The sequence below is a fragment of the Haloarcula sp. CBA1127 genome, from assembly GCF_001485575.1.
Lineage (GTDB): Archaea > Halobacteriota > Halobacteria > Halobacteriales > Haloarculaceae > Haloarcula.
The window spans coordinates 1-115,343 of the sequence record NZ_BCNB01000002.1; the positions used below are offsets into that span (position 1 = coordinate 1).

General features: G+C 57.6%; 93 protein-coding genes and 1 pseudogene (1 of these 94 running past the window's edge). 46 read left to right on the forward strand and 48 right to left on the reverse strand.

From position 1 onward, the window contains the following. Positions 1–11 precede the first annotated feature (11 nt). The 5 genes from AV059_RS01095 to AV059_RS01115 all read left to right on the forward strand — a co-directional run bounded on the left by AV059_RS01095 (position 12) and on the right by AV059_RS01115 (position 5,461). Positions 12–1,016 (forward strand): alcohol dehydrogenase, encoded by a 1,005-nt coding sequence (locus AV059_RS01095; protein WP_058992104.1) that lies wholly within the window; start codon positions 12–14, stop codon positions 1,014–1,016. A 125-nt stretch (positions 1,017–1,141) separates the two neighbouring features. Next, entirely contained in the window at positions 1,142–2,488 is a 1,347-nt protein-coding gene (locus AV059_RS01100; protein WP_058991528.1) for a metallophosphoesterase, read from the forward strand. Positions 2,489–2,691: 203 nt separating this feature from the next. Then, positions 2,692–3,264, forward strand: coding sequence for a helix-turn-helix transcriptional regulator (locus AV059_RS01105; protein WP_058991531.1), 573 nt, complete (start codon positions 2,692–2,694; stop codon positions 3,262–3,264). A gap of 8 nt (positions 3,265–3,272) precedes the next feature. After that, positions 3,273–5,027, forward strand: coding sequence for an Nramp family divalent metal transporter (locus AV059_RS01110; protein WP_058991533.1), 1,755 nt, complete (start codon positions 3,273–3,275; stop codon positions 5,025–5,027). Continuing rightward, a complete protein-coding gene (locus tag AV059_RS01115; RefSeq protein WP_058991534.1) occupies positions 5,015–5,461 on the forward strand; it encodes a hypothetical protein in 447 nt (148 codons plus the stop codon). The genes AV059_RS01110 and AV059_RS01115 overlap by 13 nt, the downstream gene beginning before the upstream one ends. A 29-nt stretch (positions 5,462–5,490) precedes the next feature. Here the strand turns inward: AV059_RS01115 and AV059_RS01120 are convergent, their stop codons facing one another. Together AV059_RS01120 and AV059_RS01125 are read right to left on the reverse strand one after the other, a co-directional pair. Beyond that, on the reverse strand, positions 5,491–8,535 hold the full coding sequence (locus AV059_RS01120) for an FAD-binding and (Fe-S)-binding domain-containing protein (RefSeq protein WP_058991537.1): 3,045 nt from the start codon (positions 8,533–8,535) through the stop codon (positions 5,491–5,493). 42 nt (positions 8,536–8,577) lie between these two features. Then, positions 8,578–10,356 (reverse strand): L-lactate permease, encoded by a 1,779-nt coding sequence (locus AV059_RS01125; RefSeq protein ID WP_058991539.1) that lies wholly within the window; start codon positions 10,354–10,356, stop codon positions 8,578–8,580. A gap of 676 nt (positions 10,357–11,032) precedes the next feature. Here AV059_RS01125 and AV059_RS01130 point away from each other — a divergent pair. Next, entirely contained in the window at positions 11,033–11,773 is a 741-nt protein-coding gene (locus AV059_RS01130; RefSeq protein ID WP_058991541.1) for a ThuA domain-containing protein, read from the forward strand. Positions 11,774–11,863: 90 nt separating this feature from the next. Here the strand turns inward: AV059_RS01130 and AV059_RS01135 are convergent, their stop codons facing one another. Both AV059_RS01135 and AV059_RS01140 read right to left on the reverse strand, forming a co-directional pair. After that, positions 11,864–12,406, reverse strand: coding sequence for a hypothetical protein (locus AV059_RS01135; RefSeq protein WP_228841687.1), 543 nt, complete (start codon positions 12,404–12,406; stop codon positions 11,864–11,866). Between the two features lie 244 nt (positions 12,407–12,650). Then, positions 12,651–13,229, reverse strand: coding sequence for an FAD-dependent oxidoreductase (locus AV059_RS01140; protein WP_058991545.1), 579 nt, complete (start codon positions 13,227–13,229; stop codon positions 12,651–12,653). Positions 13,230–13,341: 112 nt separating this feature from the next. On the opposite strand from AV059_RS01140, the gene AV059_RS01145 reads away from it, so the two are divergent. Further along, the gene (locus tag AV059_RS01145; RefSeq protein WP_058991547.1) at positions 13,342–14,382 is read left to right on the forward strand and encodes a zinc-dependent alcohol dehydrogenase family protein; all 1,041 of its coding nucleotides are present in this window, start codon (positions 13,342–13,344) and stop codon (positions 14,380–14,382) included. 445 nt (positions 14,383–14,827) lie between these two features. Here AV059_RS01145 and AV059_RS01150 read toward each other — a convergent pair whose 3' ends face one another. From AV059_RS01150 to AV059_RS01205, 11 genes are all read right to left on the reverse strand, one after another. Further along, entirely contained in the window at positions 14,828–16,033 is a 1,206-nt protein-coding gene (locus AV059_RS01150) for an ABC transporter substrate-binding protein (RefSeq protein ID WP_058991549.1), read from the reverse strand. 126 nt (positions 16,034–16,159) lie between these two features. After that, entirely contained in the window at positions 16,160–17,092 is a 933-nt protein-coding gene (locus AV059_RS01155) for an ABC transporter ATP-binding protein (protein WP_058991551.1), read from the reverse strand. Then, the gene (locus AV059_RS01160; protein WP_058991553.1) at positions 17,092–18,207 is read right to left on the reverse strand and encodes an iron ABC transporter permease; all 1,116 of its coding nucleotides are present in this window, start codon (positions 18,205–18,207) and stop codon (positions 17,092–17,094) included. Before AV059_RS01160 ends, AV059_RS01155 begins: the two co-directional genes overlap by 1 nt. Next, complete coding sequence (locus tag AV059_RS01165; RefSeq protein WP_058991556.1) at positions 18,207–19,187, reverse strand: FAD-dependent oxidoreductase; 981 nt, start codon at positions 19,185–19,187, stop codon at positions 18,207–18,209. Before AV059_RS01165 ends, AV059_RS01160 begins: the two co-directional genes overlap by 1 nt. 236 nt (positions 19,188–19,423) lie before the next feature. Next, positions 19,424–19,810 (reverse strand): PIN domain-containing protein, encoded by a 387-nt coding sequence (locus AV059_RS01170; protein ID WP_058991558.1) that lies wholly within the window; start codon positions 19,808–19,810, stop codon positions 19,424–19,426. 309 nt (positions 19,811–20,119) lie between these two features. After that, the gene (locus AV059_RS01180; RefSeq protein ID WP_058991560.1) at positions 20,120–21,580 is read right to left on the reverse strand and encodes a carotenoid oxygenase family protein; all 1,461 of its coding nucleotides are present in this window, start codon (positions 21,578–21,580) and stop codon (positions 20,120–20,122) included. Between the two features lie 134 nt (positions 21,581–21,714). Further along, positions 21,715–22,704, reverse strand: coding sequence for a DMT family transporter (locus AV059_RS01185; RefSeq protein WP_058991561.1), 990 nt, complete (start codon positions 22,702–22,704; stop codon positions 21,715–21,717). 306 nt (positions 22,705–23,010) lie between these two features. Continuing rightward, positions 23,011–23,280, reverse strand: coding sequence for a hypothetical protein (locus AV059_RS01190; protein WP_058991563.1), 270 nt, complete (start codon positions 23,278–23,280; stop codon positions 23,011–23,013). 126 nt (positions 23,281–23,406) lie between these two features. Further along, complete coding sequence (locus tag AV059_RS01195) at positions 23,407–24,024, reverse strand: class I SAM-dependent methyltransferase (RefSeq protein ID WP_058991565.1); 618 nt, start codon at positions 24,022–24,024, stop codon at positions 23,407–23,409. Between the two features lie 142 nt (positions 24,025–24,166). After that, positions 24,167–24,445 (reverse strand): SHOCT domain-containing protein, encoded by a 279-nt coding sequence (locus tag AV059_RS01200; RefSeq protein ID WP_228841688.1) that lies wholly within the window; start codon positions 24,443–24,445, stop codon positions 24,167–24,169. Positions 24,446–24,598: 153 nt separating this feature from the next. Beyond that, a complete protein-coding gene (locus AV059_RS01205) occupies positions 24,599–25,033 on the reverse strand; it encodes a pyridoxamine 5'-phosphate oxidase family protein (protein WP_058991569.1) in 435 nt (144 codons plus the stop codon). Positions 25,034–25,135: 102 nt separating this feature from the next. On the opposite strand from AV059_RS01205, the gene AV059_RS01210 reads away from it, so the two are divergent. Then, complete coding sequence (locus AV059_RS01210) at positions 25,136–26,971, forward strand: bacteriohemerythrin (protein WP_058991571.1); 1,836 nt, start codon at positions 25,136–25,138, stop codon at positions 26,969–26,971. Between the two features lie 68 nt (positions 26,972–27,039). Here the strand turns inward: AV059_RS01210 and AV059_RS01215 are convergent, their stop codons facing one another. Continuing rightward, positions 27,040–27,513, reverse strand: a complete 474-nt coding sequence (locus tag AV059_RS01215) for a hypothetical protein (RefSeq protein WP_058991572.1) — start codon at positions 27,511–27,513, stop codon at positions 27,040–27,042. Between the two features lie 106 nt (positions 27,514–27,619). Between AV059_RS01215 and AV059_RS01220 the strand changes: the two genes are divergently transcribed. Beyond that, the gene (locus tag AV059_RS01220; protein WP_058991574.1) at positions 27,620–28,390 is read left to right on the forward strand and encodes a hypothetical protein; all 771 of its coding nucleotides are present in this window, start codon (positions 27,620–27,622) and stop codon (positions 28,388–28,390) included. A gap of 214 nt (positions 28,391–28,604) precedes the next feature. On the opposite strand, the gene AV059_RS01225 is transcribed toward AV059_RS01220, so the two are convergent. The 3 genes from AV059_RS01225 to AV059_RS01235 form a co-directional block, all read right to left on the reverse strand. Continuing rightward, the gene (locus AV059_RS01225; RefSeq protein ID WP_058991576.1) at positions 28,605–29,453 is read right to left on the reverse strand and encodes a hypothetical protein; all 849 of its coding nucleotides are present in this window, start codon (positions 29,451–29,453) and stop codon (positions 28,605–28,607) included. Between the two features lie 87 nt (positions 29,454–29,540). Next, complete coding sequence (locus tag AV059_RS01230; RefSeq protein ID WP_058991577.1) at positions 29,541–30,467, reverse strand: hypothetical protein; 927 nt, start codon at positions 30,465–30,467, stop codon at positions 29,541–29,543. Positions 30,468–30,764: 297 nt separating this feature from the next. After that, on the reverse strand, positions 30,765–32,063 hold the full coding sequence (locus AV059_RS01235; protein WP_058991579.1) for an amidohydrolase family protein: 1,299 nt from the start codon (positions 32,061–32,063) through the stop codon (positions 30,765–30,767). A gap of 142 nt (positions 32,064–32,205) precedes the next feature. Between AV059_RS01235 and AV059_RS01240 the strand changes: the two genes are divergently transcribed. Both AV059_RS01240 and thrC read left to right on the forward strand, forming a co-directional pair. Further along, entirely contained in the window at positions 32,206–33,549 is a 1,344-nt protein-coding gene (locus AV059_RS01240; RefSeq protein WP_058991582.1) for a dihydroorotase family protein, read from the forward strand. A 159-nt stretch (positions 33,550–33,708) separates the two neighbouring features. Next, positions 33,709–34,968 (forward strand): threonine synthase, encoded by a 1,260-nt coding sequence (gene thrC / locus AV059_RS01245; RefSeq protein ID WP_058991584.1) that lies wholly within the window; start codon positions 33,709–33,711, stop codon positions 34,966–34,968. Positions 34,969–35,015: 47 nt separating this feature from the next. Here the strand turns inward: thrC and AV059_RS01250 are convergent, their stop codons facing one another. From AV059_RS01250 to AV059_RS01265, 4 genes are all read right to left on the reverse strand, one after another. Next, the gene (locus AV059_RS01250) at positions 35,016–36,050 is read right to left on the reverse strand and encodes an LLM class flavin-dependent oxidoreductase (protein WP_058991586.1); all 1,035 of its coding nucleotides are present in this window, start codon (positions 36,048–36,050) and stop codon (positions 35,016–35,018) included. A gap of 98 nt (positions 36,051–36,148) precedes the next feature. Continuing rightward, positions 36,149–37,141 (reverse strand): ABC transporter permease, encoded by a 993-nt coding sequence (locus AV059_RS01255; RefSeq protein WP_058991587.1) that lies wholly within the window; start codon positions 37,139–37,141, stop codon positions 36,149–36,151. After that, positions 37,141–38,241 carry an ABC transporter permease gene (locus AV059_RS01260; RefSeq protein ID WP_058991590.1) on the reverse strand — a complete coding sequence of 367 codons (1,101 nt, stop codon included), beginning with the start codon at positions 38,239–38,241 and terminating at the stop codon, positions 37,141–37,143. The genes AV059_RS01255 and AV059_RS01260 overlap by 1 nt, the downstream gene beginning before the upstream one ends. After that, positions 38,241–39,902 (reverse strand): ABC transporter ATP-binding protein, encoded by a 1,662-nt coding sequence (locus AV059_RS01265; RefSeq protein WP_058991592.1) that lies wholly within the window; start codon positions 39,900–39,902, stop codon positions 38,241–38,243. Before AV059_RS01265 ends, AV059_RS01260 begins: the two co-directional genes overlap by 1 nt. A gap of 308 nt (positions 39,903–40,210) precedes the next feature. Here AV059_RS01265 and AV059_RS01270 point away from each other — a divergent pair, with 308 nt between their 5' ends. Together AV059_RS01270 and AV059_RS01275 are read left to right on the forward strand one after the other, a co-directional pair. After that, entirely contained in the window at positions 40,211–41,353 is a 1,143-nt protein-coding gene (locus AV059_RS01270; protein ID WP_058991594.1) for a BMP family ABC transporter substrate-binding protein, read from the forward strand. 194 nt (positions 41,354–41,547) lie between these two features. Beyond that, a complete protein-coding gene (locus tag AV059_RS01275; protein ID WP_058991596.1) occupies positions 41,548–42,666 on the forward strand; it encodes a BMP family ABC transporter substrate-binding protein in 1,119 nt (372 codons plus the stop codon). A 107-nt stretch (positions 42,667–42,773) separates the two neighbouring features. Here the strand turns inward: AV059_RS01275 and AV059_RS01280 are convergent, their stop codons facing one another. After that, positions 42,774–44,489 (reverse strand): amidohydrolase family protein, encoded by a 1,716-nt coding sequence (locus AV059_RS01280; RefSeq protein WP_058991599.1) that lies wholly within the window; start codon positions 44,487–44,489, stop codon positions 42,774–42,776. Positions 44,490–44,639: 150 nt separating this feature from the next. Here AV059_RS01280 and AV059_RS01285 point away from each other — a divergent pair, with 150 nt between their 5' ends. The 9 genes from AV059_RS01285 (at position 44,640) to yqeB (ending at position 54,923) form a co-directional block, all read left to right on the forward strand. Beyond that, entirely contained in the window at positions 44,640–45,872 is a 1,233-nt protein-coding gene (locus AV059_RS01285; protein ID WP_058991600.1) for a Zn-dependent hydrolase, read from the forward strand. Positions 45,873–46,080: 208 nt separating this feature from the next. After that, positions 46,081–46,659, forward strand: a complete 579-nt coding sequence (locus AV059_RS01290) for a (2Fe-2S)-binding protein (RefSeq protein ID WP_079990693.1) — start codon at positions 46,081–46,083, stop codon at positions 46,657–46,659. Further along, positions 46,652–49,102: a xanthine dehydrogenase family protein molybdopterin-binding subunit gene (locus AV059_RS01295; protein WP_058991602.1), complete on the forward strand. Its 2,451-nt coding sequence runs from the start codon at positions 46,652–46,654 to the stop codon at positions 49,100–49,102. The genes AV059_RS01290 and AV059_RS01295 overlap by 8 nt, the downstream gene beginning before the upstream one ends. A gap of 126 nt (positions 49,103–49,228) precedes the next feature. Further along, positions 49,229–49,798, forward strand: a complete 570-nt coding sequence (locus tag AV059_RS01300; RefSeq protein WP_058991604.1) for a (2Fe-2S)-binding protein — start codon at positions 49,229–49,231, stop codon at positions 49,796–49,798. Then, positions 49,795–52,275, forward strand: a complete 2,481-nt coding sequence (locus tag AV059_RS01305; RefSeq protein ID WP_058991606.1) for a xanthine dehydrogenase family protein molybdopterin-binding subunit — start codon at positions 49,795–49,797, stop codon at positions 52,273–52,275. Before AV059_RS01300 ends, AV059_RS01305 begins: the two co-directional genes overlap by 4 nt. Before the next feature lie 101 nt (positions 52,276–52,376). Next, positions 52,377–52,748 (forward strand): DsrE/DsrF/TusD sulfur relay family protein, encoded by a 372-nt coding sequence (locus AV059_RS01310; RefSeq protein WP_011222661.1) that lies wholly within the window; start codon positions 52,377–52,379, stop codon positions 52,746–52,748. Then, positions 52,745–53,098: a DsrE family protein gene (locus AV059_RS01315; RefSeq protein ID WP_058991608.1), complete on the forward strand. Its 354-nt coding sequence runs from the start codon at positions 52,745–52,747 to the stop codon at positions 53,096–53,098. The genes AV059_RS01310 and AV059_RS01315 overlap by 4 nt, the downstream gene beginning before the upstream one ends. Positions 53,099–53,100: 2 nt before the next feature. Continuing rightward, positions 53,101–53,346 carry a hypothetical protein gene (locus tag AV059_RS01320; protein ID WP_004965490.1) on the forward strand — a complete coding sequence of 82 codons (246 nt, stop codon included), beginning with the start codon at positions 53,101–53,103 and terminating at the stop codon, positions 53,344–53,346. Further along, a complete protein-coding gene (gene yqeB / locus AV059_RS01325) occupies positions 53,343–54,923 on the forward strand; it encodes a selenium-dependent molybdenum cofactor biosynthesis protein YqeB (RefSeq protein WP_058991610.1) in 1,581 nt (526 codons plus the stop codon). The genes AV059_RS01320 and yqeB overlap by 4 nt, the downstream gene beginning before the upstream one ends. Positions 54,924–54,940: 17 nt before the next feature. Here the strand turns inward: yqeB and selD are convergent, their stop codons facing one another. Beyond that, positions 54,941–55,981, reverse strand: a complete 1,041-nt coding sequence (gene selD / locus AV059_RS01330; protein ID WP_058991612.1) for a selenide, water dikinase SelD — start codon at positions 55,979–55,981, stop codon at positions 54,941–54,943. Positions 55,982–55,983: 2 nt separating this feature from the next. Continuing rightward, positions 55,984–56,232: a sulfurtransferase TusA family protein gene (locus AV059_RS01335; protein WP_058991614.1), complete on the reverse strand. Its 249-nt coding sequence runs from the start codon at positions 56,230–56,232 to the stop codon at positions 55,984–55,986. A 94-nt stretch (positions 56,233–56,326) separates the two neighbouring features. On the opposite strand from AV059_RS01335, the gene yqeC reads away from it, so the two are divergent. The 4 genes from yqeC to AV059_RS22670 all read left to right on the forward strand — a co-directional run bounded on the left by yqeC (position 56,327) and on the right by AV059_RS22670 (position 58,600). After that, positions 56,327–57,112 (forward strand): selenium cofactor biosynthesis protein YqeC, encoded by a 786-nt coding sequence (yqeC, locus tag AV059_RS01340; RefSeq protein WP_058991616.1) that lies wholly within the window; start codon positions 56,327–56,329, stop codon positions 57,110–57,112. A 42-nt stretch (positions 57,113–57,154) separates the two neighbouring features. Further along, positions 57,155–57,772, forward strand: coding sequence for a nucleotidyltransferase family protein (locus AV059_RS01345; RefSeq protein WP_058991617.1), 618 nt, complete (start codon positions 57,155–57,157; stop codon positions 57,770–57,772). Between the two features lie 32 nt (positions 57,773–57,804). Further along, positions 57,805–58,185 carry a Rid family detoxifying hydrolase gene (locus AV059_RS01350; RefSeq protein ID WP_005533442.1) on the forward strand — a complete coding sequence of 127 codons (381 nt, stop codon included), beginning with the start codon at positions 57,805–57,807 and terminating at the stop codon, positions 58,183–58,185. A gap of 172 nt (positions 58,186–58,357) precedes the next feature. Beyond that, positions 58,358–58,600, forward strand: coding sequence for a hypothetical protein (locus AV059_RS22670; protein ID WP_058991620.1), 243 nt, complete (start codon positions 58,358–58,360; stop codon positions 58,598–58,600). A gap of 27 nt (positions 58,601–58,627) precedes the next feature. On the opposite strand, the gene AV059_RS01360 is transcribed toward AV059_RS22670, so the two are convergent. From AV059_RS01360 to rdfA, 6 genes are all read right to left on the reverse strand, one after another. Beyond that, positions 58,628–59,962, reverse strand: coding sequence for a 5'-deoxyadenosine deaminase (locus tag AV059_RS01360; protein WP_058991622.1), 1,335 nt, complete (start codon positions 59,960–59,962; stop codon positions 58,628–58,630). A 119-nt stretch (positions 59,963–60,081) separates the two neighbouring features. Further along, positions 60,082–60,279 carry a hypothetical protein gene (locus AV059_RS01365; RefSeq protein WP_058991624.1) on the reverse strand — a complete coding sequence of 66 codons (198 nt, stop codon included), beginning with the start codon at positions 60,277–60,279 and terminating at the stop codon, positions 60,082–60,084. Between the two features lie 145 nt (positions 60,280–60,424). Then, entirely contained in the window at positions 60,425–61,273 is an 849-nt protein-coding gene (gene nadE / locus AV059_RS01370) for an NAD(+) synthase (RefSeq protein WP_058991626.1), read from the reverse strand. 413 nt (positions 61,274–61,686) lie between these two features. Further along, positions 61,687–62,511, reverse strand: a complete 825-nt coding sequence (locus tag AV059_RS01375; protein ID WP_058991629.1) for a hypothetical protein — start codon at positions 62,509–62,511, stop codon at positions 61,687–61,689. Between the two features lie 160 nt (positions 62,512–62,671). After that, positions 62,672–64,462, reverse strand: coding sequence for an archaea-specific SMC-related protein (locus AV059_RS01380; protein ID WP_058991632.1), 1,791 nt, complete (start codon positions 64,460–64,462; stop codon positions 62,672–62,674). Continuing rightward, a complete protein-coding gene (gene rdfA / locus AV059_RS01385; protein WP_058991634.1) occupies positions 64,459–65,106 on the reverse strand; it encodes a rod-determining factor RdfA in 648 nt (215 codons plus the stop codon). Before rdfA ends, AV059_RS01380 begins: the two co-directional genes overlap by 4 nt. A 530-nt stretch (positions 65,107–65,636) precedes the next feature. Here rdfA and AV059_RS01390 point away from each other — a divergent pair. The 3 genes from AV059_RS01390 (at position 65,637) to AV059_RS01400 (ending at position 70,563) form a co-directional block, all read left to right on the forward strand. Continuing rightward, positions 65,637–68,801 carry a GAF domain-containing protein gene (locus AV059_RS01390; RefSeq protein ID WP_058991636.1) on the forward strand — a complete coding sequence of 1,055 codons (3,165 nt, stop codon included), beginning with the start codon at positions 65,637–65,639 and terminating at the stop codon, positions 68,799–68,801. A 70-nt stretch (positions 68,802–68,871) separates the two neighbouring features. Continuing rightward, a complete protein-coding gene (locus AV059_RS01395; protein WP_058991638.1) occupies positions 68,872–69,135 on the forward strand; it encodes a HalOD1 output domain-containing protein in 264 nt (87 codons plus the stop codon). A gap of 885 nt (positions 69,136–70,020) precedes the next feature. Further along, complete coding sequence (locus tag AV059_RS01400; RefSeq protein WP_058991640.1) at positions 70,021–70,563, forward strand: hypothetical protein; 543 nt, start codon at positions 70,021–70,023, stop codon at positions 70,561–70,563. 35 nt (positions 70,564–70,598) lie between these two features. Here AV059_RS01400 and AV059_RS01405 read toward each other — a convergent pair whose 3' ends face one another. Then, complete coding sequence (locus AV059_RS01405) at positions 70,599–71,231, reverse strand: IS6 family transposase (RefSeq protein ID WP_058991642.1); 633 nt, start codon at positions 71,229–71,231, stop codon at positions 70,599–70,601. 1,430 nt (positions 71,232–72,661) lie between these two features. Between AV059_RS01405 and AV059_RS01410 the strand changes: the two genes are divergently transcribed. The 8 genes from AV059_RS01410 to AV059_RS01445 all read left to right on the forward strand — a co-directional run bounded on the left by AV059_RS01410 (position 72,662) and on the right by AV059_RS01445 (position 83,487). After that, positions 72,662–72,862, forward strand: a complete 201-nt coding sequence (locus AV059_RS01410; RefSeq protein ID WP_058991644.1) for a hypothetical protein — start codon at positions 72,662–72,664, stop codon at positions 72,860–72,862. A gap of 101 nt (positions 72,863–72,963) precedes the next feature. Next, positions 72,964–73,692 (forward strand): UTP--glucose-1-phosphate uridylyltransferase AglF, encoded by a 729-nt coding sequence (aglF, locus tag AV059_RS01415; RefSeq protein ID WP_058991647.1) that lies wholly within the window; start codon positions 72,964–72,966, stop codon positions 73,690–73,692. Positions 73,693–74,336: 644 nt separating this feature from the next. Next, positions 74,337–75,143, forward strand: a complete 807-nt coding sequence (locus tag AV059_RS01420) for a glycosyltransferase family 2 protein (RefSeq protein ID WP_058991649.1) — start codon at positions 74,337–74,339, stop codon at positions 75,141–75,143. Positions 75,144–75,935: 792 nt separating this feature from the next. Next, positions 75,936–77,072: a Gfo/Idh/MocA family protein gene (locus AV059_RS01425; protein WP_058991651.1), complete on the forward strand. Its 1,137-nt coding sequence runs from the start codon at positions 75,936–75,938 to the stop codon at positions 77,070–77,072. A 238-nt stretch (positions 77,073–77,310) separates the two neighbouring features. Further along, entirely contained in the window at positions 77,311–78,816 is a 1,506-nt protein-coding gene (locus AV059_RS01430) for a lipopolysaccharide biosynthesis protein (protein ID WP_058991653.1), read from the forward strand. Between the two features lie 58 nt (positions 78,817–78,874). Next, on the forward strand, positions 78,875–79,375 hold the full coding sequence (locus AV059_RS01435) for a hypothetical protein (protein ID WP_058992109.1): 501 nt from the start codon (positions 78,875–78,877) through the stop codon (positions 79,373–79,375). A 1,229-nt stretch (positions 79,376–80,604) separates the two neighbouring features. After that, complete coding sequence (locus AV059_RS01440; protein ID WP_228841689.1) at positions 80,605–82,215, forward strand: carbohydrate-binding domain-containing protein; 1,611 nt, start codon at positions 80,605–80,607, stop codon at positions 82,213–82,215. Positions 82,216–82,227: 12 nt separating this feature from the next. Next, positions 82,228–83,487: a hypothetical protein gene (locus AV059_RS01445; protein ID WP_058991657.1), complete on the forward strand. Its 1,260-nt coding sequence runs from the start codon at positions 82,228–82,230 to the stop codon at positions 83,485–83,487. Between the two features lie 43 nt (positions 83,488–83,530). Here AV059_RS01445 and AV059_RS01450 read toward each other — a convergent pair whose 3' ends face one another. The 7 genes from AV059_RS01450 to asnB form a co-directional block, all read right to left on the reverse strand. Then, positions 83,531–84,829 carry a hypothetical protein gene (locus tag AV059_RS01450; protein ID WP_058991659.1) on the reverse strand — a complete coding sequence of 433 codons (1,299 nt, stop codon included), beginning with the start codon at positions 84,827–84,829 and terminating at the stop codon, positions 83,531–83,533. A gap of 70 nt (positions 84,830–84,899) precedes the next feature. Further along, a complete protein-coding gene (locus AV059_RS01455) occupies positions 84,900–86,081 on the reverse strand; it encodes a glycosyltransferase (protein WP_058991660.1) in 1,182 nt (393 codons plus the stop codon). Positions 86,082–86,157: 76 nt separating this feature from the next. Next, complete coding sequence (locus tag AV059_RS01460; protein WP_058991662.1) at positions 86,158–87,354, reverse strand: sulfatase-like hydrolase/transferase; 1,197 nt, start codon at positions 87,352–87,354, stop codon at positions 86,158–86,160. A gap of 111 nt (positions 87,355–87,465) precedes the next feature. Next, on the reverse strand, positions 87,466–88,422 hold the full coding sequence (locus AV059_RS01465; RefSeq protein WP_058991664.1) for a glycosyltransferase family 2 protein: 957 nt from the start codon (positions 88,420–88,422) through the stop codon (positions 87,466–87,468). Positions 88,423–88,486: 64 nt separating this feature from the next. Next, positions 88,487–90,277: a hypothetical protein gene (locus tag AV059_RS01470; RefSeq protein ID WP_058991666.1), complete on the reverse strand. Its 1,791-nt coding sequence runs from the start codon at positions 90,275–90,277 to the stop codon at positions 88,487–88,489. Between the two features lie 235 nt (positions 90,278–90,512). Next, positions 90,513–91,703 (reverse strand): glycosyltransferase family 4 protein, encoded by a 1,191-nt coding sequence (locus AV059_RS01475; RefSeq protein WP_058991668.1) that lies wholly within the window; start codon positions 91,701–91,703, stop codon positions 90,513–90,515. A gap of 130 nt (positions 91,704–91,833) precedes the next feature. Beyond that, positions 91,834–93,723: an asparagine synthase (glutamine-hydrolyzing) gene (gene asnB / locus AV059_RS01480; protein ID WP_255356083.1), complete on the reverse strand. Its 1,890-nt coding sequence runs from the start codon at positions 93,721–93,723 to the stop codon at positions 91,834–91,836. Positions 93,724–93,985: 262 nt separating this feature from the next. Between asnB and AV059_RS01485 the strand changes: the two genes are divergently transcribed. Beyond that, entirely contained in the window at positions 93,986–95,155 is a 1,170-nt protein-coding gene (locus AV059_RS01485) for a glycosyltransferase (protein WP_058991671.1), read from the forward strand. A gap of 67 nt (positions 95,156–95,222) precedes the next feature. Here the strand turns inward: AV059_RS01485 and AV059_RS01490 are convergent, their stop codons facing one another. The 4 genes from AV059_RS01490 to AV059_RS01505 all read right to left on the reverse strand — a co-directional run bounded on the left by AV059_RS01490 (position 95,223) and on the right by AV059_RS01505 (position 99,963). After that, a complete protein-coding gene (locus AV059_RS01490) occupies positions 95,223–96,158 on the reverse strand; it encodes a DUF1616 domain-containing protein (protein WP_058991673.1) in 936 nt (311 codons plus the stop codon). 102 nt (positions 96,159–96,260) lie between these two features. Next, positions 96,261–97,103, reverse strand: a complete 843-nt coding sequence (locus AV059_RS01495; RefSeq protein WP_058991675.1) for a glycosyltransferase family 2 protein — start codon at positions 97,101–97,103, stop codon at positions 96,261–96,263. A gap of 334 nt (positions 97,104–97,437) precedes the next feature. Next, complete coding sequence (locus tag AV059_RS01500) at positions 97,438–99,282, reverse strand: CARDB domain-containing protein (RefSeq protein ID WP_058991677.1); 1,845 nt, start codon at positions 99,280–99,282, stop codon at positions 97,438–97,440. Between the two features lie 399 nt (positions 99,283–99,681). Next, positions 99,682–99,963 carry a winged helix-turn-helix domain-containing protein gene (locus AV059_RS01505; protein ID WP_004515801.1) on the reverse strand — a complete coding sequence of 94 codons (282 nt, stop codon included), beginning with the start codon at positions 99,961–99,963 and terminating at the stop codon, positions 99,682–99,684. A gap of 786 nt (positions 99,964–100,749) precedes the next feature. On the opposite strand from AV059_RS01505, the gene AV059_RS01510 reads away from it, so the two are divergent. Continuing rightward, positions 100,750–101,385, forward strand: coding sequence for a hypothetical protein (locus AV059_RS01510; RefSeq protein ID WP_058991679.1), 636 nt, complete (start codon positions 100,750–100,752; stop codon positions 101,383–101,385). Between the two features lie 59 nt (positions 101,386–101,444). On the opposite strand, the gene AV059_RS21345 is transcribed toward AV059_RS01510, so the two are convergent. Continuing rightward, a complete protein-coding gene (locus tag AV059_RS21345; RefSeq protein WP_079990696.1) occupies positions 101,445–102,587 on the reverse strand; it encodes an alpha-D-ribose 1-methylphosphonate 5-triphosphate diphosphatase in 1,143 nt (380 codons plus the stop codon). 706 nt (positions 102,588–103,293) lie between these two features. Between AV059_RS21345 and gfo6 the strand changes: the two genes are divergently transcribed. Together gfo6 and AV059_RS01520 are read left to right on the forward strand one after the other, a co-directional pair. After that, the gene (gene gfo6 / locus AV059_RS01515; protein ID WP_058991681.1) at positions 103,294–104,364 is read left to right on the forward strand and encodes a D-xylose 1-dehydrogenase Gfo6; all 1,071 of its coding nucleotides are present in this window, start codon (positions 103,294–103,296) and stop codon (positions 104,362–104,364) included. Positions 104,365–105,112: 748 nt separating this feature from the next. Continuing rightward, positions 105,113–106,327 (forward strand): ABC transporter substrate-binding protein, encoded by a 1,215-nt coding sequence (locus AV059_RS01520; protein WP_058991683.1) that lies wholly within the window; start codon positions 105,113–105,115, stop codon positions 106,325–106,327. A 32-nt stretch (positions 106,328–106,359) separates the two neighbouring features. Here AV059_RS01520 and AV059_RS01525 read toward each other — a convergent pair whose 3' ends face one another. Next, positions 106,360–107,046 (reverse strand): NADH-quinone oxidoreductase subunit B, encoded by a 687-nt coding sequence (locus AV059_RS01525; RefSeq protein WP_058991685.1) that lies wholly within the window; start codon positions 107,044–107,046, stop codon positions 106,360–106,362. A 152-nt stretch (positions 107,047–107,198) separates the two neighbouring features. Between AV059_RS01525 and AV059_RS01530 the strand changes: the two genes are divergently transcribed. Both AV059_RS01530 and AV059_RS01535 read left to right on the forward strand, forming a co-directional pair. Next, positions 107,199–107,792, forward strand: a complete 594-nt coding sequence (locus AV059_RS01530) for a helix-turn-helix domain-containing protein (protein WP_058992112.1) — start codon at positions 107,199–107,201, stop codon at positions 107,790–107,792. 1,081 nt (positions 107,793–108,873) lie between these two features. Continuing rightward, positions 108,874–110,117, forward strand: a pseudogene (locus tag AV059_RS01535) (Cdc6/Cdc18 family protein). A gap of 537 nt (positions 110,118–110,654) precedes the next feature. Here AV059_RS01535 and AV059_RS01540 read toward each other — a convergent pair. Further along, on the reverse strand, positions 110,655–111,011 hold the full coding sequence (locus AV059_RS01540) for a HalOD1 output domain-containing protein (protein WP_058991687.1): 357 nt from the start codon (positions 111,009–111,011) through the stop codon (positions 110,655–110,657). A gap of 550 nt (positions 111,012–111,561) precedes the next feature. Here AV059_RS01540 and AV059_RS01545 point away from each other — a divergent pair. Beyond that, positions 111,562–111,978 carry a hypothetical protein gene (locus AV059_RS01545; RefSeq protein WP_228841691.1) on the forward strand — a complete coding sequence of 139 codons (417 nt, stop codon included), beginning with the start codon at positions 111,562–111,564 and terminating at the stop codon, positions 111,976–111,978. A 27-nt stretch (positions 111,979–112,005) separates the two neighbouring features. Here AV059_RS01545 and AV059_RS01550 read toward each other — a convergent pair whose 3' ends face one another. Next, positions 112,006–112,605: a TetR/AcrR family transcriptional regulator gene (locus AV059_RS01550; RefSeq protein ID WP_058991689.1), complete on the reverse strand. Its 600-nt coding sequence runs from the start codon at positions 112,603–112,605 to the stop codon at positions 112,006–112,008. A 496-nt stretch (positions 112,606–113,101) separates the two neighbouring features. On the opposite strand from AV059_RS01550, the gene AV059_RS01555 reads away from it, so the two are divergent. After that, positions 113,102–115,036 (forward strand): COG1361 S-layer family protein, encoded by a 1,935-nt coding sequence (locus AV059_RS01555; protein ID WP_058991691.1) that lies wholly within the window; start codon positions 113,102–113,104, stop codon positions 115,034–115,036. 27 nt (positions 115,037–115,063) lie between these two features. Next, positions 115,064–115,343 carry the start of an RND family transporter gene (locus tag AV059_RS01560; RefSeq protein WP_058991693.1) on the forward strand. The gene runs 2,213 nt beyond the window's last position, so 280 of the gene's 2,493 nt are visible here — the first part of the coding sequence; its start codon is at positions 115,064–115,066; its stop codon lies beyond the right edge, outside the window.

Below are 115,343 nucleotides of genomic sequence, written 5' to 3' on the forward strand. Positions count from 1 at the left end.
TGTCTGACACAATGCAAGCGGCAGTCGTACCCGAGCCAGGGGCAGACTTCGAGGTCGTCGAACGAGACGTGCCCGAGCCAGACCCCGGCGAGGTACGGGTCTCGGTCGACGCCTGTGGCATCTGTCACAGCGACGTGTTCGCCAAAGAAGGGACCAACCCGGTTGTCTCCTATCCGCGGGTTCCCGGCCACGAGGTGGCAGGCCACGTAGACGCCGTCGGCGACGCTGTCGACGCCTGGGACGTGGGCGACAGAGTCGGCGTCGGCTGGCACGGCGGCCACTGTTCGACGTGTGACCAGTGTCGACAGGGGAACTTCCTCCAGTGTGAGAACGGCGAAATCACCGGTCTGAGCTACGACGGCGGGTACGCCGAGTACATGACCGCCCCGTCGGAAGCGCTCGCGAAGATTCCGGAGGCGCTGGACGCGGCGGCCGCGGCACCACTGCTCTGTGCAGGCGTGACGACGTTCAACGCGCTTCGGAACAGCGATGCGAACGTCGGGGACCTCGTCGCCGTACAGGGTGTCGGCGGACTCGGTCACCTCGGCATCCAGTATGCACACGCGGCCGGCTTCGAGACAGCCGCCATCTCCCGAACGCCAGAGAAAGAATCGCTGGCGAAAGAGCTGGGGGCCGACCACTTCATTAACGCGGCGGAGACCGACGCCGGGCAGCGACTGCAGGAGCTTGGTGGGGCCGACGTAGTGCTGGCGACGGCACCGTCGAGTGACGCCATCAGTTCCATCGTCAGCGGCATCGGTGTCGACGGCTCCGTCGTGGTTGTGGGCGTTCCCGGCGAACCGGTAGAGGTGAGCGGACAGCAACTCGTCCAGACCCGGGGCGCTGTCGAGGGCTGGGCCTCCGGACACGCACGCGACTCACAGGACACGCTGGAGTTCAGTTCGGTCCGCGACATCGCGCCGGAGATAGAGACCTACCCGCTCGAAGACGTAAATGAGGCCTACGGCCGGATGATCGACAACGAAGCACGATTCCGGGCCGTGCTTGAACTGTAGTCGAGCAGGTCTCGAGATCGGTGGAAGCGCGTGTATAAGCCATATGTCCCAGCTGGGACCTCAATCTTCCGTCGTGATTTCCCGGAGAGCAACGCCTTTGTCTGTGGATCAAGAACCCGTATTCAATGGACGGCCCCGCCGAGGACCGCGTCTACTACGTCATCAGCGACCTTCACATCGGCGGCGACGAGCAGCTAGAGGAGGTGGAGTTCCTCGACGAACTGCTCGATTTTCTGGCCCGGTTAGAGACCACCGGCGAGGACGCCGAGTTGCTCATTAACGGTGACGCGTTCGGGCTGTGGGAGTTTACCGGGATGTCGGGACTGGAGAAGTTCGACGCCCTCGAAGAAACCTACCCGACGCTGTTCGAGCAGTTGCGAAAGACCGGCGATAACATCCAGATAACCCTGATACCGGGCAACCACGACCACGAACTCGCGGCCTACGACGAGTACGTGGAGCGGTTCGCGGCGTACAACGTGGACCTAGTCCAGTCGAAATCGATTACCCGCCCGGTTGGAGACGCGGCCATCCACTTCGAACACGGCAATCAGCAGGACCCCAACAACCGCATCGAGGACTGGGGCGACACCAACGTGACGCCGCTTGGCTACTACTACAACACGCTCGTGACGAGTCGGGCCGGCCAGCTTTCGGACCGGGGCCGGTACAACTGGCTCAAGGACGTACAGGCCGTGACGCCGACGGAACGGGTCCCGGTGTGGATGCTCTCGAAGTACTTTTATCGAGAGATGAACCCCTTGCTGCGGTACGCACTGGTCCCGTTCCTCTTGCTGTTCAACATCAGCGCGATCCTGGCGATTCTGGCGGCGCTGAACCTGCTGGGCGTCTGGTCCGCGCCGGTCGAAACCACGACGTCGTTTCTGGGCCAGTTCGGCACGGTCGGCACCGCCATCTGGGTGCTGCTCGTGGTGAATGCGTCGCTGGCCGGGCTCCTGTTGCTCGTGGGCATCCCGCTGTATCTCCTTCGACGGGATATCAAGAAGACCATCAATCGCTTTGGCGTTTTCGAGACAGACCTCACAGTCGACACTCAGACGACGTACAAGGAAGCCGCCCGCGAAGTGTTCGATCAAAAGGAAGACGTGGTTGTCTTCTGCTACGGTCACACGCACCGACCGAGCGTGCAGTCAGTCGACGGTGGGCTAGTCGTCAACAGCGGGACCTGGCTCAAACGGCTCCACCGTCGGGACGGTGTCATCGGGCTGCTTCCCCCGGTGTTTTATCCCTCGTACCAGCTCTGTGCGGTCCGTATCACGGCCGAGGCGGGGCAGGTAATCGTCGACTACGAGGAAGTGCAAAAGCCCAGCCCCAGTCCTGAAGAGCTAACACTCACTGAGCGCCTGCTGACGCTCGGTCGGAAACCTGACATCGAACTACCAGCGCGTGCGGTCGTGGAAACCGAGCAGTCGGTGTCTGCACCGGAGCCGGCTGAGCAAGAATTAGACTGATACAACGGAGCGTGGTCGCTGGCGGAGGGAGACCACTGAAGAAGGTTTTTAACACCCCATTGTTGCTGTATCCACTGAGAGGGTACATTCATACCTTCCTGTGTGATTGAAGCCTATCAAGCGTCAGACGGATGGAAGTCGTTTGCTCCAGAAACGGAGATCGCTGCAGAAAAGTCTATTACATACGACTGTAATGGCTACGTATGAGCAATACCGCGGACGATGGTCGGGCTGACGGGTCGCCACCGTCCACGGCAGAGTTCACACCGGAGCGAGTGCTCTCGGTGTTTCAAGATCGGGCGGACCAGGCGAAACCGTTGACGGCAACCGACGTGATGGACGCACTCGGCTGTTCCCGGAAGACGGCACACAACAAGCTCGACGTACTTGTGGAACGAGGGGATCTGGAAACGCGGAAGGTTGGGGCACGGAGTCGGGTCTGGTGGATCCCGTTCTCCCAACTTGTCGGCTCGGGCGCGGAACCGCAACAGGAACGAGAGCCCCCAGTCGAGCACAGTATCGCCGACGCGGACCTGCCGGGGACTGGGGACGTACTCGACGACCGGCGTGCGGCGTTGCGGGCCGCATACGAATATCTTCGCGAAAACCCTGACACCGATGCTGGGAAACTCATTACCGAGGTGTTTCAGGAGCACCCGGCGGGCTACAAGACCGCTGACGAGTGGTGGGACGCTATCGGGCCTGCGCTGGAGGACCTCCCACAGGTTGACCTGGCTGCCGACCACGAGCACGTCTGGCACTACGTCGGTGGGTGAGTTCATCGATGCCAGAGGAAAAGCCGACGGAACAGTCGGAGGTAGCGGAAGAGACGGAATCAGAGACATCGGAGGTGTACGCCTCTCGCAAAGAGCAGCGGTATCCGATCTCATCGTACACCCCGGTCGCGTACGATAACCTCGAGGTAGCACCGGAGAGCGATGCCCATCCGGACACGGGGTCGGGCGGGCGGTTCAGAGAACTCTCGTTGCCGAAAGTACCGAAACTCCGCCACGTCGTCGGTCCCAGCGCGATCATGCTCGGGGCGTCGCTCGGCAGCGGTGAGACGCTGTTCTGGCCACATCTGGTCGCCAGCTACGGGTGGGGACTGTACTGGCTGTTCCTCGTAGCCGTCTGTCTCCACTTTGTCATCAACACGGAGATACAACGATGGACACTCGCGACCGGTGAGAGCGTGTTTCGAGCGTTCGAACGGGTCCATCCGATACTCCCGCTGGCCATGCTGGTCGGCGGGTTCATCAGTCTCGGCTGGCCGGGGTGGGCTGCGAGCGCCGCACAGATCGGTGCACAGGGTCTTGGGCTCGGCACGTATGACGTCGCTGGCATCGACATCGTCGGCTGGCGACTGTTCGGCATCGCGCTCATGGTATTCATCTGGATTACCTATCAGGTGACGCCGCTGATGTACAACGTCGTCGAGAGCCTCCAGCTAATCCTGGTGGCGCTGTCGATTGCGTTCACACTGCTGCTGTTCGTTCTCATCGGGTCGCTTGACGTACTGGTCAGCGTCCCGGGGAGTCTGACGGAAGTCGGCGACTACTCGCCGGTCGGAACCATCGCCGTGCTGGTCGGGGCGCTGGCCTACGCCGGCGCGGGCGGCTACCTCAACCTCTCACAGAGCCTCTGGATACGGGAGAAAGGCTACGGAATGGGCCGGTATCAGGGCCGAATCAAGAACCCCTTTGCCGGCGACGACCCCGAAACAGTCCACGAAGACGGGTTCACGTTCACTCCGGACACGCAGAACCTCAAACGGTGGCGGGGCTGGTGGCGCGTGACACAGCTCGAACATCTATTGACATTCCTGCTGGGCCTCCTTCTGGTCACGACGATGCTGGTCGTCATCGCGGTGTCACAGGCACCGGGGGCGACGAGCGACGCGGTCGATATGTGGCTCATCGAGATTGCGCCGTCGGTCGGCGGGTTCACGACGAGCGTCATCTACGTCACGCTGTTTCTCGCCCTGTTCACGACCGAATACGCGATCATCGAGTCGTTCGTTCGGAACAGCTCCGACATCATCTACGAACTCTACGGCCGGGACGCGGGCTGGAGCCTGCCGCGGTTGTTCTGGGGACTGCTGACCGTTTTCTGTGGCTGGGGCATCTTCATCCTCACCCTCCCGATATCAATATCCGATCCTTTCGGGCTCCTGGTCGTCGGCGCGGCGATGTCCGGGCTGTTGATGTGGCCGTACATCGTCATCGTCCAGCTCGTCAACACGGTCCGGCTGCCAGAGCACACGATGCCGGGCTGGGGTCGGATCGCCGCAATGTGGGTTGCAGCCGCGTTTTTCGGCTATTTCAGCGTCCTCCTGATTGGAACTGGGCTGGCGACACGGCTGGGGCTACAGGCGTTTGTCGTCCAGACGGCCGTACTCGGCAGTGGGCCGGGCGGGTACGTTCTCTGGATGATCTACCTGCTGGTGCAAGTGTACACGATGTACCGAGTGGGACGGGCGAAATTCGTGGCGGACGGAACAGTCACTGACGCCGCCACTGCGAAAGGGTGGTTCTCGTGACCGACGAACTCCGCGTCCACTTGCATTACACGATGCGGGGCTCGTACCCGCTCCGGCTTATTGACGTGTTGTTCTGTACGGAGCAGGCCTACTTCGTCGAGTACGATTATCTGACACCCGTCGACCTGTTGTTCGGGTCGCCGGGACAGCGGGCCGCCGCGTTCGCATCACAGGTGGTCGAAGAGGGTGTCCCTGCGGCCCTCGAAACCGCCGAAGCGGTCGAGACACAGCCATACGACGCCCTCGACAGCGTCGATATCCACACGGGAGGCCGGGTCGGTCGGCCGAAAATCACCGCACAGCCCCGGACAGACTCCGCAACGACGGTCAGAGTCCACGGTCAGTTCGACGCTGAGCCCTTCACGCAGGCGCTTCGGGCAACAGTTGACGGGCACGACGTCACGGTCAGACAAAGAGACGGATTCGGGTTCTGACCACTGCCGGGAGGTGTCGCCGGACCCGGTTACCGTATCGCCGCCGCGACCATCTCGATGGGATGTGGCGGCTCAGTCTCGCCGTCGCCGAAGTCGTCAATCTGGGACCGGCAGGATGCACCGGGCGCGACCACTTGTTCGGCGGGCGAGTCGTCTATCTGTCCCAGCAGGAGGTCCGCGATGCCCTCGCTCATCGAGTAGTGTTCGGCCTCGTAGCCGAAACTGCCGGCCATGCCACAACAGCCCGAATCGAGCGGGTCGACAGCATATCCGGCCCGGCGCAAAACGCCGACAGCGTGGTGGTCTTTCTTCGTCGCCTTCTGGTGGCAGTGGCCGTGGTACGCCAGCGAGTCGCCTGACGCCTCGAAGGTGATGCCCTCACCTAATCGGAACGTGTCGAGGTACTCACAGACGCCGTACGTGTTCTCCGCGACGGTATCGACATCGTCGCCGGAGAGCAGGTCACAGTAGTCGACCTGATACATGACCGCGTCGGACGGTTCGATAGTGACCACGTCCCAGCCGTCGCGGATGCGCGGCGCGAGCGCGTCCACGTTCGCCCGTGCTGTCTCACGAGCGTGGTCCAGCATACTCTTGGAGAAGGCTGGACGACCGCTGTCGGTCACACCGTCAGGCACGACCACGTGGACGCCCGCCGCCTCCAGCACTTCTACGGCGGCCTTCCCGACGTCCGGGTGACTATAGTTCGTGTAGGGGTCGGCAAGCAAGAGCGCCTTCCGGTCAGCTTTGCTCGCCGCGATCATTGCGCCGCCGCGGTCAGCCCACCAGTCCCGGAACGTGGTCCGGTGGAAGCCGGGTAGCGTCCGTTCTTCCGTGATGCCGACCGTTTTCTCCATGAGCAGTCCCGAGCCCGGGAGGTCCATCAGCCAGTTCGACACCGGGGCGAATGTGCTGCCAAGCGAGAGCACCGTCTCGACGTTGGCGAACAGCCGGTCTCGCAACGAAATACCCTCTCGCTGGTGGTGTTCGTGGACCACCTCGGCCTTGAGCTTCGCCATATCGACGCCGCTCGGGCAGTCCTTCTTGCAGCCTTTACAGCCGATACAGAGGTCGAGAACCTCCGTGACGAACTCCTCCTCGAATGGATCATCGGGGAGGTCACCGTCCATCGCCGATCGGAGCATGTTGGCCCGGCCGCGCGTGCTGGTGATCTCTTCCTCGGCGGCGCGGTAGGTCGGACACATGACACCGCCGGTGGTCTCCTGATGGCCGGTACAGCCCGCACAGCCGTGGCAGAGTTCGACCATCCCCTGAAACCCGTTTTCGTTGTCCCAGTTGAGCGCGGGGTCGAAGCCCGCGTCGAACTCGTAGTCGGGGTCGTACCGGAGATTCTCAGCCGGGTCGTGCTCACCACAGATGTTGCCCGGGTTCAGCCGCCAGTCGGGGTCGAACGCCGACTTCAGGTCGCGAAACGTCTCCCAAAGGTCGTCACCGTAGAGCTTGCGGTTCCACTGGGTACGGGCGCGGCCGTCGCCATGTTCGCCCGACACGGACCCGTCGTACTGGACGACGAGATCCGTGATAGCGTCGGAGATGGTTTCCATCGTCTCGATGCCGTCCCCGGACTTCAGGTTCAATAGCGGCCTGATGTGCAGGACGCCGGGGCCAGCGTGGGCGTAGTAGGAGGCAAACGTGTCGTGCTCGTCGAACAGCTCCCGGATGTCGGCGATGTACTCCGGGAGGTTCTCGGCCGGAACCGCCGTATCCTCGACGAACGGCCAGTGCTTGTCGTCGCCCGTCCGTGACAGGAGTATCGGCAGCCCGGCCTTGCGCATCTTCCAGAATTTCGCCTGCCGGTCCGCGTCGTACGCTTCCAGCGCATCGACGGCGTGAACCGAGGCGTCGGTGACCGAACCCGCCCCGTCACTTGGCGACTCTCTGGCGTCGTAGCCCGGAAGTCGGTCGGCGAGCAGGTCGGCGACCTTCTGAGCGCCCTCATCGACCGATTCGGCGTAGAACTCGACGAGGAGCGTCGAGTCCGTCTCCTCGGGGAGCATGCCGACGACGTCGGCGAACTCCGGTGTCTCCGTAGCGAGATCAAGGAGCACGTCGTCCATCACTTCGACGGCCGAGGGGTCGTGGTCGAGAATCGGGGCCACGTCCTGCATCGCCGAGATGATATCGTCGTAGGTCAGCATGGCGACGGCCGTGGCGTCGGGAACTGGTTCGAGCGAGACTGTCGCCTCAGTGACGATAGCCAGCGTCCCTTCGCTCCCGGCGAGCAAGCGGGCGAGGTTGACTTCGCCGCGTTCCCTGGCGCTGTCGACCAGTTCGTCCAGGTTGTATCCCGAGACGTTGCGCTTGAGCTCCGGATATCTGGCGTCTATCTCCGTCGCGTCTTCCGAGAGGATTTTCGCGACTTCGGCGTAAATCCGGGTTTCGAGGTCGGCATCCGGGCCGGCCTCGGCTGCCCGCGCTTCGAGGTCCTCGACGTCTACCCAGCCGAAGGTCGTCCGGGTTCCGTCCGCGAGGACGACCTCACACTCCTCAATATAGGCGTCTGTCTTGCCGTATTTCAGCGAGTGTGCGCCAGTCGTGTTGTTCCCGATTGCACCGCCGAGAACGCTCTTGTCGCCCCACGCCGGGTCCGGCGCGAACTTCAATCCGTGAGGTTCGAGCCGGTCGTTGAGTCGGGCAATAGTGATTCCGACCTGCGCACGGGCCCGCTTGGCCTCGGGGTCGACCGACAGCGGCTCGTCCATGTGCCGCTTGAAATCGAGGACAACCGCCTCATTGACGGCTTGCCCGGCGAGACCGGTCCCACCGCCCCGTGGAAGCACCGGAATCCCCTCCGCAGCGCAGTACTCCATCACCGCGACCACGTCCTCGGTCGAGACCGGCGAGACGACGCCGATAGGGAGCTGTTCGTACGCGCTCGCGTCGGTTGCGAACAGCTCACGGGTGTACGTATCGAAGCGCACGTCGCCGTCTACGCGGCGCTCCAGGGCCGCGACGAGGTCCGGCCGGTTGACGCTGTCGCCCTGATAGTCGTAGTTCGCGCTCGGGTCTGTCGCCGGGTCACGTTGCTCGGGGAGTCGGGAATCGTATGCCATGAGTAGGGAGTAGGTGGAGGGTAGGTGGGTAGGTGAGTCGGGTTAGAATGCGCCCGGGGCCACGACGTAGGCGAGAATGAGCGTCAGTATGCCCGTGAACACGCCGTAGTACAGCACCGGAATCAGTTCGAGGCGGATGACGCGCCCTTCCTCACCGATGAGGCCGACCACCGTGAGGGCGGCGACCACATTGTGAATGGCGATGAGGTTGCCGATTGCGCCGCCGACCGCCTGTGCGGCAACGACAATCTGGGTCGGGGCACCGATCTGCTGGGCAGCCTGGAACTGGAACAGCCCGAACAGGATGTCGCTGACCGTGTTCGAGCCGGCGATGAACGCGCCGAACGCGCCGATGAAGCCCGAGAAGAACGGGAACATCTGGCCGGTCCCACTTGCCGTGATTTCGGACAACAGACCGAGCATCCCGGAGTTGATCGGCGCGGTCTCCAGCACAATTGCACTACCGGTCCGCTGCATGATCATGACTGTTGCAACCGCGAACCACAGCGCGACGACAGCCGGTGCGATGTTCCGAAGCGCCTCGCTCCACGAGGCCTTGATTTCGTCGGTGGACATCCCGTGGAGCGCGTAGGTGATCACGGCGACCAGCACGAAGAGGCTCCCGGGGAGGTAGAACATCTCGACGCCCTCCGAGAACGGCGTTCCGAGGATGTTGTTCCACATGAGAACGCCGTTGGTCGCCAGGAACTCCTGAACCGGACCGACGACGCGGGTCACGACGAGCAACGCGGCGACGAGGAGGTACGGCAGCCAGGCCATACCCAGCGACATATCCTGCGAGTGTGAGTCTTCAAACGTTGCCGTGCCACCGTCGGCTGCAACAGTTCCCTCTCGGCTGCCGCCCGATGTGGTGCCGACACCCTCTCCGGGCTCGATACTGCCGATCCAGTGGTCCGGCCACTGGGCCTGCGGGCCGAAGTCCCATTCCTCATCGGGGAGGAAGTAGCCAGCCCGAAGCGTAGTCGTAACGACGAGCAGCCCGACCATCGCACCCAGCAGCGCCGGGAACGTCGGGCCGAGGAAGTACGCAGTCGCGACGTATGGGATTGCGAAGGAAGCCCATGCGAAGAGGCACAGCGGCAGGACTTCAAGCGCCGGCTTGATCGACCGCTCCTCACCGAAGAACCGGGTCATCATCGCCACGCCGATAAACGGAATAGCGATACCGACGATAGCGTGGATGAGAGCTGCCCACACACCGATCTGGGCGACGTACGCGCCGACGCTCGCGAAGCCGCCCTGCTGGAGCACCTGCTGTGAGGCGCCCGTCCCCTCCGCGAACACCACGTCACGCAAGCCGATAATCAGCGGCGTCCCGACCGCGCCGAACGTGATTGCGAGGATGTTCCCCGTGAGCGCAACGACCACCGCAGCCAGCGGCGGGAAGCCCAGCCCGACCAGCAGCGGGCCGACGATCGCCGCGGGCGTCCCGAAGCCGGCCGCGCCCTCGATGAACGAGCCCATGAGGAAGACGAGCAGGATGACCTGCACGCGCCGGTCGTCACTGATCGAGGAGAACCCTGCATTGATTACCTCGAACGCGCCTGACTGTTTCAGCGTGTACAGCAGGAGTATCGCCCCGAAGACGATGACAAGAATTCTGGTCGCTGTCAGCGCCCCGCGTATTGATGCGGCGGCGATCAGTCGGGGCGTCATTTGCCAGCCGACGAAAGCGGCGATGGCTGCCACCGCCCACGCAATGGGCATCGTCCGTGTCGCGGGTTGGTACAGTCCAACCATCAGCACTGCAATCGTTGCCAGCGGTAGCAGTGCCATTAACACCAGTGTGTGTTCAGACATTGGTTCTCACCCCCGCAATCTGTGCGTCCGGACAAGCCGAACTTCCACCAGCCACCCGCTTCGGGAGGCGATGTCGGACTCTCATTTCGGAACCACCTCGCTACGCAAGTCTATCGCTCGAAACCTTCCGATACAGCGGTTTCTGGTAGGGTGCATCAATCACGCCGTCTGGCAGGGAGTATTTATACTTATCTACTGTTTACATTATGATCTACCCAGAATAGCGACGAAACGGGAGCGAGAAGTCCTGGCGGCACAAAAAGCAGGGTTTATCATGTATGTCCGAGCGGAATGGTGGTACAGTCGTGTGTATCCGGTATAACGGTGCTTTACGCCCCGATTTCACTCGACTGTACTCTCACGGGAGCCCCTTACAGTCGTCTGTATCTGGTGGTTTCAGGGCGTTATTCACGGTCCTGTGGACGCGGCTGGAAAACGGGCCGTACCGGGGTTCAAGATCGAGGGTGTCGTCCCCTCGCTGGGACGGCACTGGCGCGCGATAGAAGCTGAACCGGACACTCGACGCTGAACGACACAAGACGGTCTCTGAGGCAGATGGATGTGTTGTAGAGGTCTCCCGTCGAATACCCCGCGGAGACGAAAACGTATCGCGTCCGCTAGTCGAACGGATTGCCGCTTGGCCAACGCCGTTACGGCGGAGGTGGAAACCACGAGTATGACACGCGTTACAGTCTGGAACGAATACGTCCACGAGCAGGAACACGAAGCGGTCGCGGACCTCTACCCCGACGGGATTCACGGCGCTATTGCCACAGCACTCGAAGAGCGCGGATTCGACACGGAAACCGCGACGCTCCAAGAGCCCGAGCACGGACTCACAGAGGACGTACTGGCAGAAACGGACGTCCTGACCTGGTGGGGCCACGCCGCGCACGACCAGGTCGACGACGAGGTGGTCGCCCGAGTGAAAGAACGGGTTCTCGACGGGATGGGACTCATCGTCCTCCACTCGGGCCACTACTCGAAGATTTTCCGCGAACTGATGGGAACGACCTGCAGTCTGAAGTGGCGTGAAGCCGCCGAAACCGAGCGGTTGTGGGTCGTCGAGCCCGGCCATCCCATCGCCGACAGCGTCAACGAGTACATCGAACTCCCGGAGACCGAGATGTACGGGGAACGGTTCGACATTCCGGCACCGGATACGCTCGTGTTCAACTCCTGGTTCGAGGGCGGTGAGGTGTTCCGGTCAGGGTGTTGCTACCGCCGCGGGGCGGGCCGAATATTCTATTTCCGCCCGGGCCACGAGACGTACCCGATTTATCATAACGACGCAGTCCAGCAGGTTCTCGCCAATGCCTGCGAGTGGGCCGCGGCCGGGGACGGTCCGGAGCCATCATTTGGCAACGCCGACCCGATTGAAGCCATCGACGAAAGCGACGAGCGGTCGGTCCACTGATTGCGGCGTCAGGTTTAGTGGCGTCGTATTTAATCGAGTTGGGTTTGCATTCTATTACAGCGAATACGCACAGTCGTGGACCCTACGCAGTCACTGTGGGAACACGGGCTGTATCTTGTCTTGCCATGGTTCAGCGCCTCCTAGGTGGTCAACATCGAGCTGTACCCCAGTTCTGAGTGTTGATTCAAGATCATCGAACAGCGGATCGAGGCACGTCTCGACCGGCGACAACACCCGCCACCGATACGTGCCGTCAGTGCGTTCCGATTCAAAGACCACACCGTCCCCGATGTAGTCGGTGACGATAGCGGGCACAGCACAACACCGGTCCGTCTGGTCGTGGTACGTATATACAGTTCTGGCGGCCGGTCGCCGATCGAGAACCTGGTACTCCCGCGTCCCGGAACAGCGGTGCTCGTCGAGACACTCGTTACAGCGCCCATCGTCGAGAAACACGTCGTCGAACGCCGAGATGGCGTCAGCGGGTCCGTCCACGTGGTCGATGCGCCACATGGAGTTTCCAGTGACAGTGCAGGTCGCGTTTCGGAGTCGTAGCGTGGGATACTCCTGAAACAGGTCCATTACCGGGTCGGCTCCCGCAGTGAACCGGAGGGTGAACGCGAACTCCTTCATACCAAACACACTGCTCTGTGATGCCATAGTGAATCAGTCGATAATGCTACCGGTCGGATTCAGATGCCCAGATAGCCTATATCGACGTGGTAACGGTATCAGTGGCACAAATTACGTACTTGCTTAGAGTCAAGTGGTCCGGGTCTGTCTACCGTCGAATCCAGCCTGTATTCGCCACTCAGTGGCCAGTAAAACCGTGTTCAGTGGTTAGCAATGGGATATGTCTTCCAGGGCGGTTCGGAGTCTACTCTTCGGGGCCAAACAGCGCATCCGCGTCGGCGGGCGTATCGAAGTCGTGGAAGTGCTCCCCTTTCTCCTTCGTAAGAATGTTCAGGGCCGCCGCCGCGCCGTCGCCGGCGGAGATGACGGCCTGCCACTCCTCGGCTCGGACCATCCCACCCGTCGCGTAGGCGTCGTCGACACTCGTCTCCATCGTCACATCCACGTCAACGACATCTTCATCAGTCATGTCACAGCCCAGCGTCTCAGCGAGGTCACGGTCGGCCCCAGTCGCAAGGACGAGATAGGTTGCTTCATGCGTGTCGTCCTCGGTCGTAACCTCGAATCCACCGTCGGTTTGCCCCACGTCAGTCACTTTTGTATCCTGCTTTCGGTCAACGCCGAAACTGTCGACCTGCGTCCGGGCCGTCTCCATGAACGCGGACCCGTCCTGAGAGCCCACCCCGAGATAGTTGAACAGGTGCGCTTTGTGCATCCAGGTCCCATCAGCGTCGAAGACTGTCGTTTCCAGGCCGTTTTTCTGTGTGAACAGTGCCGAACTCAGGCCGGCGGGGCCGCCGCCGACAACGAGAACGTCCGTCATGCCTTCCACTTCTGTCTTATCACTGGTAATTGTTATCATCCAATACGATGAGCAATGTGACGTACCGAAATGGCATGAGAACGGTTTTCCACAGCCACCCCGAAGTGTTCACATGCGCGCAGCCATCTACCGTGGTCCCGGTGAGATTACCGTCGAAGAGGTCCCAAGACCGGAGATCGAATCGCCTACCGACGCGATTGTCCGCGTGACCCACACCGCTGTCTGTGGCTCCGACCTGTGGTTCTATCGCGGTCAGAGCGACCGCGAAGAGGGGTCCCGCGTCGGCCATGAACCGATGGGTATCGTCGAGGAAGTCGGCGACGACGTGCGCTCAGTCGAACCCGGCGACCGAGTGTTCGCCCCGTTCGTCGTCAGCTGTGGCCGGTGTGAGTTCTGCCGGAAAGGACTGCACACGTCCTGTGTCAACGGCGACTCATGGGGCGGCGACAACGGCGGCGGCCAGGGCGAGTACGTCCGGGCGACGGAAGCCGACGGGACGCTCGTCCGCGTCCCAGACCGCCACGCCGACGACGAGGACACGCTGGAAGCGATTCTGCCGCTGACAGACGTGATGGGAACCGGTCACCACGCGGCGGTGAGCGCCGGCGTCGGTGAAGGCGACACCTGTATCGTCGTCGGCGACGGCGCAGTCGGACTGTGTGGCGTTCTCGCGGCCCGACGCCTCGGTGCGGAACGCATTATCGCGATGGGACATCACGAGGACCGTCTCGAACTCGCGGAGTCGTTCGGTGCGACAGAGACCGTCGCCGCCCGTGGTCAAGACGCCGTGGACGCCGCGGACGACCTGACTAACGGCGGTGCAAATCACGTCCTCGAATGTGTCGGTGCGGCCTCGGCAATGGAAACCGCCATCGACGTCTGTCGTCCCGGCGGGACCGTCGGCTACGTCGGCGTCCCGCACGGCGTCGACGACTCCGGACTGGACGTGTTCTCGCTGTTCGGCGACAACATCGCGCTCAACGGCGGCGTCGCACCGGTTCGTGCCTACGCCGACGAACTCCTGGCCGATGTGCTGCAGGGCACGCTCGACCCGTCACCGATATTCACGAAAACCGTCGATCTCGACGGCGTTCCAGAAGGGTATCAGGCGATGGACGAGCGCGAGGCGATCAAAGTCCTCGTCAAACTATAGTCGGTCTGCACTGGTTGGTAGCCACGCAAATCGTTGCATTACTTGGCAGACGTTCTGTGGCTAATGGCAAAACAGTGCCCACGGAACAGGCCTCCGTGTGGCCAGTGTTATCGGTCTATACGAGTGCAAGGCCCTGAATGGCACTAGACTAGCTTTCCGCACGACCGACAGCGAGGGCTGTCAGCCGACGGGTCGTAAGCGAGCGCAACGTCGTTGCAGTGACGGCAATATCGGTCGGAGCCAGTGGTGTATGAGTGCGTGTTTCCTTCGTGTACTAACATATGGTAGTGGATGACACAGTACTATAAAAACTTTCTGGACAAGTAGATGTCTATACCCTTATATTCAATATATACTTCTAATGACTGCGTCGTTCACAGTTCATTCATCCAGATAATTGAGTGTTTTTCCTCAATACTGTTTTAGGGACTCTGGATAATGATTGTCAGATATCACCCTGCACGATGTCCGCGACCCGCTGGCGGTCGAACAGTTGCTCCTCGGGCGGAATCTCAGGATACGGCCCCTCAGTGTAGGTCGGCCACTCGCCGAACTGGTCGGGATACAGTTGCTTTGCGGTCATCTCCAACTGGAAGAGATGCAGTATCGGACCCTGATACCTCGCTCCCTGCGGATAGATCCGGTCGTTCTGTACGGCCGTGATTTCCGATCCAACCGGGTCAGATTTGAACGCCTCCCGTCGCTCCGGAAGGCTCGTACTCGGTTCGAATCCACCGAGGTGCAGGATTACGTCGGGGTCAGCCGCAAGTAGCGTCTCGAAGTCGACCACTGAGTTCGTCTCCACCGAGCCCTCGAAGGCGTCCCGTGCACCGAATGGGCGAGTGTGTGCGGTCAGGAACCCGGGGTTGTCAAGCGTGTACGCGTATATCTCGTCAAGGTCAGCCGCGGCGAGCATCACTGCCGACGGGCGCTCCGACTCAGGTGGCAAGTTCGTGTCGATGGTCGAGCGCATTTCGTCGTGGATGGCCGCGAGCGCCTCGTAGCGGGCCTGTTCCTGAAACGCCTCGGCCACAAGTTCGAACTGCTCCCAGAGGGTGTAGTACTCGTAGTCTGCCCATCCGGACGGCGGTTCGGCGTGTCGGTCACTCAGTGAGTTGCCAAACCAGGGCGAGACGTTGGTAGCGATCTCCGCGAAGTCCTCCCGACCCCAGCTGTCCTGTTTAGCGATCCAGGCCGGGTCTGCCAGGTGGATATCGCTGTCCAGTTCGTACAGTTTCTCCTTGCTCGGTTTCCACGAGGAGTACAGCCCGGTCCAGTCCAGCGACACCCCCGGCAGCCGTTCGACGAACTGGTTCCAGAGCCCACTGTAGTACTCTGGAGCGTGCATGGCCGTGACGGTATCTCCATGCCCCAGCGCGAACGCCATGTCGGCGTGGTGTGTAAGCCGGGTGAAGACGGTCTCCGGCGGTGATTTGAACGTCACTTCTCCCATCGGCGACATCGACACGGAGTACGAACCGCTCCCAGTGGGTGTGTCCGTCTCCGCTTCGGACTCCGTCCGTGTCGTCCCGACTCCCTGCTCGGCGTCACTGGTGCATCCCGCAAGCAGCCCGGCGCTGAGAACCGTTCCTCCGTACTTCACGTACTCTCTTCGCGTCGGTGTCTCGGTGTCTGTGGTGTCGTCAGCCATTGTTTTTAGGCTAGCCTAAAAATTATATAGTTGTTCCGGTTCACCGAGCCAGAACAATCCAGTCTCAAACGCGGACTCCAGTATCCGCGTCAAGAATCCGTCGGCCTGAGACCAATTTCGTGACTCCTATTCGGCAACGACTTCCTCGGCGCGGTCCGGCTCGGCAGTATCGTCACCACCAGTGTGTTCGTCACCATCGTGGCGGGCCCGGATCGGATTCACGCGAGGTCCGTGTGGCGTGGCAGAGACCTCTGCCTCGATTTCGAAAACAGCCGCGAGTAGTTGCTCCGTGACCACATCTTCGGGTCGCCCCCGAGCCTGTATCTCGCCGTTTTTGAGTGCGACCATCTGGTCAGCAAGGCGAGCAGCCTGCTCGAGGTCGTGGAGGACGACCACGATGGTGATATCGCTCTCATCGCGGAGCGTTTCGATTATCTCCATGACCTCAAGCTGATGATGCAGGTCAAGGAACGTTGTCGGTTCGTCAAGCAACAGCACGTCGGTCTCCTGTGCGAGAACCATCGCGATCCAGGCGAGCTGTTTCTGACCGCCACTGAGGCTACCGACTTCGCGCTCACGGATGTGTCCACAGCCGGCCAAATCAATCGCCCGCTCAACGGCGACCTCATCTTCTTCGGTGACACTGTCGAAGAACCCACGGTGTGGGTAGCGGCCGTGATACACCAGCTCCTCGACCGTGATACTGTTCGGTGACGTACTCTCCTGAGAGAGCAGGCCGAGCTTCCGAGCGATCGCTTTGGTCTCTAGGGTCTGGATGTCTTGCCCGTCCAGCAGTACCGATCCTGCGTCCGGTTCGAGCTGATTGGCGAGACCTTTCAGCAGCGTGCTCTTGCCCGACCCGTTCGGGCCGACGAGTGCAGTCACGGCCCCGGGTTCGGCGGTGATCGATTCACCGTCGATAACCGGTTCATCCGTCCCCGAGTACGAAAGCACCACATCGTCGCCGACCAGCGGCCGGTCCTGGCGACCGGACTGAGTCCCAGCAGCAGTGTTGTTGGTCGTAGCGATACCATCCGAGTTAGTGTTGTTCTGTGACATTAGATCTCACCCATCTGTTCCTGTCGCCGCATCAGGTAGAGGAAGTACGGGCCGCCGACAACGCCAGTGACGACACCGACCGGAACCTGTGCGGGATTCAGGGCCAGCCGTGCGCCAACGTCCGCGACAACCATCAGCGCCGGCCCGACGAACACGCAGCCGATGAGGAGCCGGCGGTAGTCGCTCCCAACGATGAGTCGGACGATGTGTGGAACCACGAGGCCGAAGAACCCGATAATCCCCGCAACGGAGATCGCCGTACTGGCCGCCAGAATGGCGACCGCGGACAGCATGAACCGGACCCGCTCGACACTCATCCCGAGCGAACTCGCGGTCTCCTCGCCGAGCAGGAGGAGGTTCAGTTGTCGTGCGCCGGCCAGCGCGAGTAGCGTCGCGGCCAGCGTCGGGATGACAGCGATGCGGAACTCCTCCCAGCCGACGCCAGTGAGCGAACCGGTAATCCAGGCCAGTGCTGACTGGACAACACCCAGATCGTCGGCAAAGAAGAACAGTCCCCGCTGAAGGGACGTAAACACCATGTTGACGATGACACCGGCAAGGACCAGTCTGACCGGACTCGTTCCGCCCTTCCACGCGATCATGTACACGAGTAAGAAGGCGATGGAGCCACCGACCGCGGCAAACAGCGGGAGGAACGGGGCGAGACTGCTGAACAGAACGAGGGTTAGCAGTACGGTGAGCCCTGCCCCGGAACTTACACCCAGTATGAACGGGCTTGCCAGTTCGTTTCGCGTCACGGCCTGAAATATCGCCCCAGAGACGGCGAGACACATCCCCGCAAGCACGGCGACGATTACCCGCGGCATCCGGATGTTCCAGACGATGAGCGTCCGTTTCGGCAGTTCGGGAAGCTCGGCCCCGAAGAAAAACGACTGCCAGGCCTGCACACTGAACCACACCTTCGGGTCGAACACGGCCTGCCACGCCTGGAGGATCGTCATGGAGTACGCTCCGAAACTCACCTGCAGGAGACCAGCTCCGAAGGCGACGACAACGCTCGCGACACACAGCCCGAACAGGGACCCGTCGAGAGTGTCGAGCCAGGATCTGGCTCGCGACCATGCATCGGTGGCGCTCCGTGTCTCGCTGGCCATTACTCGCTCACCTCCGCGCGCCCGTCGCTTGCACCGAGGTAGTCCCGAATCGTTTCGTCGTCCATCGTGTCGAGAACGGCGGTCTGGTCGAGCCCCGAAACAACCGCCGCGGGGTCAAGATAGCTCGCCAGTGCTTCCTGACCTGTTTCTGTCCGGTCAGCTATCTCGTCGGAGGTGAGATACGACGACCGCCGTTCACCGATGGCCGCCTCACGGACCCGCTGGAACCGATCCGAATCAGGCTCGACCGGAGCATCCTCGGCGTACCGGTCGTCGAAGTGTTCGACCCAAGTTGCCCGTTCAGTCCATTCGCCGTCTAGCTCGGCCTCACGGCGGACCCAGTCCACGCCGTCAGCGACAGCTTCCCACCAGCCGTCGTCGATTCTCGCATCCGTGATTACCCGACGTGCGACCCGCGCACCCCGGCCGGCCACAATAATCGCCTGCATATCCGCCGCCTCGGACGGTGACACAACGTAGAGACCCGGAACCGGTGTCGTGCCGTCGTGGTCGGCGTACTCGCGGTCGAAGGTTTCGCGTTCTTCGCCGTCGTGTTCGTATGTCTCAAACATCGCCGCGTCGTCGTCCAGGCCCCGCATATACTCGCCGTCGTAGCGGGTCGCAGCGATGACACGACGAGTTGTGGCTGTCTCCCCGTCCTGCGTCTCGACGACAAACCCCTCTCCATCATCGGTTCTATCAAGCGATTCGACCAGTTCGGAGACGACGGTACAACCGGCGGTTTCGGCGTGGTCGTGAATACGGTCGTACAGCGTCTCTATGTCGATTCCGTCCGGGAAGCCGAGGTAGTTTTCGAGGTAGGCACAGCGCTTGAGGGACGAGCGGCCGCGGTCGTAGATAGCCGTATCGAGGTCCGCTCTGGCCGTGAACACACCTGCCGCACAACCGGCCGGACCACCCCCAACGATGATGACGTCACAGTCGAACGTCGTCCCCGTTCGGTTCCCCACTGCCACCATACTCACGACGCTCCGTTCAGTGTCCGTGACACCGACAGCAGGTGTGACGGTTCAGTGGTGTCGATCGAGTCGTTCAACATACTGTTTAGGCCAGCCTAAATGGATAAAGCGTTTTCGAAGTTTAGGCAGACCGAACATTATGTGAGTGGGTTGCTCTTTCTGCCAGAACGACACTGTCTGAGCAGGCGAGTTTGAGAAGTGAGGAAGTCGCATCAAGAAGCGTTCCTGCCGACGACTCAGTTGCGGAGGTTCGTGACTTCCATCACAGTCTGAAGAATGTCAGTCTCAAAGTCGCTATCCGCGACAACAAGTTCGTCACCTGTTGAGCGAGCGGTGGCTGCGATGAGCATATCGGCTGTTGCCAGTCGCTCTCCATCTGTCAGAAGTTCATCTTGGAGACGAGCGGCCTCAACTGCGATAGGTTCGTTTAAATCGAGCGTCTGCACGTCCGAGAACTCCTGTCTGACGGCTAATACGTCGGTCTCACCACTCCCGAGGCGGCCGTTAATATACTCGAATGCACAGATTGTCGACGTATACCACGGCCGCCCATCATCGAGATATTCGACGACGTGCTCGTCCCCATGCTGATAGGCGATAATCGCGGAAGTGTCGAGAAACAGTACCGCTCGCGGCCTTCCCGTACGATCTCCATTGCTTCTTCGGCTTCTTCATCTGACAGTGTCCCCGGAGACATCCCGTCACCAGTCGATGCAACGATTCGGAGTAAGAACTCATCCCACGTTTCGTCATCTCGTTTCGCTTCGTCCAGTCTGTCTTTCGTATCAGTGTCGATGGGAATGGACGTTCGACTCATGTGAATTTCTAATGAATTTCTCGGACATCAGTGTTTGCACTGCCCATTCTTGCCCACGAATAGGGTTACTTGCCGAATGTCGAACTGAGAGCGAGGGTAGAGCTAAACTATAGACTCAGTCGCCGGCCGCCACCCTGAGTTCGGGGAAGTATCGACCGTGGAAATCGAACGGAGCTGCGTGGGGGAGCGATGCGCTGGCGCGCTCCTCGAACGTCTGACCGTCGAGGACGAGTAGCCGGGACCGATCGGCGTCTGTGTCCAGTGCAACGACTAGCACCACGCCGTCATCCTCGGTGTCGCCGTCGGGTGCGGGGACGAACACCGGCTCGCCGAAGTAGTCTCCGCCGTCATCGAATGTCTCGACAGCGCCCGTGTCCGTGTCGAGTTTCAGCACGCGACAGGCCCACTCGGTGACTGGTGTGTCCATCACCATCGCGTACACGTAGCGGTGCGGGCGACACCACCGAGCCGGTGAGACGGTCGGCAGTGCGCTGCCGTCGGGGTACAACATCTCTCGCGACACCGCCGCGTCGACGTCGCCGTATCGCGTCACACCGCTTCCGGTACCAAGGTCCACGGTGAACCGCTCGATGCGGCCAACGATAGCGCCCATCTCGCCTGCACGGAGGTTGTCCAGATACAGCGAGTCGATGGTCGTCGCGTCTGGTACTGTTTCGAGGTCGAACACCAGTTCCCTGCCGCTGGCCCGTTCGAACGCGTTGACGTGGTGGAAACCGAACACAGCGTCGATGACCGGCTCAGCAACGACGGTTCCCGTAGTCCGGTCCATGACAATGATTCGGGTTCCGCGGTCGGGTTCCCACTCGAACTGCTCGATGAAGGGTGCCTGTCGCCCGGGTTTGAGAAACCGTCGTGGGTCAAGCCGGAGTGGGAATTCAGTCAAGACGACGTACCGGGGCGTCAGCGCGAAACTGTGCATATACGCCGGCTGGTCGGTGTCGACACTCCCAACGTGTCGCCGGGTCCCATCGGGCGACATAGCAGTGACGTGGTACTGGCTGGTCCGTCCGAACGCCGTGTCGACGTTCACGAGGACGCCGCTCGTCGGGTCACGTTTGAGGTGGGCACAGGAGAGTTGCCCAGTCGGGACGCCGTCGTCGTGTTCGAGGTGGCCTGTCGTTTCGAGCGTGTTCGGGTCGAAACGCACCTTGCGGGGCGATTCGGTCAGGGCGACGTACTCACCACCGAACCGCTCGGCGATGATGTTGGTGTTGTCGTAGGGGTCAGTCAGAAATGTCGCCAGCCGCGAGCGAAGTGTCGTCTCGCCGGTCGCGAAGCCGCCCTCGAACTCGCCGCTCGTCGCCGCCTCGTACGCGTCCGTCCGGAGGAAGCGGTTCCGATAGTGCACGGCGTCACTGTCGGGGTCGAAAGTGAACCGGTACAGCATCGCGAAGCCGTCGAACCAGTGATCGACACTGCTACCGTTTGGGAGGGAGAACGCGCCGGGTCCGTTTCGGATGAGACTACCGCGGAGCCAGTCCGGGAGGTCACCGGTCACGGAGATGGATGCCGCCGTCTCGTCGTGGAGCGAGTGGAACCCAGGGTGGGAAGTCATATCATTACAATGGGTGACAGCGGCTAAGGCCTGACGCCCACGAGCCGGGTATCATACGGATTGTTGTAGATTATGTTCGGATAGCTCTGACTCCGGGGTCAGCGCATACCGGTACATCGCTCCAACAATCCGTATCAGTCCTGCGTCGAGTACGCGTTTCCGCTAACTACGACGCAGTCGTCCCGTGGAGTCTGTGTTCGATGGGACGGCGAACCAGTGTGACGGCGGCGTAACGACCGAAGCACGTCGGCTTTCACCCACGCGAAGCCGACCACGATTACGGCGAAGCCGGCGACGGTCACCGGGCCGAGTGTTTCACCGAGCAGGAGCCAGCCGCTGATAGCCGTCACTGCCGGTACTACGTAGGAAACCAGGCTGGTTTCAGCGGCACCGACTGTGCTGATCAGGCGGAAGTAGAGGAGGAACCCGATCGCGCTGGCGACGATGCCGAGATACGCGATTGCCGCTAGCTGTTCGAGACCAACCGTGACGGTTCCGAACTGCTCCGAGGGCAGCCCCGCGCTGACGGCGTGCAGGATGCCCGCCCCGAGCAGCGTCATCCAGGCCTGCAGGCTCACGAGCGGGAGCGAACTGGTGTAACGTTCGGTCAGGACTGCGCCGACGGCGAAGGCGACAGCCGAACTGATGAGCAGGGCGACGCCGAGCAGTCGGCCGCCGACCGCTCCCGGCGTGGGGTTCGCGATGATAACCACGCCGATGAATCCACAGACCGTGCCGATGAGTTCGTGCGGGCGAGCCCGGTAGCTCGGTATCAGCGTCGATGCGAACGCCGGCGTCACAACCGGCGTGAGACTGAGCAGGATTGCGCCGAAGGAACTCGGGACGTACTGCTGTCCAAGGAACAAGAGCGCGAAGTGTGCGCCGATGAGGACGGTGCCGCCGATGAAAATCAGCGACCAGTCATCGCGGGTCTGTGGGCGCAGTGACCGGCCGCGCCAGAGGGCATAGCCAAGCAGGACGACTGCAGCAATATCGTGTCGGACAGCTGCCAGCAGCACCGGCGGGACGCTTTCGAGACCAGTCTTGATCGCCACAAAGGAAAGTCCCCAGATGAGTGCGAGCGCAGCAAACAGCAAGCCAATATGTCGTGTCGAGCGTGTCATTCCAGTAGAGATCAACTATATGTGCTGGAGGAGTATGAAGCTTCTATCGCCACTGTGACGCACACGCACGGCCTCTACGGCCACGTCTGCTGTTCAGAAATTCCCGAAAACAGTGTGTATCCGCAGTGCTATCGAAGCCAGTTGTACCGAGACGTATCGTTCTCCTCGACTCCGTACCACGGAGTTCTCATTCGGTCGCCGAACAGTCTCTCAGCTCACTGCCAATAGCGTCAAAAACGAGAATGATGCCCACGTCGGCAGCCCTGGGCGACTGCTCCCGGCCAACATCCAAGTGTATGACCCGAGTCAGGTCGACATCGTGTCGAAATGCCAGCCCGGGTCGGTTCCGGTTTCGTCAATATGCTCGGACCGGCACGCCGGACAGCAGTCAGGGACAGCAGTTTCGGACCGGGGAACGTACACCGCGCCGTCACACTCCACACAGGCGTCCGCGACGACTGTCACGCAGTCCGCACAGAGATTGAAGTCGTCGACTGTGAGGTCTCGCAGGGGTTCGAGTTGTTTGTCCAAGATGTACTCATCGATAGCCGCCTGACAGTTTTGGCACAGTTGCATAGCGATCCAACTTGACGCATGGTACCGTGACACAAATAGTTGCTGCCCGGTTATCGATTGTGAATGTCCCGACGGGTAGCTGTTCGAGGACAGCACCACCGAGAAGTGACAGAGACAGGTGGTGGGCTAGGGTGCGCGGAACACGCGAATGGTGTCCCGAGACGTCGGTTCTCGAATGAGTTGCGCGAACCCTAGTTCTGAGAACACTTGCTTCCAGTTGCGGTGATACAGCGGGAAATCGTCGTTGACGTAACTCACGTCAGTGTCTTCGCGTCCGCGTTCGGGACTATTGCCCTCGTTTTCGGCAATGACGAGGAGGTCGCCGGCAACGCGGGCGATCTCTTCGAACACCCACGCGTCATCGGGGTGGATATGCTGGAGCGTCTCAACCGAATAGACGACATCGAAGGCATCGTCCTCGAATTCGGTGACGATGTCTTCGAGGGCACCGGTGTGGAACGTCCCCGAATTCGCGAGCCGAGGGTAGTGCTCAGCCATCACGTCGAAGGATTCCTCGTTGATGTCGATACCAGTGAGATTCCCGTATCCGTTGGTCTGCAGGTGTGCCAGATGGCGGCCCGAGCCACAGCCCAGTTCGATAATTCGGGCGTCGTCGTGGACGTAGTGGTCGAGTACGTTGACCAGCGTCTCACTCACCTCGTTCGGTCCGATCTCAGCGTAGTACGCCGGCGAGAACTTCCCGGAGCGGGAGGCCCAGTCGTTTCGAACGTCGTCCGGGTCCATACCCACCGTACACTGTTGTAGAATAAATGCACCACGAAGTGCGCGCCGGACAGTCGGTGAGCGCACGCAGGGGGTCACAGCGGACAGTTCTACAGGTGACGCTCCGACAGTACTGCCAGCGGATGGAACTGCCAGTGTCGGGCTATGACTCGTGCTGGAGCAATCGGTCAGCCCGCGTTTCAAGCTCCGTCTCGTCAATTTCGCCCGATGCGTACTGTTGTTTGAGCGTCTCCAGCGAGTCCGGCTCGGCAGTTGCCTCGCCCTGTAGCTGCACGTACAGCAAAGCGCCGACCGCCACAGCAGCGATGACGAACGCTACGAGCAACAGCCACCAGCCGCCGGGGGCCATGCCCATGCCCGTCGCCCCACCGTGGGGCCCCATCGGTCCGTGCTGGAGTAGCGCAGTTGTTGGCGAAAGCATCTGGGACACCTCTATGTGTAGCTACGGGTCCCAGCCCATAATCAGGGGTGCTGGTTCCCACTGACTGAGAACACAAAGCGGGCCAAGAAGCGGTGAGTGTAGCGCTGAGAGGGAGGTCTGTAACCGGTGGTATCTGTGGGTCGCGACACCGGTTCACCCGACTCGGAATTCACGGCCATACCAGTCGTCGATTCGAAGTTCGTACGGCGTTGTCGTCGATGTATCGTCCCAGCTGACTGGATTAGGGGCGAACTGTGTGTTGCTTGCCAGCGAGGCGAGGGCCGGCTCTACCTCGTCATAGGTCGCCTCTACCAGCTCACCCGTAACCACGACGCTTCGCCAGACCGATTTGGGTTCGGTCTCCTCGTACACGGTGAACCCGACAGTGGCGTCAGCCGCCAGATAGCGGTGTTTCTGGCTCTCATCGCTCTCTGAAAGGTGAAACGCCAGGCTATCGGTCGCCGGGTCGTACCCGAACGCGACCGGGAGCGGGTATGGAGCCGCACCTGTCGGGCCGGACAGTGCCAGCACACCGATTCCGTTGTCAGTGAGGACGTCGACGACCGTTTCGTCACGTAATTCTCGCATCCCGACTGCGATGTTAACTGGAAACTACTTGGGATGCAGACCGCATTTTCACTCGGTGGGAACGTGAGAGTTGCTTTTCAAATAATGGGTAACAGAACAGGTATGGGCACAGAGTCGGCGGGAGAGTTCGCCGAATGGGACGAAGAACGGTACAGCACAGATATCGAGCGGTTCGATGAGCAGCACAAGCGACTGTTTGGACTGCTGAACGATCTCCACACGGCGATGAACGAGGGCCACTCCGAGGAGGAGGTCGGTGACATTCTCCGGGAACTCGAACGTTACACGGAGTACCACTTCGGTGACGAGGAAGAATTCATGCAGAACTGTGGCTACGCCATGGACTGCAGCGACTGTTTCTACAATCACCGTGAGATGCACGAGGAGTTCGCCGACAAGGTGCGAGAACTCCGCGAGAAACACGAGAACGGGGAGTACGTCACGATGGAGGTCCTGACAGTTGCACGGGACTGGCTCGATGCACACATCGCCGCTGGCGACGAGGACCAGAACTACGCTGACTACTTCCAGAGCGAGGTCAGCGACGACTACGAGTACGAACCCGGGCAGTTGTATCAGGACCGGACAACATCGGAGGACCCCGTGCCAGTAGACCGCCAGCCCGAAGACGCCGGCGTGCGCCTCGACAGCGACATCTACGACGGAGGCTCGCTTTCGGTCCCGGACGGGTCAGTAGCGGCCTGGTTCGAAGACATCGTTTCGGACCACGAGGACCGGACCGCGGCGCTCGTCCGGGATGACGGCGAGTTCGTCGAACGGAGTTTCGAGGAACTGGCCGAGCGGGCGAAGGCAGTTGCGGGCGGCCTCCTCTCGACGGAACTGCGCCCCGGGGACCGACTGGCAATCAGAGCACAGTCCCAGTACGAGTGGTCCGTGCTCGACCTGGCCTGTCACTTCGCCGGGCTGGTCCCGGTCGCACTTTACCCATCTGCGAGCGACGACCGGGCAGCCCAGATTATCGAGCGGACCGGCGCAACCGGACTCGTGGCAGCGGGAGACGTGGCCGACGACCTTGCGATGGCTGTCGAGACTGTGCTCGATTTTGATGCCCTCCCGACGGACGAGGCGAGAGTGCTCCCCGGCCTGCAGACGGACGGTGACGAGGTTGCGACAGTCGCGTTCGACGTGGCTTCCCCCGCAGAGAAAGCCGGCTGTGCGCTGACACACCGAAATCTGCTGGCGGCAGCAGAGAGCCTCCGCGAGGCGCTTCCTACCGGCCCCGAAGCGACTGGGACCTGTTCGCTTCCGCTGGCGCACATCTACCAGCGTGTTTCGACGTACTATCTCTGGGCGACCGGGAGCGCCGTCGCCTACCTTGGGGCCGAGGACTTCGTCGACCAGCTCGCGGCTGTTAAGCCGGATGTGCTTGTCGGTGTCCCGAAGATGTACCAGCAGCTCTACGGGACGATACAGGACCGTCTCGGCGACATGGGCTGGATGAAACGGAAGGTCGGCGGTCGAGTGGCGTCCTACGGAGAGGGAATCGTCGAGGGACGGGGAACGCCGCTGAAATACAGAGCCGCCAACCGGCTCGTGTACGAGCCGCTGCGGCAAGAAGCGGGGCTATCAAACCTCACCTACGCTCTCTCCGGGACTGGCCGGCTCGACGACCATCTGCTGTACTTCTTCCGGGGGCTTGGCGTTCCAATATGCGAACTATACGGCTCCGTCGGAACAACCGGTGTCGGCGCACTGAACCCGGCAGAATCCTTCGCCCAAGGGTCGATTGGCGACCCGATGCCAGGGGTTGAAATCGCTGTCTCCGAAAACAGGGAGCTACTGCTCCGCGGCCCGACCGTCCTCGGTGGGTTCCTCGACAGCGGCCAGACTGGCTCACAAACGCTTCGGGACGACTGGTATCACACCGGCGAAGTCGGTGAGGTGGGGCCGGACGACACGCTGTCGCTCGGCGAGTGAGCGCCGTCAGGCGGGCAGTAAACATCCCAGTTACCGTTCAGCCAAAGAGGATTGCGCTTCAACTCAGGTCAGACGATCCGAAACCCGAGTGTGACAAGCGGCACGAGAACGAGTAGATACGCGGCCGCCGAGATTGCCCAGTCGCGTCGGATATCTGCGATCCGGCCCGACGGCAGTCGGGACCGCGGAAGCACCACGATGACAAAGAAACCGACCATCAGCGTGTACAGGACAACGGCAGCGAGGACCGCCGCGAGTATCGATGATCCGCTCAGCAGCCCTTCACTGGTGAAAAGGACCCAGACGAACAGCGGGCCAGTTAGCCAGCCGGCGATGTAGTGGACCACGCTCGCGAGCCGTCCGGGGGCCTTCTGCGGGGCGCTATCGGTCAATACACCGGAGGCAATGAACGGCGGTGTTTCGCCCTCCGGCAGTCTGGCCATCACCAGATCCATCACAACCGTCGCGACGACACCGGCGGCCACCCCGATCACAAATCTCAGTGACACTGTAAGCGCCGTGACGAGAGGTACCGACTCCATGTAACACTGAGAGGACGGGGCTATATTCTGTCTGGCGATTCAGGCTGGCAGTGATACCGATTTGTTGGGTGCGAAAGCCTGTGAGGGCGTACCCCGTAAGGGCTTCATGCGCACACAGGATGCGGGACACCGAGCGGCAGCAGTCGCTGCCATCGCTGACCGCGATTACCGGCGGGCTGGAGATGAATACACGCGGGCTGGGTGGCGTGTTCTCTCGGACCCGCGAGAAGGCATTGAGCCGTTCGGTGCTGACGAGAAGGGCTGGGTCGGTGACGGGCTGCAGTACCTCGCGACGAGTGCGGTCTGCTACCGCGTCGTCGGAGCGGACACGCGCGCCACCCGCCGCAGCGTCGAGGGCGTCGCCGTGGCCAAGGATTTGACCAACGGGCTCGAACACCCCGTTCAGCACGCCTGCCTCAAGGAGTTCGTCGGAGACTTCCGAACAGTCGCAGGGCTCGACGGTGTCGAGGCGGCGTACCGCGAAGCGGAATCAGCCTACACCGACGCTGGAAGTGCTGTCGACAACCCGCAAGCGTGGGGCACGACGCCGCTGTTCGAGGCCGCTGCGACCCTCATCCAGCAGGTCGCCCGTGGCCCCGCCAACGGCGAAATCGCTCTTCCCTGGGAAGACCTCCACGGTACAAACCCGGACGACCCCGGCAGATTCCTCGCACAGCGGGCCGTCGTCAAACGGCAACGGTTCCCCAGCCTCGTCCAGCAAGTGATTACCGACGGATTCCTTGCCGCCCCTCGCGGGACGACGGAGTACGACACCGACCACCACCGCTGCCCGCACTGTGGCTCGACAGATGTGAACTGGGTCGCAGAGAGTGTCGTCTGTCTACGGTGTTCCCGTCCGACAGCCGAGACGAACTAATACACAGAATCCGTTTTCAGAGTGGGGCAAAATGTCGGTATTATGTATCCATATTTTGGCGTTCTAATATCTGATGCCTTCTATAGAAATACATCTGCGGTCTACTTTATTCGGTTTGCCATTAACATCCCGATTATAGGCAGATATATATTTACTCAGCCCAGTAAGAGCCAAGGATTGGAGAAAAGAGAGCGATACGGACGGATCGTGCTGGTCACGTCGTCGGTTCGGTCGACTCGGGCAGTGACGCCGATTCGGTGCGTTCCTCGATCAGCAGTCGCCGATTGACGATGTGATCGACGACAGTAGTGCTGTCGAGAATTTCCGTCTCACCGTCGTGGGTATCCGGGTCGCCGGCGTAGCGCCGTATCTTGAACGAATCCATCGCGTTCCGGTTCTCCGAGACTGGTTCGATAACGTCGAGGTACTCGTGGGTGGCGGTATTACGATAGGTCTCTCCCGTGGCAAAGCCGACAACAGGGACATCCGCAGGCCACTCCCACGAGAACTGCCGGAGATACTGGTCGAACTGCCAGACGAGATGCGCTGGGTCGATATCGTCGTCGAGCGCTCCCACGGCGGCCGAGTCGAGTGTCCGGTCCCAGTAGTCGACGACGCAGTCCTTGAGATCGTCTTGCAGACAGTCCTCAACCAGTTTCTGCTCGATCGGATAGCCGATTTCGATGGCAACGATAGCGTGTCGGTCGAGATGGGTGAGACAGCGCTGGCATTCAATCTCGAACACGGACAGACCAAGTGGGTTCTCAGCAGTCAAGTGCGCCAGTTCGTTTCCGCAATTGGGACACCAGAGAAACAACACCCCGTTGTCTGCACCGGACAGTTCACCGAGCACAGTCAGGTCATCAAACGCAGTGTCGGGCTCGTTCGTCAGGGGGTCGGATTCCGACTCCGGGGCGGTCTCTGCGGCATCATCCGCGTATTTGGCCAGCTTTCGGTCTTTCAGTAGTGACTTGATAACCGAATCGTGCGAGGAGTGCGACTCTGTGTCACGTATCTTCTCTATCTGTTCTTTCGTCCAATCACGTACGCGGATAGTTGCCATTTGTCACACATTCAAACCAAGCTACAAAAACATTTTCCTTTTATAATGAAGGTTAATCTTCGCGCAGAACCACCACGTAGAGGTCCGTTAATGACTGGCAGCAGAGATACGCCGCTTGATTTCGGTGTTCGAGACACGTATCTGGGTGGCTGCCAGCCGATGGGTGACGAGGTCAAGGAGGTCCAGTTCGGACAGTAGTCTCCGGGCGTGTGTCTGGCTCAAATCGAGACGCTGGGTCACCTCGTCCAGTGAGGTGGACTGGGTAACAGTCTGTGCGAGGTCGGCCACAGTCACGTCCTGAGAGATACCGATTCCGTCCGCGACGAGATTGTCGTCGCTGTCCTGCGAGTCCGCCTCAGCGAGCAGGTCGGCGACTGATCTGGCTCCCAGTCCGTCCGGTTCCTCGGGTTGGCTGTTGTCGCCCGCCCTGTCCTCAGAAGGGTCCGACTCGACCGAGGAGCTGGCGTCGGTATCAGTCTCGGAATCTGTCTGTACGTCCGCAAGGCTGAGTCCCCCTGCCTGTGGCGTTGTATCAGTCGGGTCGTGGATATCGTACTCCACCATATATCGACGCACAGTTTCGGAGGTCACGTCGGCATCAAGCGCCTCGGTCATCTCCGGGAACGTATCGCAGGCCTCGTAGGCCGCCTGGAGTGCCTCGGGGTCCTTGTATGCTGGCACGGAATCCGACTGCGAGAGGGTTTCTGCCAGTTCATTGGACGTGTCTCCCTGATCGTCTGCTGGTACTGGTATGTCAGTTCCGACGGGGACGGTAACCGTCACGTCAATCTCAACCCGCTTATCGTTCAAATCGAACTCCTCAGCGTCGACAGATACGTCGTCGTGTATCGATACGCCACCAAATACCGGCGTCGCAAGCGTCAGGTCGGCACTGATTTCGTCGTTATCCGCTGTCGTCTGGCCCCTGACTGAGACCGATTTGATCTCAGTGTCAGACGAATCTAGGCACTCGAGCACCTGCGTGAACGTCTCAAAGGCGTCACTAACTACCATATCACACTCACGCACACAGTCCCACTATTACATACGGGAACCGGAAATATTTGCAATAACAAACTGTATAGACAGATTTGGTCCGTCAACCCCGCTGCGGTCGAAATACAGTGTGTACAGAATGTTCACACTACCGGTGAAATCGAGATATCGTCCGGGCCTTTTACAGGCTAAGGGTGTTACTTTTACAGCCGGAAAGGGCGACTCTCCGCAATTCGTAGAAGAATTTGATGTACACCCTGAGAGTGTATAAATTTGCGCCAGTCGAAAGGGTATCATTCCCATCCTGTAACTGACCTACAACCGGTCCCAGAGTTCGGCACTCGCATCGCCGACGGCGGTCATGTCCGAATCATCGACGCCGGTGACGCCTGATTCCTGTTCGTACACAGACTCCCCATCGATAATCGTCCGGGTAACGTCTGCACGGCTTGCGGCGCTGACAACGTAGTAGGGTGCACTCCCGTCCAACACCGGATTCGGCCCCAGATCCAGCGTGACGAAATCACCCCGTTTGCCGACCTCGATGCTGCCGATAGCGTCGTCCATCCCCAGCACCGCCGCACTGCCGATTGTCGCCCATTCGAGGGAAGTGGCCATGTCGAAGCCGCCCGGGTTACGCTGCTTGAGTTTGTGGATACCGACGGCTGAACGCATGGTCTCGAACATATCCGGATCCCACCCGTCGTCACCAAGCCCGATTGTCATTTCGTGGGCTTGCATCGTTTCGACATCGGCGATACCGACGGCGTTGTTGATATTGGAATAGGGGTTGTGAGCGACGTTAACGTCGTTTTCTGCGAGCACTTCGATTTCGGACTCGGTGGAATGGACGCAGTGGGCGGCGATGATCTCGGCGTCGAAAAATCCCATGTCCTCGAGCGCGAACACCGGTCGTTTCCCGTAGTCGGCGATGGATTCGTGCACGTCGACCAGTCCCTCTTCGAGGTGAATCTGGATGGGACGGTCGTCGTCGGTAGCCCGGTCGACGCACTCCTCGACGATGTCTTCGGTGTTGGTAAACAGCGTGTGGAGGCAGTAGTGGCCGGACACGGTGTCGTACTGGTCCTCCGCTTCGTCGATAAATCGCTTATTCTCCGCGATTCCATCTCTGGCCTGGGCTTCGGAGTTTCGGGCTGTTGTCTCGAACGTAATCATCCCACGAATCGGTGTCTGTGAAACTCCCTCTGCGACGGCGTCGAGACCGCCCGGCAGCGTGTTTGGCCCGGAGTAGTTGTCACAGAAGGTGGTGACGCCGCTCTGAAGCATCTCGACAGCGGAACCCAGTGCGGACAGGCGAGCGTCACGTTCGGTAAACGCCTCGTCGACGTTCCACCAGATATCGACGAGCGCTTCGTAGAAACTCTCAGGAGACGCAGCGAGCGGCGCGCCGCGAATCGGGAGTGCGTACATGTGGGTATGACAGTTCACCAACCCCGGGATGACGACTTCCTCGGTGGCGTCAACAACCTCGTCGCCCGAGGCGTACCCGTCCTCAATAGCCACGATTTCACCGTCCTCGACAACGACGTGTACCTCTGACCGGACCGTGCGCTCATCGTCCATCGTGATGAGCGTCCCTGCGTTCAGTATCACAGGTTGGGGGAAACCGTCAACCGACTAAAAGCTACTCCGCCCCAGAACGGCCTTACCAGCCACTCTATCACAACCACCGTGTGCGACGGATGTGGCGTCTCACACACCAACTGTTTTCGTCGTTCGCCCTGGCCGTACTGGTATGACAGACATTCACATCAAAGACACACAGGTGGTGACGACATCGGGTGTCCAGCGCGGTGAACTCACGATTTCTGACGGGGCAATAGACGCCGTTGGTCCGGCAGCCTCGGTCCCAGCCCCCAGTGACCCAGACATCGTCATCGACGCAGACGGTATGGTTGCGCTTCCGGGCGCTATCGACGTACACACACATATGCACGACGACGAACTGTTTCCGGATGGGATCGACTTCGCGTCCCAGACCGCGAGTGCGGTTGCCGGTGGAGTGACGACAGTCATCGAGCTACCGACGCAGACACCCGTCACGACGCCGGAGGCAATACAGAGGAAAGCGGAGACGTGTTCGACGCTGGCGCACATCGATTTCGGCCTCGTCGCAGGTAATATTCAAGATCCCGACATCGACGTAGCTGGCATCATGAGCGCCGGAACAGCGGACTTCAAGACATTTACCGCAGACCCGTACCTCGCGAGTGACGCATCCATCGCGGCGCTCATGCGGCGTGTCGGCAATGCCGGGGGTACGGTTCGCGTGCACTGCGAGACACAGGGACTGCTTGACGACGCGCGGTCGACTATCGACGGCGACGAGCCCGACGTGTACATGGACTCACGACCACTCGAAGCCGAACTTGATGCGATTTCCCGGGCGGGTTACTTCGCGGAATACGCTGATTGTCCACTGCACGTCGTCCACATCTCAAGCGGGAGCGGCGCACGCGAAGCCGGCCGCTTCAAGTCGCGAGCCAACGTCCCGGTCACGCTCGAAACCTGCCCGCAGTATCTCGCCTTCTCGAAGGAGGACGTTGCCGACAAGGGGCCATTTCTGAAAGTCAACCCAAGCCTCAAATCCGACACCGAGCGGAAGCGGCTCTGGGATGCAGTGCAGGACGGGACTATCGACCTCATCGGCACGGACCACTTTCCGACGTACCGCGAGACACGGGAAGCCGGCTGGGAGGATATCTGGGAACCCTACGCCGGCCTCCCGGGCGTCGAAACGATGGTCGAGTTCCTCGTCAGCGAGGGCGTCCACGAGGATCGGATATCCTGGCCGCGGCTCTGCGAAATCGTGTGTACAGCTCCGGCACGGAACGCCGGAATCTATCCACGGAAAGGGTCGCTGCAGGTCGGAACGGATGCGGACGTGATGCTCGTTCGGGACGAGGAGTATGAGGTTACTGCCGACGACCACACGTTCGTCGGTGGCTGGACGCCGTACGAGGGACAGCGCTGGAGTGCGCGTGTGGACACGGTCGTCGCTGGCGGTGAGATTGTCGCAAAGGACCACGAGGTCCAGTCAACGGCGGGCCGTGGTGAGTTCTTGGACCGCCCGCTGTAGCGTTTTGCTGTCCATTGACCTGATATTCAGTTCACAAATAGATGTGTGGCGTGTGCTGGCCGTGTGTGAATGTGTGCCAGCCACGACAGAGATGGTTCAACTCACAATCGAGCTAGAGCCGCAGTACGGTTTTATACCCAGTTGTACTCAGGGAGTAGTATGGGCATGACGCAAGTGACGACCCTCGAGTGCACACTCTGTGGAGCGGAGTACGACCCGGACCAGATAATCTACACGTGTCCCGAACACGAGGGCGTGAGGGGAATTCTCGAAGTAACGTACGACTACGACGCTATCGACGATGCGTTCGACGGCGACCTCGGCGGCCCGATAGCGAGCCAGTGGAAGTACGAGGCGTTCCTGCCGGTCGCGTCGGACGCCGATGTCGTGACGCTCAACGAGGGCGGGACGGACCTCTTCGACGCCCCAAACCTCAGCGACGCGCTGGGCGTCGAGACGCTCGTCAAAGACGACGGGCGGAACCCGACAGGGTGTTTCAAGGACCGCGCCAGCGCTATCGCTGTCACGAAGGCCAGACACGCCGGCCGCGACATCATAACCTGCGCCTCGACCGGGAACGCCGCCGCGTCGCTGTCAGGCTATGCCGCCCGCGGGGGGATGGACTGCCGTATTTTCGTCCCCGGTGACGCCCCGACGGGCAAGCTCGCACAGCCGCTCGTCTACGGCGCGGACGTTCTGGCTGTCAACGGCAGCTACGACGAAGCCTACGACCTCAGCGTCGAAGTCACCGAGAAGTACGGCTGGTACAACCGCAACGCGGCGATCAATCCGTTCCAGGTCGAAGGCAAACGCACCGTCGGCCACGAACTCGCCGACCAGTCTATCGCCCGCGGACACGTCCCGGACTGGGTCGTGTTCTCGATGGGCGACGGCTGTACGATCGCCGGGGCTTGGAAGGGGTTCAAGGAGTTTTACGACCTCGGCTACGTCGACGACCACCCGAAGATGCTAGGGGTTCAGGCTGAAGGGGCGTCGGCCATCCACGACGCCTTTCACGACCACGAAGACATCGACGATATCGCCGAAACGCTGGCTGACTCAATCGCGGTCGGTCGGCCGCGGAACACGATCAAAGCCTCCCGTGCGCTGGAACAGAGCGGGGGAACGAGCGTACTGGTCTCCGACGACGAGATTCTGGAGGCCGAGAAGCTGCTTGGCGGCACCGAGGGCATCTATTCCGAGCCGGCTGGAGCAGCACCTATTGCCGGCGTTCAGACCGCGCTCGATCAGGGGATCATCGAGCAGGACGAAACCGTCGTCGTGGTGTCCACCGGCTTCGGCCTGAAAGACACGAAAAGCGCCGAGAAGGCGACCGGAGGAGTCGACCGGATAGACCCCGAAATCACGGAGGTCGAAGGGCTGTACGGCACGGCCGAGGAAGCCACGGCCGACGACTGAGTGAGCGAAAACGGAGTTTCAAGCTGGATAGTCAGCGCGTAGCTTGCCTACAGGTAGCCGTCCGCGAACTCGTCGATCATCAACCGCCGGTCCTCGCCTAGTGGATAGAGAATCGGGCACTGACAGCCCGTCTCTGCGTACTCCCGGACTTTCTCCCGACACTGTTCGGGCGTGCCGCTGGCGGTGAGTTTGTGCACCACGTCGTCCGGAATGAGGTGCATCCCCTCCTTGATGTCGTCCTTGTCGGCCGGCCACCCGCCGATGGTCTCACCCACCTCGTCGATGAGGTCCTGGCTGACGCCGCTGGCTTTCATAATGTGGGGCTGTTGTCCGAGGTACTGCGTGATGAGTTCGCGGGCGTTGTCCAGCGCCTTCTCTTCGTCGTGATCCATCGAACAGACGACGAGCTGGGGCCGGTCGATGTCGTCAAGCAAGCGGTCGCCGCGCTCCGCCCCGGTCTCCAGTGCATCAAGGGCTTTCTCGTTGTACTCCGGGCTGACAAGGTAGTTCAGCAGTGCCCCGTCGGCGAAGTGGCCGGTGAGTTCCAGCATCTTGAACCCGGTCCCGCCGACGTAGACGGGGACGGTTCGCGGCCCGTCGTCGCCATGGACCACGTCAAGTTCCACGTCCCGCATCTGGACGAACTCACCGTCGTAGGTGACGTTCTCCATGTCCAGCAGGTCCTGAGTCACCTCAACACACTCGCGCATCGCCCGCAGTGCGCCACTGCGGTCGATGCCGACCTTCTCTGCCAGCGGGTCCCACCACGCGCCGATGCCGCACATGATGCGGTCCGGACCGGCGAGTTCCTCCAGCGTACTCATCGACTGCGCTATTAGCGCCGCGTTGCGTGTCCAGTTGTTGATGACACCCGTCCCGAGTTTGATGTCGTCGGTAACCGCGGCGTACGCACCGAGCGGGGAAACGGCGTCGCGTGCAAGTCGCGATTCAGCCTGCCAGATCTCGTCGATGCCCTGCTCCTCCGCGTACTGTACGAGTTCGACGTTCTCTTCTAGCGAGTGTTTGTCCTGCAAGTAGATACCGACACGGTCGCCTCTCTCGAAGACCTGATTGGCGCTCATGAGACATGCTGAATTCTCCGAATATAGATAAATAGATTTGCCACACACACGGTCTGTGGGAGGTGTGGCCGCCAGTATTGGCCCGCGTCGCGGACCGCTCAGTCCGTCTCGCGACTGTAGGACTGCAACAGCGCCGAGGGGACCGCTAGCTGGTCGCTCTTGGTCCGGATGACAGCGTAGGCCAGCACAATTATCGTCGCCAGATACGGGTACGTCCCCATTATCTGTGGCGTCATGAGGAACTCGACGACGGGGTTGATAACCCCGGCGAGCGGCGCGTCGGGACCCACCGTCAGCGAGATGGACTGCGAGCGAATGCGGAGCGCGTCGAGCAGGCCGAACAGGTAGGCTCCGACCAGCATCCGGCGGGGCCGCCACTGCGCGAAGATGACCAGCGCGACGGCAATCCAGCCCCGCCCTGCAGTCATGCCGGGGACCCAGAGCTGTGAGAAGGCCAGCGAGAGGTGAGCGCCGGCCGCGCCGGCGAACCCGCCGCCGATAAGCACCGCGAGGTACCGCAACCTGAACACGGACACCCCCATCGTATCCGCCATCTCTGGGTCCTCACCGACGGCTATCATCTCCAGCCCGAGGTTCGAATGGTGCAGGAAGTACCAGACCACGACCAGCAGGCCGAGCGCGAGGTAGTCCGTCGCCGTACTTCGGAAGAGGGCCTCGCCGATGACCGGGATGCCGACGAGGTACTGTCCGACGAGCGGGAACAGTATCTGCGGGAAGCCGTCGATTGACTCTTCGACCCAGCCGGAGCCGAAGAACGTCGTCAGCCCGGTCCCAAGCAGCGTCAGCATGACGCCGCTGATGACCTGATTCGACTTCAGCGTGATACAGAGGAACGCGTGGACCAGTGCCAGCACCATCCCGAGGAGGATACCAACGCCGAATCCGAGCCAGTGGCTCCCCGTGAGGACGGTCGTGATGAACCCCCCGAGTGCGCCGACGAGCATCATTCCCTCGACACCGAGGTTGAGGACGCCCGCCCGCTCACTGATGAGTTCGCCCATCCCAGCGAGGAGAAGGACCGTCGCCGCCTGAACTGTAGCATCAAGCAGGCCGGCGATGAAGCTCACCATCAGTCGTCACCTCGCTGTGGCTGGGCTGGCGTCTCCGCTGGCCCGCGTTTGAGGTCGATACCGACACGGTAACTCTTGAAGAACTCCGCCGTGATCAGAAAGAGAATGACCAGCGCCTGAATGATCTCGACCAGTGCCGCGGGCACACCGAACGCCACTTCCATGCTTGACCCGCCGACGAACAGCACGGCGAAGAACAGGCCAGCGAGCATTACTTTGAACGCGCTGTTGCGACCGAGCAGCGCAACCGGAATGGCTGTAAAGCCGTATCCGGGTTCGAACCCGGCGCGGTATCGCCCCTGTGCGCCGGCGATCTCGCTGATGCCGCCCATGGCCGCGAACGCGCCCCCGACGACAAACACCAGAAGGTACACGTAGAACTTGCTCATCCCGGCCTGCTGGGCGGCCTCATCGTTCGAGCCGACGAACGTGATTTCGAACCCGAGTCGCGTTCTCGTCATCAGGACATACGTCACTACAACCATGCAGAGGGCGGCGAGCAGCCCAGCGTGGACACCGCCGAACAGTTCCGGAATCGTCGCGGCCTCGGAGAACCGGTCCGACTGTGGGAAGTTCCCGGTTCCGCCCTGCATCGGTCCCCGGAGCAGGTAGCTCTGGATTTCGAGCGCGACGAATGTCAACAGTAGCGACGTGATAATCTCGTTTACGTCCCACTTCGCACGCAGGTACGCCGGGATGCCAGCCCAGATACCGCCGGCTACAGCGGCGGCGACGAACATCAGCGGAATCAGTGCGAGCCCCGGGAGCGAGACGTTCAGCCCGATCCACGTCCCTGCGAGCGCACCGGCAACGAGTTGCCCCTCGGCACCGATGTTGAACAGCCCCGCTTTCAACGGGAGATACACCGCCAGACCCGTAAGAATCAGCGGGATCGCCTTCGTCAGCGTCTCGCTGAGGCCGAACTCGGTCACGAGCGTCTCGACAAACATCGTCCTGTACGCCGCGACAGGGTTCACGTCGAGGACGACCAGCGCGATGGCGCTCACTGCCAGCGCAGCGAGAACCGTGAACACGGGCGTCCCGTAGGCCAGCCAGGCCGGAATGTCCTCGCGGGCGTCGACATTGACCGCGACGTTCATCAGCTCTCACTCCCCTGGGTGGCCCCAGACTGGACCGGCGACGCAGCCGTCTCGCCACCGTCGTCGCCACCACCAGTCATCTCCAGCCCGATCCGTTCCCGGTCGGCCTCGGCCGGTGTCGTTTCGTAGACGAACTCACCCTCGTAGACGACCAGAATCCTGTCGCTCAGGTCGAAGATTTCGTCCAGATCTTCCGAGAGCAGGATTATCCCAGTACCCGCCTTGCGCTGTTCGAGCAGCGTCTCCCTGATGAACTCGATTGCCCCGACGTCAACACCACGAGTCGGCTGGTTCGCGATGAGCAGGTCCGGGTCGCGGTAGATTTCCCGCGCCAGAATGAGCTTCTGGAGGTTCCCCCCGGAGAGGTCACCGGCCTGTGTCTCGGTCACGTCGCTGACGCCGCGGACATCGAACTCATCGACCAGTGTTTCGGCGTAGTCGCGGAGTTCCCCGTAGTCCAGAAACGGCCGGTCGCCGAACCGGCCGTCTCTGAAATCCTTCATCGTGGCGTTGTGCATCACCGAGAGGTCCTCGGCACAGCCGTACTGAAGCCGGTCCTCGGGGACGAACGAGACGCCGCTCTCGACAAACGTCTTCGGTTTCGCGCCGGTAATGTCCTCACCGTTGACCACTAGCTCTCCGGCCGTCACGTCCCGAATGCCGGCCATGACCTCCGCGAGTTCCTTCTGGCCGTTACCGCTGACGCCCGCAATCCCGACGATTTCGCCCTGTCGAACCGTCAGGTCAACACCCGAAAGAGCTTCGATATTTCGGTTGTCTGTGGCCTCGACTCCGCGTGCGCGCAGGACTGGCTCACCAAGGTCGACCGCTTCTCTGTCGATGTCGAACAGCACCTCACGGCCGACCATCATCTCCGCGAGGTCCGCCCGGGAGACTGACGACACCTCGGCGGTACCGACGTTTTGTCCCTCCCGGAGAACTGTTACGCGGTCGACGATGGCGTCGACCTCAGTGAGCTTGTGGGTGATGAAGATTATCGAGAGTCCCTCGTCAGTCAGCCGTGCGAGCGAGTCAAAGAGCTGCTCGGCCTCTGTCGGCGTGAGAACCGCCGTCGGCTCGTCGAGGATCAGGAGGTCGACATCCCGGTACAGCGCTTTGAGTATCTCGACGCGCTGTTGCTGGCCGACGTCGAGCTCCCAGATCTTCGCGCTCACGTCGATGTCGAACCCGTACTGGTCCGCTAGCTCCTGAATCCGCTGTTCGGGTACGTCGAGACCGAGCGAGAACTGGCCGGCAAGCGACTGGACGAGGCTGTTGTTCCGGATCGCCGCCGGAAGCCAGCTATCCTCCGCATCGCTGCGAAACGCTGTGGCCGGCTCACGTTCGCCGAGCACAACGTTTTCCGCGACGGTCAGGCGCGGTATCAACATGAAGTGCTGGTGAACCATCCCGATACCAGCATCGATGGCGTCCTGTGGCGACCCGAGGTCAAGCCGCTCGCCGTCGAGATAGATATCGCCGTCGTCCTGCGAGTAGAGACCGTACAGAATCTTCATCAGCGTACTTTTTCCCGCACCGTTTTCACCGAGGAGGCCGTGTATTTCCCCGCGCTCGACGGAGAGGTTGACGTGGTCGTTGGCGACGACCCCAGGGAACTCCTTCAGAATCCCCTCCATCCTGAGCGTGGTGTGTTCGGACATGCTCTGTGGTCTTGGCCGGGTATCAACAATGTAGTGGCATAATTGTTTCCAAAGGTAGCCATATTCGCCGTCCAGCACGGGAAATGCCGGACATTTGCCAAGTGCTAGTTGTTGTGTGCCAGTGTTCGTTGTCGACGCTCACGCAGTCTGTCGAGATACCCAGCTATATGAACATATACTACATATTGTCCCCAGTTAGAGTTCGATAGGGCCATTTTTGTGGCACATATTTTGATAATAGGGTAGAGAAAGCTGCGTGAACGGAACGATTTAAGTTATTGTTTCCGAAATGGCTATTCGGTTCGTTAATGGTTGACAACAAACACACCAAATCGAGACGGGAGCTACTGACAGCACTTGGGGCGGCGGGGATAGCCGGGCTGGCTGGTTGTAGCAGTGGTGGTGACGGGGGCGATGGCGAGGTAGCCACCGATACCGCCGGAGGCGGGGCTGCTGAGGGGACTGCGACCAGCAGTGACGGCATGGATTCGCTCACCGCCGCGTGGGTGTATAATTCAGAGGTTGGCGACCTCGGTTGGTCCTGGGCCCACAACGAAGGGCGGAAGGCGGTCGCAGAAGAATTCGACTGGTTAGAGACCGAGTACACCGAGGCTGTCGCCCCAACCGATTCCGAGCGGGTGTTCGAACAGTACGCGCAGGGAGACGCCGATATCATCTTCGGCTGTACGTTCGAGTATCAGGACCCGATGGCGTCCGTGGCGGAGCAGTACCCCGATACGTACTTCGAGCACAATACGGGCTACCTGACGATGGAGAACATGGGGCGGTACATGGGCCGAATCTATCAGCCCCGGTATCTCGCCGGGCAGGCGGCCGGGACCGTGACGGAGACAGACACGCTGGGATACGTGGCGGCGTTTCCGATTCCGGAGGTCATCCGCGGCATCAACGCCTACGCGCTCGGAGCCGCGTCTGTCAACGACAGCGCGACGCTGAAGGTCAGATGGACGAACTCCTGGTTTGACCCGCCGACCGAGAGCGAGGCGGCAAACGCCTTGCTGGATGAGGATGTCGACGTGATGGCCCAGCATCAGGACTCCCCCGCCGCACTCCGTGCAGCCTCCGATGCGGGTATCTGGGCGACCGGCTACGATGCCCCGATGGGCGACATCGCCGGCGAGAACTATCTCACGTCCCCCATCTGGCACTGGGAGGAGTTCTATGGGCCGACTATCGAATCCGTCAGGGACGGCACCTGGGAATCCGACGCGTACTGGGAGGGCATCGAGTCGGGCATCTGTAGTCTGGACGACTGGGGGCCTGAAGTCCCCCAAGAGGCAAAAGACACCGTTTCGGAGTCGCAGTCGGCGATACTCGACGAAGAACTGGATGTCTGGGCCGGTTCGGCGTTCGAGGGCGAAAGTGACGAGTTCCTCTTCCAAGAGATGAGTAGCTACGTCGACGCCGTCGAGGGCGAGGTCCCGAACTGACCCCGCCACCGGTCTCCGACGACAGTCATCGCCTGGGTGTTGCTGTGGCTCTCGGGCGAATATAACAACGTTTGCAACATTATTCGGGTGTGAGTGATATTTTCGGCCAATTTTTCCAGATATGTTCGTTCGCTGTACGGTCAAGAATGGTATCGTTTAAGTAGGAGTTTCCGCTACCTCTATCCAGTTCAGTAATGGTGAATACCAACCGAACGATATCGCGTCGGGAGATGCTGGGTGCGCTTGGGGCGACAGGAGTAACCGCACTGGCCGGCTGTAGTGGCGGGAGCGACGACACAAACACGGCTGACGGCACGACGACCGGCGACGAGGGTGGCTCCGGGTCCGACTCCGTCACCGCTGCCTGGGTATACATCTCAGAGGTGGGCGACCTCGGGTGGTCCCACGCACACGACGAAGGACGAAAGACGGTCGACGAGAAGTACGACTGGCTGGAAACCGAGTATACGGAGGCTGTCGCGCCAGAAGACTCAGAACGCGTTTTCGAGCAGTACGCACAGGGTGACGCTGACATCGTCTTTGGAACGACGTTTGGCTACCAGGACCCGATGTTCAACATTGCGGAACAGTACCCCGACACGTACTTCGAACACGCGACCGGCTATCGCACCCGGGAGAACATGGGACGGTACATGGGTCGGATCTACCAGCCCCGGTATCTGGCCGGGCAGGCGGCCGGGATGGTGACCCAGAACAACACCATCGGCTACGTCGCCGCGTTCCCCATTCCTGAAGTCATTCGATCCATCAACGCGATGGCGCTCGGCGCGCGGTCGGTGAACCCAGACGCGACGTTCAAGATTCGATGGGTCAACGCGTGGTTCGACCCCCAGACCTCGAAGCAGGCAGCCAACTCACTCATCGATGAGGGGTGTGACGTCATCTCACAGGAGCAGGACTCCCCCGCTCCGGTCAGAGCCGCAAACGAGGCGGACGTGTGGGCCTCCGGCTACAACGCACCGATGGGCGAGTTCGGCGGCGACAACTACCTCATCTCACCGGTGTGGAACTGGGAAGAGGTGTACGGCCCGACCGTCTCCGCAGTCCGAGACGGAACCTGGGAATCCGATGCCTTCTGGGGCGGCATGGAGACGAACCTCCCAACGCTCGACGAGTGGGGACCAGAGGTTCCCCAAGAGGTCAAAGACACCGTCGCCGAGACGGAAGAAGAAATCGTCAACGGCGAACTCGATGTCTGGGCCGGCTCGCCGTTCGAGGGCGAGAGCGACGAGTTCCTGTTCCAAGAGATGAACAGTTTCGTCGACGCCGTCGAGGGCGAAGTGCCGGAGTAAGGGAGCCCGGGTTCGACGACCCCGATTCTTTCGGCACCGTCCTGCCAGTAGCTGGCGTTGGAGCGGTGAGTCACCAGCCAGTCGGTCAGAACGGGCGGTCCGGCCAATCAGTCGTCAGCAGCGCGGTCAAGTTCGGGGCGGGTCGCACCACCCCATTCCTCGTAGGAGCGAAGCACGTCGCCGTTTCGCTTGCCGGTCAGTTCGCCGTCCCGGACGGCAATCTCGCCGCCGACGAGGACGTACTCCATCCCATCGGAGCACTGGAACGGGTTCTCGTAGGTCGCGTTCGCCGCCACCGAGTCGAGGTCGAAAGCCACGAGGTCCGCGATGTACCCCTCACGGACGTAGCCGCGGTCCCTCAAACCAAGGATATCAGCCGGGTTGCCTGCGGCTTTGTACGCCAGCAGTTCCGGCGAGAGTACGTTCCGCTCTCGAACGTACCGTTCGAGGATGCGGCTGAACGCCCCGATGGCCCGCGGATGGGGTTTCCCGCCGAAGATGCCGTCCGTGCAGAACGTGCCGCGGTCGTCCGCGAGGAACCGTTCAATGTCTTCCTCGGCCATCACAAAGTCAGCCATCGTCACGTCCAGATTCTCCGCGACGAGTAGTTCACACATCGCGTCAACCGGCTCACGGCCCATCTCGGCGGCGATGTCCGCGATGGTATCACCCTGATAGCGGCCGCTCCCGGTCCGCGTGATGAGGATATTGTCCCACGACCCGGCGGCGTACGCGAGATTCTCCCAGTCACCCGGCTGAGAGATGTCAGTGGCGATGCGGTCGCGAACCGCCGCTGAGTTAAGACGATGACGGATGGCTTCCGAGTCGCCCTGCCGTGCCCACGGCGGCAACAGTGCGGTGAGCATCGTCGACCCGGCGGTGTACGGATACTGGTCGAAGGTGACCCGCTGACCACGGTTGACGGCGTCGTCGAACAGGTCGAGCACAGCCTCGGAGTCCCCCCAGTTCTGCTGGCCGCCGACCTTGAGATGGGAGACATGGGCGTGACAGCCGCCGCGTCGGCATATATCGAGATACCGGTCGATAGATTCGACCACGCGATCCGTCTCGTTCCAGACGTGAGAGATCATGAACGAGTCGCGCTTGGCGAGGGTATCCGCAAGCGCCACCAGTTCGTCGTCGCGAGCGTACGAACTCGGCGGATATATCATCCCTTTGGACATGCCGAACGCGCCTTCTTCTAGCGCTACTTCGAGTTCCTGTCGAATCGCATCGAGTTCTCCGGGCGCCGTGTCGTGGTCCGACTTCGGTCTGTCCAGCCGTTGACTGGTGACTGGCCCGGCGGCAACGACGTGTTCGCCGCTGAGTGGGCGGTCTTCGAACCCGGCCAGCATCGACCTGATGTTTCCGTGTGGGGCGTAGTACGCACAGTTGACAGCGGGCTCGGCGGATTCAAGCGCCTCAAGATAGCCGGAAACGGTGTGCCAGGGCCACGTTTCGCCGAGCGTGCCGTCGAGTGATTTGACCCGTTCCGCCCACTCGTCGGTGAGGTTCGGCGGCACCGGAGCGACGCTGACCCCGTCCTGTCCGAGGACTTCCGTCGTGATGCCCTGCGTCAGTTTCTCCCTGGCACCGGGATTCTCGAATAGCCGAAGCTCCGAATGCGCGTGCATATCGATGAACCCTGGTGCGAGATACGACCCGTCGAGGTCGACAACGCGGTCGGCCGCAAGCGGGGCCTCGCTGATAGCCTCGATTCGACCGTCGGCGACACGCACGCTCGCAGTGAACGGAGGGCGACCGCTCCCGTCCAGCACCCGCGCGTCTCTGAACGCAATAGACGCGGCACTCAGCTCGGTCATGTCTGCTGACTCGCGGAACGGTCGTTTGGCTCTTTCGGTGGTCTCACCCGTGTGTGACAGGGGGCGAGCGCGTGCCACACCGTGTCTGTCGGTGTGTGTGGTGCCAGCCCCGACACAATCTTCAAGACGACACCGCGGAACAGCTACCCAATGCCATCCATCAGTCTCGATAGCGAGCGGTTCAGACGGCGCTTCGATACGTTCAACAAGATAGGCGCGACAGAACGGGGCGGCGTGAATAGGCCGAGCCTGTCCGACGAGAACAAAGCGGCCCGCGACACACTGGTCGAGTGGTTCCGCGAGGCCGGGCTGGAGGTCCGTATCGATACGATGGGCAATATCTTCGGTCGCCGAGACGGGACAGAGGGCGACGCCGCGCCGGTGCTGTTCGGGTCCCACATCGACAGCCAGTACAACGGTGGTCGGTACGATGGCGTTATCGGCGTCCTTGGTGGATTGGAAGTGATCGAGGCGTTCAACGACGCCGGCGTGACAACCGAACGGCCGCTGGAGGTTGTCGCCTGGAGCAACGAGGAGGGCGTCCGTTTTCAGCCGGATATGCTCGGCAGCGGTGTCTACTGTGATATTTTTGATCTCGACTACGCATACGAGCGCGAGGACAAGGAGGGCAGACGGTTCGGCGACGAACTCGAACGCATCGGCTACAAGGGAGATGTTCCCTGCGAAGCCGACGACATCCACTGCTACTTCGAGATGCACGTCGAGCAGGGGCCGTTTCTCGAACAGCAGGACATCCCAGTCGCTGCTGTCGAAGGCGTGTTCGGCTTTTCCTGGCTGAACGTCACCTTCGAGGGCCAGGCGAACCACGCCGGGCCGACACCGATGGATATGCGCCACGACGCGTTCGTGGCGACGGCAGACGTGACCCGTGCGGTCCGGCGGATCACAGCGACCGAAGGAACGGATCTCGTCGGGACGGTCGGCAGCGTCGACGTGTGGCCGAACGCCATCAACGTCATCCCTGAGACGGTGGAGTTCACGCTCGATTTCCGCGCGTACGACGACGCCGTGGTCGATGCGGCCGTCGAGCAGATCAGGGACGAGGTCGCCCACGCAGCCCTGCGCGAAGGGCTTGAATACGAGATCGAGGAGATAATGCGGGTCGACGCGGACCCGTTCGATCAGGGCTGCATAGACACGGTCGTCGAGGCCGCCGAGACGGTCGGCTGTGAGTACACGCGACTGGTCAGCGGCGCAGGCCACGACGCGAACTACCTCAACAAGATAGCCCCGACGAGCATGATTTTCGTTCCGAGCGTCGACGGGATCAGCCATCGCGAGAGCGAATTCACCGAATGGGATGACATCGTCACCGGGACTGAGGTACTGCTGAACGCCGTGCAGGCGAAGGCCGCCGAGTGAACTGTTCAGTTTTTAGCGAGTGAATACCACACATATGGCACACGTCACACAGTAACAACCTCGTCTGTCGCACCTGTGTCATCCAGTTGTCTTGTGGTGGCCCATGCCCGTAACTTCGTCTGGCAACAGTGCGATCAACACCTGTGAACCATACATATATGAGATGGTGTTGCACACCTGTTCACTAACAGGCGTGTGTTCGTAATGCATGCCGAAAACTGGAGGGAACGCTGTGGATATTGAACTCACAATTAACGGCGAGCGGACGATAGTCGAAGCCGGGTCAGGAGACGACCTGGCGACGGTTTTGAGACAGCACGGCTACATCGACGTAAAATGTGGCTGCGACGGCGGGACCTGCGGTGCATCGAAGGTATTCGTCGATGGGGACGTGCGGATGGCCTGCGAGATGGAGGCGACAGACGCCGACGGGAGTGAGATACAGACCGTCGCGGCGCTTGGGACACAGGCCGACCTGCACCCGGTTCAGCAGGCGTTTGTCGACAACTTTGCCGTCCAGTGCGGATTCTGTATTCCGGGCATGGTAATCCAGGCGGTGGCGCTGCTGGATTCGAATCCCGACCCAACCGAGCGGGAGGTTCGGGAGGCGTTAGACGACAACGTCTGTCGCTGCACCGGCTATCAGAAACCGGTTGAAGCCGTGCTGGACGCAGCACAGCGAATGCAGGGGGAGCAGTCTGTCGCCGCAGACGGCGGCCACCCGGTCAGTGCGCCGACACATGGAGACGAATCGACCAGTTGCTGTGGAGGTGACTGCGATGAGTAACGACGACGAGACAGCCAAAGCCGACGGCGGCACGGCCTCACAGTCAGAGACTGTCGAAGACGAACGGTTCGAGGAGCACCCGCTCGAATGGGACGAACCTGAGAACAACGACAAGGCCCCCGACGAGCGCGACAGCGTCTCCCACCGGACGGAGAAGTACGACGATCGAAAGCTCGTCACCGGGCAGGCGAAGTACACCGCCGACTACGAGGAGCGGTATCCCGACCTCGCGTACGCAGCAGTCGTCCGGAGCGAAATCCCCCACGGCCGGGTGACCGACATCGACACGAGCGCGGCCGAGGCGATTGACGGCGTCGAAGCGGTCCTGACACCGGAATCCGACGCGGTGCCGGACGCGAAATACACCAGCGCCGGACAGTCCTATCCCGAACCGAGCCCGTGGGACATGCACGTGCTGAACGAGCACGTCCGCTACATCGGTGACCCGATTGCTGCTGTCGCAGCCGAAGACCGGGCGACCGCGACTGCCGCCGTCGAGGCTATTGAGGTGTCCTACGAAGAGGCCGACTACGTCACCGACCCGGAGGCGGCCTTCGACGAAGACGCACCGCAGTTGTTCGAGGACGGCGAGGTCGAAAACGAGATCGTCGGCCACGACTACGACCGCAACCGAATGGCTCACATCGGGGGCGAACTGGGCGACGTGGACGGGGCGCTCGACGGCAACACCCACGTCCACGAAACCGAGTGGGAGACGATTCGCCAGTCCCACGCGAACGTCGAGAAGCACACCTCGTTAGCGTACACAGATGAAGACGACCGCCACGTCCTCATCACCAGTACGCAGGTACCAAACCACACCCGGAGACAGCTCGCCCACCTGTTCGACATCCCGATCCGTGACATCCGGGTGACGAAGCCGCGGGTCGGTGGCGGATTCGGCGGGAAACAGGCGATGGTCGTCGAACCGATTCCGCTCGCGCTATCACTCGCCACCGACCGCCCGGTCCTGTACGAGGCCAGCCGCGAGGAGGAGTTCTACGCGATGCGCTCGCGGCACCCAATGAAAGTCAAAGCGAAGACGGCCGTGACCGACGACGGCGATATCGAAGCTATCGACATCTACGCCCTGTCGAACACCGGCGCGTACGGCAGCCACGGCATGACCGTCGCCGGCAACGTCGGGAGCAAGCCGATGCCGCTGTACTCGAAGGTCCCGAACGCCCGCTTCGAGGCCGATATCGTCCATACGAACACGCCACAGACCGGTGCGATGCGGGGCTACGGCGCGCCACAGGGCACGCTCGCGCTGGAAGGGCATCTCGACGAAGTGGCCCGCGACCTCGGTCTCGACCCCATCGAATTCCGGCGGCGACACCACATGGAAGTTGGCGACCTCGACGAGATTGCGGGGATGATGGGCGGAGAGGGGGCGAACCGCCGTATCCGCTCGTGTGGCCTCGACGAGTGCATCGAGCACGGAAAGGACGCTATCGGCTACGATGACCTCGAACAGCCCGACGAGGACCACCTGCACCGCGGCATCGGGATGGCGCTATCCGCGCAGGGGACTGGCGTCGCTGGCGACGAACTCGGGGCCGCCCAGATAATGATGAACGAGGACGGGAGCTTCCACTTGCAGGTCGGCGGCGTCGACATCGGGACGGGCGCTGACACAGCGTTCCTTCAGATCGCCGCCGAAGTACTGGGCTGTGACGAGGACGACATAATCGTCAAATCCTCCGATACAGACGTGACGCCGTTCGACTACGGCGCGTACGCCTCCTCGACGACGTACATCAGTGGGATGGCCGTCAAGAAGGCCGCAGAGGACGCGAAAGCACGGATTCTCGACTGGGGAGCAAAACTGCTAGACGAGCCAGTCGAGAAGCTGGAGACCGGCGACGGGACGGTGTACAGCGAGAGCAGCGGCGATTCGGTCACACTCGAAGACATCGGCTACGAGGCCGCCTACGGCGACGACGAACGCGAACACATCCTGGGGAAAGGAACCCATTGCACCGAGGAGAGTCCCCCGCCCTTCGCTGCACAGTTCGCTGACGTGACAGTCGACGAGACTACGGGCGAGTTTGAGGTCCACAAACTGGTCGTCGCGGTCGACTGCGGTGTCGCGATCAACCCTGGCATGGCCGAAGGCCAGATCGAGGGTGCGAACCACATGAGCTACGAGATGGCCGTCAGCGACGGCATCACGCTCGACGACGAGGGACGGGCGGAGGTCGCTGACTTCGACGAGTACGGACTGCCGTCGGCGACCGAGACGCCGCCCATCGAGTCGATTCTGGTCGAGACACACGAACCGACCGGTCCGTTTGGCGCAAAATCGGTCGCCGAAGTTCCGACCAACACAGTCCCGCCGGCGCTGTCAAACGCCGTCCGTGACGCCGTCGGCGTCCGCATCCGGGAGATGCCCATCACCGCCGAGAAAATCAGGGCAAAACTGGACGAGCGTGAAATCTGAATCGGAGCGCGTGGACAGTCACGGCTACAGTGCCGGTGTGTCGGCGTGCCATATCACAAATCCGCGATAGCTATTTACCGTTCTGTTAGTCACGTTGCTGACATAGCCAGCGAGCTGATGAGTCATATGGAAATCGAACTAGAAATTAACGGTGTGGAACGGACTGTCGAAGCATCGAAGTCCGATTCGCTTCTCGATGTCCTTCGGCGGAACGGGTACACCGGATCGAAACGGGGGTGTAACACCGGCGCGTGCGGCTTCTGTACGGTCCACGTCGACGGCGAGCCGGTGAAATCCTGCGTCGAACCGGTGACGAAAGTGCGGGACGCATCCGTCGAGACAATCGAAGGTCTGGGCGAACAGGACGACTTGCATCCGGTGCAACAGGCATTCGTCGACAACACTGCGCTACAGTGTGGCTTCTGTATTCCGGGGATGATCATGCGCTCGACGGCGCTGCTGGAGACGAATCCGAACCCGACCGAACAGGAGGTCCGGGAAGCCCTGTCGGACAACCTCTGTCGGTGTACCGGCTACAAGAAAATCGTCGAAGCGGTGCTAGACGCCGCCGAGCGGATGGACAGCGACACAGCCGTCGCCGCCGACGGTGGGCAGGCAGTGGATAGCGGCGGCGGGGCCGCCACGGTGACCGAGTGTTCACGCAACGACTGCGATTGCATGGAGGGCAATCAGTGAGCGATTCCGACCGGGTACGGGAGACGAGCAAGCAACCCGAAGGGACAGAGAGGACGGAATCGGACCCGGCCGAAGCCGGCAGGGAGTCAGAGACGGGCGCGGCACGCGAACCCGACCGGAAGCCCGAATCGGAGCGCGATGCCATCTCGGTGGATGAGGAGAAAGACGACGCACGGAAAATCGTCACCGGACAAGCCCGCTACACGGCGGACTACCGTGACCGGTTTCCAGACCTCGCCCATGGGAAGGTCGTCCGCAGTGACATCGCCCACGGCTACGTCGAATCGGTCGACACGAGCGCCGCCGAGGCGATGGATGGCGTCGACGCCGTCATCACGCCGTTCGACGACGTGGTTCCGGACAAACTGTACTCCAGTTCGGGCCAGTCCTATCCCGAGCCGAGCCCGTGGGACCTGAAAGTGTTGCGCGAGCACGTCCGTTTCGTCGGCGACCCGGTCGCTGCCGTGGCGGCTGACGACCCGGAAACGGCCGACCGCGCCGCACGGAAAATCGAGATCGAGTACCGGGAGCTGGATGCCGTATTCGACCCCGAAGAAGCCCTTGACGAGGACGCACCACAACTGTTCGAGGCTGATGACGTAGAAAACAAGCAGTCAGGCGCGGACTACAGCCGAAACCTCGAATCGCACTTCGAAGGAGAACTCGGTGACGTAGCGGAGGCACTTGAGCAGGCGAGCGACGACGAGAGACGGCACGTCATCCAGACGGAGTGGGAGACACCGTATCAGTCTCACTGCGTTCCCGAACCGCATACGACCATTGCCTACACCGACGAGGACGACCGGCACGTGTTCATTACGGCAACGCAGGTCCCGTTTCATACCCGTCGCCAGATAGCGCACCTGTTCGACGTGCCTATCCGTGACGTGCGGGTGAAGAAACCGCGTATCGGCGCTGGATTCGGGTCAAAACAGGAGATGGCAATCGAGCCGATAACGTTCGCATTGCATCTGGCGGCCGACCGGCCAGTCAAACTGGAGATGAGCCGTCAGGAGGAGTTCACCGCGCTTCGCTTTCGGCATCCGATGCAGATGCAGATGCAGACCGCAGTGACGGACGACGGCGACATCGAGGCGATGGACCTCTACACGCTGTCGAACTCGGGGGCCTACGGCACCCACGGCATGACCGTCGCGAACAACGTCGGAACGAAGCCGCTTCCACTCTACCCCCGGGTCCCGAACGTCCGCTTTTCAGGGGATGTGGTCCACACGAACCTCCCGATGGGGGCAGCCATGCGGGGCTACGGCGCGCCACAGGGGCATTTTGCCGTCGAAGCGCACATGGACGAGGTAGCCCGTCGCCTCGACTTCGACCCCATCGAGTTCCGCCTGCGGAACGCGGTCCGCGAGGGCGACCTCGACCGGAGCGTCGCCATTCTGAAAGACGGCGACCGGTTCACCCGGACGATTCGCTCGTGTGGCCTCCGGGAGTGTGTCGAACGCGGAAAGGATGCTATCGGCTACGACGGCCTCGAACAACCCGACGAAGACCATCTGCACCGCGGCGTCGGAATGGCGCTCATCGCCCAGGGGAGCGGTGTCGCGGGGAAGGAACTCGGTGCGGCGCAGGTACAGATGAACGAGGACGGGAGCTTCCACCTGCAGGTCGGCGGCGTCGACACCGGGACCGGCGCGGACACGATGTTCTCCCAGATTGCCGCCGAGGTACTCGGTTGTACGCCAGAGAATGTCGTCGTCATCGCAGCCGACACCGACCTGACGCCGTTCGACTACGGCGCGTACGCCTCTTCGACGACATACATCAGCGGCCGCGCGGTAAAGAACGCCGCCGAGGACGCCAAAAAGCGGTTACTGGAGTGGGGGTCGAAACTGCTCGGCGAGCCACCGGACGTGCTCGACACCGGCGACGGCGGCGTGTACAGCGAGCGGACCGGGAACCGCGTATCGCTGGAGGACATCGGCTACGAAGCGACCTACGGCGACGACGAACGCGAGCATATCCTCGGGGACGGGAACCACTCGACCGACGAAAGCCCGCCGCCCTACGGTGCGCAGTTCGTCGACGTGACTGTCGATACGGAGACCGGCAAGTACGAACTCAACAAGCTGGTGTTTGCGGCCGACTGCGGCGTCGCGATCAATCCCGCGCTGGTCGAAGGCCAGATAGAGGGCGGCGAGCACATGAGCCTCGAATACGCCACGAGCGGCGACCTGACCTTCGATGAGGACGGGAATCCAGACGTGCTCGGCTTCCGCCAGTACGGGATGCCGAGGACGACGGACCACCCCGAAATGGAGACGATTCTGGTCGAAACACACGAACCTACGGGTCCATTCGGCGCGAAGTCTATCGCGGAACTTCCGACGAACGGCGTGCCGCCGGCGCTCTCAAACGCCATCCGCGACGCCGTCGGCGTTCGGCTGACCGAGTTGCCGTTCACTGCGGCGGACCTAATGGCGGCACTGGACGACCAGTCCGGTGCCGGAAAATAAGTTACCGAACGGTCGGTATTTTGCCGAAAAGTGCCACACCCAGAGTGCTTGCTCGTGTGTCAGGCAAACTATTAAGACCGGTTCACCGAAATTCCGACAGTATGGCGTACATCGGCTTTCTGCTGACAGGGGGTCCCTTCGACAGCGAGCGGTGGCGCACCGCTTACGAGCTGGGGAGGGCGGCACTGGATCAGGGCCACGAGGTGAGCTACTTCCACTACCTCGACGGCGCGCTCGTCCCCGTCGCAGACCAGACCCTACCCGGCTGTTCGGACAGCGGGCTGTACGACGAGATGCCGACCGAGAAGTTTCAGGAGCTCATCGCGGACGGCGCGGAGGTCATCTGCTGTGGGCTCTGTGTCGACGCACGCGGAATCGATGCACCCGCCGACTACCCCGAGGGCGTCGAAGTCGGGCTGCTTCCGGACCTCGCGGACATCATCGGCGAGGCCGACCGGGTGGTTTCGTTATGAAGCGAGATGTCGTGGTACTGCTCACCCGTGCGCCGTACGGCCGAGTCCACGTTCCGGAGGGACTGCGCGCCGCCCGTGGCGTCGCGGCTGGCTTCGATATGCACGACGTGACCGTGATATTTACGCAGGACGGCGTGTACGGCGCTCGGGATGCTGTCGACCGCGAGGCGCTCAACATGACCGGACACGTCGCCGACCTTGAGGAACAGGACGGACAGATGGTCGCGGACGGGGCAGCGATGGCTGAGCGCGGCGTCGATGAGGGCGAAATCGCCGACGACGTGGCGGTCTGGTCCAACGACCGCGTCACCGCCCGCATCCGCGACGCCGACAGAACACTGGACTTCTGACAATGCTGTATCTCATCGACAAACCGATGGCAGAAATCGGACTGCGTACCGCCGCCGGCGACCCCGAGGCACACGTCGTCCTGATTCAGGACGGCGTCTACCTCACACCGGATATCGACGCACCCGTCTCAGCGGTCGCGAGAGACGTGGCTGTGCGTGGTGTCTCGCTGCCGCCGGACATCGACCGGATATCCTACGACGCCGTAGTCGAGCGTCTGGTCGAACAGGAGGTCAAGAGCTTCGTATGAGCCTGTTCGAACGACTCGACGAACTGGCCGCACAGGGAGAGCCGGCGGCGCTCCTGACTATCGTCCGCAAGGACGGCAGCGCACCGCGGGATGTGGGGGACAAGATGATCGTCACCGGCGAGGGTGAATACGGGACTATTGGCGGCGGCACGGTCGAGCACCTCGCCGTACAGGACGCCCGGTCGGTGCTTTCGGGAGCCGACGACCCCGGCGTCCAGACGTACGAACTCGAACGCGGCGGCAACACGGGCATGGTCTGTGGCGGCGAGATGGACGTGTTCATCGACCGCGTCCGCGGGCAGGCCCGACTCTACATCGCCGGCGGCGGCCACATCAGCGCCGAACTGGCCCCGCTGGCGGAGCGACTGGGCTACGTCGTCACCGTGGTCGACGACCGCGAGGCATATGCCGACCCAGCGCAGTTCCCCGACGAGACGGACGTGATTCACGGCGACTACGGTGAGGCGCTGAGTGACCTGCCGATGGGAACCGAGACTGCCGTAGCCGTCGCAACGCGAAGCGGGACGTTCGATCAGGCTGCCGTCGCCGCAGCGCTGGACGGCGAGGCTGGCTACGTCGGCCTCGTCGCCAGCGAGACGAAGGCCGACCACGTGCTCGGTTCGCTCGCAGAGTCGGGCTACGCCCGTCGGGACCTCAGCCGGGTCCGGACGCCGGTGGGACTCGACCTCGGCGGGAGCGGACCGGCCGCCGTCGCGCTCTCGATTCTCGCCGAGGTCACCATGGACCGCCACGACGCTACCGGTGCGCGTGCGACACGTCTGAACCTCGACGACTTGGTCGTCGTTCGCGGCGGCGGCGACCTCGGGAGCGGCGTCGTCTATCGGCTCCAACAGGCCGGCTTTCCGGTCATCGTCACCGAAGTCGAACAGCCGACAGTCGTCCGGCGGGCGGTCGCCTTCGGCGCGGCGCTGTACGAAGACGAGGTGGAAGTCGAAGGAGTCACTGGCCGTGCAGCAGCGGACATCGACGAGGCGCTCGAACTGCTCGCCGACGATGTCGTGCCGGTACTTGTCGACCCAGAGGCGACTGTCGCTGACGATTTCGACGCGGCGGTCCTCGTCGACGCGGTTATGGCAAAAGGGGCGTTCGACACCGGTACGCGCCGGGAAGACGCCGACGTGGTGGTCGGGATGGGGCCCGGTTTCGAGGCCGGCGAGGACGTGGACGCGGTCGTCGAGACCGACCGCGGGCACGAACTTGGCCGCGTGTTCTACGAGGGGACAGCGAGCGAGTACGACGGCGAGCCCGGCGAGCGGCGCGGCTACACCCACGAGCGGGTGCTTCGCGCCCCGACCGACGGTGAATGGACCCCGGCGGTCGCCATCGGCGATAGTGTCACAGCCGGCGACGTGGTCGGCACCGTCGGCGACCGGCCGGTCGAAACCGAGATAGATGGACTGGTTCGCGGCCTAGTTCACGGCGGCCTCGGCGTCAGTGAGAGCACCAAACTCGGCGATGTCGACCCTCGTGGCGAGTCTGTCGACCCGACGAAAATCTCCGACAAGGCGCTGTGCCTCGGCGGCGGCGTGCTGGAGGCAGTGCTCCGGTTGCGGTAGAAGGCTCCTACTCGACGTTAGCGGCTGACTTCTTCGATAGTCGGGTCCGCAAGCGAGACACCGCGTCCGGGTGTAACACGCCCGACAGCACGGTAGAACACGCCGGCGTCGTCGAACGCCGCTTCGACGGCGTCAGTCGCAGTCGGGGGAACAGAAACGAACAGTCCCCCGCTGGTCTCCGCGCTCTCGCCCGCAGTCAGCCCGTATCCGAAAAGCGTCGAGAGGGCAGGCGTTCCTGCGATGACCGGGAGGTGCGTTAGTTCGATACCGACGTTCGAGCGGGCGGCCACCGCGCGGCTCTGCCCGACGAGGCCGAAGCCGGTAATATCAGTCGCAGCTGTCGCGTATTCGCGGCACGCGACTGTTGCGTCCCGGTTCGGTGTGGTCATCCACGCGATAGCCTCCGAAGCAATTGTCTCAAGCGGCCGGTCAGTGGCGTCGGTAACTGTCTCGACGAACTGGTCGTCAGTCACGCGGGTCGCCCCCATAGCCGGCTGTGTCCCGAGCGGTTTGGTCAGGTAGAGCCGGTCGCCAGGACTGGCTCCCTGCGATGTGAGGAGAGCGTCGGGACGCGCCGTCGCTGAGATGGCGCCGCCAGCGAAGGGCCACGGACTCATGATGGTGTGGCCGCCGGCGATGACGCCGTCCATCGCGTCCAGCGCGTCGGCCATGCCGGCGAGAATCGGCGCTGCGCTCTCGGTTAGCTCTCGCGGGAGGCCGAGAACGACCAAGCAGTCGACGTTCTCCACCGCACCCGTGGCGAACGCATCGCTGGCGGCGTTGCAGGCGGCGATACGGCCGAAGTCGTACGGGTCGTCAACGATAGGTGTAAAGAAATCCACCGTCGAAACCAGCGCGAGGTCGTCAGTGAGTTTCCGCGCAGCGGCGTCCTCGCCGATGCCGAACAGCAATGCGTCGCTCTCACCGGTGAGGCCGGCATCGGCGAGCAGCGAATCGAGGTCGCTCTGGCCGACTTTACACGAACAGCCGTGGAGTTCCGTATACTCCGTCAGCCGCGCCGTCTCGTCGTCATCGTCAGTCGCCCCGTCGGGCCCCACACTCAGGCCTCCGATAGTGACGCCATCTCGGTCACCCGAAGTTCCAGTTCGAATTCGTCGGACTCGCCAGCGGTCTCCGCGGTTGTCACGTCGATACCGTGAGTCGTACACATCCGCCGGAGGTTCTCTTCGGCCGGCGGGTAATCGCCTCGAACGACGAGCGTCTCGTCGGTATCAAGGTCCGAAAGCGCTTGCCGGACAATGAGTGCCGGCCGGGGACAGATTTCACCACGAACGTCTACGCGAGCCATACCGGTACGTGTGCCATTAGATCACAAAAACGCTATCGGCGCCACACGTCCTTGCCCCGGTAAGCTATTTGTGTGTCTTGCGCGGAGCGAGCGTATGGATCTGGCTGCTGCGCTGGGCCTGGGTTCCAGCGCCGCTGTCGCCTTCGTCGGGGCCGGTGGGAAGAAAACTGCGATGGGACAGTTGACGGTCGAGGGAACTGACCAGGGGTACGACGTGGGTTACACGACAACGACAGCGATGCCACCGCCGCCTGACCTGCCGCTGACGCTCACTGGCCCGGACGAGTGGCGTGCCGACCTCGAAACACACGACCCCCCGGTTGCCGTTGCTCGCGAGGAGGTAGCCGACCCGGCGCGAGCCGACCGGAAGGTTCGCGGATTCGAGGCGAGTGTGGTGGAACAGCTATCCGAAGTCGGACTGTTCGACTGGCTGCTGATAAAGGCTGACGGGGCACGCAAGCGTGAGTTCAAATCGCCTGGCGATGGGGAGCCAGTCGTTCCGAGCACAGCCAGCCACGTCGTCCCGGTCGCCTCGGTCACCGCCGTCGGTGAAGCGCTGACGTCGGACGTGGTCCATCGACCGAAGCTGGTCGCGGATATCACCGGCCTTCGTGTGGGCGACACGATCACTGCGACAGCTGTCGGGACAGTGCTCACACATCCCGACGGCGGCCTCCGAAACGCACCAGCTGAGGCATCTGTGATACCGCTAGTCAACAAAGCGGATGCCGAAACACAGCAGCATACCGCCAGAGACGTTCTCACACACGCACTTTCACAGACAGAGCGGTGTTCTCGGGGCGTCATCACTTCGTTCAAATCAGATGTCTGTGAAGTGGTCTCAGCGGCAGACGTGCAGGAGGGGCCCACCGATGACTGAATCCGGGGAAACGGCCGGTATTGTTGCGAGACGAGGGGAAGCATGAGCAGCCAGCGTCGGACTAAAGTCGGCGGCGTTATCCTCGCCGCTGGGCAGAGTTCGCGGTACGAGTCGGGTAACAAACTGCTAGCGACTGTCGACGGGACGGTAGTCGTTCGACACGTAGCCGAAACCGCCTGTGAGTCATCGCTATCGGACGTTGTCGCCGTCCTCGGATACGAGGGCGTGGCCGTCGCTGAGGCGCTGGAGGGCCTCTCGCTCTCGGTTCAGCATAACGACGAGTACGCGACCGGCCAGAGTGCGTCGGTTCGACATGGAGTCGACTATGCACAGGAATCCGACTGGGACGCCGCCCTGTTCCTGCTGGGCGATATGCCCTTCGTCCGGGCCGAAACTATCGAGCGACTACTCGAAGCGTACCGTACAGGGACGGCAACTATCGTGGTTCCCGAACACGAGGGGGTGCGAGGCAATCCCGTGCTGTTCGGCGACTGCCATTTCGATGCGCTCGCCTCAGTCTCCGGGGACCGCGGCGGTCGAGATATCATCGAGACCACCGAGCGGACAGCGTTCATCGAGGTCGAGGACCCCGGCGTCCACTGGGATATCGACACTGATGCTGATCTCACCGAGTTCACGGACCGCCGCGACAGCCTGTAAATTTAAGACACTGATGGTGGAACACTCGGCTGATGAAACGGACCATCAGCACGGCCGATGCACCCGATGCGGTCGGCGCGTACAGCCAGGCGACGACAAACGGCTCGCTCGTGTTCACCGCGGGCCAGATTCCGATGACACCCGACGGCGACCTGCTGGACGACGAACCGATAGCGACGCAGGCGGAACAGGCGCTATCGAACGTCGAAGCGGTGCTGGCAGCCGAAGGACTGGAGATGAGTGACGTCTTGAAAGTGACCGTCTATCTGGACGACATCGACGATTTCGAGTCGATGAACGACACCTATGCCGGCTTTTTCGACGAAGAGCCGCCGGCCCGGAGCGCAGTCGAGGTCGCAAACCTGCCAAAGGGCGTGGGAGTCGAAATCGAAGCAATCGCAACGAGCGACTGAGGCCGACAGACACGCACTGCTGTCGTGGGCCACACAGCCGGGATGTGGCGCACACAACTTTCAAGCCCGGCGACTCGTATCACAGCGTAATGCGACCCACGAGGCGTGAATTCCTGGGAACAGCGGCAGCGCTCTCGCTGTCGGGCTGTCTCGGAGGGACAGCGATGCCGACGTGACGGTCGGTGTCGTGCCCAACGTGGACCCGGATACCGCCATCGAACAGAACACCGAACTCGCGGCGTATCTGGCGACAGAACTCGACGTCGAGACCGAGCTCCGCACAGCGCCTGACGATCTCGTCATCACCATTCAGCGGTTGCAGTACGGGAAACGCTCGACCGCCATCCTCGCCGTGTTTGCGCTGGTCGTCACGAGCGACTGGCTCGGATCTCAGTTGCGGACGCGGCTCGGCTGACGGTCAGACGGGAGATAACAGCCCGCGTCAGGGCTTCTGTTCCTGTGCAGACTTGCGCGCGTCTTCGAGGTCCATCTCAAGGCCCATCGTCGAGGCCTGAGAGCGGACGGCCTCGGCATCGATGGTGGTTACCTCGCCGTGTTCCATGAGGACGTTCCCGTCGATCATCGTGAAGCGGACATCGTCTCCGTGGGCCGCAAACACCAGATGCGAGAGCACGTCGTGCAGCGGCGTCGCCCGCGTGAGGTCCGTATCGAGGCCGACAATGTCAGCGCGCCATCCCTCCCGGATCGCGCCGAGTTCCTCGAAGCCAGCGGCTTTCGCACCGTTTCGCGTCGCCATCTCGAAGATTTCGGCTGCCGGCGTCACCGTCGGGTCTAGCTGGTCGACCTTCTGCAAGAGGCTCGCCTGTCGCATCTCGGTAAAGGCGTCGAGCGTGTTGTTACAGGGCGGTCCGTCGTTGCCGATTGCGACGTTGATACCGCGGTCACGGTAGTCCCAGATCGGTGCGATACCGCTGGCGAGTTTCATGTTGGAGGACGGACAGTGTGTGACGTGGGTCCCCGTCTCTGCGAGGACTTCGCGCTCGCTCTCGTCGGTCCAGACGCAGTGCGCAAGAACGACATCCTCGCCGGTGAGACCTACCTCGTCGAGCCAGTGGATGTTGCGCATCCCGGTATCCTCTTTGACCGTCTCGATCTCGCTCTGGTTCTCACTGGCGTGGGTGTGGATGCGGACACCGTCGTATTTGTCCACGAGTTCGCGCACCCCCCGGAGACAGGCCTCGCTACAAGAGACGGCAAAACGAGGGGTGACGGCGTACCGAATCCGGTCGTTGTAGGCACCGTGATACTGCTGAATGAGCCGCTCGGACTCCTCCAGTGCGGCCTGCGTGTCCTCCAGCAGACCGTCCGGCGAGCGCTGGTCCATCAGCACCTTCCCGAGGACGCCCCGGATGCCGATTTCGCCTGCCGCCTCAAAGGCGCGGTCCGCGTGAGCGACCGAGAGGTGGTCGATACAGGTCGTGGTCCCGCTTTCGATCATCTCCAGATAGCCCAGTTTCGCCGCGACCTCCATCTCCTCGGCTGTCAGGGAGGCTTCCATCGGCAGAATATAGTCGAATAGCCAGTCGAGCAGTTCCGTATCGTCGGCGATACCACGGCCGAGACTCTGTACGGAGTGGATGTGGCCGCCGACGAGTCCCGGCAACAGCACGTCGTATGACTGGTGTTCGTGGTCGGCGTACTGCGATTCGAGTTCGGCACGTGGACCCACAGCCTCGATACGGTCCCCGGAGACGACGACCGCCCCGTCCTGCAGGACGGTCTCAGAATCCGCAACGACAGTCCCAGTGAGTAGCATACGTCCTGCAAGACGGTCTCTACATAAAGAAGGTCCTCATATCGGGACGACCGCCGAGTGCAGACAACCCGGCCACAGACGTGTGGCACTCCGTGTGTCGCGTGTGCTTGGCAGTGACCTCAGCTTTGCGAGCCGTTCCGTGTCCGTTTTTCACGAGTGATGTATCTGGTGAGGCGGGTCTGGGTACGAAACGAATCCACGCTGGCGAGTCGCTGAACGAGACGAGTGTTTGTCTCGTACTGCTCAGTAAACAGTTCGGGGTACTCCGACAGTAGCCTGTCGCCGATGTCGATTATCTCCTGGGGGTCGGCCTGCATGGGTGTGAGAATCGCGGAGTATAGCTGTTAACTGCTTTGCTCACAAAAATACCACGTGTGGCTCGTACTGTTGGCTGTCTCACTTGGGAGAGATTTGCGACCCCCGGGGGTGGAGAAATACGCCACAGACGAACAGCCGACAGTGTCAGTTATCCATCGATGGCTTTGGTGGCGTGTGTCGCTTGTGCCGCGTGCTGGCACACCACTGAATCGTACGCTCAACGACAGATTCGCTAACGCCGACCTTGTCAGCCACCGCCGACGCGGAACAGCCTCTATCAATCGCGAAGTGGAGGACGCTGTCGAGGTCTCGCTGGTCGATACCCAGTTCCGCCGCATCAGTTGCACCAGTGTGCTCCATCGGATGTGGGGACTGGTCGAGGAGGTCCGATGGAACCGCAAGTGCATCAGCTAGAGCCTCGACCTCAGTTCTATAGAGGTCGCCAAACAGCGACAGGTCAACGCCGTTCTCGCCGTGTTTCGCAACGGAGCCCAGCAGTCGATCAGTCCGGGAAACGGTCCCGACGACGAGTTCGTTCCTGGTGTTTGCGACGTAGTACTTACACGCCATCCGGAAGCGTTCGCCGGCGTTTTGCATCGCCACGAGGTCGTCGGTCGGTCCACCGGTCTCACCGACGACTCGCTGGAACGCCGTCAGCACTGGCTGCAGATTGAGCCGGTGGCAGTCGATGTCAAGTAGCGATGCAACGGTTTCAGCCGTCCGCGCAGGCCCCTCGTCGCTTAGCTGTACTGGCATCACCAATCCAGTCACGTAGTCGGCCCCGATGCCGTCGACAGCCAGCGCCGCCGCAACTGTCGATTCGATGCTGCCGTCGAGCGGAACGACCAGTCCGTTAGCCTCCGCCTCCGTGATCTTGTTCTCCAGAAACACCGGAAGGAGTCCCTGTATCCGTCTGGTCGCTGCCGTCGACGTCGCCAATCCGTGTTCCTCACGCGGGAGTTTGAGCGTGTGAGGGTGCGTCGCTTTACTCACAGGCCACTCCCCCGCTTGCAACTCTGGACATACTCGGAGATGCAACTAGCGAAGCGCGTGCATCCAACCAACCTAATCATATTAGAAAGTAGGTCACTTATATCGTATAACTGTTGTCGACAAACGTCATGGGTGTCTTCAGTAGCCTCAATACACCTTATATATTATCCCGAGCCATCTCACATTATAGGCGACTCTATAAATCAAACCAAAATAATATACGGTCCATAACCGACAGAGCATACAATAATACTCAGAAGATTGTACACTCATTAGATTTAGGACGGAGGTGGAAGGGGCACTTCGAGGCGAAAATACACCCCAACAATTCAGCCCGGCATCCAGTAAACCACGTTCTAAGAGGGACGCAACATGCACCAGTCATAGAATACAGCACGGGACATCAGGCTCCCTTATGTCGCCGGTTTGGTGGTTTCCATGGACTGCTCAGTGACGACCAGTTCACGGTTGACAATCCAGTCGACGATCGTACTGTTGTCTAGCCGATCCGAGATGACATCGCCGTCTGCTGTGTCACGTCTGATTTTGTAGGAATCCATCGTATTCCGGTTCTCTGAGACAGCTTCGACAGCTTCGATTCGCTCGTCAGTCACGGTGTTACGATACGTGACGCCGGGGACGAAGCTGACAGTCGGGACATCAGTCGGCCAGTCCCAGTCAAACTGCTTGTGGTACTGGTCGAACTGCCACACGAGACGGGCGGCAGAAGGTTCTGTTTCGACCGACTCAGTAGCTGCCGCCTCCAGTGTTCGATCCCAGTAGTCTATCACGCAGGCTTTGAGATCCGCCTGGAGCTGTCCCTCGATCATCTTCTGTTCGATGGGATACCGCAGTTCAATAGCGACGATGGCGTGACTGTCGAGATGGGTAAGACATCGCTGACACTCCATCTCAAACACGGAGAGGCCAAGCGGTTGCTCGACCGTGAGATGGACGAGTTCGTTCCCACAGTTCGGACACCACAGGAACAACACGTCGTCGTGGCTCCCAGTTAGTTCCGCCAGCACAGTCAGATCGTCGAACGGCTTGTCGATGTCGGCATCCTGTGGCTGTCCGAGCTCGCTTGTCGCTGTACTGGAGGCGTCGTCGGTGTACTTCGCGAGTTTGCGGTCTTTGAGCAGTGTTTTGATGACCGAATCGTATGACGAGTGTGACTCCGCGTTTCGTATTTTCCGCAATTTATCTTTCGTCCAATCTTTTACCCGAATGGTCGCCATCTGATTGTAGAACAGCCCTACTACTAATAGTATTTTTGTATGATTATCCTAAAATTGAAAATACTCTTAGAGAATATGTTCCATTCTTCGACGACAGAGGTATGCAGTCAAGCAAGGGTATCGGTGTCAGTAATGGGCGACACTCCGGTTTGATGGGGTGTCAGTCGGCCGAGGCCTGTTTCTCGTTCGCAACGGTCCACTGGGTCGGGTCGATCTCGCGTCCGTCGAAGGCTGTGTATTCCGGGTACGCAGTAAACACCAGATACTCTGTTCCCTGCTGCAAGTACTCAATAAGGGTGTGGAGATTGTCGTCGTCAAGGCCGCCAAGGCCATCGACGAGCAGAAGTGGCACAGCGTCGCCGACATCGAACGATTGCCGACCGGCCAGCGCTGCTACAAAGCCGATGAGTTCGAGTTCACCCTCGCTGAGGGCATCTAAGCTCGCTTCCTGGCCGTCGCGGGCGACCACAATATCGAAGTCAGCGGTGAGTCGAGCCGTTTCGAACCCTGTCCCGAATCGTGAGAGTATATCCTTCATCGCGGTGTCGAACGCTTTCCGTGCCTCACGCTTGGTTCGGTCTTTCCGGTTTCGAAGTTCCGCGAGGTCGTCACGGACGGATTCGAGGTCGGTTTCGAGCGTGTCGACGCGGGCCGCTCTTGTTTCGAGTTGCGCCAGTTCGTCGGCGGTGTCTTCGAGTTCGGCCTCGCGATATTTGATCTCACTTTCGACGTCCGAAAGCTCCGCCACGGCCGCATCAACGTGATCGGAAAGTTGCTCCACGTCCGCCTGGGCCTGTTCGAGCCTGTTTCTGGCTGCGTCGAAGCTCTGTTTCCGGTCGGCCAACGTCGCCTCTAGCTCAGCGATGTCTTCCTCTAGGTCGGCCTTTCGACGGCGGGCCTGGCTGATCTCCTCGCGCTGTGTTTCCAGTTCCTCGACAGTATCTCGGTAGGTCTCCTTCTGGGCCCGAAGCGCCGTGAGTTCGCTGCCGAGTGCGTCCAGTTGGTCGGCCAAATCTGCTCGTGTGGTCTCACTGCCGCAGGTCCAGCAGGTGACAGTGTCCTCGTCGATATCGCGCTTCACCTCGGTAAGCAGGTCAATCCGGTCCTCGCTGAGTACCATCTCGGTGGCGGAGTAGACGGACTGCAGTACTTCGGCGTCTCGCTCTACTTGTGAGAGTCTCTCCCGTGCCTCAGAGAGTTTGTCTTCAACAGCATCGTACTCCGGAATTTCGAGAGCATCGAGAGCGTCCTGACGTTCCGAGAGACGCTGTTCCGTCCGCTCGATACTTTGCTCAAGTCGTTCGACGCGGTTTTTCTCCTGGTTCTGTTCAGTCCGTGCTTGGCTGAGTTGACGGCGAACCGACTCCGAACTGTCGTCGCTTCCTGCCTCACTGTCGAACGTCTCGCGTTTGGCCCGCAGGTCTTCGATCTCGTTTTCCAGCCGTGTCACTTTCTCTTGCACGCTGGGGATCCGCTTTTTCGCCTCACGCGCCTGCGTGAGTTCCGTTTCGATCTGTTCGCGCTCCCGCTGTAATGTCTCGATCTGTGAGTCGATGTTCTGGAAGTCGAGCGGCCGCAACAGCACGTCCTCGAGGTTTTCACCTGTCCGGACAGCGCGACGGACTTCGTTACGCTCGTCCAAGCACGCGAACAGTTCAGCACGGATTACGTCGTACTCGTCGCTGAGGTACGGCTCGCCGTGCCGGACCACGGTACCGTTCTCTCGGGTAAGCGTCACGTCGTAGACGCCTGTCGGTGTTTCTAGATGTACTGTCCCGCTTTCTGCCCCTTCGGTCAATTCTGTGGAGGTGCCAAGGGCCGTTTTGATTGATTCGATAAAGCTCGATTTCCCCTGCCAGTTCGAACCACGGACGACGTTCAATCCCGGCTCTACCGTCGCCGACCCGTCAAGTATACCCGCGATTCGTTCGATTTCGATGTTCCAGGTCATGAGTTGTGTGTTGACAGATCCGCACTCCGGTGTTGCTTGCAGACGTACCCACGTTCGAGTGCAACATCGAACGGAACACGGGTCGGACAGTCTGGACATCCAAGTTGTATCTGGGCCTCAATCTCCGCGGTGTCACCGCCGTCGATATCACCCTTCTTCGCGAGCGAGGACAGTGCCGTTTCGGCCTTTCGTTCGACGACCGTTTTGGCCGTTGCCACGCTCTCTTGCTCCCAGTTAGTTGTCGCCTTCCTGGACTCTTTTTCACCGTCCAAACAGTCGTTGAGGTGCGTTCGCATCGTTCCCCACGACACCATATCGTCGTGAAGCGATGCTCCCGGGATACCCGTAGCTTGCAGTCGCTCGATGAGTTCGTCCCGTCGCAAGTCGTCATCGCCTCGTAACGTCTCGTAGTCGCTGTCTACACGCGTATCAAGGGTTTCACGCCCGTGTTCAGTATAGACCTGTTTAAGCAGCCGTTTGTTGAACCACGCTGTCAGCGACCGATACCCCATTTCGGTTCGGTCATCAGCGCCCGTCCAGCGTGCGAGCAGGCCGTCGTCAAGGGAGTCATAGACTGGGTCTGCCAATGCCAACCCGTACTTGTCGATAACCGCGTCTACTTTGCAACCGGAGTCAGCAGCCATTATCCGGTTTTTTCGGCCTGCTCAGTAATAGTTTTTGACGGCCGGTGTACGCATAGTGTAGGTTTGTCCTGTATAATACACACCCTAAGCGTGTACTTTCGAAATGGACTAACAGGGTGTGTTTGTAAAAGAACAATATTATCATAGTTTCGTAATTTAGGGAATAATAATTTTTGTCTGATATTTCGGACACACTATTATACGATAATCACACACAGAACTAAATTCGAGTCGTCAGTCAATCCCCCGACAGTGGTCGCTTCAGAACGCACCACGTCCGTAAAATAGTCCAAGAGAAAGTGTATTTCAAAACACACAAAGTTTCGAGGTATGTCATATTCCGATAAAATAGGGAAAACACTAGTGCGGAGAGTGCAGTATCCATATACATTCTAAAATATGAGCTACCTACTAATTTGGAGAGTAGACCGAATTCCTCGCGAGAAGCGGTTACTGCTAACAGACGTAGAACTATGCAGCGTTGGGACCAAGTCAAACGTTTATACGGACTGTTGCGTAAGTAGTGTAGTATGCGGAAGTTGGCCGGTGAGACTGGACCGGCACCAACGGATAGTGGAACGGCAGCCTCGAAAATCAAGGTGCTGTTAGTCGATGACTACGGAGAGTTCCGGCGGACGACAGCGGAACTGCTCGAACACGAGAACGACCGTATCGATGTCATCGAGGCCGCAAGCGTCGAGGATGCGCTCAGCTACTTCGATTCCGAGTCGATCGACTGTATCGTCAGTGACTACGAGATGCCCGAAACTGACGGGATTGAATTCGTAGAAACGGTTCGACAGTCTAACGGTGACCTCCCATTTATCCTGTTGACAGGCCAGGGGAGCGAAAAACTCGCCAGCGAAGCGGTTTCAGCGGGCGTCACCGATTACTTCGTCAAGGGCGGCGGGCCAGAGCAGTACGCGGTGCTCACAAACAGGATAGAGAACGCGGTGGAATCACACCGGTTCCGCCGAGAAACAGCGCGACTATCGCGAATCAATTCACTATTCAGGGAAATAAATCGCCAAGTGTTGAGGGCGTCAACAGCCGAGGAGATCAAAGCGGCTGTCTGTGAGATTCTGACACGTTCGGATGCCTACCAGTTCGCCTGGATCGGCGAAAAAAACGAGGCGGGTGATATCGTCCCCACGGCGGGCGGTGGCGACGCACTCGAATACGTCGAAGCGATGCTCTCCCGCTATGGCCGCTCAGTTTTCGATGACGGGCCGTTCGGCCATGCGATCGAAACCGGCGAACATCAAGTAGCGTCAGATATCCGGACTGAATCGTCTGTCCAGCCGTGGCACGAGCTCGTATCGGAGTACGGGTTCCGGTCGATGATCGTTCTCCCGATCCAGTACACAGGATCAGTACAGAGCGTGATTTCGATATACGCGGACACGCCTTTCGCGTTTGACGAGGCGGAGCAGACAGTGCTGACAGAGCTTGCGGAAATTGTCGCCGATGGCCTTCATTCAACAGCAACGCGTGCCGAACTAGAAATGCGGGAAGAGGTCCTGCGAACAATTACCGAAGTGTTCACAGCGCGGGACGGAGCGCTACAGGAGCAGATAGCGGATCTCATGCAAGTCGGTCGCAGCGTGCTTGGAACCGAGTACGCGACACTCTCTCACGTCAACGGGATGGAATACGATTTCGAAGTGCTCCAGACACCTGACGAAACGATTTTTTCAGGCGGAACTATTCCGTTGTCGGAAACCCCCTGTGCGAAAGCTATCGCGAACGAGGAGACGGTCGTGATGACAGACGTCGATGCCGAATGCGGCGAAGCTGACCGAGACCACATATGGGATGACGAAGTCAATCAGTATCTCGGAACGCCACTCACTGTGGGCGGTAGCATATACGGGACGCTCTGTTTCTATGGGTCCGGGACGAGCGGGTCAGAGTTCTCAGACTGGGACGTGACACTCGTAGACCTTCTGAGCAAGTGGATCGGGAACGAACTACAGACACAGCGGGCTGAGATGGGTTTTACACAGTTGTACGAAACGGCGACAGATCTCTTGGGCGTGACTTCAGAGGAGGAAGCCGCACAAATTGTCGTCTCGCGGACCCGTGATGTCATCGGTCTTCCTGAGGTCGTGCTGTACGCGTTCGACAGCGATACAAACACCTTTCGCCCGCTTTCGGCCACGGAGACCGAGGAGCAACAAGCTATCCCAGCGGACGGTGATAGCTTCGTGAGTTCGGCCTTTTTCACCGAGGAAACTATCGTTTGCGACGGAAACTCGGCCTCGAAAGCAGGCGAGGACGCGATGACTGACGGAAAGGCCGTGTTTGTCCCGCTGGGCGACCATGGAGTGCTTCGAGCGGGCGACACTATCGGCGGCGAGTTCGATACCCAGACTCGTCGAATTACCGAACTCCTCGGGGCGACTATTCGAACGGCGTTCGATAGGCTGAACTACGAGACGGAACTCGAAGATAGGCAGCGCGACCTAGAGCAACAGACGGTGCAGCTCGAGCAGATGAATCGGTTGACAGAGCTGAGTCAGAAAATTCACGAGCGAGTGCTCAGGGCAGACAGTCGGTCAGAAATAGAGCAAGCAGTGTGTGACCAGTTGGTCGCGTCCGACATCTGTTCGTTTGCGTGGATCGGGGAATACGAATCCGATACCGACCGAGTCACGCCACGGACGTGGGCAGGAACCGACCGTGGCTTTCTGGAAGAATCCCGAACGCCCTCCAATGAGACACCGCCTCCACCAGCAGTCCAGACAGCCCGGACTAACGAACAGACGCTGAACAACAACATCGCGGACGGGCTCAGGGGGAAAGGGTGGCAACGGCGGCTACTGGAACGGGGGTTCCAGTCAGTCGTCAGCATTCCACTTAGCTATCAGCAACTCTCCTACGGCATCCTGACTGTGTACGCGAAAACGCCGGACGTTTTCGATCTGCCAACTCAGTCAGTACTCGAAGAGGTAAGTGAAACGGTCGGGTACGCCATCAACAGCATTGAGACAAAGCAGGGGCTCGTCGCGGATCGGGCTGTCGAACTCCAGCTAGAAGCAACGGAATCCGACGATATCATTCATCGAATCGCGGGCGTCGTCGATACAGAAATCACATTCGAGGGTATCGTCCCACAGGGAGATACCAGCTGTATCGTGTTTTTCAGCACTGACGCTCCACCAGATGACCTACAGGCGTGTTTGGACACTCTCCCCCGAATTGAGCGATTAGAGTGTCTAACTGACACAGAAGACACGAGCTTGTTCGAAGCAACAGTATCGGGTACACAACTCGCACTGACAGTCGCCGAACAAGGAGGAGCCCCGCAATTAATCCAATCTGACGGTGAGACTCTGGAGATTCAGCTCGAGGTCCCACAGACGGTCGACATTCGCCAACTCATAGCTGAATTACGGCGTTCATGTCCGGACATCGAACTCGTGGGCCGCCACAAGCGGGAACGTGGTGTCCAAACTCGTGAGTCATTCCACTCAGAATTGACAGCACAGCTAACCCCCCGCCAATTCGAGGTCCTGCTTGCAGCCTTTTATAGCGGATTCTATCAATCTCCCCGTGACAAGACTGGTCAAGAGATCGCCGATACACTTGATATTTCACAGCCGACGTTCAGCCACCACCTTCGGGTAGCTATCCGGAAGCTCCTAGAACAGTTGTTTAGCGAAGGGGGAACGACCCAGCATCTAGATAGATAGCGCTTGTCGTCTGAGTTTGCTAGTCTGATAGAGTATATGCTGATACGGGAGTGTGTTCATACAAGAAACAATGAGTCTGGAGTGGAACGAGACAGAAACTGTCTTTTGGGCAAACCAGTACGAATCACCGAGTGAAGCGATTGTGACCGCTATAGCAGCTAAAGAATCCGTAACGGAAACCAGTCTCCCACCGTTGTACAACCGAATCGACCCGGATGCCCTTGATACGCTTGTCGCAGGGCAGACCAACGACGATATTCAGATTAGTTTCACATACAGTGGGTACACCGTTCGGATTCGAGACAGCGAGACCATCGAGATCACGCCAACGTAACCGGCTAGAGCCTTCCTATAAGTTCTTAAGTGAGCGGATAACGAGAAGCCTCCGGTAAGAGAGCATACCGCGGAGAAGATGCGGGAGAGCAATACCGAAGCCGTAGATTCGGATGAGCGAATTTGTAGAGCGATCATTGGACGGTCATGCTCACAACCCGACCAGTTGACGATATTTTCTGCTACGGATGAAAATAATTCAGATATGTCAGCGTGGAGATCAGCCACAGAGGATTCTTTTGTCTATCTACTACTGGTCCGGTAGAATTCTGGCAATCGTGTCCCGTTAGCGGAATCATAATAAGGACCGGATCTCACACAGATTAGTTCAGACTATTCGCGGGATTATGATCACGACTGCAGATGTGGTTCCAGACCATCATCACTAAGTCGCTTGTCAGTGACCTGGTGAATCGAGGAGCAGAGGTAGTACCGCAGAATCACGATGTATTATTAATAGGATACTATGTAGTTTCTATCCACCCTAATTGGAATTCGATAGCGTAGTACTAACATATGGAACTGTACTAATACGAAAAGGTTCGGAGTTTCGCAGTAATAAAACAGAGGCTTGTACCGAGACGAACAATAACACACTGTACTGCGCTTTCACTTGCAGATTTATTTTTGTGTATTGCAGGTCGTTGTGATTGAGTCATGTAGTACGCCAAATAGTTCCTGATGTCAGCAACTGAAGGGTTATATACAGACTGTGGTCAATCGGTGAAGAACAGGAGTACGGTGTGCGATACAAGTAGCTATTTCTTACTCAGGAATTAGAAGGTAACGGGGGTGTAACAAAACGGTACCCCGGGTTTCGTGTATATATGTGGCTCTCGCGGCCTGAACACAAACCAATGCAGCAATCGAGGTCATGAGCGAACCGATGGTAGAGGAAGAACCAGAGCTCTCACGCGACCAAATGTTCGACATCCTCAGCAGTTCGAGGCGTCGATATACGCTTTACTATCTACGCCAGCAAAAGGAGCCGGTCCAGCTTACCGACTTAGCTGAGGAGTTGGCTGCGTGGGAGAACGACACAACCGTCGAAGAACTCTCCTCGCAGGCGCGAAAGCGGGTGTACGTCTCGCTGTATCAGACCCATGCTCCGAAGCTTCAAGAGGCAGGGCTAATAACGTACGACGCCGATACGGGTGAGATAGCTCTTCGAGAGGATGCTCCGGAGGTTGAACCATTCATCAGCAATAGTGATGGGGATTCTAAATGGTATCAGTACTATGGGGCCGTAGCCCTGTTGAACGCCATTTTACTCCTAGCAGCAATTGTCGGTGTGCCGCCGCTCAGTGCGATCAGCCCGTTAGTTATCGGACTAGTCGTCATTAGCTCATTTCTCGTACTATCTATTGCTCACGCAGTCTCCAAGCGGCGAGGGAAAAATGACAAGACCTTCGATATCGGCAAGCCGTGAGCTGAATTATGTATTGACTGAGAATACGGTAGTGTTTAGTTTGGAGCATTGTGCCAGCGAGCGAAACTCTGGAGCCAATTTTCGGCTGTTTCCGGTTCGACGTGGCTGAAGCAGTTTGAAAACGACGAGGTTCGACGCTTCAGTTCTCGAAAAATCCATTCGATAGCGTTCCGATTTCTGTGGCGACACATCCGAAATCGGAGTCCAGCTCGTTGAAGTGCGGTTTGGAGGTGTTGAGCGCCATCAACCAGAAAGACAGCAGTTTCGACATTGTGTTTTTGCCGAAGTTCGCGCAGGGAAATTTCTGTGAGGGTGGTCGTAGTCGTCGCAAACAGCCGGACGTGAAGCAGTTCGTTCGATTGTGGATCGGCGGCGTACAGCCAGAATTGCTGATCGTTGATGCGAATCACTGTTTCGTCAAGCGCAATCTGATTCGGAGATTTCCCTAATTCGGGCTGTAGATCGGCTTTCTGCACCCAATCATTGATGGCTTTGCGACTATGCTGGACACCCAGATCTTCGAGTGATTTGACGGTATTCGGTAGCGACAACCCCGCAACGTGCGATTGAATACCTAGCGCCATCGCTGGTTCGGGTGTCCGCTCACGCTCTACAAAATCCAAATCAATCCAGTCTCTATGTCCGCTGAGGCGGCTGATTTCTGGCATAGGCACCAAGAAATCTGTCCGCCTCACTTTTCACGCTTAACTAAACACGACCGAGAATACCCCCCAGGGTACTTTATTCTTCGTTGTCAGCCGCACCGTCCGGCAGTAACTGATCGGGCGACCGTTTGTACATCGGAGTGCTCGCGAATTCCGAAATCCGTTCCATTTCGCTGTCGGAGATATGTTCCGGCATACACCGCTACGTGTAACTGTTATAGTTTAGTAATTGAGTTCATATTTGAGGTAGTCGACTACTTATAGACGCTTTCCAGTTGTCGATATCCGAGGATACTAGTGTTGAGCTTTTTGAATTTTGTTGTAAAAGCCCTCCGGGTGCTGCGACTATCAGAAGTCCTCACCCAGATATCGGCTACAGGAGTGAGTATAGAGGATTCTGAATGCAATCATAGCATTCGTTTCTCGGTCACGAATTCTGGTATGCAGTTGCGCTGTGTCTACCGGCTACCAATGGCATTCTGATGACCTATTTTCAAGTGAAGGACGTCTACTGTATCCACAATTAGCCGGGAGGATCGACGAAGCCTTAGCAAAAGATTAGAGTCCGGGTCATAGCTAAAAAGTCAAGGCCGGAGTGAGCCGGAAAGGACGGTGTGACCGAAGCCGTTCCAGCTCACTGTGAAAGTGGAGAGAGCGATCCGAGTCGACAGCGACTATACAGGGCACGAGCGTCCCTGAGGGGGGTGGTAAGGATTGGGCCGGTGTTGTGGGTGTCGGGTAACTGCCCTCTCCACCAGTATCTTATGTACAGGGTTGTATTGTTATAGTCGTGTTATTCCGGCATAGCGGAGCTTACCACTCCAAAGGTACGTGGGAACAGCTGTAGCTGAGCCTTTTACTCAACTATTGAATGCGGTTGAAGTACGTGGTGACGCCATTTGAGAGGTGCATTTTCGATTTAGAGCTTCGAGCGTAACGACCACGGCTAAAAGAGAGTAACACAGATAACATGGGTTTCAGATACAGGAGGATACTGATACGGTGACATTCAAAGAGCTCCGACTGAACTTGATCCGATAGTAAATCCTGTGCCGTACCCAGTTCATTTGCTCCCCCGTACTACACTACAAAACAGTGACATGGCCCGGTGTAGTTCTATCGAATGTCGGAGTAATTTCATCCTACTACCGGAGATCGGTCTGTTTTCACCGTATTGTTGGGTGGGAGAGGGTAGGATAGATTGGTAAGTAAGTAGGATGCAAATGGTGTGTAGATAGCTCGTATAAGGACGCAATCTTTAATATGGTAATTACACCTTTCCGAGATATGCTCGATGTAAGCGCGATAGAGAGGCAGTTTAAAGATTATCTTAATCTAAGAGCAGGGCTATGGGTCCAGGGTCAGAATGTGCGGTTCACACACAAGCGGTTGAGTTTGTCAAGACCGAGATGTTTGAATGGAGTGGCGGCTGAATGATGTCCTCAGAGGAGTGGGAAGAGGTACCAACAGATCCAGACTGGGAATCGGACCTAGGCTACGAGATGGAAGAACTAACCGTTGTCAAATCCTCGACTGATTCACAGTTGATATTTTTGCCGGAGCATGAGTCACAACTCGGTGAAGAAGAGTTCATTGTTATTCACTCGGATTCACTTCGAGATCTACGCCGATAGCTGAATAACGTTACCAGCGGAAACAATGGTGTTTACTCACCGATGACAGGTTCTGATTAGTAGCAGCATTACAATGATGTATCTGGGAAAGCGTGTGAGTGATGAAAGCAGTAGTTCTCGCGGCCGGAAAGGGCACACGACTTCAGCCGCTGACTGATAATCTTCCGAAAGCGTTAGTGGAGGTAGATGAAAAACCACTTCTGACCCACTGTCTCGACGAACTCGTTTCACTTGATGCAGACGAGTTTGTTATCGTCGTCGGGTACCGAAAAGAGCAGATTATCGACTATTACGGAAACTCGTATGACGGCGTCCCGATAACGTACGTCCATCAGGAGGAGCCTGCTGGGCTAGCCCACGCCTTGTTACAGGCCGAACCGGAAATCGAGGACGGTTTTATGTTGATGCTGGGAGACAATGTGTTTCGAGGGAATCTCGACACAGTCGTACAACGACAACAAGAACAGCGCGTCGACTGCGCGTTTCTGGTAGAGGAGGTTCCGGAAGACGAAGCGTCCAGATATGGCGTTTGCGTGACAAATAAATATGGAGAAATAACCGATGTAGTCGAGAAGCCGGACGATCCTCCGTCAAACCTAGTCATGACCGGCTTTTACACGTTTTCGCCAGCAATATTCAAAGCATGTAGTCTGGTTCAGCCCTCTGAGCGTGGCGAGTACGAACTTAGCGATGCCATTGATTTATTGATGGACAGCGGAAGAACAATCGACGCTGTTCGTCTCAACGGGTGGCGTATCGACGTTGGGTATCCTGAAGACAGGGAGACTGCAGAACAGCGCCTTTCAGAAGAAGCGGCTACACTAACCTGACAGCGAAGGTTCACTCAAAAGATCTGTCGACTAGGATCACGGCAATGTGGCACTGGGAATTCCGATCAGTTTGCGATATAATGTACCGTGAGTTGATGGCGGATCCCAACGCCAGTTACTTCATTGGCTTCGAAGTACTGTCTATCCCATTGTCAGTTTTCTATGGCAGATATTGTGCGCCGACAGTTACCACACGGTGGCAGCCGCTGTAAGCAGGCCCAAACCGCCTTCCAATAGTACGCGCTAGTAGTAGCATAACAAAACAGGAAGCCATGTATTGATTGGCTATGTGCGCTGGATGGGTTCGACAGTTTGTGGGAGTCTTCGTCGTCTGGCTATCGGTGACGTTAGGAGGGATGATATTTATCGGCCGTTGGAACCCGTTATTGTATTACCTGCTCAGCTACGCAGGCTTTCTGTTTGCGGTCGAACTCAGTAATCCAGACGGTGTCCGCCCAAAAAATCACAAACGACTACGCTGGGTTTCCATGGGTGGGTTTGTGGTGTTTATCTATGGAGTTGTATCGTGGGTCCAGGCAGTCATTGCCACCATGCCAAGGTAGGACACGTGAATGCGTTGCCTACTAATGACAGGACACCTATACTAATGTCTTGAAAGAGAGTTCTACTTCGTAGAAGATTACATGGTATCGGTCAGCGTTGTTATCGCGACATTGAAACCACGGGACGAGATTGAAGCAATACAGTGCCTCAAAGAGCACGCGTTCGACGACTTTGAGGTTATCGTGTGTGATGAAAGTCCTGTGACTAGAGCACGGAATGAGGGGATCAGACAGGCTTCAACGGACAAAATCGTATTTCTCGATGATGATTCCCGACCTCGCCCAAGATATCTTCAAAAAGCCGATGAACTCCTCGAAACAGAGGCGGCATACGCCGGTCGAACCATCCACCCAGTCGATGATGTGTTCGCTCGCCATTTCACCACTCATTACGACTGGGGGGACGATCCTTGCTACGTCGACCACTTCTGGGGGTGTAACATGGGCGTTCACAGGGACGTGTTCAAGGCGGTCGGTGGATGGGACGAACAGATGGGGTGGGGTCACGAGGAAAAGGAACTCGCTAGGCGAGTCAGGGCCCAGTTTGATATTCGGTACGATCCCGAGCTCATCGTTGACCACCCGTACGCATCGTCTATTACTGAATACTGGAAGAAACAGTATAAGCTCGAAACAAAGAGTCCGTACTACTGGTCAAAATGTAACGTCTCGCGAGCAAATCAACTCAAGAATATTTTTTGTGAGGCACTTGACCCGCTGAATTACGTCAGAATAACGCCAGTGGCTACCGTTATAGAAGCGGGCAGTACTGTCGCAAAGACAGCTGGGCGTATTCGGGGGTTTCTCAACCACGCCCACTACGAAGAGGACAGAGGCGAAGTACCGAATATCGATCAACCCTCCGAATCCGCGAAACCGTCAGACTGATTTTCTCTGGGTCTCTTCGGTATTCTGAATTTAGGCAAATTAGCAGCTGCTAGCCCAACTCTTTCGTCAGGGTGAGTCGTGAAAGATTCCGTACTAGTTACTCGCCGAATCCCTGGTCACCATAACCATCCTCGCCGTACCCACGATACAAGATCTCCCGCTTCAAAAGCACTGCAACCCCGAACGAGAGTCCAGTCGCAACGAGGGATAGAATGGTCCGTCGGGTCGCCTGCTCCGACTCCACGGTCCTAGTCTCTTCATCTGAAGACATCAGTACGGTGAGATAGTCCCCCTCGCGACCGTAGCGCTTTGTCGGCGACAAATTTGATCCATCGTTATCAAGAATCCAACGACGGAGACCGTTTTAGTAAACAGGCCATACCGGTAGCCATGCTGCAGCATATCCTGTCATTGATTACCATATGAGTTGGACAGGGACCCAGCTACTATACAAATAGGGGCATCCGGAATTAAACGCTAACTGGTTTAGCTGGCTTCACATATCTGATGAAAAAACGACCGTGGTCAGTTCACGAGTGAACAGATACTTAGCTGGTGGTCTGGCTGTCCTGATTGGAATCCGCCAAGATCGCAGTAGTTAAGAGTCATATAATACACTGTGTGTGTTCTAAAACGACACGAGATGGCTTCGTACACCCACTCTGATAGAAGGGATCAGAGTTTCAGATATATTGTCACGGTAGCACTGGGAGACTAGCCAGTCAGTGTGGACTGTCTGAGTGAATCGGTACGAGGTTACTACTATTGAGGCTACTATTCCACCTTCCATCGATGACTTACACTGTCGCAGTCATTGGGACTGGTGCAGATCCGGACGACCCGGATACCGACGGGTTCGCAATGGCATATAGACACGCAAGCGCGTACAGGCGGTTAGATTCGTGTGAACTTACCGCCTGTGCCGATGTCGTCCCGGAGAACGCGAAAAATTTCGGAGAACAATGGGATCTCCCGGACGGAAACGTCTACACGGACACCGAGAAGATGCTCACCGCTGTCGAGCCCGACATTGTCAGTGTCTGCGTTCCGCCCCATATCCACGCACCTGTCGTGATGATGTGTGCTGAGAGTGGGGTAATGGACGCGATCCACTGTGAAAAGCCGATGGCAACGAGATGGGAGGACTGTCAACAAATGGCATCGGCCTGTAAGCGGGCCGGGATCCAACTTACGTTCAACCACCAACGACGGTTCGGAAAGCCGTTCCGGAAAGCCAAGTCGCTGCTTGAAAACGGAAAAATAGGCTCGTTAGAGCGAATCGAACTCGGTGGAAAAAATCTATTTGATTACGGGTCGCACCTGTTTGACCTCTGTGGGTACTTCACTGACCAAGCAATGTCGAAATGGGTGATGGCTGGGATCGAATACAGCGAGGAAAACGTGCAGTTTGGGGCCCACAACGAGAATCAGGCCATCGCGCAGTGGCGGTATACGAACGGTGTCAACGGGCTCGCATCGACAGGGGACGGTGGCATTGTCGACTGTCATATGCGATTGCTGGGCTCAGACGGAATGATAGAAATAGGTGGTGAAGTTCCGCTACGGATCCGGACCGGGAAAAACTGGACAACGGTCGACACTGGTGGAGAGGACGTACATGGTCCCGACGAAACAATATTCGACGCTGCAAAACAGAAGATCAGCGCTCGTATACCGGGAGTCACTGTAGAAAACGCGAGACCTGAAACATATATCGACCGTGCCATAGCGGACACCGTCGACGCACTGGACACGGGCCGTGAACCTGAACTGTCAGCTGACAATGCTCTGCAGGCAACGGAGCTTATATTCGGGTGCTGGGAGTCGGCTCGGCGGTGCGGGCGAGTCGATTTCCCACTAGAGATCGACGACAACCCGCTGGAGTCGATGGTCGAAAGCGGCCAAGTACTCACTGCTGACAATCAATAAATTCCAGTACGCCCCGAACAGTTGCACACTGAGACAGACTGTCAAGAGACGCCCTGATAGTTCGGTTGCATCACAGTTACCCCGCCCATAACAAACAGATGGTATCCGAAGTATGTAGCAACGGAGAGTCTATGCAGGCACAGCAATATCGAGTACCGAGTCGGAAGAACACACTGGTGTCCAGCGATCGGCCTAGTGTTGTGGCTCGTCACACACACGACAGAGAGTTCGAACGACGATGCTAGATAAACTGAAACGTTTGATAAAGCGGCTGCTCCCGGCCAGTGATGACGTGATGGAGCAAACCGTAAAGAGTGGCGTGTGGGTCGGTGTGATGAACGTCACAGAACGGGGACTAGAACTGTTGTTGCTAGTCATCGTTGCCTCACTGTTGTCCCCACGTGCAGTCGGATTGATGGGGATCGCGCTGTTGACGCTCTCTTCACTCAAGAAGTTCTCCGAGTTGGGAATCAAGTCCGCTCTGATACAGGCCGAGGAGGACAACGTCGACGACGAACTCAACACTGCTTGGACAATCGAAACAGCCAGAGGGACTGTAATTGCCGTTATTCTGTTCCTTGGAGCCCCGTTTATTGCGTCCTTGTTCAACGAACCTGCGGCGACCGATCTGTTTCGAGTCATCGCCCTCTCGCCGTTTATCGTTGGGTTACGAAACCCTGCTGTCGTCTATTTCCAGAAGAGTCTAGATTTTCACAAAGAGTTCGTGTATAGGGTTAGCGGCGCGGTAGCATACTTCGTCGTCACCGTAGGCGTAGCTCTGTATGAACCGACCGTCTATGCACTGGCAATCGGGTACATCGCCGGCGACGCCGCCCGATTCCTCGTCTCGTATCTGGCGGACGGGTACCGTCCGTGGCCTTCGTTCGATATCGATGTGGCGAAGAAGCGCTACAATTTCGGAAAGTGGGTTACGGCCAATTCAATCCTGTATTTCCTGTACAGTAGAGGAGACGACGCGTTTGTCGGCTGGGCGCTCATGGCAAGTGCATTGGGGTTTTACCAGCTCGCCTACCGGCTCTCGAACGCGCCGGCGACCGAAATCACACAGACAATCTCCAGTGTGACGTTTTCGGCGTATTCGAAAGTACAAAACGACGTCGAGAAGCTGCGGTCCGGATACTTCCAGACACTCAGGATGACCACATTGGCTTCGTTCCCGGCAGCAATGGGTATCGCGGCAGTCGCACCCGCGTTTGTCGAGGCGTTTTTTACCCCCGAATGGCAGCCGATGATACCAGTAATGCAGTTGCTAGCTATCTACGGCCTATTGCGTTCGATGGGTGCGACGATGGGACCGGTCTGGAAGGCAGTCGGGCGGCCTGACTATATCGCTAAGCTCTCCGCTGTACGTGTAGCTCTCATTGCGATATTCATCTACCCAGCCACGATGACGTATGGGATCGAGGGCACCGCAGCCCTCATTACGGGCATCTACATCTTCCCGATGATGCCGATAGACACCTATCTTATTGCCCGGACTGTCGAAGCGTCTCCGATTCGAGTCCTCAAGGAGGTCTCGTATCCACTGGTGGCGAGTCTTGGGATGGCAGCCGCAGTGACCTACGTCTATCAGACGGTGACTCTCAATGCGCCGGTATTGGAGTTTATCCTGTTGGTTCTCGTTGGTATTGGAGTCTATGTGGCCTTGGCCCTGGCTCTCATGTTTAGTTTCAATTGGGAAGTCAAGCAGAACCTCGAATCAATATTCGATGCGTTGGCGTGATCAAAATGAGACAGACAATCCAAATCAATCGACCTGGCGAACAGAGGAGCACAGCGCGATGAAGCGACGAACAGTGCTTGCTGGCGTCGTCCCGTTTTTACAGGTCGGGCAGTGGTTAGATCAGCTGCTGCTCGTGAATCAAGGTGAGATAGTTCAAAAGCGGTTCGTCGGCATCGCCAAGGGAGAAACGACTGAGATCGCCGTCACCGGCGATGACGGGACAACTGTTTCATCCGAACATGAGGGACAGCTTGGGCAGTCACCAGGAGAGATATCGCCAGAGGTTGCGACTTCGCTGCGGGAAACGTACGACTCGATACGTTTCCACATCACAGTCAACCACCACAGCGGCAGTCTCAAACTGTTCAGTCGGACCGGAACGGTGGAGTACCGGACATCAAGAACGCTTTATACCGAGACCGCAGTGGGCGACCACATCTCGTTTCAGACGTCTCTCCTGAACGGCGACACCATCATCTCGCTGTCGTGTCTGGCAAACGAAAAGGAGTCCCTACAACGTCGATGTCGAGTCAGAGTCGAAGGCCCGACCGAAGAATGAGAAATAACGAGATTAGTATTAGACCACCCGGCAGAGAAACTCATCCGGGAATACTTCGGAGAACGTTGGCCGCATATTTCCCGTAGATTGAGGACACCTCTGATTAAGGACACTGCCACGTCGGATCAAAAGCAACGTTTATTTTCGCGTGAATTCATCGCAATCGAGAGAGTCGAATCTAAAATGATTTCTCTAGTTTTGGCTCACGAGAATCCGTCAATATCATGCTACTGGTAAACAGGACAACCACTGAACGGAACATACTCTGAGAGGATAGTGGCAGTTTCTTAGCTAAGTATGAGAATTACACTCACCACTCAATCATTGCTGAGAACAGCAGGTAAATCGGATGGAACTACGAAACCAGCCACGACAGTCTTGAACATCTTGGCTGCTCAAGAGAACTTGAGCAGACGATTACGTGGTCTCTGGAACAAGAATCGGTGACGGAGGCCATTGATTTGTGGACAGAACGAAGCTAGTGGCCATGAAAATGGAGTGAATATCCCGTAGTAGTATGTTCTTAATTTCCCAAAAATACAGTAATACATTGATACTAGGTAAGATATAATTTCCCAACTGTCATTTTCAATCATAATTTTCATTTTAAAGGTGGTATGCAATAAAACATAGCTTGGGTAACAAGGTATCCAAATAGGACTCAACCGGTAACAACGAATAAAATAGTAAATAGGGATTACCGGAGTGTGACCAACAAAGAACAGGATCGCTCGCACGACAGTGGCGAGGTGTCGCGAGATGAAAGTAGTACGACGGGAATAACCGCCATAGACCGCCGCACGTGCATGAAATTAGCAGGTGTTGCCGCTGCGTCCTTGGCAGGGTGCGCCGGTAAAGGTACTCCTACCGCAGGAGGATCGGCAGCAAAATTCGGATACGGTGGTGAGCCTTCAGTTACGACACAACTCACCGCAGTCGATGTTTCGAAGGTGGCCGAAGACACCAGTATGGGAAGTTCGGTCAGCAGCCTTAGCATCGATTCCCCGCTCTCAACAACACTGTCTCCAGGCTCATCTGATCTCTTTGCGTTCAGTCCCGACAGCGAAGATGTAGCGGTTAAATTCACACCGGGTACAGACACAGGTGCTGCTGCAGTCGGGCTGTTCAATCCGGACGGTGAATTACTCTCCCAAGCGTACGCGAGTTCAGATGTCCCGGTGTATCTGCCGGAAACTCTCTCAGCCGGTAGTACACACTACCTGCAAGTCATGGACGTCAGTCGAAGCGGTGGCGATTACTCACTCACCATTTCGACGGATAGTACGACACAGTCCCAGTCACCGTACGAAGGGACAGTCAGGGCAATTCCCGGGCGTATTCAGGCCCAGAACTTCGACATCGGTGGCGAAGGCGAGGCGTACCACGACACGTCTGGCGGAAATATCTACGGTTCCGCTAACCGAGATACTGACGTTGATATCCGACCAACAGAGGACGAGTCAGGAAAGTACAATATCGGCTACTTTCAGGCCGGAGAGTGGCTCGAGTACACAACTAATGTCTCGCCGGGGACGTACGATATTAGGGTGCGAGTGGCGTCAGCACTCTCTGACGGGCGACTCGAACTGTCTCTTGGAGGGCGTACCCTCACAACCGTTACTGTCCCCAACACGGGCGACTGGACCTCGTGGGAGACAGTCACGGTAGAGGATGTCGAAATCGAGTCCGACCAGCAATCGACGCTTCGCGTCGAAGCACTGGATTCCGGTGTGGAATTCAATTGGATCGAGTTCGAGAGAGTCGATGCACAGAAACCGTACAATGGGACTCTAGCAACGATTCCCGGGCGTATCGAGGCACAAAACTACGACACGGGTGGCGAAGGAGTATCGTACTCCGATACGACCGCTGGGAACGAATACGACACCAGTTACCGTGACACCGATGTCGACATCCGACAGACCCAAGACAACTCCGGGGAGTACAACATCGGTTACTTCGAAGATGGTGAATGGCTCGAATACTCGGCTGATGTTTCGCCAGGCCAGTATGACCTAAAAGTCCGTGTCGCCACGACACGTGACGACAGACAGCTCCGGTTCCACTTGGGCGACCGAGAACTTGGAACGGTGGACGTGCCGAACACCGGCGGCTGGACGACCTGGGAGACGGCAATACTTGAGGACGTGACCATCGATGCCGATGGACAGCAAGTGCTCCGGGTCGAGGCTATCGGGTCCGGCATCGATTTCAACTGGGCCGAGTTCGAGGTTACAGGGAATCAGCCGTTCGACGGCGTCCCGACGCTTCCCGGCAGGATACAGTCACAAGCATACGACCTAGGCGGCGAGGGCGTGTCGTATCACGATACCACCGCCGGCAGTGAGTACAATATCGGTTATCGGGACTCAGACGTCGATATCCGGGAAACGCAGGACAATTCCGGGAAGTACAACGTTGGGTATTTCGAGGACGGCGAATGGCTCGAATACACCGCGGAGGTGCCGGCCGGAACATACGACATCGACGTTCGCGTCGCGACGACGCAAGACAACAGGCAACTGCAGTTCAGCCTCGACGGCGAGCAACTCGGGACAGTGGATGTACCGAACACCGGCGGCTGGACGACTTGGGAAACGGCAACGCTTCCTGACGTCACGGTCCAAGATGGTGGCGAGCACGTCATCCGGGTGAAAGCAGTTGGCTCCGGTATTGATTTCAACTGGTTTGAATTCCTCGAAGCGGCCGAGACGGAGACACCGACTGAAACTGAGACGCAAACCGAGACGCCGACTGAAACTGAGACAGCGACCGAGTCAGGTACTGACGACTTCGGCAGCGAAGGCTACGGAATGGGTGGGTACGGAGGTACCCAATAACGCGACAGATCAATGGCAGAACGATACAACACGCCCGCAGAGGGCACGCTCGATTGGCACGTACCACTTAACGAAAACTTCAAAAAACTCGACAGCCACGTCGAACTTCGGGACGCTGAGTCCAACATCAGCCAGTACGAACCGAAGACGGGGTCGAAGTTCCTAGCGACTGATACTGGCACGGTATACATTGGTGACGGCAGCAACTGGAACCGCGTCGGGAGCCTCAGTGCATCCGACGATTCAGTTTCTGAGGCCGACGACGGTTCGCTCATCGCACCGCCGGGCGAAGTACAGTCCGTGATCGATCAAGCGTCCAAGTCACACACATGGGCACAGGGCCCGAGCCGAACTGTAAAGCTCGTCTCCGGGGAGAACTACTTTCCGTCGGATACTATCAAACTGAAACGGAACATCCGACTCGAATGTAACGGCGCTCGGATCATTCCGGAAGGTGACTTCAACGTCATCGAGATGTACCGCGGGACGCAACTCATCGACCCGTTCATTGATACCCGATCGGTCAATTGGAATTCGACGCAGGTCGTCGTCGGCGCACCAGACGCAGACAAAATCGAACTGGCGAACCGCGCAACCGTCGAAAATGCCTATCTCTGGGGAACTCCCGGAGAGGGCATCGGACTCCAGTTCTTGGGCGGCTCGAAACCCTGCTCGATGCAGGTCGCCAGCGGAACAATACACGGATTCGATATCGCGATCGATCTCTATGCCAACGGTGACGATTACAGCGGACAGGGCGACTGGTCGAACGGGAACCAGTTCTACGGCTCACTGGAAGCCTTCCGTGTTGGTGTCAACCAGCGGTCTGAGGGCGCTGAAGTCTCGGGGAACGTCTTCAAGTTGATGGTCCAGCCCGACAACGATGTGAGCGAATGGCTCTGGTACATGGAGGACGATCCCCGCTCCGATAGCGATCGAGACGACAATATGTACCGGAAGTCGGGGAACACTATGATGGTGTATCCGTGGGACAACAACAATTATATGGACAACAATCCGTTCGCTGAGAGTGGCGATCGGAAGCCACCAGTGTGGTATATCGGCGAGGGTATAAACTACGGTAATTCACTCGTTGACCAATCCGGGAAGCTCGGAAACCAGTATATCGTCAATAATTCTGATTACCCAGATCGAAATGGGATCTTCACCTATCATGGTGGTGAAGTCACCGGCACCAGGCAGTTCTCACACCCGCCTGCATACCAGCGGAATAGCGAAAGTCGTATGTGGCACGAAGATTCGAAGAACTGAGATTTGAACGGTGCTTAGGCGTTAATAGCGTGGGAGTAACTATCTACTCCACATTACGCGACTGCGGATGCCAGTGTCGGCTGTCGTTCCGCTGATATGCCGGATTCGTCTCAAACTCTGTTGTACCAACGACGAAGCCACCGTGTGCAGTGAAGATGCCGTTTCTGTCGGGCGTATCTGAATCGTTGAGCACGTACTGGTTTCCTCGTATCCCGCTCAGATCCACGAGTGAATTTCCGTACCGACGACCACGTCCGATAAACCAGAATGGCGCATCTCGATCACCCTCTGAATAATACGAGTTGTTCTGCTTGAATGACGATACGTCCCACGGATAAGCCATTACTGTATTGCCTTTCATGACGAACTTGTTATCACCGCGAGACTCTCGGGGGTCGGCCTCCATTTTCCAGAGCCATTCGCTCACTTCTGGGTCAGGCTGAGTCTGTACGCGGACAGTATTCCCGCTCACCTCCGCACCGTCCGACCGCATACTAATCCCGATCCGAAAGTCCTGTATCCGTCCCCAGAACTGATTCCCGTTCGACCAGTCGCCTTGTGGATCGCGGTTCTCACCAGTAGCGTAGAAATCTACTGCTCGATCAAACCCATCGAGGGTCCCATTGGCGACCTGCATCGAGCAGGGTTTCGAGCCACCACGGAACTGGAGTCCGATACCCTTGCCTGAGTCTCCGAGGAGATACGCGTCCTTTACCCAGGCGCGGTTGGCCGTATCTAACTTCTGTGTGTCTTCGGGACCAATAACAATCTGTGTCGAGCTCCAGTTTTTGCCGCGAGTATCGACAAACGGGTCAATCAGAACGGTATCACGGACGAGTTCGAAAACATTGAAATCCCCTGTTGGGACTACTTTAGCCCCATTACACTCCAGTCTGACACCTCTCTTTAGTCGGACAGTCTCGGATACTTCGTACGTCTCACCGGAGACCAGCTTGACGGTCTGTGCAGGAGCCTGTCCGAACTCAGATCCAGTAGATGCGGTATCGATAACCTCCTGTAGTTGTCCTGGTCGGGCGATGAACGTTCCGTCACTCATTACCGTGGCTCTCTCACTGTTTTCACCAAGCGAGACGGAACGTGCGCGCCCTGCCGTGCTTCCGAATTCCAGCCACTCTTCTCCGTCTCCGATAAATACACGTCGCGAATCTGTTGCGAGGAACTTGGCTCCCTCTTTTGGTTGATACTGCTCCAGATTTTCGGCAGCATCTTTGATCTCGACCTCAGTGTCGATACGAGAGAAATTCTCGTTCAACGGGATATGCCAATCTTGTGTTCCGCGATCCGGACGCTGGTAGCGATGATTTGTCGTCTCTTCAGCCATATCGGTCAATTTACACAAACCAAGTAAAATATACTGTTGTTACTCGCCCGGTGAGCTTGCGGGGATGCCATTACTCGGTCAGCGGCTGTGCGTAGGCAGTCTCTTCGGGCTCTGTCTCGATTTCCTGATACAATCGCTCGAACCCGTCCACCATCGATTTAATCGTAAACTCGCTTTCCGCCCGCTGTCCTGCGGCGGTTCCAAGCGTTTCAGCGAGTGACCGGTGCTGATGTAGACGGATAGTCGCCCACGCAATTTCGTCAGGTGACTGTACATCAACGAACAACCCCGTCCGGTAATTCTCCAACAGATCGCTAGTACCATCCACAGGTGTCGCGACAATCGGAAGCTCCGCAGCCATCGCTTCGATCACTGCACCTGGGAGCCCCTCGTAATGAGAGGCGAAGGCGAAGACATCCATCGCACCGAGAAGTGCTGGAACGTCCTGTCGTGTTCCGAGGAAATGAACCGAGTCATCGCATCCAAGTGAATTGACCCGTTCCGTCAGCCGCTCCCGATCGGCACCATCACCGACGAATACGAGATGTGCATCGGGGATCTCGGAGACGATAGTCGGCCACGCATCGAGCAGATCGAAGTGGCCTTTCCGCTCGACGAGACGACCGACGGTTCCGACTACAGTGGCCCCCGTCGGGATGTCTAGCTCTGATCGCAGCTCCGCCGAGTCAGTCGTTCGGTACTGTTCGATGTTCCGGCCATTGTAGACCACCGCCACGTTTTCTTCCTCTGCACCGCGTTCAACAGCGTAGTCCCGTCCCGCTGTGGAGTTCGAAACGATCGCATCTGAGAGTGAGATCGTCACCCGATCGATAACGCGGCGTACAAGCGGTTCGTCGTTAGGCACCTCGCGAACTCCAGTGATAATGGTTGCAGAACAGAATACGCCGGCGATCCTGGCAATTACGTTGTCGTAAAAAAGAAACGACTGTATGATATCGGGTTGCTCACGACAGGCGACGATACAGAACTTGAGCGGGGCGAGCAGATAGACGAGCGGGCTTTCGACTCCCTCTATCGCCCCGTTCGAAACACGACCAGCGTCGGTAAGCGACCGAACGGTGACCTCCGGTGAGAGTTCTGTTTCAAGCGGGTTCGTAGAGAATATTGTCCAGATAGTGACGTCGTACTCCTCTCCATTGACTTCGTTCGCAAGGTCGATGAGTGTGCGCTCGGCACCACCGACGACAAGTGCACCGATAAAGTACCAGAGAGTCTTACGCTCCGCTGTCATGCTTGAATCACTCCACTGGGCTGTCTACTATTTGCAAGATGAGGTGTGGACTCCGTGTTCACGCGAACGGTCATGCTCAAAGGTAACCCATGTTTTCGAGCTGTTCTGTCGTCTCCTCGTCGATGTCGCGTACTGTCTCCTCACTCTCCCCGGAGAGGATATCCGCTATCTCCGCCCGCGCTTCGCTCTCAGTAAACTGTGGGGCCCCATATGCCTGATGTCCCGGCAGGAACCGACAGTATGCATCTCGAAGCTTTCTGTTGTGGAAGACCTGTCGTCCGAAGGGTTTCTGCAGTAGCAACGCCAGAAAGACAATCGATGATGTCGTTTTGTGTCCGTCCACGAACGTGTGACCACCGTGTTCGTCCCAGAGGCTCCTGATTGTCCGCTCAAACCCGCCAGTGAGACTGACGACCTTCTCGGCGGGTCCCGGTAACGAGCCGTATCGAATGTGGTTCAGGTGCGTATAGCCGGTCGTCCGACCCTCACCCTCTGTGTTCCCATCTACCCTACCGAAATCAGGTTGCGAAGACATCGCACTGGCGACCGTCGGTAGGATGTCCACATGGTGTAAGAGCCCGTTCTCGCCGGAGGGGTCCAGATCCGGATGAATGAACGACGTCGGAACGTATACGACCTCAGGCGTCGCGAGGTGTGTGTGTCCGAAGTACCCGTACTCCCCGAGTACCTCACCGTGGTCACTGGTATAGATGACGAGGGTATCTTCGCGTAGGCCTCTGCGTTCAAGCGTCTGGAGGACGCGTTTGAACTCTTCAAACGAGCGGTCTACACCATTGTAGTAGTCTTTTCGCGCCGTTTCTGGGTCCGACGATACGCGCCAGAGATATTCGAGAGCGGTCTCGTTGCGGTATTCGTAGTCATCCCAGTCGAATCCGTCGTACGGCGCGTGGCCACCGGGTCGACGCGCAACGTGGATGAATGGTGGCTCAACATCGTCGATCGATTTCCGTGGTGGATTAGCAAACATCTCGGCAATACTGTGGTTCATGCCGCCCTGAGCAGCTATCGAAACGTCATGGCTCTCAATATCGAATACTGAGCGGACGTTCGCGGGCACAGAATGCTTGAAGCTGTGGATGTTGCTGTTCGGTGGTAACAGCCCGGTCAACAAACTCCCGAACGACGTGGGCGTGTGTGTTGAGGCTGCAATCGTCTTGTGGGTCTGCCCGAGTTCCGCGAGATCATCGTTAATTGCGTTATATCTGACAGCGTCGTCAACGTATATGAGGACGTTCTCTACGTCGATCTCCATGCTACCAGAGGGTGGCTACTACAACAATATAGTAAAGGCACCCCTACGAGGTATGAAACAGCACATAAAAACAATACCCGGTGACGGGGCGGGATATCTACCTAAAACATCTCATTTCGTAATTGCTTCAGTTTTAATCGAGTTGAGGGCCTTCATGGCGTTTTTCGCCGGCTTGTAGCTAAATCTGCCCCCGAGTGCAGCGAGTGCAAACAGCCACCTATCGGTTCGAAACGGCCAATAATACACTGATTTAAGCAGTTGCGTTCTCGCATCAGAGTATGCTCTGGAACGTAACGCTTCTTGGCCAAGAATGAACAGCAGTGACGCGAGGAAGGCCCGTTCGTACCGACGTCCGTACCCTGCAGCGAGTTCTCGGTGTTTCTCCACCATTAACGGGTACGAGATATCCCGCTTCTCAGCGTAGTTATTGCTGATTCGGTCCGCTTCTTCGGGGCAGTTCCGATATGTCAGTACTTCGGGGATCACGCGAAACTCGCTATGTAGCGAGAGTCGGATCAGCCACTCTCTATCTTGCCAGCTGGGAAACCGGTCGTCAGGAAGCCCGGCCTGTGGGATGATATCGGCCGCAACCATCAGTGTCGAGAATTCACCGAACGACTCCCCCAGGAGGAGGTCTTTGGTAACATCCCCTTCCGCCGTGAATATAACGTCCCGTGTGTAGTCCCCGTAATCGTACTCACAGCCGGTGTAAACTACACCAACGCTGTCAGCGCTCTCTTCCATCTCAGTAACCTGTCGAGCAATCTTTTCCGAGCCCCAGGTGTCGTCGTCATCTAACAACGCGATGTACTCGCCTTCCGCCTGCTCAATTCCCGTGTTCCTTGCCTGATTTGCTCCTCTGTTCTTTTCGTGACGGACACAGTTGACTTCGATACCCCGTAGCGACTCTCCGGCAAGTGTATCGGCTGCCGGCTGTGGGGAGTGATCGTCGACGACGATGAGTTCAATGTTTGGGTACGTCTGATCCGCGACACTCCGTGCTGCACTCCGAAGTCTGTCCGGTCGTTTGTATGTCGGGAGGACAACGCTGACGAGCGGATTTGGCATATGGCTGGTGGTGGTTTGCTGTATCGAAGTAAAGTTAGTGTCTGGCTATGCGTGGCTCTGCTGGCTAATTTTGGGGCGCTACGGACCACCCAGTGAACCCACCGTTGGTATAAACCTTGTTTGCCGTTGGATCGTTGTGCATTCTCGCCAGACTGTCTTCATCGTATCGGAATAAATAGTCCTGTTGGTCTTTTGTATAATACGAGGCAGTGTGCTGTTTGACATCGTGTGTCTTCGTGACAACGTAACTTCGGCCAAACGTGTCAGAGGCGATGACATCCTGGCTGAAATAGCCGAGGTTCCGAGGCAAGTTATTGTTCATACTGAAACTCTGTGGGTAGTAGCGGGGATGGTTTGTGCCTAAGACGAACGCTTCCATCTTATGTGACGTATCCATTGTATGGATTGGAACTCCTTCATCAATATTCGCTGCCATGAATTGAGACCCATCGTACTCTGCGTATGTCATGTGACGGTTTGGCTCGTAGGCAGCGCTTGCAGCGAGACAGGCACCTAGGAGTACGAGTACCGTCAAAGCAACGGTTGTTACCGAATTGCGCTTGATAGCGCTATGGATGAGTGCCATCCCCACGAGGACTGCAGCGAACAGGAGGGCGTATCTGTTCACTCTTATTATACCTTTCACGATGAGATTGCTAAGGAGAAAGATCGTTGCGATACCGAGTCCTGCGACGAAGTGAATCGAACCGAAGCCCCAGTCGTACCGCATTCGCTCGGAGAGAAACCAGTACAGGGTCAAAAGGACGAATACCCCGGCGATAGTGAAGTAAATTGTAGTCGAACCGTACAGAGTGATGAATTTCTCGGCGAGTTGTAGAGGTGAAAACTGGACTGAGCCGGCTCGCTGTACCTCTCTGGCTGCTGGGTTCATATCGTCCTGTGCCGCAACGACTTTTGTTATGGCCTGGCGTGTCTGACCGAAGTTGGTGAGCCAGGCGAATAGGAGCGGAAGGAAGGCCACGCCAAGTCGCGGACTGAGTTGCGGAGTGGACGATAGGGAAAGCCGTCCGAACAGCCCGGAATACACCGAGGTTAACAGTAAGATACCCAGCATAAACAGGGTTGTCATCGGGTGCGAATAGATGATGAACAGGCCGACCAGGAAAATCAAGAGCAGGTACTCATTGTCGTTACTCCGTCGGTACAGTTCTGTGAGCGTGAGTAGAACCGGAACGACCATGAATGAGTTCATCGCCGGGTGGTTTGAGAGATGGAAGGTCGTATAAATGAGAGTGCTGCCGGCTGCTAATCCGGCCGCGAGACTTCCCCGTTTACCCGAGAGCGTCTTCACAAGGACTCCGATTCCGATTATCTGAAGCGTCGTAAACAACAACGCTACCAAGTACGGCATCGCGTCAATCGGGACACCTAGCATCGCCATCTCGGCCATCAGCACATGTTCACCCGGATACCAGATTCCGGGAAGTGTTCCTGTTTCGAGGATTGACCTAACATCGCCGAAGTGTTGCAGTGCATCTGCCGTTCCTTGTCCGTAAAACCGATAGCCGCGAGCTTTTGGAAGGAAGAAGTACAGCGCGTAGTTTGAAAGGACGAGGCCAAGACCATGCCGCCAGTACCTCGTTTGCGTAATAGCCGCTGCTATCAGCGTCAATATTCCACCGCTCATGACCGAATAGAAAGCGAACCAGAACAGCTGGGACAGTCCATCTACCAGCGAGGTTTCATATCCGGTTACCGGTTGAATGGACAGGAAGAGCGCACTCTCAAGGATAAGGATCCCGGATAGGAGTATGACCAGATATTCCTGTATATCACGGTTGGCGAACTCGAAGCTGTCGAACGACTCCCGGTCGAGATTAGTCTCGTGACTCATTTATTACCCTTCTGGCCCGCTATGCAGTGTGAGATCCACGTCTTTCCCTCTCTTGTATGCGGTAGATATTAAGTAATCAGCGACTAACGTGCAGGGGATACGCGCCCTCACCAAAGTCAGGTCTCTGCCAGCGTCAATAGACCACCTGAACCGCAATGTCGATTGGGCCACGAAAACGCGACATTGGTGTGGAACTGTGCAACCAGAATCAGTCGAGGCTCGACTCGCCATTCGTTCAAATCTCGTCCTTGACCACAGGTGTGGGACTGCTGGTCGATTCCGTTTTGTCTCGAAGCACGGAGTCACCGATTTCAGCCACTTGGCCCAGTATTTCCGTTGTTTCTTGTACTGTCTCTTCCCAGTTGTAGCGCGTCGTGACGATTTCTCGGCCGTGTTTTCCCAGTTCTGAGAGGCGGCGCTGATCGCTGAGCAAATCAGAAATCGCCGTCGTGAATCCCTCGACGTTGCCAACTTGGACTGTTTCTCCTGTTTGGTTGACTATTTTCGAGGTCTGTTCGAGATCGCTGGCAACAACTGGAGTTTCACAGGCCAGAGCTTCGATAACTGTCCGTGGAAAGCCTTCAGTCCGACTCGGAAGGACGAAGAGGTCCGCTGCTCTGAATACCGAGGGCATCTGCTGATAGGGTACCCGCCCCATAAATTCCACAGCATCTGTAAGTCCCTTGTCAGCGACCATCGATTCGAGACTGTCTCGAAGCGGGCCATCGCCACAGAAAAACAGTGATGCGTCCGGACAGCGTTCTCGTACCGTATCGAATGCAGCTAACACGTCCTGCGGTCGCTTTCCGTCGACTAAGCGGCCGACAAACACGATCGCCTGACCGCTCTGGTTCGCGATATCGGGATGAGGCTGTCCAGCAGGGGAGAAGCGGTTGGTATCGATTCCGTTGTTTACAACCGCGATATCAGCGTCGACACCGAGATCACGGAGTTTAGATTGCTCGACATCGGTGTAGCAAAGCGTGACGTCGGCCGAGTCATACGTCCACTTGCCTAGCGTGCGAAGGTGTGTACGCGAGAACCAGAACGGACCTCGTTGTGAGTTGAGGCCGTGACACGTGATTGCAATCGGAATGTTGGCCATTCGGCAGTACAGCGCGGCCACGTTACTCGAGAAGAACAGATGAGAGTGGGTGTGAACCACGTCGAAGTCTTCCATACCACGTAGATTACCGACGGTGTTAGCGAAGATCTGATTCCCGAGGAGCTCTAGCTTCGGCGGTTGTTTGATCAACGTATACCCGTCTTGATCGGTAACCTCTCGCTCTTCCACATCTTCCGAGACAGTCAGGACGGTGACCTCATGCCCCATCGCAGCCTGATCGCGGCTCAGAGCATGTATGTGATATGGCGCACCACCGACGGTTTCAGGAAAGATGTCTTGGGCGACCCGGAGTACGTGCATTTATTTCGCCCGACTCTTACGGGTAGAGGGGTATAGTTAATAGTCCGATTTTTTGAGTAATAGGCCTTTATAGCCAGTACAAGACACCAGATGGTGGTATGTCGTCACATTAAATCCAGACACCGTATTTCTATTCGAGGACCCCCTGCTCTTGCATACGCACAGCCCAGTGCTTGAAGACGTATACAGTCCAGAGGAACCGCGAGTGATCGTGGTTTCCATCGAGGTGCTCCTCGAATAGTTCTAAAATCGCCGCGGTATCGAGAATCCCCAGATCAGTAGAGCGGACCATCGAGACGAACTCGTCGGCAAGTTCGTGTTTGAACCACTCACCGATCGGCATATCGAACCCGTGTTTGTTTCGCTGTAAGATAGACTCCGGCAGTACATCATCGAAGGCTCGTTTCAGCACACGTTTTCGATCGCGACCAGTTAGTTTGTGGTCTGTTGGAAGACTGAGTGCGTACTCAACGACATCAGTATCGAGGAACGGAACGCGTACCTCGAGTGAGTTGTACATACTGGCCTGGTCGACTTTCGTGAGCATCTGATCTGGGAGCGATAAGCGAGTATCGACAGCCTGTATCCGTGCCAAGCTCTCTCTATCGGCCAGTTCGGGGGATATCGCGGCGTGCTGTGTCCGGAGGGTTGTCTGCCCAGCTTCGATTGGGTCAACGTTCGTCACGGACTGGATCGCTTGGTCATCGGAGACACGCATTAAATCGAAGTGACGCTCCGGAACTGATCGTTCTCCGCTCCGGTTTATGAACCACTGTCCTTTGTATACGGCGTCGCCGACCGCAGTCCCACGTGAAGCGGGTAGTGCATTCACAGCCGGCTCGACGGCGTATTCCCGTATCTGGGACGGAAGCGCTCGATAGTATTTTGACAGGGACTCGACTCGGTACTTATCGTAGCCGGCGAACAGTTCGTCAGCACCGTCACCCGAGAGTGCGACCTTGACGTTATCTCTCGTGGCCTGAGACACAGCGTAGCTCGGCATCAGTGCCGGATCGGCGAAGGGTTCCCCCAATTTATTCAGTACGTCCGGTACGGACTCGCGTACGTCATTCGCTGTGAGCGTGATCTCGTGATGGTCGGTGCCGTGGAAAGACGCCACTTCTCGTGCCGCCCAGGATTCGTCGAACCGATCCTGATTGAAACCGACGGTAAACGTCTTCACGGGATCATCAAGTAACTGAGCCATCGTCCCGACGATTATCGTCGAATCGATCCCCCCGCTGAGGAACGCACCGAGTTCAACATCGGCCATCAGCCGTTTTTCGACCGCCGATTCGACGAGCGAGCGTAGGTGTGAGGCAGCGGTATCAATATCGGGGTCACGAGGCGTGATCGCTGGTTCGTGATATTTGTCGCGGTCGATACCGTCGTTCGATATGAGTATCCGCTCGCCGGGCCGGACCTTCGAGACGTTACGGAAGGCCGTTTTCGGTGCCGGAATATATCCGAATGCGAAGTACTGAGCCAGTGCATCCCGATCGATGCCACCGAGATCCATGTCGCTCTCGAACAGCGATGGGAGTTCGGAAGCGAACGCGAGCTCGTCGTCCGTTTCGGCAAGAACGAGAGGCTTGATACCCATCGGGTCACGGGCCAGTAACAGACGTTCTCGCTCACTGTCCCACAGAGCGAACGCGAACATTCCGTCGAGTTTGTCAACGAAACTGGGCCCTTCTTCCTCATAGAGATGAACCAGTACTTCCGTGTCGGTTTGAGTGGTAAATCGATGTCCTGCGGACGTGAGTCCTTCCTTGAGAGCCCCGTAATTATAGATCTCTCCGTTGAAGATGACGGTTACGGTACCGTCCTCGTTGTGGAGCGGCTGTCCCCCGTTCTCGGGGTCTATGATACTGAGTCGGCGGTGTGCAAGTCCAACACGTCCATCTCTGAAAACCCCATCGTCGTCAGGACCTCGGTGACACTGACAGTCGTTCATACGTTCAAGAACGTCGGTTTCAGGTGAGCCAGATCGAACATACTTACCACAGATTCCACACATTGTTCACGTAATCTACATCGATGCTCAAAATTATACCCTCCCTACACGGGCGAATCAGACGGGCTATCTTCCGCTCAACGCTGCCTATATGGGTCTGTCAGTCTGTTGTGGAACGTCCCCGTGGCAGTTCTGTCCCTTCCCGGCTGAATGAACTATTCGAGCCATTCGAATCGACCAAAGCATTGCAGGAAAGTCAGAAACGTGTCCCGAGAATCGGCGTAGGGTGAGTATAAACAAGCCCTTTCACACAGACTGTGAACTAATGGAAAGCACTGGACCGATAGCGTTCTTCGTTCCCTCTCTGACAGTCGGTGGTGCCGAGCGTGTGACAGTTTCTGTTGCGAACGGGCTCTCTAAGCGCGGATATGACGTAGACCTTGTCGTATCGTACAACGAGGGGGATTTCCGGACTGATGTCGCCGGAAGCGTAAACGTCGTCGACCTCGGAACACAGAGGATACCAGGGATAGGAATCGGTGCGAGTGTTCCCGCTCTCGTGCGATATCTGCGGCGACAATCTCCCCAAATACTCTTCTCACAGATGACGTATGCCAACGATATTCACATGATTTCGCAGGTTCTATCGGGCGCTGACACTACCGCCATCTCGACGGTCCACAACACGCTCGGGATGCAGGAGGGATCGAAAGAGAAACTTGTCCAGTGGCTGCAGCGTCGCCTTGCCAGTCAGTCGGACCAATTCGTCGCTGTTTCAGAGGGTGTCGCTAAGAGCGTCGTCGAACACGTCGGCATCGACCAGGAGAAAGTATCCGTCCTCCATAACCCGGTCCCTATCAATGAGGTGCAAGAGCGGGCAGGAGAGTCGGTGGATCATCCCTGGATCGAGTCTGCGAACCTTGACATCGTCCTCGGTGTCGGCCGTCTAGAGAGAGCGAAAAACTTTGAATCGTTCCTCCGCGCTTTCGAACAGGTCCATGCCGCTCGACCGGACACGCGTGCGATTATTGTCGGCCGCGGGTCGAAGCGAACCGAACTCGAAACCCTCGCGGCCGAGTTAGGTATCGACGCCGCGGTTTCGTTTCCAGGCTTTGTCGACAACCCTTACGGCTACATGGCGGGTTCGGACATCCTCGCGCTGTCTTCGGTCCACGAGGGACTGCCGACCGTGCTCATCGAGGCCCTTGCATGTGGATGTCCGGTCGTCTCGACCGATTGTCCCAGCGGCCCGGCAGAGATCCTCAAAGATGGTGAGTACGGCCCGCTCGTCGATGTCGATGACGACGAAGGACTCGCAGCGGCCATCCGGACGACGCTCGACGATCCACACCCGAGCGGCGTGCTGATCGAGCGTGCGAACGATTTCGCCCCGGCGGCCGTGATCGACCAGTACGAAGCGTTTATTCGAAGTTTCGTATCGGTGGAGACCACCGACAGTGTCGATAAACGATCCGAGCCGCTCACCCCCTCGTGACTAGCTCCGGTCTATACCATCCATCAGAACGGTCCAAACCTACTTCCGGACTCCTGTCGTTATTATCTCACGTTACGTCGACCCAAATGTGAGCCTCACGGTACGCGTTCTCAGCTGTGGGTTGATTCGGGGGACTTCCCCTGTACAACAAATACGTCAACCGCAGGCGCTCGCCCTCCAGTACCGGCGTCACCGTGTGACGCTGCAGCCAGCGGCCTCCAGCCGCTGTCCGGTTGCTATAAGTATCAAGACGTATGCGCTCGATGACCTCTCCTGTCGGCGCGGTTCGGGCTAACTGCACGACGACGACGTACTCAGTTGTCTCCATCTCGTGATTCGTGGCGGTGAAGTACATCTGTTTGGGCTCGCCCAACGCGATCTGCTCCGGATAGCCGCTTGCCTCCAGATTGCCAGTCTCATTCTCGGTCAACAGCCCGAATTCTGTGTACGCTTCGCCGCGTTGTGGCTGAGCCGCGACCAGCGTCACGCTGGCAAACGTCACGAGGATCGCTACACCGACAACTACGGTCCCCAACTGGACTCCCTCCCCGTCGGAACCACCGCTGGCCGCTCGTGAGTTCCCGAAGGGCATCGAGGTCTGACTCAGGCCCATCTGTGTCCTTTTGTAGCGCCGATACCCCGCGATTCCAGTTGCCACAACGGTTACGATAGCAAGGGCAGTGACAACCGGAGTCGGACGAATCGGCCAGGGCGTGAACTCAAGATTGACTCCGACGATAATTGCCAAACAGATGCTTGCCACAACCGAGTACAACATCCGTTCTGTGGTAATCAGCCGGTGGTGTTCACACTCCGGGTTCCGAGTTGGAAAAAGGGCCGCGACTACAGCATAGCCCGGGACGAACAGCAAGAACGGTAACGCGATGGCCGCGAGGAGTATTCCCTCAAGAGACGATAGCGTTGCGAGGAGTACAACCGCTGTGTACCCCACAGTAGTAAGCAAATCGACAGTCGCTGGCGAAGTATCCGACCACCTGCCCATAAGTTCCGCTCACGCCTACGCTATGATAAGTAAAAACTGCATAACGGTCATTGACGATGTCGAATGCGGTGTCAAAGAACAAGATCCAACCGTTCAGAGTAATTACTCTGATTCTGTTCGGGAGAGATACTTTTGTTGTAACCGCCAGACGTACCCACGAAGTAACAGAATCGATAGCTTCGGAATGAACGAGCCGTATCGAATCCCGCTCGACTCGTCGCCGTAGAGTGCTTCCATCGGTACGTCCTGAACAGTCATCCCATTCGCATCCAAGTGAATTAGCATATCGTTCAGAAATCCGTAGTCGTCAAACAGATCGTTCAGCGAGAGCTGTTCAAGCGCTGTCGCGGAAATCGCGGTGTATCCGTTCTGTGGGTCGCGCATTTGCCAGTGTCCGCTCGCGATCTTGGTCAACATCGTGAGGAGCGCATTCCCGAACAGCCGCCAGTTAGACATCTGAGTACAGTGGCGTCGCGATATTAGTCGGTTGCCTTTCGCGTAATCCGCATCCCCCTCAACGACTGGGTCGAGTATCTCATCGAGGATGTTCGGATCCATCTGGCCGTCGCCATCAAGGACTGCAACCGTATCCATGCCGCTCATAAGCGCCAGCTCGTATCCAGTTTGTACGGCGGCCCCGCGACCGCCGTTAGTCTGATGACGTACTGGGACGATCCGCTTATCGAGAAACGTCTGGCTTTCAGATACCGTTGTCCCGGCCCCGTCGGCGACAACTATTTGTTGTGCGGAATCACCGGTCACACCTTCTTGTTTTACCTCAGTATCCACGTATTCCTTGATTTCGGTCCACGTGCCATCTGTCGAGCAGTCGTCGATAACGAACACCTGATCGACGTACTCCGGAAGTGAGTCGAGGACCTCACCGATGAACCCCTCTTCGTTGTGTGCCGGAACGACGACACCGACGGTCGAGCCTTTATACACTCTGTGTCCCCCCTGTTGGTGAGTGGAGCGAGTCCGCTACGGTACGCACAGAGTTACCGAAAAGGGAGCTACTCATCTCGAGTCGGCTTTCATGCCAGACCCACGCGCCAATAGTAACCTCTGATTCAGTGATAGTCATGGTAGGTCGTAGGGCCGCTCACCGGCCACCAATAGGGCCCTCTCTGTCGTCATGTTGGGCAAATCGATCTATTGTTATTCCTTACTTTCCAGGGTTAGCGGTCATATACAGTGGACTGTCGAATCGATAAATATCTGGTTAGACCGATTCCGAAAAGCGCCCGCGTACGGCGATTACTATTGTTAGAGGGAGTGGTTATTCGAATTGATCCTGATACGTCGTCCTGATGTCCGCCTGACGACTAGCGGTTAGGTTCTCGTATGACTTCCCGTATGTGTCGTTGGCCAGTTCGTCCCAAGACTCGATTCGGTCACCGGAATCAGTCCGGAACTGTGCATCGAAGTCCGCTTCGACCTTCTGTTGGGTTTCAATTTCTAGTCCTGTGAAATTAAACTTCTCCCCAGATTTCACATCGGCACCGTACTCTTGCCGGGCGATTTCCTCACGCGTCCGCACCTCTGCGGCCGCAAGGCCGTCCGCGAACGGTTGGCGTTCGTGAATCTCTTCGATCTGGCGCTTCGTTTCACCGCTCACCTCATCATAGTAGAGCCCGTACTTGTCTTGGGTTATCTCATCAAGCGAAGCGCGGTCACCATCAGAGACACTGGTACTTCCGCCGGAACCGCTGGACCCGCCGTCTTTCGCCCATGACGGCTTGACCGACATAGCTGTTGACGCACGCGCGTCTTTTGAGTAGATGCCATAGATGTACGTCTGCAGACTCAGTGGTTCTACGGGGTAATCCGTCGAGTCGGTTACCGTGTATTCAATCTCGAACCGAACACGAGTCGACTCACCGGGTTCGAGCGTGACATTTCTGTCGACTCCATAGGCTTCCGGTCGATCATCGTCATCGCTATCGATGCGGTGCTGGATCGATTGAGTTCCGGTGTTTTCACCGGTGTTCGTTACGTCCGCGGAGAACACAGCCGTATCACCGACATACAGGACATTCGGTCCAGCCAAATCCGACACCTCGAAATGACTGTCCTGTACCGTCATCGAGACGGTATCTGTGTCGTCAGCAGCTCCAAGCGAATGGTTGTGTGTCCCGCGGCTCAAATTCGTCGTATTCACTCTGATAGACACCGTTGTCGTTTCGTTGGCAGCAAGTGAAACGGAGCGCGAATAGGTGGTGTTCATCGAATCGCTGCGGAGCGTGACGTTGTCGCTCCCGGCCACGTCACCAACGTTCTCGACGACTGCTGATACATTGGCAGTTTCCCCCCGCGTTACGTTGGCCGGTGCAGTCGTGTTCTGTACCTGAAACGTCGCCGGTTGCTGGACATAGAGTGTTCCGGTCGTTGATGTGTTTTCGGTGGCGACCCTGTATTGATATCGACCAGGCTCCAGATCAGCAGTTCGGACCGTGGCAGTGCTTATCTGGCTCTGGCCGCCCGCAAGCGAGTGTACGCTCTCGTTCAGCGTTTCAGCATCGGAGTACTGGCCGTTTTGGTCCGCATCGACAGCGATTTGCACTGTCTGGACGCCACGATATGCACCGACATTGGTCAGGTTTGCTCGGATAGAGGCGTTCGTTCCACGGACGATTGTAGCGTTTTCAGTGGTATCGGCGAGTACAAACGTAGGCGGGGTGAGGACAGCCACACTCCCAGTTGACTCCGAGGACGATGATTCTTCACCGACGGCAACGGCGTACGTGTATTCCCCGGGGCTGATTTGATCAGGCCCGACAGCGAACGTCACATCCGTCGGTTCTGCAGCCGAAACCTCGACTTGTTTTGTTGCGACCGTTTCAGGAGGCTGTCCGTCCCTGTTCAATCGTAGCGCTACTTGTTGTGTTGTCGTTTCCGACCCTGCGTTTGTGATTTGAAGTTGCACACGCAACGGCTCATCCGGGCGAATTTCAGTCGGAGACTGCACAGTACGTATCTCCAGTTCGTCCTCGCCCACAGTGGTCTCCGTATCGGACGGTCCATCAGCGAAACCACCGATTCCAAGCCCCAGCGTAGCGCCTCCAATGAGTAACAGTCCAGCGACGCACCCAATCAGTAACTTTCCGTAGCCTATGGACAACATGCGTACGCAGGTATGTTACAAATCATTATTGTTACGGCTGCTATACCCGTCGGTAGACACTCTTTGTATTCAATATCGAAGAGCGGATTTTCACAGGGGATGTCTCGGAACGGGTAGCATACGTTTACCACCAGACACGTCCATCTAAGTGGAACTTTCAGCCATAGTCGTAGTGAGTCGATACCGTCCGTTGGCGTCTCAGTTAAACGACTACCATTAGCTGAATCTATGGAAGGTAACCAGCTTGTGATTCAATACCAGAGTCTGTGTAATGCAGTGGCGTATACGCGAGATACCCAATTAAACTATAAGTTCAATTCGAATCGAAAACAGGGATAGAGATGGTTCTAAGTCGACGCAGCTGTGCGATCCTATCAGTTCGAGTCCGAGACGCGACGGTTACGCCATGTTCTTCCGTTCGATTGTTTCCCAAATATCGACACCCTTCTCAGTGATGTCGTACACGCGGCCTTTCTTCCGATCTTCCGAAACTAATAGGTCGACCAGTTCCGACTCACGGAGTTCCTGCAGGGCGCGCGAAACGTGAGCAATGCTCATTTCCCTGTCGTCCGCAATTAACGACGGTGTCGCAGGGCCTTCTGACAACCGGCGGAGAGTCTCGACTCGATACCGTGAACTGATTACGTAGCTCACTTCGTCCCACTGATCAAAGTCTGCCATCGTATCTATTCGTATGCACGAGTGTACCAGCTACCTTCTTTGGACACAAACTCGTGTACAGTGATGTTCCATGTGCCTGTGGTTAATTGTTTCGCTCGTGTCTCTTGGTCTCGCTTCGTAGCCATACACGACTCTGGTTGAGTACCCTGCATACTGAGTATGTGGTGAGTAATATCATTCTTCCACTCAATTCATAAGACGGTATTTCAGCCGTGCTCGGCAATCAGGCGACAGCCGATCAACAACAGATACTGCAAAACTCGTAAGGCTCCAATTCCTGACGACAACCAGAAGGACATCTTATCCAGAACTTCATCCTTGAAGCGATCTCTCTGCGGTTCAGATAGCTGTTCGATTGACACTGATAAGATTGCGTTACTTGCATGGCTCATAGAAACATTGCATATACGCTACGATTTATCCTGTACAATCTCCAGGAAGTGAATAGCGTGTAACCGTAACAGAGGGCCTCCTCAACGAATTTACGGCCAGTCTACGTGTTTTGTGTATCTCAACAGACACTGTGCCGGAGTTTTAGTATGGAACACCGATATTTGATTCAAAGAACGCTGTTACTCCCGGAATACCCAAACAACTACTGACTACCCCGACGGTAATCAAAGGAAAATTATCTAACTGGTTACATAACAAAGTATTAAGTAGCAAGGTGATGTTGATTTGAAATGCTGGCTGACAGCGTAACGCTCCGTCGATACAGCCGGGGGGCTGTGTGAGCGCGATTCCAGACGGGTGGACGATGTCGCAGCACACAGGAAGTGGGTAAATATGGGAGTCAAAGACACCGCACAAACGAAAGCAGAACCGAATGATCAACTAAGCGACGAATCTGTCCCATCGCCAAAAGGGAAAGAAAGCAGTGCGGACCAAGTGACGTCACAGGAGCAGGATGACTCGGGTGCATCTCTAGACGTTATTTTTGAAATACTGAAAAACAGCCGCCGCAGAGAGGTCCTCCACTTTCTTCGAGAACGAGGTGAACAGGTCTCTCTTGGAGAACTCGCAGAACACGTCGCGGCAATCGAGAACGAGACCACAACTGATGCGTTGACATCAAGTGAGCGCAAGCGCGTGTACGTAGGACTGTATCAGTGCCATCTCCCGAAGATGGACGACATCGGTGTCGTCGATTTTAACCAAGACCGGGGGCATATCACCCTTACCGAGAAGGCTGACGACTTCGAAAAGTACCTCAACCGCTCTGAAGAAGAGGAGGAGGTTCGACAGTGGTATCAGTATTACGCGGCCGTCTCGGTGCTCGGTGCGATAGTTCTAGGCGCCTCTATCGCCTTCTCACTTCCCGGGAGCATGGTTTTAGGTCTGTTCTCCCTGGTAGTGGGTGTTGCAGGCGCATGTTCCGTGTATCACTGGTCAGTTGAGCGGGAAGAGCCGGATACCGAGTAGCCCGATAAGAACGGTTTGTTTCCGCGGGCAGTTTTTACGCAGTACGCGTCACGAGTAGGCTATGCAGAGCAATACACTTCGTCCCCGGCAACGTATGTTCGTGCTATCGATGGAACCGGGTCTGGGTCAACGATAATAACATCAGCCCTTGCCCCACACTCCAATCGGCCACGGTCGTACAGGCCGGCAGCGGCAGCTGGTGCAGTAGAGACACGCAACACCCGGTCTTTGAGGGGCTCACCGTTGTCGATGAAAACAGAGCTAAGCAGTGATTGTGGACGAAAGTCGCTACAGAGAATGTCGACAAAACCGTCTCTAATTGCCTGGGACGCGTCGGGCCCGTCCCACAGACTCCCACCGCGAACCACATTCGGCGCACCCATCGCAACGGCCAAGTTTAGCTCGGTTGCACGCCGCGCAACTCGGTGGGAGAGTGGATATTCACTTATATCTACCCCGATAGCAGCGGCGTTGTCCACGCTCGAAACAGTTTCATCGTCGTGTGAGGCGACTGGGATATTTCTATTGCTCGCTAGCTCTGTAATCTCTCGTGCTCGCGAGGTTACTTCTGCTTCTGGGACATTGCGGCGTGTTTCGAGGGCCTGAAGGCTCGACTCTGAGACCCTATCTGGAAGATTATAGCGCTGTGTAAGTGCATTTTCGCCAGCGAACTGACCCGTTCCGGGAATGTGTGAGACAAGGGAAACGAGATCACCCCCTGATTGGATTTCTTGCGAGACGGCGTCGACAGCCGTTTCGTTGGTGAGTTCACAACGCATATGGAGTCTGTTGTCGACCCTGGCGCCGGTTTCGCAGTTGAAATCCCGGATATGCTCGGCCAAGTGGCGAGCTAATCCGATACTCCGGTTATCATCTGGGACGTCCTCGAACGCAATGGCATGATACTTTGTCGTAACTCCCGCGCTGGCATTGGCAATATCACATCGGTCCAGAGCGACAGTCGTGTTGACATGCTCACCAGCTCTCGGAAAAAGGTGCCGTTCGATATCATCACCGTGAAGATCAACCAATCCAGGTAGGACATACTTCCCCGTCGCATCAATATCCGGGGAGTCATGAGGCTCTGCTTCCACTGAGACTATTTTTCCATCAGAGAATACTACTGTCCCGTTCTCAATTTCGCTGGTCGGCGTAACAACAGTTCCGCCCGAGATCAATGTTCGATTTGCATTGTTTTTCATGCGATGTGGCTCCCTGTAAGGTTTACCAATGTGTTTACAATCGACTTCCCCAAAAGATGAATATGCGCTGACTACGGCTATGTTGCAGTCGGATATAGGGTACATATTTATATATGATTGACAGCCGTAGCTGTTGTGCTAAATGAAATAATGGGAGACGAGGCCGTCAATCGTCACTATCGTTGCTAAAGACGGACCCAAGACACCCCAACAATTCTCAGAGTTTGAATAGAGCCTCAACCCGGCGGAGTTGAACCTACATATTCATCAGGCAGTTTAGACAAATGTCAGATTACCCTAATTTCTAAGTCATGTTTATATAATACCTTCATAGAGTCGATGATTTGCGGGTAATTCTGGCGGATTCATGTCCATTAGGATACACCTACCAGCATAATGCCGTATTAACTGTTCGAACGAGCGCGTTTGAGCAGTACTTAGTTTCTATTTTTCCATAATGAGAGAAAGAGTATATAGCCCTAACTGAAGAAGAGAGCCTGTTGTAACAAGATTGCAGCATAGTAAGTGACTGACTCCGGCGACGTCACCCCACCAGTAGGTCGACGCGAAAACGACCGGACACCAGACGCCATCAAGACCCGGTAGATCGGAGTTATTGTGTATTTGATGGGGTTTCTACCACCGGCATGGTGTTTGCGTGTTCAGAAACCGAAGTTTTTAGCGCCAAGGTTTAAAACGTATTTGTATGAAAGACTGGATTGATACCTATAACGAGCGTGACTGGCAAACCACCACGGACGGAACGGTTCGATACGCACTGTTAGGACTTGGCTGGTGGACAATCGACCTAGCACTCCCCGCGGTTCAGGACTCTGATCTGGGTGAAGTTACGACGCTCGTGAGCAGTTCTTCGGAGAAAGCTAAACGTCTCGCCGACGAGAACGGTGTGGACCACGGGATTAGTTATGAAGAGTTCCACGACGGGGAGGCAGCCGACAGGTTTGATGCCATCTACATCGGGACACCGAACGCCTTGCATCTGGAATACGCCGAGACAGCCGCAGAGTTGGACAAAGCGATCCTGTGCGAGAAGCCGATGGAGTCAACAGTTGAACGGGCTCAGAAAATGGTTGAGGTCTGTGCGGACGCCGCTGTGCCGTTGATGATTGCCTACCGGATGCAAACTGACCCCGCTGTGAGGCGTGCGAAAGAACTCATCGAAGACGGATTCATCGGTGAGCCAGTATCCGTATACGGAAACAATAGTCAGCCGCTGCTTGAGATGAATCCGGACACGGACCAGTGGCGGCTCGATTCGGAACTCTCAGGCTATGGTACTTCAGTGATGGACTTAGGGATTTACTCGATCAACACGACTCGGTTTCTGCTCGACCGGGAACCACTGGCAGTGCAGTCACAGATGGATTCTTATAGCGAGGCCTTCGACGATGTGCCCGATGAACGCTCCGGGGCGTTGCTTGCGCTGGAAGACGGTATCAAAATGGTCACGACTGATAGCCAGAACGCCCACAGTGATACGCAACTGAAAATAACTGGGACGGACGGACAGATCGAACTCCGCCCAGCGTTCCATGGGAAGGCGAAACTACACCTGTCTCAAAACGAGACGACAGTAACTGTCGAACACGAGGGCTTTGATGCGGAGGACGAAATGCGGGAGGAGTTCGACTACTTCGCTGACCGCGTTCTGACTGGCACTGACATCGACCCAGACGGCCGCCACGGCCTTCAGGATATGCGAATCATCCGGGCAATTCACGAAGCCGCGGAGAGTGGCGATGTCGTCAAGCTGTAACTGACCCGTTCGGATTTATCCGATTCCATCGCAGCACGTTGTCTTGGAATTTGGTCACATGACGCTCACGGCTGTCGTGTGATGCCAGTCAGAACTATCCGGAACTGGAGATCTGTTCTGGAAGTCATATTAGATGATAGTCGTGCGAAGGTTTAGGATGTACCGCACTAGGCACCACTTAAAATGGCTGTGCCTCAGAGCTGAAGCAGGGGGTGTAATAACAGCCGTACAGATGTTATTATTTGGCACCAGCGAACTCGACAGACTCTAAACGGCCGGTGGTATCAAAAGACCGTGTTTGGGATAACAACTATTTGATTGGATACCATGGATATGGTATCCAGGTTAAATTTAAATGCCATTTATTATCCAAAAGGGGTCAGCCACAATGTAGAACCACATAGGCGTAGAAGTGCCGTTTCACACTGCCAATATTGACTTCAGAGATAAGATAGGGCATCCCATATTACAATCATACTTTTAATATCTAAATTTTTCACAAGCATATTCATAGTTGTTATATTTAACCAATTATGGGTTTATAGTAGTACATCTACAATCAAATAGTTCAAATAGATGGCATTCACAGGCAATTCCGAAGAATCTAGCAGAGAACAGAGTTGGTCGATATTCACGACGGTGATAGGATGGTCAGTAGCTCGTCCTGCAAGCGGGCTCCAGTATGCCTACACGATAGCCATCTGGTTGATCCGAAAGTCATATACGTTATATTAGGCCAACCTAAAACATGGAAGAGACAGACGATGCAGGTAGTCTCACCAGACGAGACTACCTCTCCGGCGGTGGTCTGCTGCTCGGTACGTCAATCGTAGCCGGCTGCTCCAGTAACGGTGGCGAACCGCTCAGTACAGCAACATCGAGTAGCAAGGAAACGGGCACATCAACCCCGTCAGATGGCAGCTCCTACGTTGCCTCGCTTTCCCCTGTCGGAGAGGTCAAGTTCGACTCTGTACCGGAGAGCGTCTTCACGATGTACAACCAGTATGCAGATATGTTAGTCGCACTCAACCACGGTGATGCGGTCAATTCGATGTTCGTTCCAGATATGGCTGGGCCATCGATGAACCACTACTACGAACGACTCTCTGGAGTCTCTTTTGAGTGGGAGAGCCTTCCGAACCCCTACGACAATTTCAGCAAGGAGTTCTTCTACAGCCTCGGTAGCGACGTTCACTTCCTCGACCCCGCATGGGCGATTACCCAGGAGAACTGGGATATGAGCGATATCGAGGAAATTGTCGACAATGTCGGCCCCTTTTTCGGGAATTTCTACAGCGGAACACACGGTGACCCGCAAGAACCCTACAGTGAGAACTACCAATATTACACGCTTTGGGAGCTGTTCGGTCGTGTCGCCACCGTGTTTCAGGAGCGGAAGCGTTACGAACAACTCAGAGCCGTTCACGGAGAACTCATCGAGACTATCCAGACGAAGCTTCCACCCGAAGAAGATCGACCGACCGTAGTTCGGGTTACACTTGGCGACGGCCAATTCTGGACGTACCACCTGAACAGACCGGGGTTCTGGCTCGCCGACACGCGTCCGCTCGCAGCCAATGACGCCTTCGGGGACGAAACGTGGGACGGTCTCTGGGGTTCGGTTGGCTATGAAACGATGCTGGACGCGGACCCTGACGTAATCCTCCACCTCTGGGGGATGACACCGCGCTACGACATGGACGATGTCCGTGAGAGGCTCGCGTCACACAGCGTTGGAAAAGAACTCGCGGCGGTCAAAGACGACCACGTGTACGCACATGGAATGCGATACCACGGCCCGATCATGAATCTCTTCCAGATCGAAATGACCGCGAAACAGCTCTACCCGGATATCTTTGGCGAGTGGCCGGCCTACGAGAACGGAGACCACTATCCAGAGATTCCATCGGATGAACAGCTTTTCAGCCGCGATCGGGTTGCTGAGATCATTACGGACGGGTAATCAGTCGAGACGGTTCCCGGATCGTATAGCCGTTATGGCGTACTCCAGTCGTACCGCATGACGAGGTCGTCTTCGTCGATCTCACTGGCGAGTTTGTCCACGAGGTCGTCCCGTTCGAGGTCGGTAAACTGTTCCAGTTCGTACGGCTTGACCGTCACGGGCGAGGACTCGCCTTCGGCGAGGCGCTCTTGCAGCTTGGCGACGCCGTAGATGAGTGCCTCGGGGCGGGGCGGACAGCCCGGGACGTGAATGTCAACTGGAATGACTTGCTCTGCACCTTTGATAACGTTGTATCCTCCCTGAAACGGCCCACCGGAAATGGTACACGACCCCATCGAGACGACAAACTTCGGCTCGGGCATCTGGTCGTACACTCGCTTCATCCGCGGCGCGAACTTCGAAACGATGGTCCCCGGGACGATAATCAGATCTGCCTGTCGCGGTGATGCTCGAGGGACTCCGGCAGCAAAGCGGTCGAGGTCGTGTTTCGTAGCGAGAGTGCCCATCATCTCGATGGTGCAACAGGCGATGCCGAACTGCAGCACGAACATCGAGGACCCCCGGACCCAGTTCATGAACGCGTCGAATTTCGTGAGAATGAACGGGGACGAACCAAGCACCTCCCGAAGTGTGGAATTAAATCGATTATCCGTGTTTCTGTCACAGCATATCCGCTTATCAGACTGTGCGTCGTCCACATTTCGCCGATCGCTGCTCATGAACAGCTACGGATAGATAGTGGGGGCGGATACGAAAACTGTCGTACACACTAGTGTCTTTATATAGATTCCGTCACCAGAGCTCGTCCGTGAGATATCTCCGCTTAGAGATCCAGTATGCACCGGAGTATCAGCGCCCGATGCACCGCTTTATGACCGAAAGCGATGCAATCAAGCGCGAATGGCTCGTTACGTGGAAAGTCGGGGTCGAGGACGGGATCGCCTATACGTTGTTTTATATTGTCGGCGATCGCGAACCCTACGAATCGGCGCTTTCTGCGGTCGAAACCATGGAAAGCTACGATATTACACCCGTTCGGGACGAGGCGTTCTACGCGTTCGTCTGTGGCCGAGAGACTGAACAATCACGACAGTTCTACACGGCGTTCGAACAGCCGACGCTAATGGTGGTCCCACCGGTTGCCTACCGACCGCACGGAGTCGTGTTGTTCGATGTCGTCGGCGAACCCGCCACTCTCGAACAGGTCCGGGATGCACTTCCCGACGGAATCACGGTAAACGTTCGGAAGATAGGCGAATACGATGCCAGCCCTGGAACATTCGCCATCGGCCTCACTTCACGTCAGCGCGAAGCACTCGCCGCAGGACGGGAAGTCGGTTATTACGACGTTCCACGAAATGGAAGTGTTGAGGACGTTGCCGAGGAACTCGGTTGTGCCCCCAGTACTGCATCAAATCATCTCAGAAAAGCGGAGGCACGGCTTGTTGAACGCGTGTTTAGATGATAGCTACCGTAGAAAGTATCGATGCACCACCACTGGGTTTGAACTATTCGAATGGGAGGGAACAGCAGAACCCCACGGGTAGATGGTTGGTTATCACGATAGCTGGCAACTGAGTTGTCGCTGAACTGTATGGAAGTAGTATTCAGTGACTGTTGTGAGTACAGTAACTGCCACAGCGGGTGGTCAGGAGCGCTTCGATGACTAACGTGATCAGTGCGGTCCAAACAGTGAATTCTGGACCAAATACAGAATCCGAACCGTTGAGCGGATAGTATGAGACAGAGGACACCACAGTGTCTGCAGTAACACTTCTGCAAAGGTCCTCTAACACCATATTACTGCGGACATTATGGCGTCTGACGAAGGAACCTAGGGCATAATTCCTGGATAGACACCACGATGTCCGCTGTTCTACTGAGAAGGTTGAGAAATCATGAGTCGATTACTGCGGACATCGTGGTGTTATTTCGCCCAGGCCACACCACGATGTCCGCCGTTCTGATGGGATGGACACGAGAACAGCGGACACGACGGTGTGTTCTTGAATAGTAGAAGTACTATAAATTACTTATAGAGAGCCTGAGGACCGTAAATCGGGTTAGTAGTGAGAGAGAACACTCCCACCCCACTTTGTCCGCTGTTCTTCGAGAGAGGGGGCAGGGGGGCAGGAAACAGCAATATGTGATCCGGAGAGTAGTCAATTTAGAACAGTCTGGATGCTATCTGGACTGTATCTAGATGAAATCTCTAGGGAATCTATAGAGGATCTATATAATTTAGATCTTACCTAGGTTCTACCTAAACCCTACTAGGCTAGATACAGCGCTAGATATTGCTATAGTGCCTTTCTCTACAGCTACTAAATTGCACTACGGTCTAGCTCTCAGCAGACTATTATAAACTTTTCCCTAGTGAATAGTTTCTCTGTGTCACCCCCACCTACCGTTTTCTAGTTACTGCGGACATAGTGGGGTGGGAGGGTCCCACCATTCTTTTATAAGCAATAGAACAGCGGACACTCCGGACACTGCGGACAGGGGTGGTTTTATGTATGTTCCTTCCAATACATCAGGCAACGACTATGGGGATGTTCGAACGCGACACCGAGATCTACTTGGACCGGGATGCCCTTCGGGAGGACTATCAACCTGAGAACCTTGTCGGGCGTGACACTGAACTGAATCGGTATCGAGCGGCTCTCCAACCCGTAATCAACGGTGAACAGCCCAACAACATCTTCTTGTACGGTAAAACGGGGGTCGGGAAGACTGCTGGTACGCGGTATCTGATTGATCATCTCGAAGAGGACGCAGCGAAATACGAGGATATCGATCTCACGGTGAAAATGCTAAACTGTGATGGCCTCTCCAGTAGTTATCAGATCGCTACCCGACTCGTCAACGAATTCAGGGACGAAACGAGCCAGATCAGTACGACAGGGTACCCTCGTGCAACGGTGTATGATATGCTGTGGACCGAACTCGACTCTTGTGGTGGGACTATCTACATCGTGCTCGACGAAGTCGACCACATCGAAGACGACAGTATTCTCTATCAACTCCCGCGTGCGCGAGCGAACGACAATCTGAGTTCTGCGAAGATCGGCATCATCGGTATCTCGAATGATTTCTCTTTTCGCGACGACCTCTCCCGAAAGTCAAGAGCTCACTCTGTGAAGAGGAGATCCAGTTCCCAGCATACGACGCAAAGGAGCTGATCCAGATCCTGCAACAGCGCGCTGACGTAGCGTTTCACGACGGCGTCCTTGAAGACGGCGTCATCGAACTGTGCGCTGCGTACGGAGCGAAAGACGCCGGTGACGCGCGGCAGTCACTCGACTTGCTCATGAAAACGGGCGACCTGGCCCGCGACAAGGATACGGATACGATTTCGGAAGACCTTGTCAGGGAGGCCCGCGACGTTTTGGAACGAGGCCGGATTCAGGAAGGTATTTCGGGACTGACCCAACACGGTCATCTGGTCGTGTACGCAATGGTTACGCTCGACCAGGAAGGGAAGACGCCGGCTCGGACACGGGATATCAGACCTCGATACACGAATTTTGCCGAAAAGGCAGGAATCGATCCGCTTGTCCCACGCCGGATGCGCGATCACCTCGGCGAGCTGTCGATGTTAGGTATCATCTCGGCAATCGAACGGAACGAGGGACGACGTGGGGGAACCTATCGCGAGTATTCTCTCGAGATGGACCCGGAGATGATTCTTGCAGCGCTTGAGAAGACTGTCGACGATGTTGGAATCCACAAATCCGTCACTAACCTCGTTGATAGCGAAGCGACGCTTTCGGACTTCCAGTCCACTTAGGAACAGCGGACATGGTGGTGTCGAAACCGATTGATACGTAGCGGATTTCAGGAGAGAGAACAGCGGACATGGTGGTGTTGCCGCCGGTGATTGGAGGCTTCCATCTTTACTTCAATGACGTGCAGAACTACGGACACGGTGGTGTCTGATAGTACTGGCTCTACCTTTGATGCTATAATAACTACCGTGGAATCTACCGGTATTTCTTCTGAGAATTAAATCTGTATAATACGTTTGCAGCTAACTCTCTTTCAGGAGAGCCATACTGGATACTAGTTTTCCGCGTCAAACGATTGCTTGTTCGAAAACCAGAGACTATCTCGTCCATCACTGGGAACGAATCTCTCAACTAACCTATCTCGTAAAGCCCCTCCCGGCATAGCCTAATCGGACCGATTATTGTAGACTGTCGTAGTCTGGACCGTCCGGTGGTACGAAGTCTGCGATTCATGTGGTGAACATTTTGAGATATATCGGCGGTGGAGCGCGTATGCAAGGTGGTTGCAAACTCAGGCGAGATATTCTGTACCCCCGCGATTAGTTCGTTCTTGCACGGCTGCTGTCAGTGTCCGACAGCTGGATCACACCGTCAGCGCGAACTGTTACGATAATGTTGCGGTATCGAAAGGTGATGCTCTGGCTCGCTGATCCGATTGACTGGTCTGGCTGTGTCCCGAATAGTAGTGTCTCTACGGCATCGACATCGATGTAGTCGTGCAACGGCGCCTCACGGTGTGTTTCTGCATCCGCCTGTTCGGTAACGGCCTGAACAATGACCGTAGCAAGCTCCTGATCGCTGGTTGGATCGTACTGAACTTCAGTTAGAATACCGCTCGCTGCCGCAAATAGTCTCTCATTCCCATCAGCCTCGTCGCTCTGGCTGTCGTCAATCATTCACCTAGTAAACAACTGGAACGCACATATAATATATGTATGAATATTCGGGCATAATAACTACTACCTTCAAACTAATCTTGAACAAGCTAGTAGCTATCTCGATAAGCTATACGATATAGCTATACCATACTGCATTGGCCAGTCTATATACATACGACGAATTCATTCGCGATCAGAGTGAGATGTATATGATAATAATTGTCATGAGGTACTCGGTAGTATCTGTCCGTTGAGGGTATCCGCCTCCATGCACCAACTACCCAGACGGCAGTTACTCGGAGCCATGTGTTCGGCATTGACCGTACTCGCCGGTTGCAGCAGCGATCAAAATAATGGGTCAGACGAAACAGAGAGTGGCGGCGGAGCCGAACCGTCGTCTGAACCCGGTGAGACATCCGGCACAGATACATCGACGGTCAGCGGAGCCGACGACAGATCGACACAATTCGGTCAGGTTACACGGTTCCCCGAGTCGTATGCGATGACAGCCACAGTGCAGTCCGAAGGACGGACCGTGGAGATGTCTGGCCGTTTCTACCGGGGAGATATGTACTGGTCATTCGACCAGCAGGGACAACAGATGGAGATGTATCACATTGGGAACAGTACATATACCGTTGCTGGAGGGCAGTGTTTCCAGGGAACGATGCAACAGGGTATGGACCGTGACGAGGTTGATCCGGGTCGCTTCTCCGATCAACCGGAGGAAAACCCAGACATCACGCCGGTCGGTCGTGATACCATCGACGGTGAAGAGGTGCTGGTGTATGAAATCTCTCAGGGAGGCTCTCAGGACCCGGTTACATACTACATCCTCGCGGACTCCGGATACCCGCGACGTATTGAAGCTGAGTCAATGCGGTGGGACTTCCACTCCTGGGGTTCAGTCGAGCCGATCCAGAGACCCGAAGGAGACTGCCAGACGATGCCCGGTGGCGGCATGACTGCTGACGGGGGCAATTAATCGCTCAGCTAGACATGACTTGGTGGGCTACTCGGAGAGTAAACAGTTCTCGACATACCGTCGAAATTCGGCTCTCACGTCGTCGATTGTGTCCTCGTCGCTGGTAATCCGTTCCGCCTGAATCCCGACTAAAACTGTGTGGAACAGTGCGGCTGTCTGCGATGGGTCCTCGACAGCAAATGCGCCGGCGTCAACGCCCGCTTGGATGACACGGGCGATCTGTTTTCGAATAAAGTCATCACTCCTGCGAAAGAGACGGTTGTAATCGTTGTCGTGCGCTGCCTGCGCTCGCAGTTCAATCACAGCCTGTGAAAACTCGATATCACTGTTGTTGCTTGTCCCAAATATTTCGTCGACGATGACGTCAATGTACGCTTCAGGTGACTGATTGGGAAGCGGCACCTGGTTTTCGACCTGCTCAAGCATGTAATCAAGAAGATCTACCAACAACTCGTCTTTATTATCGTAATGGTGATATATAAGCGATTGACTCTTCCCGAACTCATCACCTATCTTGGAAATAGTTAGATCCGCGTAGCCGTGCTGACGCAGTGCATAGAAGGTTGCCTCGAGGATCTCCTCGCGAGTTCCCTCCGGGTTCTGGAAAAAGGATATTTCGTTAGTCATCTTTACATCGACCGTTCCCTGCTTGAGCGGTACGGTTCAAATCACTCACGGTTTTACCGTTCCCTCATTGTTGGCCACGTGGCTAATCTGGGGTCTCGTTTTCATCACTGGATTGAGTAAGGGCAGCTGTTGGTAGATAGCTATACAGTTGACTATACATTCAATAAACTTAAGCGTATTGTTGGCTCCTGTATCACGGGGTGAATTGGACTGCATTCTAGTTCTTTGTATTCACACACCCATCCTAGTGTATCGCACGTATCCGCACATTTGATGCTCTCTCCGCCCCTTCTAACGCAAACACTCTGAGGTGACAAAAATCAAACAGCGCGGGTTTTGACCGATTGGTTGTCCTATCTGATTTCAGGAGATACGAAAGCACTATATGTGATTGAACGTTTAGTCAACTACAGGAACATGACGACTGGTAACCGAAGAATTTCGAAGCCGTTTATGACTACCAACGAACTGCGGATTGAATGGAAGTCTTACTAATATGGCACCGAAAGCACAGAAGCTGCTACTCTTGGCCGTCGTTGGCATTGTCGTAACTAGCGGAACGGCAACCGCTGCGGTCGTTGGGAGCCCCGATATCGTTGCAACGCTCGAAGACGACACCGTCACCCCTGGTGAGCAAAAGACAATAGAAATTTCGCTGGTCAACACTGGCGATCTTGACAGTGGTTCCACCCAGAACCCGGCGTTAAACAGTGAGGTAACCACGGCAAAGGGACTCACTGTGTCACTTGGCTCCGGTGACGCGCCGATATCGGTCAAGGACTCGAAGCGAAGTCTTGGCACGCTCCAGGCCGGACCGAAGGTGACAGTCCCGTTTGAAATCAGCGTGGATGACGACGCCTCCTCTGGAACGTACGACGCACAACTGCGACTAAACTACAAGCATACAAGTTACATCTCCGAAGGAACGGGCGCACGGGACGAAGACACGGAGACCCGAACTATTGACATCGAAATTGATGTCACCGATGACGCCACATTCAATGTGACTGATGTTGCGTCGAGTGCCCGCGTTGACTCTACGGGCACGGTAGCGGTTACCGTCGAAAATACTGGAGACAGCTCCGCACGGGACGCTGCGGTAACGCTGGAATCCCGGAATCAGGACCTCGCAGTAAGTGGCGGCGATGCAACTTCACGGTTTGTTGATGAGTGGGAACCGGGCGAAGTCCGGACGTTCAACTATCGTGTGAGTTCCGCTGAAGCCGCCGAGCCGGAGTCGTACGGGTTTGAGCTGTCGGTCGCATTTGACAACGAGGACGGCCTCCGAACGCAATCAGCGGGACAATCCATCGCAATTGAACCTGATCCGGAACAGCGGTTCGCGGTCGTCAATTCAAGCAGCTCTGTCGCCGTCAGCAACACGGGAACGTACGAGGTTCAGCTCCGCAACACGGGCCCGTTGACTGTTGATGACGCATCTGTTACGTTTGCTTCACAGAACGCCGATATAACGTTCGGCAAGAGTTCCTCGACAACAGCATATGTGGGCAACTGGGAACCCGGTGACGTTCGGACCGTCCGAGTCGATGCAACAGCCAGCCCCGATGCCGAGGACCGAAGCTACGCGCTATCGGCCAACGTCCAGTATGATGACCACGAGGGCGACACCAGCACCTATGACGATGTACAGTTGAGCCTCACTCCGGCCCCTGAACAGAACTTTGGCGTGTCAAATATTGACGCATCGCTCCAGGCCGGTGAAGACGGCTCACTGAGTGCAACTATCACAAACACCGGAACGCGTGATGTGGAGAACGTTGTCATCGCTTGGGAAAGCCAGCAGTCGACGCTGTCTCCGAAAGAGACGCAGTACGCTGTCGGAAATCTCGATGCAGGCGAATCAGCCAACTTCAGCTTTGGTGTTGACGTGTCCAACAGTGCAGAGGCAGGCGCTCGGCAGTTTGATTTCGGCGTGAGCTATCGCGACGATAACGGTGACAGGGTTGACGCAGACACACTTGAGGTTCGTTCAACAGTCGATGGCAGTCAGGACGAATTCGACATCGAAGTGCAGAATTCAACGCTCGGTGTGGGACAAGACCGGTCGATTACGTTTACGATAACGAATACGAAAGACAAGACGCTGACCAGCATTGAGGGGAAGGCGTTCGTCAATGATCCGCTCAGCAGCAGTGACGATGAAACGTTTATCGCTGAGCTGGAACCTGGAGAGTCAGAAACGGTTTCGGTCCAGCTCTCAGCGGGCAGCAATGCGCTGGACAAGACGTATCCGCTCAATCTTGACTTCCAGTATGAGACGCCTGATGGTGACAAACGGGTTTCAGACACCTACAGTCTCCCAATAGAAGTCACGGACCAGTCCGGAAGCGGCGGGACGCCACTGTGGCTTATCGGTGGTGTTGGACTTCTCGCAGTCGTTGGCGGCGTGGTCTGGTACAGCCGACAGTAACTCTCCGAGGCTAACGTATATGTTACAATGTTAGACTATCAGAAATATATCGACATCTTGGACGATTGGATTGTCAACCGTGACAAGACAGTCGTCGCCGTGTTCATCGTCACAACCCTCATTCTGTCGGCGGGGTTCGGCATGACTGCGACCGACTCGGGGACATCACAGTTCACCGACGGCGTTCCTGCACAGGAAGCGTTCGACGAGGTCAACGACAACTTCGAACGCGAACCGTTCGGTGAGGGGACCGGCTCTACGACGCTCATCCAGAAAGACCAGAACGTCCTGTCGAAGCCGGCCATCC

Bases quoted from the DNA above. Each gene is read 5' to 3' on its own strand.
- AV059_RS01095 (WP_058992104.1), top strand. From the start codon at position 12: ATGCAAGCGGCAGTCGTACCCGAGCCAGGGGCAGACTTCGAGGTCGTC.
- AV059_RS01100 (WP_058991528.1), top strand. From the start codon at position 1,142: ATGGACGGCCCCGCCGAGGACCGCGTCTACTACGTCATCAGCGACCTT.
- AV059_RS01105 (WP_058991531.1), top strand. From the start codon at position 2,692: ATGAGCAATACCGCGGACGATGGTCGGGCTGACGGGTCGCCACCGTCC.
- AV059_RS01110 (WP_058991533.1), top strand. From the start codon at position 3,273: ATGCCAGAGGAAAAGCCGACGGAACAGTCGGAGGTAGCGGAAGAGACG.
- AV059_RS01120 (WP_058991537.1), bottom strand. From the start codon at position 8,535: ATGGCATACGATTCCCGACTCCCCGAGCAACGTGACCCGGCGACAGAC.
- AV059_RS01125 (WP_058991539.1), bottom strand. From the start codon at position 10,356: ATGTCTGAACACACACTGGTGTTAATGGCACTGCTACCGCTGGCAACG.
- AV059_RS01130 (WP_058991541.1), top strand. From the start codon at position 11,033: ATGACACGCGTTACAGTCTGGAACGAATACGTCCACGAGCAGGAACAC.
- AV059_RS01135 (WP_228841687.1), bottom strand. From the start codon at position 12,406: ATGAAGGAGTTCGCGTTCACCCTCCGGTTCACTGCGGGAGCCGACCCG.
- AV059_RS01140 (WP_058991545.1), bottom strand. From the start codon at position 13,229: ATGACGGACGTTCTCGTTGTCGGCGGCGGCCCCGCCGGCCTGAGTTCG.
- AV059_RS01145 (WP_058991547.1), top strand. From the start codon at position 13,342: ATGCGCGCAGCCATCTACCGTGGTCCCGGTGAGATTACCGTCGAAGAG.
- AV059_RS01150 (WP_058991549.1), bottom strand. From the start codon at position 16,033: ATGGCTGACGACACCACAGACACCGAGACACCGACGCGAAGAGAGTAC.
- AV059_RS01155 (WP_058991551.1), bottom strand. From the start codon at position 17,092: ATGTCACAGAACAACACTAACTCGGATGGTATCGCTACGACCAACAAC.
- AV059_RS01160 (WP_058991553.1), bottom strand. From the start codon at position 18,207: ATGGCCAGCGAGACACGGAGCGCCACCGATGCATGGTCGCGAGCCAGA.
- AV059_RS01165 (WP_058991556.1), bottom strand. From the start codon at position 19,187: ATGGTGGCAGTGGGGAACCGAACGGGGACGACGTTCGACTGTGACGTC.
- AV059_RS01180 (WP_058991560.1), bottom strand. From the start codon at position 21,580: ATGACTTCCCACCCTGGGTTCCACTCGCTCCACGACGAGACGGCGGCA.
- AV059_RS01185 (WP_058991561.1), bottom strand. From the start codon at position 22,704: ATGACACGCTCGACACGACATATTGGCTTGCTGTTTGCTGCGCTCGCA.
- AV059_RS01190 (WP_058991563.1), bottom strand. From the start codon at position 23,280: ATGCAACTGTGCCAAAACTGTCAGGCGGCTATCGATGAGTACATCTTG.
- AV059_RS01195 (WP_058991565.1), bottom strand. From the start codon at position 24,024: ATGGACCCGGACGACGTTCGAAACGACTGGGCCTCCCGCTCCGGGAAG.
- AV059_RS01200 (WP_228841688.1), bottom strand. From the start codon at position 24,445: ATGCTTTCGCCAACAACTGCGCTACTCCAGCACGGACCGATGGGGCCC.
- AV059_RS01205 (WP_058991569.1), bottom strand. From the start codon at position 25,033: ATGCGAGAATTACGTGACGAAACGGTCGTCGACGTCCTCACTGACAAC.
- AV059_RS01210 (WP_058991571.1), top strand. From the start codon at position 25,136: ATGGGCACAGAGTCGGCGGGAGAGTTCGCCGAATGGGACGAAGAACGG.
- AV059_RS01215 (WP_058991572.1), bottom strand. From the start codon at position 27,513: ATGGAGTCGGTACCTCTCGTCACGGCGCTTACAGTGTCACTGAGATTT.
- AV059_RS01220 (WP_058991574.1), top strand. From the start codon at position 27,620: ATGCGCACACAGGATGCGGGACACCGAGCGGCAGCAGTCGCTGCCATC.
- AV059_RS01225 (WP_058991576.1), bottom strand. From the start codon at position 29,453: ATGGCAACTATCCGCGTACGTGATTGGACGAAAGAACAGATAGAGAAG.
- AV059_RS01230 (WP_058991577.1), bottom strand. From the start codon at position 30,467: ATGGTAGTTAGTGACGCCTTTGAGACGTTCACGCAGGTGCTCGAGTGC.
- AV059_RS01240 (WP_058991582.1), top strand. From the start codon at position 32,206: ATGACAGACATTCACATCAAAGACACACAGGTGGTGACGACATCGGGT.
- thrC (WP_058991584.1), top strand. From the start codon at position 33,709: ATGGGCATGACGCAAGTGACGACCCTCGAGTGCACACTCTGTGGAGCG.
- AV059_RS01250 (WP_058991586.1), bottom strand. From the start codon at position 36,050: ATGAGCGCCAATCAGGTCTTCGAGAGAGGCGACCGTGTCGGTATCTAC.
- AV059_RS01255 (WP_058991587.1), bottom strand. From the start codon at position 37,141: ATGGTGAGCTTCATCGCCGGCCTGCTTGATGCTACAGTTCAGGCGGCG.
- AV059_RS01260 (WP_058991590.1), bottom strand. From the start codon at position 38,241: ATGAACGTCGCGGTCAATGTCGACGCCCGCGAGGACATTCCGGCCTGG.
- AV059_RS01265 (WP_058991592.1), bottom strand. From the start codon at position 39,902: ATGTCCGAACACACCACGCTCAGGATGGAGGGGATTCTGAAGGAGTTC.
- AV059_RS01270 (WP_058991594.1), top strand. From the start codon at position 40,211: ATGGTTGACAACAAACACACCAAATCGAGACGGGAGCTACTGACAGCA.
- AV059_RS01275 (WP_058991596.1), top strand. From the start codon at position 41,548: ATGGTGAATACCAACCGAACGATATCGCGTCGGGAGATGCTGGGTGCG.
- AV059_RS01280 (WP_058991599.1), bottom strand. From the start codon at position 44,489: ATGACCGAGCTGAGTGCCGCGTCTATTGCGTTCAGAGACGCGCGGGTG.
- AV059_RS01285 (WP_058991600.1), top strand. From the start codon at position 44,640: ATGCCATCCATCAGTCTCGATAGCGAGCGGTTCAGACGGCGCTTCGAT.
- AV059_RS01290 (WP_079990693.1), top strand. From the start codon at position 46,081: ATGCCGAAAACTGGAGGGAACGCTGTGGATATTGAACTCACAATTAAC.
- AV059_RS01295 (WP_058991602.1), top strand. From the start codon at position 46,652: ATGAGTAACGACGACGAGACAGCCAAAGCCGACGGCGGCACGGCCTCA.
- AV059_RS01300 (WP_058991604.1), top strand. From the start codon at position 49,229: ATGGAAATCGAACTAGAAATTAACGGTGTGGAACGGACTGTCGAAGCA.
- AV059_RS01310 (WP_011222661.1), top strand. From the start codon at position 52,377: ATGGCGTACATCGGCTTTCTGCTGACAGGGGGTCCCTTCGACAGCGAG.
- AV059_RS01315 (WP_058991608.1), top strand. From the start codon at position 52,745: ATGAAGCGAGATGTCGTGGTACTGCTCACCCGTGCGCCGTACGGCCGA.
- AV059_RS01320 (WP_004965490.1), top strand. From the start codon at position 53,101: ATGCTGTATCTCATCGACAAACCGATGGCAGAAATCGGACTGCGTACC.
- yqeB (WP_058991610.1), top strand. From the start codon at position 53,343: ATGAGCCTGTTCGAACGACTCGACGAACTGGCCGCACAGGGAGAGCCG.
- AV059_RS01335 (WP_058991614.1), bottom strand. From the start codon at position 56,232: ATGGCTCGCGTAGACGTTCGTGGTGAAATCTGTCCCCGGCCGGCACTC.
- yqeC (WP_058991616.1), top strand. From the start codon at position 56,327: ATGGATCTGGCTGCTGCGCTGGGCCTGGGTTCCAGCGCCGCTGTCGCC.
- AV059_RS01345 (WP_058991617.1), top strand. From the start codon at position 57,155: ATGAGCAGCCAGCGTCGGACTAAAGTCGGCGGCGTTATCCTCGCCGCT.
- AV059_RS01350 (WP_005533442.1), top strand. From the start codon at position 57,805: ATGAAACGGACCATCAGCACGGCCGATGCACCCGATGCGGTCGGCGCG.
- AV059_RS01360 (WP_058991622.1), bottom strand. From the start codon at position 59,962: ATGCTACTCACTGGGACTGTCGTTGCGGATTCTGAGACCGTCCTGCAG.
- AV059_RS01365 (WP_058991624.1), bottom strand. From the start codon at position 60,279: ATGCAGGCCGACCCCCAGGAGATAATCGACATCGGCGACAGGCTACTG.
- AV059_RS01375 (WP_058991629.1), bottom strand. From the start codon at position 62,511: ATGGCGACCATTCGGGTAAAAGATTGGACGAAAGATAAATTGCGGAAA.
- AV059_RS01380 (WP_058991632.1), bottom strand. From the start codon at position 64,462: ATGACCTGGAACATCGAAATCGAACGAATCGCGGGTATACTTGACGGG.
- rdfA (WP_058991634.1), bottom strand. From the start codon at position 65,106: ATGGCTGCTGACTCCGGTTGCAAAGTAGACGCGGTTATCGACAAGTAC.
- AV059_RS01390 (WP_058991636.1), top strand. From the start codon at position 65,637: ATGCGGAAGTTGGCCGGTGAGACTGGACCGGCACCAACGGATAGTGGA.
- AV059_RS01395 (WP_058991638.1), top strand. From the start codon at position 68,872: ATGAGTCTGGAGTGGAACGAGACAGAAACTGTCTTTTGGGCAAACCAG.
- AV059_RS01400 (WP_058991640.1), top strand. From the start codon at position 70,021: ATGGTAGAGGAAGAACCAGAGCTCTCACGCGACCAAATGTTCGACATC.
- AV059_RS01405 (WP_058991642.1), bottom strand. From the start codon at position 71,231: ATGCCAGAAATCAGCCGCCTCAGCGGACATAGAGACTGGATTGATTTG.
- AV059_RS01410 (WP_058991644.1), top strand. From the start codon at position 72,662: ATGATGTCCTCAGAGGAGTGGGAAGAGGTACCAACAGATCCAGACTGG.
- aglF (WP_058991647.1), top strand. From the start codon at position 72,964: ATGAAAGCAGTAGTTCTCGCGGCCGGAAAGGGCACACGACTTCAGCCG.
- AV059_RS01420 (WP_058991649.1), top strand. From the start codon at position 74,337: ATGGTATCGGTCAGCGTTGTTATCGCGACATTGAAACCACGGGACGAG.
- AV059_RS01425 (WP_058991651.1), top strand. From the start codon at position 75,936: ATGACTTACACTGTCGCAGTCATTGGGACTGGTGCAGATCCGGACGAC.
- AV059_RS01430 (WP_058991653.1), top strand. From the start codon at position 77,311: ATGCTAGATAAACTGAAACGTTTGATAAAGCGGCTGCTCCCGGCCAGT.
- AV059_RS01435 (WP_058992109.1), top strand. From the start codon at position 78,875: ATGAAGCGACGAACAGTGCTTGCTGGCGTCGTCCCGTTTTTACAGGTC.
- AV059_RS01440 (WP_228841689.1), top strand. From the start codon at position 80,605: ATGGACGTCAGTCGAAGCGGTGGCGATTACTCACTCACCATTTCGACG.
- AV059_RS01445 (WP_058991657.1), top strand. From the start codon at position 82,228: ATGGCAGAACGATACAACACGCCCGCAGAGGGCACGCTCGATTGGCAC.
- AV059_RS01450 (WP_058991659.1), bottom strand. From the start codon at position 84,829: ATGGCTGAAGAGACGACAAATCATCGCTACCAGCGTCCGGATCGCGGA.
- AV059_RS01455 (WP_058991660.1), bottom strand. From the start codon at position 86,081: ATGACAGCGGAGCGTAAGACTCTCTGGTACTTTATCGGTGCACTTGTC.
- AV059_RS01460 (WP_058991662.1), bottom strand. From the start codon at position 87,354: ATGGAGATCGACGTAGAGAACGTCCTCATATACGTTGACGACGCTGTC.
- AV059_RS01465 (WP_058991664.1), bottom strand. From the start codon at position 88,422: ATGCCAAATCCGCTCGTCAGCGTTGTCCTCCCGACATACAAACGACCG.
- AV059_RS01470 (WP_058991666.1), bottom strand. From the start codon at position 90,277: ATGAGTCACGAGACTAATCTCGACCGGGAGTCGTTCGACAGCTTCGAG.
- AV059_RS01475 (WP_058991668.1), bottom strand. From the start codon at position 91,703: ATGCACGTACTCCGGGTCGCCCAAGACATCTTTCCTGAAACCGTCGGT.
- asnB (WP_255356083.1), bottom strand. From the start codon at position 93,723: ATGTGTGGAATCTGTGGTAAGTATGTTCGATCTGGCTCACCTGAAACC.
- AV059_RS01485 (WP_058991671.1), top strand. From the start codon at position 93,986: ATGGAAAGCACTGGACCGATAGCGTTCTTCGTTCCCTCTCTGACAGTC.
- AV059_RS01490 (WP_058991673.1), bottom strand. From the start codon at position 96,158: ATGGGCAGGTGGTCGGATACTTCGCCAGCGACTGTCGATTTGCTTACT.
- AV059_RS01500 (WP_058991677.1), bottom strand. From the start codon at position 99,282: ATGTTGTCCATAGGCTACGGAAAGTTACTGATTGGGTGCGTCGCTGGA.
- AV059_RS01505 (WP_004515801.1), bottom strand. From the start codon at position 99,963: ATGGCAGACTTTGATCAGTGGGACGAAGTGAGCTACGTAATCAGTTCA.
- AV059_RS01510 (WP_058991679.1), top strand. From the start codon at position 100,750: ATGGGAGTCAAAGACACCGCACAAACGAAAGCAGAACCGAATGATCAA.
- AV059_RS21345 (WP_079990696.1), bottom strand. From the start codon at position 102,587: ATGAAAAACAATGCAAATCGAACATTGATCTCGGGCGGAACTGTTGTT.
- gfo6 (WP_058991681.1), top strand. From the start codon at position 103,294: ATGAAAGACTGGATTGATACCTATAACGAGCGTGACTGGCAAACCACC.
- AV059_RS01520 (WP_058991683.1), top strand. From the start codon at position 105,113: ATGGAAGAGACAGACGATGCAGGTAGTCTCACCAGACGAGACTACCTC.
- AV059_RS01525 (WP_058991685.1), bottom strand. From the start codon at position 107,046: ATGAGCAGCGATCGGCGAAATGTGGACGACGCACAGTCTGATAAGCGG.
- AV059_RS01530 (WP_058992112.1), top strand. From the start codon at position 107,199: ATGACCGAAAGCGATGCAATCAAGCGCGAATGGCTCGTTACGTGGAAA.
- AV059_RS01540 (WP_058991687.1), bottom strand. From the start codon at position 111,011: ATGATTGACGACAGCCAGAGCGACGAGGCTGATGGGAATGAGAGACTA.
- AV059_RS01545 (WP_228841691.1), top strand. From the start codon at position 111,562: ATGTACTGGTCATTCGACCAGCAGGGACAACAGATGGAGATGTATCAC.
- AV059_RS01550 (WP_058991689.1), bottom strand. From the start codon at position 112,605: ATGACTAACGAAATATCCTTTTTCCAGAACCCGGAGGGAACTCGCGAG.
- AV059_RS01555 (WP_058991691.1), top strand. From the start codon at position 113,102: ATGGCACCGAAAGCACAGAAGCTGCTACTCTTGGCCGTCGTTGGCATT.